General features: G+C 62.3%; 95 protein-coding genes (1 of these 95 running past the window's edge). 53 read left to right on the top strand and 42 right to left on the bottom strand.

What is annotated here, in order from left to right; all coding sequences use genetic code 11:
* Positions 1–252 precede the first annotated feature (252 nt).
* From BM317_RS18615 to BM317_RS18625, 3 genes are all read right to left on the bottom strand, one after another.
* A complete protein-coding gene (locus BM317_RS18615) occupies positions 253–1,284 on the bottom strand; it encodes an IS110 family RNA-guided transposase (RefSeq protein ID WP_092475404.1) in 1,032 nt (343 codons plus the stop codon).
* Positions 1,285–1,436: 152 nt separating this feature from the next.
* Positions 1,437–2,330: a PA4780 family RIO1-like protein kinase gene (locus BM317_RS18620; protein WP_014336406.1), complete on the bottom strand. Its 894-nt coding sequence runs from the start codon at positions 2,328–2,330 to the stop codon at positions 1,437–1,439.
* 221 nt (positions 2,331–2,551) lie between these two features.
* A complete protein-coding gene (locus BM317_RS18625; RefSeq protein WP_092171265.1) occupies positions 2,552–3,343 on the bottom strand; it encodes an AraC family transcriptional regulator in 792 nt (263 codons plus the stop codon).
* Between the two features lie 79 nt (positions 3,344–3,422).
* On the opposite strand from BM317_RS18625, the gene BM317_RS18630 reads away from it, so the two are divergent.
* Entirely contained in the window at positions 3,423–4,451 is a 1,029-nt protein-coding gene (locus BM317_RS18630) for a bile acid:sodium symporter family protein (RefSeq protein WP_092171269.1), read from the top strand.
* Here BM317_RS18630 and BM317_RS18635 read toward each other — a convergent pair.
* Complete coding sequence (locus tag BM317_RS18635) at positions 4,438–5,715, bottom strand: acetyl-CoA C-acetyltransferase (protein ID WP_092171272.1); 1,278 nt, start codon at positions 5,713–5,715, stop codon at positions 4,438–4,440. The genes BM317_RS18630 and BM317_RS18635 overlap by 14 nt on opposite strands.
* Before the next feature lie 256 nt (positions 5,716–5,971).
* Here BM317_RS18635 and BM317_RS18640 point away from each other — a divergent pair, with 256 nt between their 5' ends.
* Positions 5,972–7,324 (top strand): 3-oxoacyl-ACP reductase, encoded by a 1,353-nt coding sequence (locus BM317_RS18640; protein ID WP_092171275.1) that lies wholly within the window; start codon positions 5,972–5,974, stop codon positions 7,322–7,324.
* Between the two features lie 2 nt (positions 7,325–7,326).
* Positions 7,327–8,181 carry a MaoC family dehydratase gene (locus tag BM317_RS18645; RefSeq protein ID WP_092171279.1) on the top strand — a complete coding sequence of 285 codons (855 nt, stop codon included), beginning with the start codon at positions 7,327–7,329 and terminating at the stop codon, positions 8,179–8,181.
* A 228-nt stretch (positions 8,182–8,409) separates the two neighbouring features.
* On the opposite strand, the gene BM317_RS18650 is transcribed toward BM317_RS18645, so the two are convergent.
* From BM317_RS18650 to BM317_RS18665, 4 genes are read right to left on the bottom strand one after another with little or no spacing between them, the layout of a single operon-like run.
* Positions 8,410–8,967, bottom strand: a complete 558-nt coding sequence (locus BM317_RS18650) for a DUF4136 domain-containing protein (RefSeq protein ID WP_092171282.1) — start codon at positions 8,965–8,967, stop codon at positions 8,410–8,412.
* 20 nt (positions 8,968–8,987) lie between these two features.
* Positions 8,988–9,605, bottom strand: coding sequence for a DUF4136 domain-containing protein (locus BM317_RS18655; RefSeq protein WP_092171285.1), 618 nt, complete (start codon positions 9,603–9,605; stop codon positions 8,988–8,990).
* Positions 9,606–9,630: 25 nt separating this feature from the next.
* Positions 9,631–10,380, bottom strand: a complete 750-nt coding sequence (locus BM317_RS18660; protein ID WP_092171288.1) for a methyltransferase — start codon at positions 10,378–10,380, stop codon at positions 9,631–9,633.
* Positions 10,377–10,682 carry a MazG-like family protein gene (locus BM317_RS18665; protein ID WP_092171291.1) on the bottom strand — a complete coding sequence of 102 codons (306 nt, stop codon included), beginning with the start codon at positions 10,680–10,682 and terminating at the stop codon, positions 10,377–10,379. Before BM317_RS18665 ends, BM317_RS18660 begins: the two co-directional genes overlap by 4 nt.
* A 164-nt stretch (positions 10,683–10,846) precedes the next feature.
* Here BM317_RS18665 and BM317_RS18670 point away from each other — a divergent pair, with 164 nt between their 5' ends.
* Together BM317_RS18670 and BM317_RS18675 are read left to right on the top strand one after the other, a co-directional pair.
* On the top strand, positions 10,847–11,140 hold the full coding sequence (locus tag BM317_RS18670; protein WP_003197447.1) for a hypothetical protein: 294 nt from the start codon (positions 10,847–10,849) through the stop codon (positions 11,138–11,140).
* A gap of 235 nt (positions 11,141–11,375) precedes the next feature.
* A complete protein-coding gene (locus tag BM317_RS18675; protein WP_092171294.1) occupies positions 11,376–12,725 on the top strand; it encodes an MATE family efflux transporter in 1,350 nt (449 codons plus the stop codon).
* A gap of 2 nt (positions 12,726–12,727) precedes the next feature.
* On the opposite strand, the gene BM317_RS18680 is transcribed toward BM317_RS18675, so the two are convergent.
* The 6 genes from BM317_RS18680 to BM317_RS18705 form a co-directional block, all read right to left on the bottom strand.
* The gene (locus BM317_RS18680; RefSeq protein ID WP_092475604.1) at positions 12,728–13,522 is read right to left on the bottom strand and encodes a DUF4123 domain-containing protein; all 795 of its coding nucleotides are present in this window, start codon (positions 13,520–13,522) and stop codon (positions 12,728–12,730) included.
* Positions 13,519–14,826, bottom strand: coding sequence for a type VI secretion system Vgr family protein (locus tag BM317_RS18685; RefSeq protein ID WP_092475607.1), 1,308 nt, complete (start codon positions 14,824–14,826; stop codon positions 13,519–13,521). The genes BM317_RS18680 and BM317_RS18685 overlap by 4 nt, the downstream gene beginning before the upstream one ends.
* Before the next feature lie 254 nt (positions 14,827–15,080).
* Positions 15,081–16,994, bottom strand: a complete 1,914-nt coding sequence (gene speA / locus BM317_RS18690; protein WP_060739342.1) for an arginine decarboxylase — start codon at positions 16,992–16,994, stop codon at positions 15,081–15,083.
* Between the two features lie 210 nt (positions 16,995–17,204).
* A complete protein-coding gene (locus BM317_RS18695; protein WP_003197435.1) occupies positions 17,205–17,576 on the bottom strand; it encodes a translation initiation factor Sui1 in 372 nt (123 codons plus the stop codon).
* A gap of 168 nt (positions 17,577–17,744) precedes the next feature.
* Positions 17,745–18,302: an NUDIX hydrolase gene (locus BM317_RS18700; protein ID WP_060739343.1), complete on the bottom strand. Its 558-nt coding sequence runs from the start codon at positions 18,300–18,302 to the stop codon at positions 17,745–17,747.
* A 3-nt stretch (positions 18,303–18,305) separates the two neighbouring features.
* Positions 18,306–19,373 (bottom strand): DUF2333 family protein, encoded by a 1,068-nt coding sequence (locus BM317_RS18705; protein WP_060739344.1) that lies wholly within the window; start codon positions 19,371–19,373, stop codon positions 18,306–18,308.
* A 284-nt stretch (positions 19,374–19,657) separates the two neighbouring features.
* On the opposite strand from BM317_RS18705, the gene BM317_RS18710 reads away from it, so the two are divergent.
* The 5 genes from BM317_RS18710 to accC all read left to right on the top strand — a co-directional run bounded on the left by BM317_RS18710 (position 19,658) and on the right by accC (position 25,985).
* Positions 19,658–21,328 (top strand): GGDEF domain-containing response regulator, encoded by a 1,671-nt coding sequence (locus BM317_RS18710; RefSeq protein ID WP_092475610.1) that lies wholly within the window; start codon positions 19,658–19,660, stop codon positions 21,326–21,328.
* Between the two features lie 52 nt (positions 21,329–21,380).
* Positions 21,381–23,327: a methyl-accepting chemotaxis protein gene (locus tag BM317_RS18715; protein WP_092171310.1), complete on the top strand. Its 1,947-nt coding sequence runs from the start codon at positions 21,381–21,383 to the stop codon at positions 23,325–23,327.
* 340 nt (positions 23,328–23,667) lie between these two features.
* A complete protein-coding gene (gene aroQ / locus BM317_RS18720) occupies positions 23,668–24,123 on the top strand; it encodes a type II 3-dehydroquinate dehydratase (protein ID WP_072410269.1) in 456 nt (151 codons plus the stop codon).
* A 24-nt stretch (positions 24,124–24,147) separates the two neighbouring features.
* Positions 24,148–24,612, top strand: coding sequence for an acetyl-CoA carboxylase biotin carboxyl carrier protein (accB, locus tag BM317_RS18725; RefSeq protein ID WP_053118072.1), 465 nt, complete (start codon positions 24,148–24,150; stop codon positions 24,610–24,612).
* Between the two features lie 17 nt (positions 24,613–24,629).
* Complete coding sequence (accC, locus tag BM317_RS18730) at positions 24,630–25,985, top strand: acetyl-CoA carboxylase biotin carboxylase subunit (protein WP_060739349.1); 1,356 nt, start codon at positions 24,630–24,632, stop codon at positions 25,983–25,985.
* An 80-nt stretch (positions 25,986–26,065) separates the two neighbouring features.
* Here accC and BM317_RS18735 read toward each other — a convergent pair whose 3' ends face one another.
* Complete coding sequence (locus tag BM317_RS18735; RefSeq protein WP_092475613.1) at positions 26,066–30,037, bottom strand: dermonecrotic toxin domain-containing protein; 3,972 nt, start codon at positions 30,035–30,037, stop codon at positions 26,066–26,068.
* Between the two features lie 191 nt (positions 30,038–30,228).
* Here BM317_RS18735 and prmA point away from each other — a divergent pair, with 191 nt between their 5' ends.
* The 7 genes from prmA to BM317_RS18770 all read left to right on the top strand — a co-directional run bounded on the left by prmA (position 30,229) and on the right by BM317_RS18770 (position 39,866).
* Positions 30,229–31,107 (top strand): 50S ribosomal protein L11 methyltransferase, encoded by an 879-nt coding sequence (gene prmA, locus BM317_RS18740; protein ID WP_013692161.1) that lies wholly within the window; start codon positions 30,229–30,231, stop codon positions 31,105–31,107.
* A gap of 30 nt (positions 31,108–31,137) precedes the next feature.
* Positions 31,138–32,370, top strand: coding sequence for a DUF3426 domain-containing protein (locus BM317_RS18745; RefSeq protein ID WP_092475616.1), 1,233 nt, complete (start codon positions 31,138–31,140; stop codon positions 32,368–32,370).
* A 185-nt stretch (positions 32,371–32,555) separates the two neighbouring features.
* Entirely contained in the window at positions 32,556–33,563 is a 1,008-nt protein-coding gene (gene dusB, locus BM317_RS18750; protein WP_053181619.1) for a tRNA dihydrouridine synthase DusB, read from the top strand.
* Complete coding sequence (gene fis, locus BM317_RS18755) at positions 33,560–33,880, top strand: DNA-binding transcriptional regulator Fis (protein WP_003186237.1); 321 nt, start codon at positions 33,560–33,562, stop codon at positions 33,878–33,880. Before dusB ends, fis begins: the two co-directional genes overlap by 4 nt.
* An 83-nt stretch (positions 33,881–33,963) precedes the next feature.
* Positions 33,964–35,571 carry a bifunctional phosphoribosylaminoimidazolecarboxamide formyltransferase/IMP cyclohydrolase gene (gene purH / locus BM317_RS18760; RefSeq protein WP_060739352.1) on the top strand — a complete coding sequence of 536 codons (1,608 nt, stop codon included), beginning with the start codon at positions 33,964–33,966 and terminating at the stop codon, positions 35,569–35,571.
* Positions 35,572–35,696: 125 nt separating this feature from the next.
* The gene (gene purD, locus BM317_RS18765; protein ID WP_092475620.1) at positions 35,697–36,992 is read left to right on the top strand and encodes a phosphoribosylamine--glycine ligase; all 1,296 of its coding nucleotides are present in this window, start codon (positions 35,697–35,699) and stop codon (positions 36,990–36,992) included.
* 99 nt (positions 36,993–37,091) lie between these two features.
* Positions 37,092–39,866: a hybrid sensor histidine kinase/response regulator gene (locus BM317_RS18770; protein WP_092171327.1), complete on the top strand. Its 2,775-nt coding sequence runs from the start codon at positions 37,092–37,094 to the stop codon at positions 39,864–39,866.
* A 38-nt stretch (positions 39,867–39,904) separates the two neighbouring features.
* On the opposite strand, the gene BM317_RS18775 is transcribed toward BM317_RS18770, so the two are convergent.
* The 3 genes from BM317_RS18775 to BM317_RS18785 form a co-directional block, all read right to left on the bottom strand.
* Positions 39,905–40,585: a hypothetical protein gene (locus BM317_RS18775; protein WP_092475623.1), complete on the bottom strand. Its 681-nt coding sequence runs from the start codon at positions 40,583–40,585 to the stop codon at positions 39,905–39,907.
* The gene (locus tag BM317_RS18780) at positions 40,582–41,307 is read right to left on the bottom strand and encodes a hypothetical protein (protein WP_092475626.1); all 726 of its coding nucleotides are present in this window, start codon (positions 41,305–41,307) and stop codon (positions 40,582–40,584) included. Before BM317_RS18780 ends, BM317_RS18775 begins: the two co-directional genes overlap by 4 nt.
* Before the next feature lie 63 nt (positions 41,308–41,370).
* Positions 41,371–42,180 (bottom strand): hypothetical protein, encoded by an 810-nt coding sequence (locus BM317_RS18785; protein ID WP_092171333.1) that lies wholly within the window; start codon positions 42,178–42,180, stop codon positions 41,371–41,373.
* 244 nt (positions 42,181–42,424) lie between these two features.
* On the opposite strand from BM317_RS18785, the gene BM317_RS18790 reads away from it, so the two are divergent.
* A complete protein-coding gene (locus BM317_RS18790; protein WP_092171337.1) occupies positions 42,425–43,021 on the top strand; it encodes a MarC family protein in 597 nt (198 codons plus the stop codon).
* 13 nt (positions 43,022–43,034) lie between these two features.
* On the opposite strand, the gene BM317_RS18795 is transcribed toward BM317_RS18790, so the two are convergent.
* The 5 genes from BM317_RS18795 to cobG form a co-directional block, all read right to left on the bottom strand.
* Entirely contained in the window at positions 43,035–50,105 is a 7,071-nt protein-coding gene (locus tag BM317_RS18795) for a TcdA/TcdB pore-forming domain-containing protein (protein ID WP_092171341.1), read from the bottom strand.
* Positions 50,106–50,532: 427 nt separating this feature from the next.
* Complete coding sequence (cobJ, locus tag BM317_RS18800; RefSeq protein WP_092475629.1) at positions 50,533–52,230, bottom strand: precorrin-3B C(17)-methyltransferase; 1,698 nt, start codon at positions 52,228–52,230, stop codon at positions 50,533–50,535.
* The gene (locus BM317_RS18805; RefSeq protein WP_060739361.1) at positions 52,230–52,961 is read right to left on the bottom strand and encodes a precorrin-2 C(20)-methyltransferase; all 732 of its coding nucleotides are present in this window, start codon (positions 52,959–52,961) and stop codon (positions 52,230–52,232) included. Before BM317_RS18805 ends, cobJ begins: the two co-directional genes overlap by 1 nt.
* A complete protein-coding gene (locus tag BM317_RS18810) occupies positions 52,961–53,587 on the bottom strand; it encodes a precorrin-8X methylmutase (protein ID WP_092475632.1) in 627 nt (208 codons plus the stop codon). Before BM317_RS18810 ends, BM317_RS18805 begins: the two co-directional genes overlap by 1 nt.
* Positions 53,580–54,899 (bottom strand): precorrin-3B synthase, encoded by a 1,320-nt coding sequence (gene cobG / locus BM317_RS18815; RefSeq protein ID WP_092475635.1) that lies wholly within the window; start codon positions 54,897–54,899, stop codon positions 53,580–53,582. The genes BM317_RS18810 and cobG overlap by 8 nt, the downstream gene beginning before the upstream one ends.
* Before the next feature lie 373 nt (positions 54,900–55,272).
* Between cobG and cbiE the strand changes: the two genes are divergently transcribed.
* From cbiE to ureC, 20 genes are all read left to right on the top strand, one after another.
* Positions 55,273–56,484 (top strand): precorrin-6y C5,15-methyltransferase (decarboxylating) subunit CbiE, encoded by a 1,212-nt coding sequence (gene cbiE / locus BM317_RS18820; protein ID WP_092475638.1) that lies wholly within the window; start codon positions 55,273–55,275, stop codon positions 56,482–56,484.
* A complete protein-coding gene (locus BM317_RS18825) occupies positions 56,477–57,574 on the top strand; it encodes a cobalt-precorrin-5B (C(1))-methyltransferase (RefSeq protein ID WP_092171353.1) in 1,098 nt (365 codons plus the stop codon). The genes cbiE and BM317_RS18825 overlap by 8 nt, the downstream gene beginning before the upstream one ends.
* Positions 57,571–58,293, top strand: a complete 723-nt coding sequence (locus BM317_RS18830; protein ID WP_092475641.1) for a cobalt-precorrin-6A reductase — start codon at positions 57,571–57,573, stop codon at positions 58,291–58,293. Before BM317_RS18825 ends, BM317_RS18830 begins: the two co-directional genes overlap by 4 nt.
* Before the next feature lie 498 nt (positions 58,294–58,791).
* A complete protein-coding gene (locus tag BM317_RS31200; RefSeq protein WP_256574171.1) occupies positions 58,792–59,067 on the top strand; it encodes a helix-turn-helix domain-containing transcriptional regulator in 276 nt (91 codons plus the stop codon).
* A gap of 283 nt (positions 59,068–59,350) precedes the next feature.
* The gene (locus tag BM317_RS18840) at positions 59,351–59,749 is read left to right on the top strand and encodes a DUF2946 domain-containing protein (protein WP_092475644.1); all 399 of its coding nucleotides are present in this window, start codon (positions 59,351–59,353) and stop codon (positions 59,747–59,749) included.
* Positions 59,750–59,795: 46 nt separating this feature from the next.
* Positions 59,796–60,275, top strand: a complete 480-nt coding sequence (locus BM317_RS18845) for a copper chaperone PCu(A)C (protein WP_092171365.1) — start codon at positions 59,796–59,798, stop codon at positions 60,273–60,275.
* Between the two features lie 57 nt (positions 60,276–60,332).
* Positions 60,333–60,737 (top strand): DUF2946 domain-containing protein, encoded by a 405-nt coding sequence (locus BM317_RS18850; RefSeq protein ID WP_092475647.1) that lies wholly within the window; start codon positions 60,333–60,335, stop codon positions 60,735–60,737.
* Between the two features lie 82 nt (positions 60,738–60,819).
* Positions 60,820–62,946, top strand: a complete 2,127-nt coding sequence (locus tag BM317_RS18855) for a TonB-dependent copper receptor (protein ID WP_092475650.1) — start codon at positions 60,820–60,822, stop codon at positions 62,944–62,946.
* Positions 62,947–63,122: 176 nt separating this feature from the next.
* The gene (locus tag BM317_RS18860) at positions 63,123–64,502 is read left to right on the top strand and encodes a PepSY-associated TM helix domain-containing protein (RefSeq protein WP_092171375.1); all 1,380 of its coding nucleotides are present in this window, start codon (positions 63,123–63,125) and stop codon (positions 64,500–64,502) included.
* Positions 64,503–64,883: 381 nt separating this feature from the next.
* Positions 64,884–66,149, top strand: coding sequence for an urea ABC transporter substrate-binding protein (gene urtA / locus BM317_RS18865; protein WP_025211599.1), 1,266 nt, complete (start codon positions 64,884–64,886; stop codon positions 66,147–66,149).
* A gap of 161 nt (positions 66,150–66,310) precedes the next feature.
* Positions 66,311–67,813: an urea ABC transporter permease subunit UrtB gene (urtB, locus tag BM317_RS18870; RefSeq protein ID WP_092171379.1), complete on the top strand. Its 1,503-nt coding sequence runs from the start codon at positions 66,311–66,313 to the stop codon at positions 67,811–67,813.
* Positions 67,813–68,889 carry an urea ABC transporter permease subunit UrtC gene (urtC, locus tag BM317_RS18875; protein ID WP_092171384.1) on the top strand — a complete coding sequence of 359 codons (1,077 nt, stop codon included), beginning with the start codon at positions 67,813–67,815 and terminating at the stop codon, positions 68,887–68,889. Before urtB ends, urtC begins: the two co-directional genes overlap by 1 nt.
* Positions 68,889–69,749 (top strand): urea ABC transporter ATP-binding protein UrtD, encoded by an 861-nt coding sequence (urtD, locus tag BM317_RS18880; protein ID WP_092171388.1) that lies wholly within the window; start codon positions 68,889–68,891, stop codon positions 69,747–69,749. The genes urtC and urtD overlap by 1 nt, the downstream gene beginning before the upstream one ends.
* A 111-nt stretch (positions 69,750–69,860) precedes the next feature.
* The gene (gene urtE / locus BM317_RS18885; protein ID WP_092171393.1) at positions 69,861–70,559 is read left to right on the top strand and encodes an urea ABC transporter ATP-binding subunit UrtE; all 699 of its coding nucleotides are present in this window, start codon (positions 69,861–69,863) and stop codon (positions 70,557–70,559) included.
* A gap of 30 nt (positions 70,560–70,589) precedes the next feature.
* Entirely contained in the window at positions 70,590–71,441 is an 852-nt protein-coding gene (locus BM317_RS18890) for an urease accessory protein UreD (protein WP_092171398.1), read from the top strand.
* Between the two features lie 150 nt (positions 71,442–71,591).
* The gene (ureA, locus tag BM317_RS18895) at positions 71,592–71,894 is read left to right on the top strand and encodes an urease subunit gamma (RefSeq protein WP_003197350.1); all 303 of its coding nucleotides are present in this window, start codon (positions 71,592–71,594) and stop codon (positions 71,892–71,894) included.
* A gap of 9 nt (positions 71,895–71,903) precedes the next feature.
* A complete protein-coding gene (locus tag BM317_RS18900) occupies positions 71,904–72,437 on the top strand; it encodes a GNAT family N-acetyltransferase (protein WP_092171402.1) in 534 nt (177 codons plus the stop codon).
* Between the two features lie 7 nt (positions 72,438–72,444).
* A complete protein-coding gene (locus BM317_RS18905; RefSeq protein ID WP_092171405.1) occupies positions 72,445–72,978 on the top strand; it encodes a GNAT family N-acetyltransferase in 534 nt (177 codons plus the stop codon).
* Positions 72,975–73,283 carry an urease subunit beta gene (locus tag BM317_RS18910; RefSeq protein WP_092171409.1) on the top strand — a complete coding sequence of 103 codons (309 nt, stop codon included), beginning with the start codon at positions 72,975–72,977 and terminating at the stop codon, positions 73,281–73,283. The genes BM317_RS18905 and BM317_RS18910 overlap by 4 nt, the downstream gene beginning before the upstream one ends.
* A gap of 124 nt (positions 73,284–73,407) precedes the next feature.
* Positions 73,408–75,108, top strand: coding sequence for an urease subunit alpha (gene ureC, locus BM317_RS18915; protein ID WP_060743085.1), 1,701 nt, complete (start codon positions 73,408–73,410; stop codon positions 75,106–75,108).
* 200 nt (positions 75,109–75,308) lie between these two features.
* Here ureC and BM317_RS18920 read toward each other — a convergent pair whose 3' ends face one another.
* From BM317_RS18920 to BM317_RS18930, 3 genes are all read right to left on the bottom strand, one after another.
* Positions 75,309–80,333 carry an NEL-type E3 ubiquitin ligase domain-containing protein gene (locus BM317_RS18920; protein ID WP_092475653.1) on the bottom strand — a complete coding sequence of 1,675 codons (5,025 nt, stop codon included), beginning with the start codon at positions 80,331–80,333 and terminating at the stop codon, positions 75,309–75,311.
* 112 nt (positions 80,334–80,445) lie between these two features.
* Positions 80,446–80,745: a chaperone modulator CbpM gene (locus BM317_RS18925; protein ID WP_092475657.1), complete on the bottom strand. Its 300-nt coding sequence runs from the start codon at positions 80,743–80,745 to the stop codon at positions 80,446–80,448.
* A 175-nt stretch (positions 80,746–80,920) separates the two neighbouring features.
* Positions 80,921–81,862, bottom strand: a complete 942-nt coding sequence (locus BM317_RS18930) for a DnaJ C-terminal domain-containing protein (protein WP_092475661.1) — start codon at positions 81,860–81,862, stop codon at positions 80,921–80,923.
* A gap of 296 nt (positions 81,863–82,158) precedes the next feature.
* On the opposite strand from BM317_RS18930, the gene BM317_RS18935 reads away from it, so the two are divergent.
* The gene (locus tag BM317_RS18935; protein WP_092171423.1) at positions 82,159–83,424 is read left to right on the top strand and encodes an Hsp70 family protein; all 1,266 of its coding nucleotides are present in this window, start codon (positions 82,159–82,161) and stop codon (positions 83,422–83,424) included.
* Positions 83,425–83,513: 89 nt separating this feature from the next.
* Here BM317_RS18935 and BM317_RS18940 read toward each other — a convergent pair whose 3' ends face one another.
* The 4 genes from BM317_RS18940 to BM317_RS18955 all read right to left on the bottom strand — a co-directional run bounded on the left by BM317_RS18940 (position 83,514) and on the right by BM317_RS18955 (position 86,893).
* Complete coding sequence (locus BM317_RS18940; RefSeq protein WP_092171427.1) at positions 83,514–84,527, bottom strand: AI-2E family transporter; 1,014 nt, start codon at positions 84,525–84,527, stop codon at positions 83,514–83,516.
* A 231-nt stretch (positions 84,528–84,758) separates the two neighbouring features.
* A complete protein-coding gene (locus tag BM317_RS18945; RefSeq protein WP_092147012.1) occupies positions 84,759–85,040 on the bottom strand; it encodes a PsiF family protein in 282 nt (93 codons plus the stop codon).
* A gap of 198 nt (positions 85,041–85,238) precedes the next feature.
* Positions 85,239–86,129: an esterase/lipase family protein gene (locus tag BM317_RS18950; protein ID WP_092475664.1), complete on the bottom strand. Its 891-nt coding sequence runs from the start codon at positions 86,127–86,129 to the stop codon at positions 85,239–85,241.
* 125 nt (positions 86,130–86,254) lie between these two features.
* On the bottom strand, positions 86,255–86,893 hold the full coding sequence (locus BM317_RS18955) for an FMN-dependent NADH-azoreductase (protein WP_092475667.1): 639 nt from the start codon (positions 86,891–86,893) through the stop codon (positions 86,255–86,257).
* A gap of 136 nt (positions 86,894–87,029) precedes the next feature.
* Here BM317_RS18955 and BM317_RS18960 point away from each other — a divergent pair, with 136 nt between their 5' ends.
* Both BM317_RS18960 and BM317_RS18965 read left to right on the top strand, forming a co-directional pair.
* Positions 87,030–87,950, top strand: coding sequence for a LysR substrate-binding domain-containing protein (locus BM317_RS18960; RefSeq protein ID WP_092475671.1), 921 nt, complete (start codon positions 87,030–87,032; stop codon positions 87,948–87,950).
* A gap of 143 nt (positions 87,951–88,093) precedes the next feature.
* Positions 88,094–88,624, top strand: coding sequence for a ferritin-like domain-containing protein (locus BM317_RS18965; RefSeq protein ID WP_092475674.1), 531 nt, complete (start codon positions 88,094–88,096; stop codon positions 88,622–88,624).
* A gap of 130 nt (positions 88,625–88,754) precedes the next feature.
* Here the strand turns inward: BM317_RS18965 and BM317_RS18970 are convergent, their stop codons facing one another.
* Positions 88,755–90,830, bottom strand: coding sequence for an AsmA family protein (locus tag BM317_RS18970; protein ID WP_092171449.1), 2,076 nt, complete (start codon positions 90,828–90,830; stop codon positions 88,755–88,757).
* 376 nt (positions 90,831–91,206) lie between these two features.
* Between BM317_RS18970 and BM317_RS18975 the strand changes: the two genes are divergently transcribed.
* The 7 genes from BM317_RS18975 (at position 91,207) to BM317_RS19005 (ending at position 96,455) form a co-directional block, all read left to right on the top strand.
* A complete protein-coding gene (locus tag BM317_RS18975; protein ID WP_092475676.1) occupies positions 91,207–91,740 on the top strand; it encodes a hypothetical protein in 534 nt (177 codons plus the stop codon).
* A 157-nt stretch (positions 91,741–91,897) separates the two neighbouring features.
* On the top strand, positions 91,898–92,530 hold the full coding sequence (locus tag BM317_RS18980; protein WP_060739390.1) for a TetR family transcriptional regulator: 633 nt from the start codon (positions 91,898–91,900) through the stop codon (positions 92,528–92,530).
* Positions 92,531–92,738: 208 nt separating this feature from the next.
* Positions 92,739–93,239, top strand: a complete 501-nt coding sequence (ureE, locus tag BM317_RS18985; RefSeq protein WP_072411994.1) for an urease accessory protein UreE — start codon at positions 92,739–92,741, stop codon at positions 93,237–93,239.
* Positions 93,236–93,910, top strand: coding sequence for an urease accessory protein UreF (locus BM317_RS18990; protein ID WP_092175900.1), 675 nt, complete (start codon positions 93,236–93,238; stop codon positions 93,908–93,910). The genes ureE and BM317_RS18990 overlap by 4 nt, the downstream gene beginning before the upstream one ends.
* A 9-nt stretch (positions 93,911–93,919) precedes the next feature.
* Positions 93,920–94,534 (top strand): urease accessory protein UreG, encoded by a 615-nt coding sequence (gene ureG, locus BM317_RS18995; RefSeq protein ID WP_060739393.1) that lies wholly within the window; start codon positions 93,920–93,922, stop codon positions 94,532–94,534.
* Between the two features lie 30 nt (positions 94,535–94,564).
* Positions 94,565–95,137 (top strand): HupE/UreJ family protein, encoded by a 573-nt coding sequence (locus BM317_RS19000; RefSeq protein ID WP_092475679.1) that lies wholly within the window; start codon positions 94,565–94,567, stop codon positions 95,135–95,137.
* A 184-nt stretch (positions 95,138–95,321) separates the two neighbouring features.
* Complete coding sequence (locus tag BM317_RS19005) at positions 95,322–96,455, top strand: AGE family epimerase/isomerase (RefSeq protein WP_092475681.1); 1,134 nt, start codon at positions 95,322–95,324, stop codon at positions 96,453–96,455.
* A 130-nt stretch (positions 96,456–96,585) separates the two neighbouring features.
* On the opposite strand, the gene BM317_RS19010 is transcribed toward BM317_RS19005, so the two are convergent.
* The 8 genes from BM317_RS19010 to BM317_RS19050 all read right to left on the bottom strand — a co-directional run bounded on the left by BM317_RS19010 (position 96,586) and on the right by BM317_RS19050 (position 106,642).
* On the bottom strand, positions 96,586–97,350 hold the full coding sequence (locus BM317_RS19010; protein WP_072412002.1) for an SDR family oxidoreductase: 765 nt from the start codon (positions 97,348–97,350) through the stop codon (positions 96,586–96,588).
* An 849-nt stretch (positions 97,351–98,199) separates the two neighbouring features.
* On the bottom strand, positions 98,200–98,916 hold the full coding sequence (locus BM317_RS19020) for an ABC transporter ATP-binding protein (RefSeq protein WP_092175888.1): 717 nt from the start codon (positions 98,914–98,916) through the stop codon (positions 98,200–98,202).
* Positions 98,913–99,785, bottom strand: coding sequence for an ABC transporter ATP-binding protein (locus BM317_RS19025; protein WP_025211573.1), 873 nt, complete (start codon positions 99,783–99,785; stop codon positions 98,913–98,915). Before BM317_RS19025 ends, BM317_RS19020 begins: the two co-directional genes overlap by 4 nt.
* Positions 99,782–101,065, bottom strand: a complete 1,284-nt coding sequence (gene livM / locus BM317_RS19030) for a high-affinity branched-chain amino acid ABC transporter permease LivM (RefSeq protein WP_092175883.1) — start codon at positions 101,063–101,065, stop codon at positions 99,782–99,784. The genes BM317_RS19025 and livM overlap by 4 nt, the downstream gene beginning before the upstream one ends.
* A gap of 3 nt (positions 101,066–101,068) precedes the next feature.
* Positions 101,069–101,983, bottom strand: coding sequence for an ABC transporter permease subunit (locus BM317_RS19035; RefSeq protein WP_092175879.1), 915 nt, complete (start codon positions 101,981–101,983; stop codon positions 101,069–101,071).
* Between the two features lie 224 nt (positions 101,984–102,207).
* Positions 102,208–103,341 carry a branched-chain amino acid ABC transporter substrate-binding protein gene (locus BM317_RS19040; protein ID WP_092175876.1) on the bottom strand — a complete coding sequence of 378 codons (1,134 nt, stop codon included), beginning with the start codon at positions 103,339–103,341 and terminating at the stop codon, positions 102,208–102,210.
* 370 nt (positions 103,342–103,711) lie between these two features.
* The gene (locus BM317_RS19045; protein WP_092175872.1) at positions 103,712–104,995 is read right to left on the bottom strand and encodes an L-pipecolate oxidase; all 1,284 of its coding nucleotides are present in this window, start codon (positions 104,993–104,995) and stop codon (positions 103,712–103,714) included.
* Between the two features lie 156 nt (positions 104,996–105,151).
* Entirely contained in the window at positions 105,152–106,642 is a 1,491-nt protein-coding gene (locus BM317_RS19050) for an L-piperidine-6-carboxylate dehydrogenase (RefSeq protein ID WP_072412016.1), read from the bottom strand.
* A gap of 180 nt (positions 106,643–106,822) precedes the next feature.
* Here BM317_RS19050 and BM317_RS19055 point away from each other — a divergent pair, with 180 nt between their 5' ends.
* The 3 genes from BM317_RS19055 (at position 106,823) to nadE (ending at position 110,035) form a co-directional block, all read left to right on the top strand.
* A complete protein-coding gene (locus BM317_RS19055) occupies positions 106,823–107,731 on the top strand; it encodes a LysR family transcriptional regulator (protein WP_092175869.1) in 909 nt (302 codons plus the stop codon).
* Between the two features lie 252 nt (positions 107,732–107,983).
* Positions 107,984–109,189: a nicotinate phosphoribosyltransferase gene (gene pncB, locus BM317_RS19060; RefSeq protein ID WP_092475685.1), complete on the top strand. Its 1,206-nt coding sequence runs from the start codon at positions 107,984–107,986 to the stop codon at positions 109,187–109,189.
* An 18-nt stretch (positions 109,190–109,207) separates the two neighbouring features.
* Positions 109,208–110,035: an ammonia-dependent NAD(+) synthetase gene (gene nadE, locus BM317_RS19065; RefSeq protein WP_060739404.1), complete on the top strand. Its 828-nt coding sequence runs from the start codon at positions 109,208–109,210 to the stop codon at positions 110,033–110,035.
* A 169-nt stretch (positions 110,036–110,204) separates the two neighbouring features.
* Here nadE and azu read toward each other — a convergent pair whose 3' ends face one another.
* Positions 110,205–110,651 (bottom strand): azurin, encoded by a 447-nt coding sequence (gene azu / locus BM317_RS19070; protein WP_060739405.1) that lies wholly within the window; start codon positions 110,649–110,651, stop codon positions 110,205–110,207.
* Between the two features lie 341 nt (positions 110,652–110,992).
* Here azu and BM317_RS19075 point away from each other — a divergent pair, with 341 nt between their 5' ends.
* Positions 110,993–111,580: an LOG family protein gene (locus BM317_RS19075; RefSeq protein ID WP_092475688.1), complete on the top strand. Its 588-nt coding sequence runs from the start codon at positions 110,993–110,995 to the stop codon at positions 111,578–111,580.
* A gap of 68 nt (positions 111,581–111,648) precedes the next feature.
* Positions 111,649–111,837 carry a hypothetical protein gene (locus tag BM317_RS19080; protein ID WP_092175853.1) on the top strand — a complete coding sequence of 63 codons (189 nt, stop codon included), beginning with the start codon at positions 111,649–111,651 and terminating at the stop codon, positions 111,835–111,837.
* Positions 111,838–111,972: 135 nt separating this feature from the next.
* Here BM317_RS19080 and BM317_RS19085 read toward each other — a convergent pair whose 3' ends face one another.
* Both BM317_RS19085 and BM317_RS19090 read right to left on the bottom strand, forming a co-directional pair.
* A complete protein-coding gene (locus BM317_RS19085) occupies positions 111,973–112,866 on the bottom strand; it encodes a transglutaminase family protein (protein ID WP_092175849.1) in 894 nt (297 codons plus the stop codon).
* Positions 112,866–115,343, bottom strand: the 3' portion of a protein-coding gene (locus BM317_RS19090) for a circularly permuted type 2 ATP-grasp protein (RefSeq protein ID WP_060739410.1). Its footprint extends 9 nt past the window's final position; the window shows 2,478 of its 2,487 coding nt (coding positions 10–2,487); its start codon lies beyond the right edge, outside the window; its stop codon occupies positions 112,866–112,868. Before BM317_RS19090 ends, BM317_RS19085 begins: the two co-directional genes overlap by 1 nt.

A 115,343-nucleotide genomic window follows, 5' to 3' on the forward strand; every position in this document is an offset into this window, starting at 1 on the left:
CGCTCCCACATCTATGGTCCTCTCAGTTTCTGCAATACTGAATTTGGATGCGTGATTGGCTTGCCGCAATCTATTCGGCGTCGAAAAGATAAATTCGCGCCGCGATGAAAATCGCGCCTGACAGTCCTGATTAGGGTAGATCGGCTTTAGAGCCGTGTGGGAGCCCAGGTTTTCTGTCAGGTCGGTAGGCCGTTTACGTCATCTGTTATCCAGCATCGCAAAACCAGGTGGGTGGTGCTCGGTAACGCAGGGTCAAGCGTTCTGTGCGCTTGGCCCTGCCTCATATATTCCATGGGTGTGCGCTAAGGCCCAGGCTATGCGCGCCAATTTATTCGCCAACGCACACACCACAACATTGCGGTGGTGACGAGCTAACAGCCCGCGTACCCAATCCGCCAAGTGCCCGGTTTGTTTATCCAGGTGATTGATAAAGGTCTGGCTGCATTGCACAAGCAATCGTCGCTGATTACGGTCGCCACGCTTGCTGATGCCTAGTAAATGCGGCTTCCCGCCAGTAGTGAGTTGCTTGGGTACCAGGCCTATCGAGGCGGAGTAGTCACGGCCCCGTTTGTACTGTTTGCCGTCACCTATTTCTGCAGCCAGGGCGCTGGAGGTGATCGGGCCGACGCACGGCATCGTCATCAACCGTGTAGCCAGATCGTCTTCAGCGACCTGGCCTTCCAATTCTTTGGTTAACGCCTTAACTCGTTCATCGAGATAGCTGAAATGAGCGTGAAATTGCTCAAAGAGACGAATGACCGGCACAGGTGCGCGGAGCTCCTCCAGGACTTTGGGCAGTTCTCTGATTGATTTGAAGGTCGGCTTCAAGCTAACCCCCCACTCAAGCAGAAAAGCGTGAATGCGATTGACCGTGGCGGTCCGATCTCGCATGAACGCTTCACGGGTCATATTGAGCATGCTGAGTGCTTGCTGAGCCTCGGTTTTTAGCGCAACGAAGCGCATCGCAGATCGACTGGCGGCTTCGCCAATAGCCTCTGCATCGACATAGTCGTTCTTGTTGCTTTTGACGTAAGGACGTACATGTTGGGCTGCTATGAGTTTGGGTTGATGGCCACAACTGACTGCGAATCGGCCCATGAAATGCGCACCGCCGCAGGCTTCCATAGCCAGGGTGCAAGGGGGCAGTTGAGCAATGAAGGCAAAAACCTGAGCGCGTGAAACCTTGGCACGGAACAGGTGGCGCCCGCGGTTATCTTGACCGTAGAAGTGGAAGCAGTTTTTGCCTAGATCCAAGCTGGTAATAGCAAGATTGTCAGTATTCATGGCGGCGGTCTCCGGTAGATCCCCCAGTGAAAGCTTAGCTTTCACTGGGGGGAGGTCTGAGAGGACCATTTCATTAGGAGGCCTGCGGTGGATAGAGGATTTTGCAGCGCCCACAAAAAACCCGGCCATTGGCCGGGTTTCTGTTCAGCCGATCATTGCATCCACGGCGGCGGTGGTTCTTCGGTCTTGCCGGGTGGGGCATCGTCGGCGGCGCGGACGGCCTGACGGCGCTCCTCATCCAGGCGAGCGGCCTCGATTTCACGCATGATCCCGCCGACATCCGCCAGCTCTTCCGGCTCGTCGAACTCGCCGGTCAGCACGCTGGCCGGGTGCAGGGTGCCAGCTTCGTACAGCGCCCACATTTCCTTGGCGTACTTGGTGCGCTTGAGTTCCGGGGCAAACCGGCCGAAGTAGGACGCCATGTTGCCCACGTCCCGCTCCAGCATGCTGAAGGCATGGTTGTTACCCGCGGCATCCACGGCTTGCGGCAGGTCGATGATCACCGGCCCCGTCGGCGTCAGCAGCACGTTGAACTCCGACAGGTCACCGTGCACCAGACCGGTACACAGCATCAACACGATCTGGGAAATCAGGTAGGCGTGATATTCACGGGCCTGGTCCGGCTCCAGCACCACGTCGTTCAGGCGCGGCGCCGCATCGCCGTACTCGTCGGCCACCAATTCCATCAGCAGCACGCCTTCAAGGAAGTCGTACGGCTTGGGCACGCGCACACCCGCGCTTGCCAGGCGGAACAATGCCGCCACTTCGGCATTCTGCCAGGCGTCCTCGGTTTCCTTGCGCCCGAACTTCGAGCCCTTGGCCATGGCCCGGGCCTGACGGCTGTTGCGCACCTTACGGCCTTCCTGATACTCGGCCGCCTGACGAAAACTTCGCTTGTTCGCCTCCTTGTAGACCTTCGCGCAACGTAGCTCGTTGCCGCAGCGCACCACATAAACAGCTGCTTCTTTACCACTCATGAGTGGGCGCAGCACCTCGTCGACCAGACCGTCCTCGATCAGGGGTTCAATGCGTTTTGGAGTCTTCATCAGCTTTTATTGTGGGTCCTTTATTACCAAACACGCGAATGACAGTCGTTATACGGCAATCCTTCCTCCGCGGGGAGGGGTTGCCGACCTATGAACCTGTGATGCACACAATGTGCCGGATCAATCGACGGCGTCGAATCATAGCCGAGACCGGCGCTGGCGTTGGCAACTGAATACCCAGGTATTTGCGACAAGAGCTGACAGGCATGTCTACCGACAACTCAATGCTTGAACAACTCCCCCGGCGTATACCCGAACATCCCCTTGAACGCGGCAATGAATGCGGACGTTGAATCGTACCCACACGACAACGCGGCGCTGGTGACGCTGTCCCCTTTCTCCAACGAGCCCAGGGACGACAACAAGCGCATGCGCTGGCGCCAGGCACGAAAGCTCAGGCCGGTCTCACGCTGGAACAGACGCATCAGGGTTTTTTCCGACGTGCCCAGACGTTCAGACCAGGCTTGCAAGGTGACGTTCTGTTCGGGTTGTTCGATCAATTCGTTACACAGCGCCAGCAAGCGGGCATGTCGCGGCAGCGGCAGGGAAAATCCCACTTCCGGCAACGTCGCCAACTGGTCCAGCAGCACCTGCACCAGCCGTTCTTCCTGGGTATCGCCTTGGGGATAATCGACCGGCAACTGACAGAATACCTTGATCAACTCACGGGCCAGTGGCGTGACTTCCAGCACCCGACAGCGCTCATCGGCCCAGGGGCAGGCGTGACGATGGACATACAGGCTGCGCATTTCCGCCCGGGTGGAGGTCACCACCTGATGTTCCAGGTCGGCAGGGATCCAGATGCCCCGTTGTGGTGGGGCGAAGAAGCTGCCGGCGGCGGTGTGTACGCCGAGAACGCCGCTGATGGCGTAGGAAAATTGCACCCAGTCATGACGATGAGCTTGCGTCCAGGAACCGGCGCTCAAGCTTTCGACACGGGCATACAGCGGCCTCGGCAATTGCGCCAGGTCGGGGATACGTCGTTCCAGTTGCTGGTGTCCCTTAGGCGGCATTGATTGGCCTTATGTCGCAAGACGACTGATGAGGACGACGTTAGGCTAAGTCGACTTTTCTTACAACATGCGGTGCCCTATGCATATCTTCAGACACCTCAAACGCATGGTGACCGACTGGTTCCTGTGCGGCATGGTGCTCGCCACGCTGCTGGCGTACTTCTTTCCCACCTTTGGTGCCACGGGCGGTGCCATGCATGCCGAATGGGTGGTCAACATCGGCATCTTCGTGGTGTTCTTCCTGCACGGGGTCAACCTGTCCGGCGAGCAGATCCGCCACGGCCTGAAGAACATCCGGCTGCACGTGATGGTGCAAGCTTTCACCTTTGGCGTATTTCCGTTGCTCTGGCTGCTCAGCAACTGGCTGCTGGGCAGCCATGTGCCGGCGCTGCTGATGCTGGGGTTCTTCTATCTGTGCGCCCTGCCCTCGACGATTTCTTCCTCGGTGGCCCTGACTGGCAGCGCAAAAGGTAACGTGCCGGCGGCGATTCTCAACGCGAGCCTGTCCAGCGTGCTGGGCATTTTCCTGACACCGTTGCTGGTCAGTTTCGTGGTCGGCAGCGGCGCCGGCGGCATCGACCTGGGTTCAACCTTGCTCGACCTGTGCATAATGTTGCTGCTGCCGCTGGTGCTGGGGCAGTTCCTGCGGCGTTGGCTGGCCGGCTTCTTCGGTCGGTACAAACGCTATACCAGCGTCATCGACAAGCTGGTGATCCTGCTGCTGGTCTACGCGGCCTTCTGCAACTCGATGGTGTCCGGCATCTGGCGCCAGCAAGGCAACGGCGTGTTGCTCAGCGCAGTGGTGGGCAGTGCCGTGCTGCTGGCAATCATCCTGTGGGCCACCACCCGCACCGCCCGCGCCCTGAAATTCAACAACGCCGACGAAGTCGCCGCAGTGTTCTGCGCCAGCAAGAAATCCCTGGCAGCCGGGGTGCCGATGGCGGCGTTGATTTTCGGCAACCATCCCGGCCTCGGGCTGATTCTGCTGCCGATCATGATCTACCACCCCTTGCAATTGATCGTCTGCTCGATCCTGGCCGAGCGCTACGCCAGCCGGCACAAGGCACTGGCGTCCCGCCAGGAGGGCACTCTCGTCAACGCTCGATGATCGCCGTCACTCCCTGGCCGGCGGCGGCGCAGATGGAAATCAACCCGCGACCTCGCCCGGCGGCGTCCAGCAACTTGGCGAGGTTGGCGACAATGCGCCCGCCCGTGGCGGCAAACGGATGCCCGGCGGCCAGGGAGCTACCCTTCACGTTCAAGCGACTGCGGTCGATGGACCCCAGCGGTGCGTCGAGGCCCAGGCGGGTCTTGCAATAGTCCGGGTCTTCCCAGGCCTTCAGCGTGCACAACACTTGGGCGGCGAACGCTTCGTGGATCTCGAAGTAATCGAAGTCCTGCAAGGTCAGGCCGTTGCGCGCCAGCAATCGCGGCACGGCGTAGACCGGGGCCATCAGCAACCCTTCGGCGCCATTGACGAAATCCACCGCTGCCGTTTCACCGTCGCGCAGATACGCCAGGATCGGCAGGCCCCGGGCCTTGGCCCACTCTTCGCTGCCCAGCAGTACCAACGAGGCGCCGTCGGTCAGTGGCGTGGAGTTGCCCGCCGTCAGCGTGCCCTTGGCACTTTTTTCGAAGGCCGGCTTGAGGGAAGCGAGTTTTTCCAGGGTCAGGTCCGGGCGCAGGTTGTTGTCCCGGGTCAGGCCGAGAAACGGTGTCATCAAGTCGTTCTGCCAACCTTCGGCGTAGGACGCGGCCATTTTCTGATGGCTTTCCAGGGCCAACTGGTCTTGGGCCTCCCGGGGGATCTGCCAGGTCTGGGCCATCAATTCGCAGTGCTCGCCCATGCTCAGGCCGGTGCGCGGTTCGTTGATGCGCGGCAAGTCCGGCATCAGGTGCTGGGGGCGCAATTGCAGGAATACTTTGATTTTCTCAGCGGCGGTCTTGGCGCGATTGGCTTGCAGCAAGATCCTGCGCAACCCTTCACTGACCCCGATTGGCGCATCCGACGTGGTGTCGACGCCGCCGGCAATGGCGCTGTCGATCTGGCCCAGGGCGATCTTGTTGGCCACCAGCAGCACTGTTTCCAGCCCGGTGCCACAGGCTTGCTGTACGTCATAGGCCGGCGTCATCGGTGATAGCCGCGAACCGAGCACGCATTCGCGGGTCAGGTTCATATCCCGGGAAAACTTGAGCACGGCTCCGGCCGCCACTTCGCCGATGTGCAGGCCATGCAGGTTGTAGCGTTCGATCAGCCCCTCAAGGGCGGCCGTCAACATCGCCTGGTTGCTGGCGGTGGCATAGGGCCCATTGGAACGGGCGAAGGGAATGCGGTTACCACCGATGATCGCGACGCGGCGTAGTTGTGTCATGAAGAACTCCCCTGTAGGTCTAATACACTAAGAAAACTCAACCGCCCCCTGTGGGAGCAAAGCTTGCTCGCGATGCAGACACCGCGTTTTTCAGGTAGGTCGCGTCATCGTTCATCGCGAGCAAGCTTTGCTCCCACAGGGGTTCGGTGCCCTGGACAAAGCGCTCCCGCTCAAGCTTAGGCTTTATCTCGCCGATCGAACGACTGATTGCCAATCATGGTCCACACTTGGAACCTCATCAGCCGGAGTGTGTTCCATGTCTGACCGTTATATCGACTTCGCCAATTCGCCCATTGGCCGGCGCATGGTCGGGTCCCTCGGCCTGCCATCGCCGGTACGCCTGGAACGCTGGCAGGCCGGGCGGCTACGGCCGATCGAAGGCGCACTGCTGCTGGGCGGCGGGCCGTTGACCGAACAGATCGGCACGTTCGCCAAGCGCCTGACCGACACCATTTTCATCTACGGCGGCGAACCGACCGTGGCCACCGAGTGGATCCCCGGCCACGGCCCGAAAATCAAGGCAGTGGTGTACGACGCCAGCCATTTGGTGCAGGCCGACCAGCTCAAGCAGCTGCGGGAATTTTTCCAGCCGCTGATGAAGAACCTCGACCACAGCGCCCATATCGTCATCCTCGGGCGCGCACCGCAAAGCCTTGGCGATCCGTTCAGCGCCAGTGCCCAGCGGGCGTTGGAAGGTTTCAGCCGTTCCCTGGCCAAAGAGCTGCGCCACGGCGGGACGCTGCAACTGCTGTATGTCGGCGACGGTGCCGAAGCGCAGTTGGAAGGTGCGCTGCGGTTTTTCCTGTCGCCCAAGAGTGCCTTCATTTCCGGGCAGGTCATTCGCCTCGACGCCTGTGGCACCCAGGTCCATGACTGGACGCGACCGCTTACGGGGCTCAAGGCGCTGGTCACTGGCGCGGCCCGCGGGATCGGCGCCTCCATCGCCGAAACCCTGGCCCGCGATGGCGCCGACGTGATCCTGCTCGACGTCCCCCAGGCCAAGACTGACCTCGATGCCTTGGCGGCGCGCTTGAGCGGGCGCAGCGTCACGCTGGATATCTGCGCCGAAGATGCCGCCGCCCAGTTGATCGAGCACCTGCCCGACGGCGTCGACATCGTGGTGCACAACGCCGGCATCACCCGGGACAAGACCCTCGCCAACATGACCCCGGAATTCTGGGACGCCGTGTTGGCCGTCAACCTCAACGCCCCGCAAGTGCTGACCAAGGCCCTGCTCGACAGCGGCACCCTGCGCGACAATGGCCGGGTCGTTCTGCTGGCCTCCATCAGCGGCATTGCCGGCAACCGTGGGCAGACCAACTATGCGGCGAGCAAGGCCGGGCTGATCGGCCTGGCCCAGGCCTGGGCGCCGCTGCTGCAATCTCGGGGCATCAGCATCAACGCCGTGGCGCCGGGCTTCATTGAAACCCGCATGACCGCCGAGATCCCCTTCGCCTTGCGCGAGGCCGGACGGCGCATGAGTTCCCTCGGCCAGGGCGGCCTGCCTCAAGATGTCGCCGAAGCCGTGGCCTGGCTCGCGCAGCCGGGCACGGGCGCCGTGACCGGACAGGCCCTGCGGGTATGCGGCCAAAGCCTTTTGGGAGCATGACCATGACGATCCAATGGCATGAGGTCAGCAGCCCGCCATCCATGTCCGGGCTCTATTCAAAAGCGGCGACGCGGCGCAAGGTCACCGGAACGACCTTGCCCGAGGAAGGCCTGCGCCAGGTGCTTCAGGTCGATCCACAACGGCTGGCGGCCTATCGCAAGGTGTGCGGTTTCGTCGATAACGGACTGCTGCCGCCGACTTATCCCCACGTCCTGGCGTTTGCCCTGCAGATGCAATTGCTCACGGGGCGGGGCTTTCCCTTTCCGCTGCTGGGGCTGATCCACTTGAGCAACCGCATCCGGGTGCTGCGCCCGATGGGCGGGGTCGGCCAGGTGCGGGCCAGCGTCCATGTCGAGAACCTGCAAGCCCACCCCAAAGGCGCGGTATTCGACCTAGTGACCGGCCTTGATGATCAGTTGGGCCCCTTGTGGGAGGCCCGCAGCCAGATGCTGTGCAAAGGCGTCCAGCTTGACGGCGCGCTCGTGGACGAATCCCCTCAAGCCAGCCTGCCCTTGATTGAAGTCGCGCACTGGACCGCACCGGCTGGCATCGGCCGGCAATACGCCAAGGTTTCCGGCGACTACAATCCGATTCACCTGAGCGGTATCAGCGCCAGGCTGTTCGGCTTCCCCACTGCCATCGCCCATGGCTTGTGGAACAAGGCCAGGACCCTGGCGGCGCTGGATGACCACCTGCCCGAGGCCAACATCGAGATCGAGGTGACCTTCAAGAAACCGGTGCGCCTGCCCAGTGAAGTGACCCTGCTGTCCAGCGCGGCGGGCTCCAGTGGGCAACTGCAACTGGTGGGGACCGGGGCGCTGGAACATATGGTGGGAGAGTGGCGGCCGGCAACCTGAGTAGGTCGATAGCATTCACCGCCCCCCCCTGTGGGAGCGGGCTTGCTCGCGATGGCGCTGGGTCAGCTTGCATCAAGGTTGAATGTGCCGCCGTCTTCGCGAGCAAGCCCGCTCCCACAGTTTGTTTCAGGGTGTTCATAGATACGATGTCCACCGCCAATCCCTGTGGGAGCGAGCTTGCTCGCGATGGTGGTGGGTCAGCCTCCACCCATCTTGAATTCGCCGTGGTCAACGCGGCGGGTAGTTGGACAGAATCCGCCCCACCGTCTCGCGCACAGCCGTGTTGCGGTCGGCCGGGTTGGGGGAATTGCTGAGCAGTTGTTCATCACTGCCACGCCACACCAGCTTGCCGTCCTTACCGTCGAGCAGGTCGATCTGCACGGTGGCGACTTTGTAGCTGATGTTGCGGGTTTCGTTGTACATCGGCCCACCCCAGTAGCCATTCCATGGGCCGCCCCAACCGCCGCCATAGTTGGTGGTGACCTGTTGCTGGCGGTCCTCGACGATCAAATAGGCCTGGACCAGCACATCGCCGCGCCCACCCGCCGCAGCCGGGCGCAAGCCGCGCTGGTCGAGTTGATCGGCCACCGCCTGGCGGATCCGCTGTTCGGTCAGGTCGCTCTTGATGCGTGGGTCATCGGGGCGATACTGCAGCGCCGGGTCTTTCCAGCTCCAACTGCGATACGCTGCAAAATCACGGCTGGTGTCAAAGTCATGGTTGACCTGGTTAGAAGCACAAGCCCCCAGCAACAGGGTGAAGGCCAATAGAGCAAGACGGCGAAACATGGTTTTTCTCCGTTGCGTAATCAACTGGGGGGATACGCCGACATGGCTTTTTCCACGGCCTCGCGAATGGCATCGGTGCGTTCGCTCTGGCTGCCTCTCTGGCCCGTCTCGGCGCTGGCGCTCCACACCGGCTGACCGGTCCGAGCATCGAACAGGTCCACCCGGACCACCACGACTTGCTCCTGATACGTGCGCACCATCGGCATCGGATGGTACACGCCATAACCCGGACCGTAGCGATCATAACGGTTATAGCCGCCGTAATAGCCGGCATCATAATCATCCCGGACCTGGCGCACGCGGGTTTCCAGGCGCAGGTCGGCGCTGACGAACAGATCGGCGGGCCGGTTGTCATGCAGCGGCCGCAAGCCACGCTGGTCGAGGGCATTGCTCACCGCTTCGGCCACTTGGGCCGAATCCGCCCAGGCCGTGCCCGGCGGCAGGCGCCCGTCGCGCCAGGCCCAGCTGCGATAGCGCCCGTAATCACGGGGCGGCGCCGGGTAGGCGCTGCGGTCGAACACCGTGGCGGCCTCCGGTGGCGCCGGCGGCAACGGATTGGAGGTGGCGACATAGGGGTTGCTGCCCTGGCAGGCCACCAGCCCCAGGCACAGCACCAACAACCCTGAACGACCTTTCATTTCGCGCTCCAGTTGCACTTGCGGATCAGAGGGGACGGCAGATCCAGTGCAGATAACGTCCCAACCCGGCAAACGCCGGATGGCGACGGTGGACCAGTTCCATTTCCAGCAACTGCGCAAGTTCCACGCGGCCCTGGAACTCCACCGGCATGTAGTCATGGAAAACCCGCACGCCACTCTGGCTTTCGACCTGCCAGAGGCCTTCAAGTTGCGCCGCCAAATCTCGCGGATCAAGGGGTTGTTGCGGGGTCAGGCTCTGTTTTTCGCCGGCCATGTCGTTTTTGCGCAACTTGCGGAAATGCCCCTTGAGCAGGTTGCGATAGACCAGCGCGTCGCGGTTGTAGAACGCCAGGGACAGCCAACCGCCAGGCGCCGTCAGTTGATGCAGCACCGGCAGGATCGCGTGGGGCTCGGCCAGCCATTCCAGCACCGCGTGACACAGCACCAGGTCGTAAGGCTCGGTCAGTTGGCCGAGCAGGTCCTGCCACGGTGCCTGGATGAACGTGGCCTGCTGGCCGGCCTCGGCAAAACGCTGGCGAGCGCCTTCGAGCATGGGTTCGGCCGGCTCGGCCAGGGTCACCTGGTGACCGCGCTCGGCCAACCACAACGACATGTGGCCCAGGCCAGCGCCGATGTCCAGCACACGTAATGGACGCTGCGGCAGGGTTTCCAGCAGATCGGCCTGGAGCACCGCCAGGCGGATCGCGCCTTTGGCCCCACCGTAGATTTTTTCCGCGAAACGCGTGGCGAGCTGATCGAAATGACGGTCGCTCATCGGCCGAACCGCCGTTCGCTGTCGGCCAGTTTGCTGCGCACCACGGCGTCCATGTCCAGGCCCAGCTCGCTGCAAAGCAGTAACAGGTACAACACGATGTCACCGACTTCCTGCCCGGCGTGGGCCAGTTTGTCCGCCGGCAACTGGCGCGACTGGTCCTCGGTCAGCCACTGGAAAATCTCCACCAGCTCGGCCATTTCCACACTGGCGGCCATGGCGAGGTTTTTCGGGCTGTGGAATTGCCGCCAATCGTTATGGTCACGAATGGCATGCAGGCGTGCGGTCAGTTCAACAAGGTTCATCGGGTTCTCCTGAATGCGCATAGCTTCAGGGGGATGACCGGGGAAGGCAAGAGTCTCGGTACGAAGCGACGGTTTGCCCCATAATCGAACCAACTCGGCCGCCACAGCTCCTACAATCAGGAGCCAACGGCTCAGTTCGGATTCCCTCCCATCAGGATGCACATATGCAGGTAGAAAGCTTTTTCGAATGGCTCGGCCAGGCGCTCGGTTCGGTAATCCGTTTCATCGTCGACCTGCTCAGCGGCCTCTTCAACACCCTGGCCAACGCCGGCGGCAATTTCGTCGATGGGCTGTCACGCACCTTGGGCATGGACACTTCGATCATCAGCATCATTGCGCTGATCCTTGGGCTGATGCTGCTGTACTCGGCCATCCGCGCCTTCATGCGGGCCTCGATCGTCATGGGCATCATCTGGCTGGTGCTGGGGTTGTGGTTGTTGAGTTGGATCATTCACTAAAGCACCCTCGATCCCAAGCCGAACACAACCTTGTGGCGAGGGGATTTATCCCCGCTGGGCTGCGCAGCAGCCCCTTGAAGGTTGGATTCAATGAATCTGACACACTGCAGTGTCTGGTTTTGGGGCTGCTTCGCAGCCCAGCGGGGATAAATCCCCTCGCCACAATGAGTCCGAATACCCTAGGGAACGATCCTCCCTAGAACCCGCTACAATCGCGCTCCATCAAGGAGCCCGCATGTCCAACCTGATCACCGACTGGCGCGACCGCCTGACCCATCGCCGGGTCTGGGCACTGGCTGCGCCGATGATTCTCTCGAACATCTCCGTGCCGCTGGTGGCGTTGGTGGACAGCACCGTCATCGGCCATTTGCCCCATGCCCATCAGTTGGGCGCCGTGGCGGTCGGGGCGAGTTTATATACGGTGTTGGCGTGGGCCATGGGTTTCTTGCGCATGGGCACCACCGGGTTCGCCGCCCAGGCTGCCGGGCGGGGTGACGGAGCGGCGCTGCGGCAAGTGTTGTGGCAAGGACTGCTGTTGGCGATGGGGCTGGCGCTGCTGCTCGGTGCCGTCGGCGTGCCGTTGAGCGACGTGGCGTTGCATTTCATGCAGCCGTCCGCCGAGCTCAACCAGTTGACCCGCGACTTCTTCCACGCCCGACTCTTCGGCTTGCCGGCGGCGCTGGCCAGCTATGCGCTGGTGGGCTGGTTCCTCGGCGCCCAGAATGCCCGGGCGCCGTTGGCGATCCTGTTGGTGACCAACCTGGTCAACATCGCCCTGAACCTTTGGTTCGTGATCGGCCTGGACTGGGGCGTGACCGGTTCGGCCCGAGCGTCGGTGATTGCCGAGTGGACCGGAGCGCTGGTCGGCCTGGCCCTGGCTCGCAAGACACTGCGGGCCTGGCCCGGACAGATGGCCTGGGCGGCCCTGGGCGTGTGGCAGAACTGGCGTCCGCTGCTGACGGTGAACCGGGACATTTTCATTCGCAGCCTGGCGTTGCAAGCGGTGTTTTTCCTGATCACGGTGCAAGGCGCGCGCCTGGGGGACGCCACCGTGGCGGCCAATGCCTTGCTGCTCAACGGCCTGCTGCTGACCGCCCATGCCCTGGACGGCCTGGCCCACGCCGTGGAAGCGCTGTGCGGCCATGCCATTGGCGCCCGCGACCGCCTGGCCCTGCGCCGCTCGCTGGTGGTCGCCGGCGGTTGGTCACTGATTGCAAGCCTCGGCTTTGCCCTGCTGTTCCTGCTCGCCGGCCACTTGTTCATCGACATGCAAACCGATATCCCCGACGTACGCGCCACCGCTTACGACTACCTGCCCTACCTGGCGACCTTGCCGCTGATCGCGGTCTGGAGCTACTTGCTCGACGGCCTGTTCATCGGTGCCACCCGCGCCCGGGAAATGCGCAACGGCATGGTCTTGACCCTACTGCTCGTGTCGCCAATCGCCTGGATGCTGCTGGGCTTGGGCAACCATGGACTGTGGATCACCTTTCTGCTGTTCATGGCCCTGCGCAGCCTGACCCTCGGTGGGTTTGCCTGGCACTTGCAGCGGCGCGACCGTTGGCTCGGCGCGCCGCCCCCATAACTTCAATCCTGGCGACCCTGCCACCGCCGCCGCAGGTGATCGAGACGCTCGCGCTGCGAGCCTCCCTCCGGCCCCGGAACGGGCCGGGCATCAGGGTATTGCAGGCGCAGCCACAGCCAGTCATCGAGCACCGTCCGCTCGGTGAATCCCAACGCCAGCCCCTGCTGCAAATCCTCCCAGAGCCGACGGTAATCACGCCCGGTGGAGCGGCACCATTGCCACGCGTGGCGCTCCAACAGGCATCGTTGCAACTGGCCCTGCTGTCGGTCGCTGAGGCCGTGTTCTTTCTCCAACGCCGCCACCGGCAGTCCCGGGTTGGACAGTTGTTGCCAGCCCTGGCTGCCGATCGCCCGGTCGGCCCACGTGCCACCGAACCAGCGCGCCAAGCTGATCGGGCCCAGCCAGCAGCTGAGCTCTTGGGAATCGCAACCGTCGAAAAAATAGCTGGCGGTGTGCGGGTTGTAGTAATTCAACAGAGCTTTGTGATGCAGGCCCAGTGTCACCGTCAGCATGCGCCGCAGATGCGTGAGCAATTGCCCGACGGGCGTTGGGCTGGCCAACAACAACCCCGGCCAGGCACGCGGGTCCAGGTGACAAAGGCTGACCAGCGCGGGTGATTGGCGCAGATCCACCAACAGCGGGCCGTGCTCGCGCAGCCCATGCAACTCGGTGCCTTCGAACAGGGCAAAACGCCGGGCCTCGGCGAACTGCGCGTGCACCAGCCGCACCGCCTCAGGCGCACTCGGTGCGTCCAGCAGCAACCACTGCGGCGTTGATCCAGGCACGACCGCGCTCATCGAGCAACGCCCGCGCCGCGCCCCATGAGCATACGGCAGGTGCACAGCGGTTGAGCGCAGGGGCTGAAAGGCCCGCCTTCGGGCAACAGGCACAACAAGACCAGCGGCTCGGCCTCCCGCATCGCCGACAACAGCACCGGATCGACAACCGACCGCCCAAGTGTTTCGCCTGAAGATGACTCATCCACGACCACTGCCGAGGCAGGCGTGTTCAGAAAGGCACTGATCAGCGGCCGATCCGGATCACCTTCCATAAAGCTCACCAGCACCTCGGTACCGTCACACAACGCGGCCACCCCGCCGGCTGCCAGTTCCGGAGCCAAGGGCAGCCAGCAATGACTGGGGCTGGAACCTTCGCCCTGGTAGACCCAGTCAAATTCCACCGCCACGCGCCCCGCTCCCAGCTCCGGCGGCTCATCCACCCCCACGACCCAGCCGCGTTGCCGGCTCACCATGCGTGGCTTGGCCGGGACGCTGTCCGGTACGAACAGAACGCCTCGGGGAATGGCCTTGAAATGGTTGCCATATACACCCGCCTGGGCGCGATGCTCGACCTTCGTCAACAGCCAGCGCCGGTTCCAGCCGGCAATCGGATGGTCCGTCAACGTCAGCACCTGACCACTGCGCAGGTTCGTCAGTTCGCTGCGCCCCTGGGCGACCTGCTGCCCCGACACATCGGTGTGCACGCTGAAGGTCCGCACCGCGGCAGGCGGCCCGTCGTCCACGTAGACCGCCTTACCGGCGGGGGGAAAACTGTGGGGATTGTCGGCGAACACCAGGCAATGCCCGTCCCGCGTGTGTTCAAAATGAAAGTGAATACCCGCCCGGGCGCACACGCGCTGGAGGAACTGCAGGTCCGATTCCCGATACTGGGTACAGAAATCCTGCGGTGGATAATCGCCGCTCAGGTCCAGGCACAGCCGGCGGCCGCTAATGCCATGGGCCTTGAGCACCTGGCGAATGATCTGTGGCACCGAGCGAGCACTGAACACCCGCTGGCTGAAGCGCTGCGCCAGACAGGCCAGCTTCGGCCCGATACGCACCCGGCAACCGGCGCCCTGACGGTGTTGGACCAACTCATGGAGCTGCCCATGAATGCCCCGGCCTGGGGGACCGAAACTCAACCAGACGCTGCGGTACAGCAGGCTCGCCAAGTCCAGGTTCGCATCGGACAACAGGAGCTCCACTTCATAGACAAAGGGTTCGCTAATGGCTTCGCTACCCGTGAAGGCCACCACGTCAACGGGCTCGGGCAGACCGGCTATCTCCAGACGAAAGGCTGGCTCGCAGGCTGGATCGGACATCGGCGTTTCTCTACAGGAGGGGCGGCCGGGGATTCTCGCCGACCGCCATGGCCGAGTAGAGGGGCCAAGTACAGGTTAGGAAAGGGACTACACGAAATAAGGACATCACCGATTAAATGCACCGGTGTGAAGAAATAGCCGTGGCGTAAACAAAAATGCCCTCCGGGACTATCCGAAAAAACCCGCGATGTGCGGTGTGTTTTCTGACAGCCCCGGTGGGCATTGAGGAGACGGCTATTGGCGCTGTCTCTCCATCAGGAAGACAGATACGACGAACGCGTCAGCCCCAGGCGCAGCGCATCGAGGAACTGAGTGCGCTCGGCGGCGCTGATGCGGGCGCTGGCGCACTTGTCGCGGTAGTGAGTCATCAACTCCTCCGGCGACAAGTGCACGTAGCGCAGCATGTCTTCAATGGTGTCGTGGGTTTCGATACCGGCGTGGTACACGCTGCCATCGGCGTTCTGGTAGATGTTCACCGAGTCGGTGTCGCCGAACAGGTTGTGCATGTCACCGAGGATTTCCTGGTAGGCGCCCACCAGGAAGATGCCTAGCAGGTAGTCTTCACCCGGATTGAGGGCGTGAACCGGCAGGCTGGTCTCGATGCTCTGCTCGTCGACGTACTGCTTGATCTTGCCGTCGGAGTCGCAGGTCAGGTCTTGCAGCACGGCGCGGCGCAGCGGCTCTTCGTCCAGGCGATGCAGCGGCAGGATCGGCAGCACCTGGCCGATGGCCCAGGTGTCCGGCAGGCTCTGGAACACCGAGAAGTTGCAAATGTATTTGTCGGCCAGCTTGTCATTGAGCTCATCCAGCACCTGGCGGTGCGAGCGCTGGCGGGCCTTCAACGAGTTGTGCAGACGACGGCACACGGCAAAGTAGCACTGCTCGGCCAAGGCTTTTTCCGCCAGGGTCAGCTTGCCGTCGGCATATTGGGTCGCCACATCGCTCATGTAGTGCGTGGCGCGCCAGTAGGTCTCGGTGACCATCTCGATATCGGTCGGGCCCAGCAGGTCAACCAGCCATTGCACGGTTTCCGGCAGTTCCTGCTTGTTGTCGATCACCGGCACGTCGTCGTTGTGTTTCTCGACGTCGGTCACCTGCACCACCAGCATCGCGTGGTGGGCGGTCAGCGAGCGGCCGCTTTCGGAGAAGATGTGCGGGTGCGGCAGGCTCTGGGCATCGCAGAACTCCTTGAGCATGCCGACCACGACACCGGCGTAATCGTCCATGTCGTAGTTGATCGAACTGGCGTTGCGCGAGTGCGTGCCGTCGTAGTCCACGCCGAGGCCACCGCCGACGTCGATGTGATCCACCGGCAGGCCGAGATTGCGCAGCTCGCCGTAGTAACGGATCGCTTCCTTGAAACCGTGCTGGTAGTCCGCCAGGTTGGCGATCTGCGAGCCCATGTGGAAGTGCAGCAGGCGAATGCCCTGGTCCAGGCCAGCGGCGCGGAAGCGCTCGACCACCGACAGCAGTTGCGCGGCCGACAAACCGAACTTGGATTTCTCGCCACCGGTATCGGCCCACTTGCTCGACGCCAGGGACGACAGGCGCACACGCAGGCCGACCTGTGGCTTGACCTTGAGCACCGCGGCCTCTTCGATCACCAGGCCGACTTCGGACTCTTTCTCGATGACGATGAAGACGTTGTGCCCCAGCTTCTGGCCCATCAGCGCCAGGCGGATGAATTCGCGGTCCTTGTAGCCGTTGCAGACAATGGTCCCGCCCTTCGGCGCGAGGGCCAGCACCGCCAGCAGCTCCGGCTTGGAACCGGCTTCCAGGCCGATGGAGACGTTCTGGGTGGCGATGATGTTCTCGATCACCGCTTCCTGCTGGTTGACCTTGATCGGGTAGAGCGCGGTGTACTTGCTCTGGTATTCCAGGCGCGCGATGTTGCTGTCGAACGCGCCGGTCAGCTGGCGCACACGGTCTTGCAGGATGTCGGGAAAGCGCACCAGCAACGGCAGCGAGAGGCCACTCTGACGCAACTGGTCGACTTGCTCGAACAGGTCGATGGGCGAACTGCCGGGACCGTTCGGACGGACTTCGACGCGACCGGCTTCATTGATCGCGAAATACCCGGCCCCCCAATGGCGAATCCCGTAAACGCTGCGGCTGTCCGCAACTGTCCATTGGCTGCCATCGTCTTTGCGTGTGCGTCGTACGGACATCGAAGTCCCCTATAAAGAAGTCAAAATGCACCATCCGGTCGGAGGCTGGGGCAGTCTAGAGAGTGAAAATGACGAATTGCCTGTTAGCAAGGTAGACCCTGCTCCCAGCGATGAGTTTAGAAACCCGTTCAGAACAGGCTCTGTGAAAACCATGCGGGCGACCTCGAACGTCGGTCCGGGTCAAGCCGAGGGTGGTTTTCACAGAAGCTGCTAGCCGCCGGATTTCTTTGCCTTGAAACCGTGCTTGACCAGTTCCGCCAGCAGCAGCTCGACGTGATCGCCCTGGATCTCGATGATGCCGTCTTTCAACGCACCACCGGTGCCACAACGTTTCTTCAATGTGGTGGCCAGTTCCTTGAGCGCGTCTTCGGCCAACGGCACGCCGGTGATCGTGGTCACCGTCTTGCCGCCGCGACCTTTGCTTTCACGGCGCACACGGGCAATGCCGTCACCGGCAGGGATGGCGGTCTGTTTGCAGATGCAGGCATCCACCGGTTGACGGCAATCAGGGCAATGACGACCGGCGTCGGTAGAAAATACCAGGCCGCCCAGGGCGGCGAAGGATGCGGCTTTTTTGGCCACCGGCAATCCTCTCGGGAGGACAAAGACTGGTCGAGGGGGAACTTGCCTCGACCGCGAAACCCCACTCAGGCAGGGGCAGCGCTACTGGACCGCAGACGCGGTTCAGCTTGAAAAGTCGCGCAGTGTAACGGCAAAAAGCCGACTTGCTAAGGGCCAATCAGCGCCAATTTATAGCTTCTTTGCGACGTCGCCACCCTGGGCACGCAAATAGCGTTCAAGCGCCGCCAGGGAGTCCGGGCAGTAAGGCATGCGCTGGATTTCATCGAGCACCTGTTCAAGTGGCAGGAAACGCGCTTCGAGGACTTCTTCGGGCTGCAGGACCAGCGGACCGTCCCACACCGCCGAGAACGCCGAGCACCACAGGCGGCTGCCGGGGTCTTCGAAATAAAAATGGTCGTGGGCAGTCAGTTCGACACCGCTCACGCCCAGTTCTTCCGCCAGCTCACGGGCGGCCGACTCGGCGTAGGTCTCGTCGGCCTGGACCATGCCGCCCGCCGCCACGTCCCAGAACCCCGGGTAGATGGCCTTGCTCAGGGTGCGCCGGTGAACACACAGTTCACCGGCCGAATTGAACAGCATGATGTAGGTGCCACGCCCAATCAGGCCGCGCTCGCGCAACTGCGAACGCACCAGGCTGCCGAGCAGGTTGTCGTGCTCGTCGACCCACGCGATCAGCTCGGCATCCGAGGCCGCTCGGTGAGCGACCTCCCTGGGGCTTTCGCTCATGGCTCAGCCCTGGTTCAGCAGTTGCCGCAAGTCGATGACCGCTGCGTTGGCCCGGGAAATGTAGTTGGCCATGACCAGCGAGTGGTTCGCCAGGACACCGAAGCCGCTGCCGTTGAGGATCATCGGGCTCCAGACCGGCTCCTGGGACGCTTCCAGTTCACGAATGATCTGCCGCACGCTGACCGTGGCGTTCTTTTTCGCCAGCACATCGGCGAAGTCCACTTCGATGGCGCGCAGCAGGTGCGACAGCGCCCAAGCCTGGCCGCGAGCTTCATAGAACACGTTGTCGATTTGCAGCCACGGGGTCTCGACCACCTCTTCATCCACCTGCGGCACCTGGCCCGGGGCCGTGACTTCGGTTTTCAGCGAGGTGTTGAGCTTGACCCGGCCAACGCTGGCCGACAGGCGCTGGGACAACGAGCCCAGGCGCGTGCCGACGTCCCCCAGCCAGTTGTTCAGGTTGTCGGCGCGGGCGTAGAACAGCGCGCTTTTCTGGTTCGGATCGGACAGCCGGGCCTGGTAGCGGCTCAGGGAGTTGATGCCTTCCTGGTATTCGGATTCGCTGGAAGGCAGTACCCAACTGCGGTTGTCGAAGTTGAAGCGCGGCTCGGCCTTGGCCAGGTCGGCGTCCTCGGCGGACTGGGACTGGGAACGGGCGAAGTCCTTGCGCAGGGCGCGGCTCAGGTCGCGAACCTGCACCAGCACGCCGTATTCCCAGCTGGGCATGTTGTCCATCCACAAGCCTGGCGGGAAGCGGTCGTTGGAAATGTAGCCGCCTTGCTTGGTCAGCAGGGTCCCGGCCACGGTCTTGAGCGTCTCGACCGTGGTGTAGCCCACCACCATTTGCCGGCCATCCTTCTCGGCGGCGGCCTGGGCGTTCTGCTGCACGGGGAACAACGCGGGCTCCTGGCTCCAGTACCAGCCGAGGGCAATGGTCACCAGCAGGTAAAGGCCGATCAGCGTGGCCAGTGCGCGGCTGAAAAAAAGCCCACCCAGGTAGCTGCGGGTGTCCGATTTCGGCTCGGCGGCACGTTCAGGCGCGCTGCCCGCGCGGTTTTTCCAGTCCAGCATGGCGATGTTCCTTCAATCACTTGAGTTCTCGGTTCGACCACAACCCTACGCCATCGTGCCTGATTTGAAACGCGATAATGCGGCGCCAATCATGCCGGGCGCGACAGGGCAATCGAACAGCACTATAAAGGAAGCGTTGCCATCGGCCTACGAGACTGTCCAGTCACAAACTGAATGGGCCGACTGGACAGAATATTGACGTATGACACTCATGCGGAGGAAAAGAGGTGCTAGCATAGAGCCACCAGTCGACCTCAGCATGCACCCTCACTAGTAGTCAGGATATGACCGAGCCAGAAGACCCCAGCCGTGAGCGCCTCAAGCACCACTTTGCCCAGCGGGTAATTCATCAGGCTCGCCAGATCCTGGAGATTTGGCAGCGCCTGCAACGCAGCGAGTGGTCAAGCACCGACCTGGCGGAGCTCAGCGAAGCCAATCTGCGCCTGCTGCGCTTTGCCGAGCGCTTCGAACAGCCCGAGCATTCCCTGCTGGCCCAAAGCATCAGCCAGTCGCTGCAAGCGGTGGACGCCAATCGCGGGCGCCTGAGCAGCCACCTGATCACCGAAATCAACCGCTTGATGCAGCGCTTGTCTCGCACCGGCCTGCGCCACGGCGACCAGCTCGAACAAACCTTCCTGCCGCCGCTGCGCAAACCCATCTACGTGATGCTGCAGGACCATGACCGCGCCGAACGCCTGGCCAAGCAATTGGAGTTCTTCGGCCTCAGCGCCCAGGCACTGGACAGTGTCGCGGCGTTCCGGGCCTCGATGATCGAGCGCCTGCCGGCGGCGATTGTCATGGACGTAGACTTCAGCGGCCCGGGCACCGGCCTGAAACTGGCCGCCGAAGCCCAGGAAGGCCTGGAACAACCATTGCCGCTGCTGTTCTTCAGCTTGCTGGAAACCGACACCCCGACACGCCTGGCCGCGGTACGCGCCGGCGGGCAGGAATTCCTCACCGGCACCCTCGAAGCCTCGAGCCTGCTGGAAAAGATCGAAGTGCTGACCTGCGTCGCCCAGTACGACCCCTACAAAGTGCTGATCATCGATGACTCCCGCGCCCAGGCGTTGCACACCGAGCGCCTGCTCAACAGCGCCGGCATCATCACCCGCACACTGATCGAGCCGATCCAGGCCATGGCCGAACTGGCGGATTTCCAGCCCGACCTGATCATCCTCGACATGTACATGCCAGCCTGCACCGGCACGGAACTGGCCAAGGTCATCCGTCACAATGACCGCTATGTCAGCGTGCCGATCATCTACCTGTCCGCCGAAGACGACCTGGACAAGCAACTCGACGCCATGAGCGAAGGTGGCGACGACTTCCTGACCAAACCGATCAAACCCCGGCACTTGATCACCACCGTGCGCAACCGCGCCGCCCGGGCGCGCAATCTCAAGGCGCGGATGGTGCGCGACAGCCTCACCGGCCTGTACAACCACACCCATATCCTGCAACTGCTCGAGGATTGCAGCTTCCGCGCCCGTCGCGAAGGCAAACCCCTGAGCTTCGCCATGCTCGACATCGATCACTTCAAACGGGTCAATGACAGCCACGGCCACCCCATGGGCGACCGGGTGATCAAGAGCCTGGCGCTGTTTCTCAAGCAGCGCCTGCGCAAGACCGACTTCATCGGCCGTTACGGCGGCGAAGAGTTCGCCATCGTCATGCCCGACACCGACATCGACGCCGCCTGCAAAGTACTGGATGAAATTCGCCAGCGCTTTGCCGAAATCCACTACCCGGCCCAACCCCATGATCTGTGGTGCACCTTCAGCGCTGGCGTAGTGGAGATGAGCGATGACTCCGACAGCCTGATGATGGCCAGTCAGGCGGACGAAGCGCTGTACCGAGCCAAGCACGCCGGACGCAACCGGGTACAAAGCGCCCGACAATCAAAGCAAAGTGCCACCTTTTCATCGGAATCGACTGATTCGGTCATAAACCTGTAACGCAAACGCAATAACTTCAGGCACTTACGATTCTGCCCTCGGTAGACCCTTGATGCGCCTGAAGCTGCTGACCAATCTCAACACCGTTCTTTTAGTTGCCGTCTGCCTGGGCCTCGGAGCCACTTTGTGGTGGTCGCAAATCGCCCTGGAACGGCCCTACTTTCTGATGGAGCGCTACCTGGGCCTGTCGCGGCAATTCCAGGGCGAAGTGGCGCGCAACATCGAGGACTACCTGGCCAGCGGCGACGCCTTGCGCCTGAGCGCGGCCACCCAGGCCTTGGAGACGCTGCAGAAAGACCTCGACCAGTTTCCCCCGGAGCTGGCCAAGACCCTGCGTCCGAGCCTGTCGAACCTCGACGGCTTCAGCAGGACCGATCTGCTGGCCGCCGGCAAACTGGCTGGCGATCCACAGGCCTTGTTGCTGCAGGCCGAGCGTGAGCTGAGCGCCAGTCTCGATCAACTGGCCCAATACGCCAATGGCGCCCCGGCCTACCTGCCCCCGCTGTTTGCCGCTTCGCAGCACCTGGGTCGGTTGTCCCTCACGCGGGACAAACTGGTCAGCAGCGGCCACAGCGAATTGGCCGCCGATGTCGAACGGGAACTGGCGAGCATCCGTGTCGAAGCCGAACGCCTCGACGGCCTGCCCCTGCTGGGCGTCACCGCCAGCAGCGAATCGGGCAGCGATGATTTCGCCGCGCTGATGGGCCTGGAAACCCAGGAAAAAACCGCCGCCGAAGATGCTGGCATCGCCCTCAAGCGCGAACTCAACAGCCTGCTCGGCCGTTACCCGGCGGAATTGACCCGCACCCGCGAACTGATCCAGAAACGCACCGAGCTGAGCAATGCCACGCACCTGAAAATCGCCGACGTGCAAACGGCGATCGATACCCTGGAACCGGCGGTACGGGCCCAGCATGGGCAGATCCAGGGAGAGGTTCGCATGATCCAGGGGGTGATGATCGGCCTGATCCTGCTGATCGCGCTGCTCATCGACACCTTGCAGCGGCGCCTGGCCCGTACCTTGACGCACCTGGCTCCAGCCCTGTCGACCTGGGCCGAGGGAGACTTCAGCCGAGACATCCACGTGGGCGCCAGCAACCGCGAAATGCAGGACATCGAGGCTTCGCTCAATCGGCTGCGCGCTTACCTGGTGGACCTGGTGGGCACCATTCGGGTGAACGCCGAACAGGTCGCCGGCAGCAGCCGGACCCTGGCCGAGCTGAGCGGCGAACTGCACAGTGGTGCGGAGGATCAGGCCGACGATACGGCGCTGATCCGTGATTCCCTCAGCGAGCTGGAAGCGACCATCCAGCAAGTGGCCGGCGATGCCAGCCAAGCCGCAGACGCCAGCCGCAGCGCCGGGCAAGCGGTGGAGCAAGGGCAGAAAGTCATCGGCCTGAGCCTCACGGGCCTGCATGCGTTGGTGGGGGAAGTGCAAGGCAACGCGCAGATGATCGAACAACTGGCCGAGGAATCGGCCACCATCGGCGGCGTGCTGACGGTGATTCGCTCGATTGCCGACCAGACCAACCTGCTGGCGCTCAACGCGGCCATCGAAGCGGCTCGCGCCGGGGAAATGGGCCGGGGTTTTGCCGTGGTGGCCGAGGAAGTCCGTTCCCTGGCCCAGCGCACGGCCGGCGCCACTGCCGAAATCCAGACACTGATCGCCCGCCTGCAACTGGCCGCGCGCCAATCGGTGGATGGCATGCGCGCCCAGGTCGAACACGCCGAAGCCACCGCCAACCAGGCGCAAGCGGCCGACGGTGCGCTGGATGAGATCGTCGGCGCCATCCAGACCATCTCCGACACGGCGGTACGCATCGCCGACGTCACCGCCCAGCAAAGCGGCGCTGTCAGCGAAATCCGCGATCACAGCGAGCGGATTCATCAACTGGGCGCAGACAACCTGCTGCGCATCGGCCAGGGCCGGGAACAGGGTGACAATCTGCTGGTGCTGGGCGGACGTTTGCACACCGCCGTGCAGGCATTTCGGGTTTAGCGCCACAGACTGCATGAATCACTGTGGGAGGCCCGGGAATTGATGCTCACCGCCGATCCCCAGTGGGAGCGAGCTTGCTCGCGATAGCGGCGGGTCAGCTTGCATCGATGCTGGATGTGCCGCCGTCATCGCGAGCAAGCTCGCTCCCACATTGATTCGGAGGGCCCCTCCCACAGCCGTGCGGTTTCCAACCGCATGACCGGATCAGAGACCTGGGTCACAAATTTCGCGCAAACATCGCTCATCGTGCTGGCTATTGCCGAGAACTGGACAGTCATTAAGGCTTTGCGGCATAGTCGCCGGGTTCTGATAACTGCTCACAGATAACAAGGAACAGCGGATGGCGACCCTATTGGTCCTGCACGGACCCAACCTGAACCTGCTGGGCACCCGTGAACCGGGCGTCTACGGCGCCGTGACACTGGCCCAGATCAACCAGGACCTGGAACAGCGGGCCCGCAACGCCGGCCATCATTTGCTCTATCTGCAAAGCAACGCCGAATATGAACTGATCGACCGCATCCATGCCGCCCGTGGCGAAGGCGTGGATTTCATTTTGATCAATCCAGCAGCTTTTACACATACAAGTGTCGCATTACGTGACGCGCTGCTGGCGGTGAGCATCCCATTCATCGAAGTGCACTTGTCCAACGTGCACAAACGCGAACCTTTCCGCCATCACTCCTACTTCTCCGATGTAGCAGTGGGAGTGATCTGCGGCCTTGGCGCCAGCGGTTACCGACTGGCCCTGGAGGCCGCCCTAGAGCAGCTTGAACAACAAGCTATACGCCCCTGACCGACCCTTGGGAGTTGATGATTCATGGATATCCGTAAAGTTAAGAAATTGATCGAATTGCTGGAAGAGTCCGGCATCGACGAGCTTGAGATCAAGGAAGGCGAAGAGTCCGTACGCATCAGCCGCCACAGCAAGACCCCGGCCCAGCAGTTCTATGCACCGGCCCCGATGCAGGCTCCGGCCGCCGCGCCTGCTCCGGCAGCAGCCCCGGTTGCCGCCGCAGCGCCAGCCGCACCGGCGGCACCGACGCTGAACGGCACTGTCGCTCGTTCGCCAATGGTGGGCACGTTCTATCGCAAGTCTTCGCCATCCTCGCCGTCCTTCGTTGAAGTCGGCCAGACCGTGAAGAAAGGCGACACCCTGTGCATCGTCGAAGCCATGAAGATGATGAACCACATCGAAGCTGAAACCAGCGGTGTGATCGAATCCATCCTCGTCGAAGACGGCCAGCCGGTTGAGTACGACCAACCGCTGTTCACCATCGTTTGAACCGCGGAGAGCCTTTGATGACTGCGAAGTTGGAAAAAGTTCTGATCGCTAACCGCGGTGAGATCGCCCTGCGGATTCTGCGTGCCTGCAAAGAGATGGGCATCAAGACCGTCGCCGTTTACTCCAAGGCCGACAAAGAACTGATGCACCTGGGCCTGGCGGACGAATCCGTCTGCATCGGTCCGGCGTCGGCTGCGCACTCCTACCTGCACATCCCGGCGATCATCGCCGCTGCCGAAGTGACCGGCGCCACCGCCATTCACCCGGGCTACGGTTTCCTGGCGGAAAACGCCGACTTCGCCGAACAGGTGGAAAACTCCGGTTTTGCCTTCATTGGTCCGAAAGCCGACACCATCCGCCTGATGGGCGACAAGGTTTCGGCCAAGCACGCCATGATCGCGGCTGGTGTACCGACCGTTCCGGGTTCCGACGGCCCGCTGCCTGAAGACGAAGAAACCGCTTTGCGCATTGGTCGCGAAGTCGGTTATCCGGTGATCATCAAGGCCGCTGGCGGCGGCGGTGGTCGCGGCATGCGCGTGGTACACAAGGAAGAAGACCTGATTTCCTCGGCGAAGCTGACCCGCTCCGAAGCTGGCGCGGCGTTCGGCAACCCGATGGTCTACCTGGAAAAATTCCTGACCAACCCGCGTCACGTTGAGGTCCAGGTGCTGTCCGACGGCCAGGGCCAGGCCATCCACCTGGGCGACCGCGACTGCTCGCTGCAACGTCGTCACCAGAAGGTCCTCGAAGAAGCGCCGGCACCGGGCATCGACGAGCAGGCTCGCCAGGAAGTCCTGGCACGTTGCGTCAAGGCGTGTATCGACATCGGCTATCGCGGCGCCGGCACCTTCGAGTTCCTGTACGAGAACGGTCGTTTCTACTTCATCGAAATGAACACCCGTGTTCAGGTGGAGCACCCGGTTTCGGAAATGGTCACCGGCATCGACATCGTCAAGGAGATGCTCAGCATCGCCGCCGGCAACAAGCTGTCGTTCACCCAGGATGACGTGGTCATCCGCGGTCACGCGCTGGAATGCCGGATCAACGCCGAAGACCCGAAAACCTTCATGCCAAGCCCAGGCACGGTCAAGCATTTCCATGCCCCGGGCGGCAATGGCGTTCGCGTCGATTCGCACCTGTACAGCGGTTATGCCGTTCCGCCGAACTACGATTCGCTGATCGGCAAGCTGATCACCTACGGGGCGACCCGTGAAGAAGCCATGGCGCGCATGCGCAATGCCCTGGACGAAATCGTGGTAGACGGGATCAAGACCAACATCCCGCTGCACCGCGATCTCGTACGTGACGAAGGCTTCTGCAAAGGCGGCGTCAACATCCATTACCTGGAGCACAAGCTGGGCAACCAGCACTGATACTTCACGTGATGTAAAAAGACCCCGGTCCATTGGCCGGGGTCTTTTTTTGTGCGCGCCTCAAAAGAGCAAGTGATGGATCACTTCAACTCCACCATGGAGTACGCGTGTGATTCGACCTTCGCAGCATTCGCCCGCCTCCCCTGCTGGGTGAGCACGACGCCGTTGGCATTTTCGACCAGAATGTCGCTGCGCATGCGCGCCATGAATCCGCGAGCTCGCATGGACACCGGGTCAGTGTTGTTCTTCGCTCGCGCCAGGACGGGTATGTAAAAGCGTTCGACCTGGCTGCCGGACGTCTTGAATACCGACGTGACACCCGTGCGCAGATCCAGTGACACGCCATAGTTATTACCCAGGCAGGAAGAATACGACCAGTGATCCCAGGTCGGTCGCAGCCCGTGCTTCCTCATCACCTGCCTGACCGGCTCGCCGATGTCAGCCCCCGTCAACCAGTCCCCGCCGACCAAGGTGGCACGAACATCCTTGGCCGCCCCCCCCAGGCGCCGCATCACATCCCGGACACTTCGCTCGATCAGCGCGCGGATGTTGTGATCGAAATGGATGACTGCTCCGACCCGGGTGGTCGGGTTGTACAACGAAGCGATCACGCACGTCTGTGCATTGAGCGAGAACAGGTAGTTGTCCGCCGCCTCGCTGAACCTCGCCACCACGGCCTCGCCCTGCAACGCGCCCCTGGTCACGTCCGGGAAGACATGTCCGGGGAACGCCTCGCGCAAATCGCCTATTCGCCCCAGGTTGCGCACCTCATCATTGCCGCCGCGCAAACCGACTTTGTTATGAGTCCACTTGCCATTCGCCATCCTGCGGATGGGCAATTTGTAAATAGCGCCGGGACGCCGGGCATCCACCAGGCACAGGCCGCCAAAGTATGGGTCCCTCTTCACCTGGTAGTACCTGCCCCCGCTCGCGATGTAGTAAGTGCTCCGCGGTTGCGAAGCGCTGGGCGGGCTGCGATAGGTGCCGAAAAAAATCCCCTCATCCGTCACCAACTGCAGATTCTCTGGTGTTCTGCCGACCGCCTGCTGCGGCTTGAGGCGTATGGCCGGAACCAGCGGCCCGGACTCTTTGGCGACCACCGGTGAGGCGCTTCTCAAGCGTTGCGCAGACAATGACAAGGGCTTCACGGCGCGCTGCAAGTGCCTGGCCGCGTGCCCCAGTGCCGTGGCCATGCTGGCGGCGCCGAGCGTGGCGAACAGCGTTCCCCAGGTCGCGATCAACCAGTGACCGAGCGCTTCTTCCGTGTCACCTCCCACGTGCCCCTGGATGGCCTGCCTGGCGCTGACGGCAATCAAGCCAATATCCAGCAACAAGGCAAAGGGCGGATAAACCATGCACACCGGAACAACCGCGAAGATCAGGCCTTGGAATACTTGGTTGCGGATCATTTCGGCACGACTGGTGGTGATGTCCTCCACATCGGTGACAGCGCGCTCGACGCCGGCATCGAACTCGGCACGGGTATCAATCAGCCGATTGAGTTCACGCAATGTGTCGACACGAGTGGTCCCGGCGGCCAGCGCCAACAGTGTCCGCTCCACGGCGGCACGGGCGACGAGTGCGACCCGCTCCAGTACGTAATCGTGCAATTGCGCGGCGATGCTCCCGGAAAACGCCAGGTACGGGCGAAACAGGATGCCGTCCGGCGCATCGGGTGTGTACAACCAGTAAGAAGCCTTCGGATCGAAGTAGGTGAACACATAGACGCCCAACACCACATGGCCGGCGACGGTCAGCTTGATCACGCCTTCACGCGTCACGGCGACACCGGGGTACGTGGCGCTGCTTGCAGGTCGCCCATCACTCAATAGCGTGACTTGCCGGGTGAGCCACTGGAACGCTTCGGCGCTCAACAGCGACTTGCCGTAAGCCACACGCAGGTCGCGGTCCATCCTGGCCAACAGCATGTAGCAGTATGCCTCGCGGCGCTTGGCATACTCGGGCGCCGTGGCGTCGAGGAAGCCAGCACGGATGTGCCTGGCATATCGCTCACCCAAGTAGGCCACGCGAATATAGGACGCCAGATCGGCACTGCGAACCTGCGTCAAATCCTGCCCGACAGAAGAACGCACGCCCTTGGCGGGGTCGTCGATGTCCGCGTTGCGCTCGTATCCGTAGATGGCCAAGTGCAGCAGGCTGGCGGTTTTTTTCTCGGCGGCCAGCCCCGGACTGTAGTCGATGAAGACCGTGGCAGGATCGACCGCCTCAAGCACACCCTTGCTGCGCATGTAGGGCCCGATCATGTCGGCGAAGGTACGCTTGGCGAAGTCCATGAACACTTCATAGCCCACGAACTGCTCATCGAATACTTGCCGCTGAACCAAGAATTCCTGGCTCAGGCCGCTGATATTGCGCCGGGACTCAAGCGGCAACGCCGAGTACCAACGAGGCGACTCGCTCAGCTCCACGTGTGCCAGGTTATTGGCCAGGCCGGTCGAGACAGCGTTCTGCAGACAGGTCTTGAAACTTGCCTGCGTGCCCCTGAGGTCTTGTTCCAGATCCCAGGAAACCGGCTTTTCCATCACACGGGCAAAGTACGCTCGGGCCTGTCCACGATCAGTCGGCGAGAGTTGCTGCAACAGATACTCGCGACCGGCCTGGTGTTGGGTCCAGGCTCCGACTTCGCCGCTCAGGGCCCGCAGCGAAGGCAACTCGATCCATTCCTGGCCATCGGGTTTGCCGGGGGCGAACAGCAGCAGGCCACTGACAGCACCGCCCACGTCTTCACGATAAAACACCAGGAGATCGGCACACTTCAGGCCATGGGGAAGCACCAGGCTGGCGACACGCAACCCGCCGGCGATTGGCGTTGCGCCGTCGCTTTCCCAGAGGGCAGCGAGGTGATCATGACTGGTCACCGACAACTGGCCGGCACAACGGGCGACAAACGCACTGTGCTGCAACCGCGCCACAAACCAATCGAGCATGGCGTCCTTCAGATCCCCACCCTCGTAGCGTTCGGCCAAAGCTGGCAAGTACCCGGCAGGCGCGTCGACGCTGGCCAACAACTGCGCAATGAAGGCCGGTGAAAGAGGCTGGTTACGGAGCATGCCGCCGTTCTCGACCAGGAACACCGACACCGCGTCCGGCCGGACCGGGCCTGCCGCCACCAGCTCACTCAGGCTGTAGGTGCGTACGGGCTGACCAATGACCGTTCGCCACTGCAGCTGCACACGAATGCTGTCCGGCTCGACCTCCATGTCCAACTCATGCCTGACATAGTCCCTGGCCAATTGCCGAGCGAAGGCCCGCAGCGAGCCCAGGCCATCGACCCGCTCATCCACCAGCGCCTGCGCCAGCGCGGCCTGACTCTCGAAAGCCCGCAACAATTCACGATCTGGAGGGCTCAGCCCCCGCAGCCAATGCGGCAACTGCAATCGCGCCAGCGCACCAAGGTCCCGGCGCTCGGCCGTGGTTGCCAACACGGTCAAGCGACTCGTCCGGCGCCAGCCGTCCTGGAGCGCTTCGATCTGTTCTCGCAACTCGTCGACACCCAGGCCAACCAGACGGTCAGGCCGAAACAGCTCGTCGACCGCTCCCCTGTGCTCGTCCAGTTTTTGCCTGACCACGTCTTCGAGGGAGGCATCGTACGCAGTCATTCGCCAATGCCGCCGCAGATAGTCCTTGTAGTGATCGACAAACCTTGAGGCCACGCCCTCCACCACCTGGACAACGAACGCCCGGCGCTCGGCCGCAAAACCCAAGTCTGGCCCGTCGGGCCAACGGTAGGGCGCGTCTTGCTCCTCGTCATACACCACAGGCGCCTGGTCGATCATGCGCTGCAGCACGGTATCGAGCAGGGTACCCAGGAAGTGTGGATCGATATTGCCTTGGTAGTGGTAGGTGCGCAGCTCGACCAGCAAGAACTCTTCCAGCACCTCCAGCAGGCTCATCTGGGTGTGCAGTCGCGCATCGATCGCCGCCTGCCAACGTATCAGTTTCTCCAGGATCGCCCGTGCGGTCGCCACCGGCGGGGAATCGACCGACCCCGTGCGTTCCATGTTGCCTTGCCGTTCGGCAATGATGTCCATGCACAATCCTCCCTGTTGTGTGGACCGGCACCTTATCCGCCCTGCGACATGCCCATGGCATACATATATATATCGAAACACCGCCCCGACGACGCGAGACTCGCTTATCCACTTTGGCCGCGACCTGGCGTACACTGCGCGCCTTTGCAGCCCTGCGCTGCCCCCTGTGGATTTTTTCAAAGGTGCCCGCCATGCCTTGGCTGCAAGTACGCCTGGCCATCAGCCCGGAACAAGCCGAAACCTACGAAGACGCGTTTCTTGAAGTAGGCGCTGTATCGGTAACCTTCATGGACGCCGAAGACCAGCCGATCTTCGAGCCGGAGCTCAATACCACCCCGCTGTGGTCCCACACCCACCTGCTGGCCCTGTTCGAAGGCGGCACCGAGGCAGCCAGCGTGCTGGCCCATCTTGAGCTGTTGACCGGCAGCCCGCTGCCCGAGCATCACAGTGAAGTGATCGAGGACCAGGACTGGGAACGCAGCTGGATGGACAACTTCCAGCCGATGCGTTTCGGCCAGCGCCTGTGGATCGTCCCGAGCTGGCATGCCGCGCCAGAGCCGGACGCGGTCAACCTGCTGCTGGACCCGGGCCTGGCGTTCGGCACCGGCACCCACCCGACCACCGCGCTGTGCCTGGAATGGCTCGACGGCCAGGACCTGAAGGGCTGCAACGTACTCGACTTTGGCTGCGGCTCGGGGATCCTGGCGATTGCCGCGCTCCTGCTGGGCGCCCGGGAAGCGGTCGGCACCGACATCGACGTCCAGGCCCTGGAAGCCTCCCGCGACAATGCCGGGCGCAACAACATCGCCGAAGCCCTGTTCCCGCTGTATTTGCCCCAGGACTTGCCACAAGTCCAGGCCGACGTGCTGGTGGCCAACATCCTGGCCGGCCCGCTGGTATCCCTGGCGCCGCAACTGTCGAGCCTGGTCAAGCCGGGCGGACGCCTGGCGCTGTCGGGCATCCTTGCCGAACAAGGTGAAGAAGTCGCCGCCGCTTATGCCGCGGACTTTGACCTGGACCCGATCGCCAATCGCGATGGCTGGGTGCGCATCACCGGACGTCGGCGCTAGAATGAGCGCCTGTATCCACCGGATTGCCGCATGACTGACAGCTTCGTCACCCAGTGCCCGCATTGCCACACCCGTTTTCGCGTCAGCCATGCTCAATTGAGCGTGGCCCGCGGGGTGGTTCGTTGCGGCTCGTGCCTGCAGGTGTTCAATGCCGCACAGCAGTTGCTGGAACAACGCACAGCCAGGCAAGCGGCGCCTGCCGTAGCGCCACCCGCCAAGCCGACCGCCGAAGCTCCGCCCCGGGCGATCAGCCAGAAACAGTGGAGCGCCGCCGAGCTGGATCTGGATGACCTGGACAAGGAACTGGCGCGCCTGGAGCGCCGCGACAATCGCGCCCCGGGCAATGCCGGCCGGCGCCGGGAAGACAACCTGAGCGCGCAACGCGATTCGCTCTCCAGCGAGCAGCAAACCTGGCCCGACAGCCTGTACAGCGAAACCTCGAACGAGCGCGTCGAAACCGTCCTCGATACCCCCTTCGAACCGTTCGAACCCCACGAACCGGCGCGACCGCCGCGTACCGAGCCGTCCCTGTCCCTGGCCCTCGAACCGCTGGAACCGGACGACGAGCCGGTCGCCCCGCTCCACCTCGCGCCGGACGACGAGCCCGACGAACACCTCGAGCGCCTGTCCGCCACCGATGACCACGACCACGACGATGAGCCCGAGCGACCGCTGCCACTGCGCAAGTCACGGGAACGCCAGGAGCCGGGGATACGCGCCGAGGCCCTCCACGACCTCGACGACGACCCGCTGCAACTGGACTGGCGCAAACGCCGCTCGCCCTGGGGCCGACGCCTGTTGTGGGCCCTGCTGATCCTGCTCGCCGCCGCGGCCCTGGGTGGCCAATACATCGCCTACCATTTCGAAGAACTGGCCCGCCAGGACCAGTACCGGCCGTGGTTCCTGCAAATCTGTCCGACCATCGGTTGCGACGTACCGTCCAAGGTCGACATCGCCAAGATCAAAAGCAGCAACCTGGTGGTGCGCAGCCATCCGGAGTTCAGCGGCGCCCTGGTGGTGGACGCGATCATCTACAACCGTGCGCCCTTCTCCCAACCTTTTCCGTTGCTGGAGCTGCGCTTTGCCGACCTCAACGGGCACCTGATCGCCAGTCGTCGCTTCAAGCCCGGGGAGTACCTGGGTGGCGATCTCGAGGGCCGCGGCGAAATGCCGCCGCAAACGCCCATCCACATCGCGCTGGATATCCTGGATCCTGGCCCCAAGGCGGTGAACTACAGCTTGAGCTTTCATTCTCCCGAATGAAACCGGCCAGGGTCGGCCAATTGACGGCAGCTTTCTGACTGACCCCACCCAGACCAAACCGCTGGCGATAACAAAATAGCTGTTCAGATTTTATCCAATTCGATCTTTATCCAGTCATCGAGAGCGGGTATCATGCCAACCCTTTTTCGAAGTCTCATGATCCGGCCCCACTTCAGGGAAGTCCTATGTCGGCGGTACGCATCGGCCCATATACATTGCAGAACGGCCTGGTTCTCGCCCCTATGGCGGGCGTCACCGACCAGCCCTTTCGTCAGTTGTGCAAACGCTTGGGCGCAGGACTGGTGGTATCGGAAATGGTCACCAGCGACATGAGTTTGTGGAACACCCGCAAATCGCGTCTGCGCATGATCCACGAAGGTGATCCCGAGCCCCGCTCGGTACAGATCGCCGGTGGCGACGCGCAGATGCTGGCGGAGGCGGCCCGGGCGAACGTCGAGCTGGGGGCGCAGATCATCGACATCAACATGGGCTGCCCGGCGAAAAAGGTCTGCAACAAGGCCGCAGGCTCGGCACTGTTGAAAGATGAAGCGCTGGTCACCGAGATCCTGCAGGCCGTAGTGGCCGCGGTCGATGTGCCGGTGACCCTGAAGATCCGCACCGGGTGGGACCGGGAGAACAAGAATGGCCTGGTGGTGGCGAAGATCGCCGAACAGGCGGGCATCACGGCGTTGGCGGTCCATGGCCGCACCCGTGCCGACCTGTACACCGGCGAAGCCGAGTACGACACCATCGCCGCGATCAAGCAGGCGGTGTCGATTCCGGTCTTTGCCAACGGCGACATCGATTCGCCCGAGAAGGCCCGGTACGTGCTGGACGCGACCGGTGCCGATGGCCTGTTGATCGGCCGGGCAGCCCAAGGGCGGCCATGGATTTTTCGTGAGATCGAACACTACCTGCGCACTGGCGAAAAGCTGGCGGCGCCGCAGTTGTCCGAGGTGGAACGTATTCTGCTAGAGCATCTGGCCGCGCTACATGCCTTCTACGGAGAAGTCATGGGCGTACGCATCGCTCGCAAGCATGTGGGCTGGTATCTCGCAACCCTGCCGGGCGCCAGGGAGTTTCGCGCCCGTTTCAATCGTTTGGATGGTACGCAAGCACAATGCGCCGACGTTCAGGCGTTCTTCGCTGAGCGTTACAAGAGCCTGACAGGGGACGAAGGGGTGGCCGCATGACGATGATGACCGAGACTTTAGTGAGTGGAACAACACCCGTGAGCGACAACGTGAATTTGAAACAGCACCTCAATACGCCCAGCGAAGAAGGTCAGACCCTTCGCGGGAGTGTCGAGAAGGCGCTGCACAATTATTTCGCCCACCTTGAGGGCGCTGCCGTCACGGATGTGTACAACCTGGTGCTTTCCGAAGTCGAGGCACCGCTGCTCGAAAGCGTGATGAACTACGTCAAGGGCAACCAGACCAAGGCCAGTGAGTTGCTGGGCCTGAACCGCGGCACCCTGCGCAAGAAACTCAAGCAGTACGATCTGCTGTAAGCATTCAATCAAACCAGAAAGGCGCCCGCATAAAAAACGGTCGCCTTTTTTGCTGACTTCCCTTGCTTTTGATGGAAATTGAAATGACCGACCAGACCACCCGCCTGCCGATCCGCCGCGCCTTGATCAGCGTCTCCGACAAGACCGGGATCCTCGAATTCGCCCGCGAGCTGCAACAGCTGGGCGTCGAGATTCTCTCCACCGGCGGGACCTTCAAGCTGCTGCAGGACAACGGTGTCGCCGCAGTGGAAGTCGCGGACTACACCGGTTTTGCGGAAATGATGGACGGTCGGGTCAAGACCCTGCACCCGAAAATCCACGGCGGCATCCTGGGCCGTCGCGGCATCGACGACGCCATCATGAACGAACACGGCATCAAGCCGATCGACCTGGTGGCGGTCAACCTCTACCCGTTCGAAGCCACCATCAACAAGCCTGGCTGCGACCTGCCGACCGCCATCGAGAACATCGACATCGGCGGCCCGACCATGGTCCGCTCGGCGGCCAAGAACCATAAGGACGTGGCCATCGTGGTCAACGCCAGCGACTACGCCAGCGTGCTGGAGAACCTCAAGGCCGGTGGCCTGACCTACGCCCAGCGTTTCGACCTGATGCTCAAGGCCTTCGAACACACCGCCGCCTACGACGGCATGATCGCCAACTACATGGGCACCGTGAACCAGGCCGCCGAAACCCTGTCGACCGAAGGCCGCAGCGAATTCCCGCGCACCTTCAACACCCAGTTCGTCAAGGCCCAGGAAATGCGCTACGGCGAGAACCCGCACCAGAGCGCGGCGTTCTACGTGGAAGCCAAGCCGGCCGAAGTCGGCATTGCCACCGCCACCCAACTGCAAGGCAAGGAACTGTCGTTCAACAACGTAGCCGACACCGACGCCGCGCTGGAATGCGTGAAGAGCTTCGTCAAGCCAGCCTGCGTGATCGTCAAGCACGCCAACCCGTGCGGCGTGGCCGTGAGCCCGGACGCCGAGGGCGGTATCCGCCAGGCCTACGAACTGGCCTACGCCACCGACACCGAGTCGGCCTTCGGCGGCATCATCGCCTTCAACCGTGAACTGGACGCCGAGACCGCCAAGGCCATCGTCGAGCGCCAGTTCGTCGAAGTGATCATCGCCCCTTCCGTCAGCGAAGAAGCCCGCGCCATCGTTGCCGCCAAGGCCAACGTGCGCCTGCTGGCCTGCGGCCAATGGTCGGCCGATCGCGCGCCGGCCTGGGACTACAAGCGTGTCAATGGCGGCCTGCTGGTCCAGAGCCGTGACATCGGCATGATCGGCAGCGAAGACCTGAAAGTGGTGACCCGGCGCGCCCCGAGCGAGCAGGAAATCAACGACCTGATCTTCGCCTGGAAAGTCGCCAAGTACGTCAAGTCCAACGCCATCGTCTACGCCAAGAACCGCCAGACCATCGGTGTCGGCGCCGGCCAGATGAGCCGCGTGAACTCGGCCCGCATCGCCGCCATCAAGGCTGAACACGCCGGTTTGCAAGTTCAAGGCGCGGTCATGGCCTCCGACGCGTTCTTCCCGTTCCGCGACGGCATCGACAACGCGGCCAAGGTCGGCATCACCGCGGTGATCCAGCCGGGTGGCTCGATGCGTGACGCTGAAGTGATCGCCGCTGCCGACGAAGCCGGCATCGCCATGGTATTTACTGGCATGCGCCACTTCCGCCACTAAATTTGCTTGATCGTACCCACGCTCTGCGTGGGCACGCAGCCCGGGACGCAGAGCGTCCGTAGAGGCATTCCCACGCAGAGCGTGGGAACGATCAGCCCCCATCAGCGTCATCCGAGGTTTTTGAAATGAATGTTTTGATCATTGGCAGCGGTGGCCGCGAACACGCCCTGGCCTGGAAAGTGGCCCAGGATCCCCGTGTGCAGAAGGTTTTCGTGGCCCCGGGCAATGCCGGCACCGCCATCGAAGCCAAATGCGAAAACGTCGCCATCGACGTGCTGGCCCTGAAGCAACTGGCCGACTTCGCCGAGAAGAACGTCTCGCTGACCATCGTCGGCCCGGAAGTGCCGCTGGTCGCCGGCGTGGTCGACCTGTTCCGCTCCCGTGGCCTGGACTGCTTCGGCCCGACCGCTGGCGCCGCGCAGCTGGAAGGCTCGAAAGCGTTCACCAAGGATTTCCTGGCGCGCCACAAGATCCCGACCGCCGACTACCAGAACTTCACCGAAATCGAGCCAGCCCTGGCGTACCTGCGCGAGAAAGGCGCACCGATCGTGATCAAGGCCGACGGCCTGGCCGCCGGTAAAGGCGTGATCGTTGCCATGACCCTGGCCGAAGCCGAAGACGCCGTGCGCGACATGCTCGCTGGCAATGCCTTCGGTGACGCCGGTTCCCGCGTGGTGATCGAAGAGTTCCTCGACGGCGAGGAAGCCAGCTTCATCGTCATGGTCGATGGCAAGAACGTACTGCCGATGGCCACCAGCCAGGACCACAAGCGTGTCGGCGATGGCGACAGCGGCCCGAACACCGGCGGCATGGGCGCCTACTCCCCTGCCCCGGTGGTGACCGCCCAGGTGCACCAGCGCGTCATGGACCAGGTGATCTGGCCGACCGTGCGCGGCATGGCCGATGAAGGCAACGTCTACACCGGCTTCCTCTACGCGGGCCTGATGATCGACAAGGCTGGTAACCCAAAAGTCATCGAATTCAACTGCCGTTTCGGCGATCCTGAGACCCAGCCGGTGATGCTGCGCCTGCAATCGAGCCTGGTCCTGCTGGTCGAGGCCGCGCTGGCCCAGGCCCTGGACAAGGTCGAAGCCCAATGGGATCCGCGCCCAAGCGTCGGCGTCGTATTGGCGGCTGGCGGTTACCCGGGCGACTACGCCAAAGGTAGCGCAATCCAGGGCCTGGACGCCGCGGCCCGGCTGGAAGGCAAAGTCTTCCATGCAGGCACCGCGTTGAAGGATGGGCAAGTGGTCACCGCCGGCGGTCGTGTGCTTTGCGCCACCGCCCTGGGCACCAGTGTCGACGACGCTCAGCAGCAGGCCTACAAGCTTGCCGCCGAGATCGACTGGGAAGGTTGTTTCTACCGCAAGGACATTGGCTACCGTGCCATTGCCCGTGAGCGTGGCGAAAATCTGGAATAACCCGGCCATTCAGCCAGGCAAGGGTCTGCGGCCCTTGCCTGACTGTTCCGGCGCCGCGCATAGTTATAATCTGGCATCAACCTACGAAGGGATTTCGCCGTGCGCTGGCTCAGGATTGCCATAGGCTTTACCGTCACCCTGCTGACGCTGCTCTGCATGCTCCCGGCCCAGGCCGCGCCAGGCAGTGGCTGGGCGGTATTGCTCGATGAACAGGGCGACCTGACGCTGAGCGACATCCGCTCCGCTCGCTACACCAATCAATTCAGCCCCATCGACCTGGACCGCCTCCAGGCCGCCGAGCCCGGCGGTGCATTGTGGCTGCGCTTCCGCCTGGCCCCGGACAGGCACGAACAGATCCTGCGCATCTTCGCCCCCGACCTGTCACGCCTGAACCTCTATGTGCTGGACGGCGACGCCCTGGTCGAGCAACAAATCAGCGACAATGCCACGCCGCATACGGAACCGGCGATTCCCAGCAGCGACTTCATGTTGCCGCTGCCGCGCAGCGATAAATCATTGGACGTCTACCTGCGACTGGCCTCGCGTCACGAACTGCGCCCCTACGTCACGTTGCAATCGGCCGTCGTGGCGGCGGCCGATCAGAACCAGACGCTGATCTATGGGCTGCTGTTCGGCTGCATCGCCATGCTGATCCTGCACAACCTCACCCGCTACGCCTACACCCGTTCCCGCAGTTGCCTGTGGCTGGCCGCCTGTGAAGGGCTGCTGATGCTCAGCCTGGTGCTGTTGCTGAACCTGGCCGGCCCCTGGCTGCCCGACTGGCCGGCGGTGCAGACGCCCGGGGCTTACCTGGCGTTGCTGCTGACGGCGCCCTGCGGCCTGATGTTCGCCTACCGCTTCTTCGCGCCCCTGGGGCCGCACCCGTTGAACCGGTTGCTGCTGGGGGACATTGTGTTCGTCATGCTGTGCAGCCTGCTGCTGTTGTTCGTCAACACGCTGCCACTCAATATCATGACCTACACCCTGGTGGCCCTGGCCGGCCTGAGCATGCTGTTCGTCAGCGCCTGGCATTGGCAAAAGGGCTACCGCCCGGCCCGGCTGTTCGTCGCGGCCATGGTGGTCTTCAACCTGGGCACGCTGATCATTCTTCCGGCCCTGCAAGGGCTCACGGAAGTCCCTCCCCAGGGCTTGATCATCACCCTGCTGATCTTCATCTGCATCAGCGGCCTGTTGATGAGTGTCGCCCTGGGCGAGCGTCAGCGCTCGATCAACGAAAGCCGCTTCAGCATCAGCCGCGACCTGGCGGCGAGCAATGCCGAGATCAATGCCAAGGCCGAGTTCCTGGCCAAGATCAGCCATGAGATCCGCACGCCGATGAACGGCGTGCTGGGCATGACCGAACTGCTGCTGGGCACGCCACTGTCGGTCAAGCAACGCGACTACGTGCAAACGATCCACAGCGCCGGCAATGAACTGCTGACCCTGATCAACGAGATCCTCGACATTTCCCGGCTCGAATCCGGGCAGATCGAACTGGACGATGTGCAGTTCGACCTCAATGCGCTGATCGAGGATTGCCTGAGCATCTTCCGCGCCAAGGCCGAACAGCAGAATGTCGAGTTGATCAGCTTCATCCAGCCCCAGGTGCCCCGGGTGATCAGCGGCGACCCGACGCGGCTGCGCCAGGCGCTGCTGAGCCTGCTGGAAAACGCCCTGAAGAAGACCGACGAGGGCGAAGTGCTGATCGTCGTCGCCCTCGACGAGCGCAGCCATCAGCCGCGCCTGCGCATCGCCGTGCAGGACAGTGGGACGCCGATGGACGCTGAAGAGCGCGACACGCTGATGCACGCCGAGCTGCACAGCAAGAACTTCCTCTCGGCCACGCGCCTGGGGGGCAACCTGGGGCTGGTCATCGCTCGCCAGCTGATCATCCTGATGCACGGGGAATTCGGCATCAAAAGCGGCAGCAACCAGGGCAGTACCCTGTGGCTGACCTTGCCCCTGGACCCGGATCGCCTCGAACACCCGACTTCCGACCTCGATGGCCCACTGCAAGGGGCACGGGTATTGATCGTCGACGACAACGACACCTGCCGCAAAGTGCTGGTGCAGCAGTGCAGCGCCTGGGGCCTGAACGTCAGTGCGGTACCTTCGGGCAAGGAAGCCCTGGCGCTGCTGCGTACCAAGGCGCACCTGCGGGATTACTTCGACGTGGTGCTGCTGGACCAGAACATGCCGGGCATGACCGGCATGCAACTGGCGGCCAAGATCAAGGAAGACCCGAGCCTGAACCACGACATCCTGTTGATCATGCTCACCGGTATCAGCAATGCGCCGAGCAAAATCGTGGCGCGCAACAGCGGGGTCAAGCGCATCCTCGCCAAACCGGTGGCCGGCTATACCCTCAAGACCACCCTGGCGGACGAGCTGAACCAGCGCAATCGGGGCCAGACTACGAACGTGCAGGTGAACGCCGGTCCTCCCACCCCGGTGAAGGTGCCGAGCGATTTCCGCATCCTGGTGGCCGAGGACAACAGCATTTCCACCAAGGTCATCCGCGGCATGCTCGGCAAGCTCAACCTGCAACCCGACACCGCCAGCAACGGCGAGGAAGCCCTCAAGGCCATGAAGGAGCAACGCTACGACCTGGTCCTGATGGACTGCGAAATGCCGATCCTCGACGGGTTTTCCGCCACCCAGCAGCTGCGAGCCTGGGAAATGGGTAACCAGCGCACCCGCACGCCGGTGGTGGCGCTCACCGCGCACATCCTGGCCGAGCACAAGGAACGCGCCCGCCAGGCCGGGATGGACGGGCACATGGCCAAGCCGGTGGAACTGTCACAACTGCGCGAGCTGATCGAACACTGGGTGGCCCAGCGCGACCAGCAGAACAAGGCCGTGCATACGCCCTGAACCCGCGAAGAGCATTCAGCGACTACCCGTAGCGTCGTTCAGATTTCCAGCTCATGCAGGTGACGAGTCGTTTCGGCGATCACCGCGGCCGCGACTTTTTGCCTGAACGTTGCGTAATGCAGCGTGCTGAATGTCACGATGGCCATATCCTCCACGCTGCTTTCCACCACTTCCTCCATTGGCCAGAACAGAAATCCCGAGACCGTCCTGCGGGTGCGGAACTGCTTGTGATACAACGCGATTTCCACTTTCCCGCGGGATTTGGCCGCGCAGGGGATCACCTGGAAGAATCCCGTATTGCGCTGTAGGCTCGTTCGTTCAAACAGCTCGAGCGCAGCAGGGCTTCGTCCAAGCGTTGCTATCGCCTGGCTGGCCTGCCGCGAATAGCCTGCGCCAAAGGAACGGGCGATCTGCTGCGAAACGCTATCGGCCATCAATCCTTGCCCGGCCTGCCCCGCACTGACAGGACGCGCCGAGTCCCACCCCAGGTACCTGAGCTTGTTCTTGTAATAGTCGAACCAGTTACCGACCAGACCGTCCTTGTACGCCGAACGGGTTGCCAATTGCGCGTACAAGTTGCTCAGGTAGATATCCTCGCGATCCTGGAGGGACAAACCCTCGTCGAAGGACACGATGCTCCCGCCCACCACCGCTGCCCTCGATGCCTCATCCAGGCGCAACCGCTGCCCGTCGGCCGATCCAAACCCTTGATCCGTCATAACGCACCCGCTTCCGGTTGCGCTTGCTCGACCGCATCGGAAATATCGATGATGTTCCTGGCGGCCTTATCCCCCAGCTTGTGGACAATCGCATCACGGAAGGGCGCATAGAGCGCCTGGGACAAATTCGCCTTGAAGCAACGCAATTGAATATTGCCCACCACAGGATCGGTGGAGAAGAGTTGTCCAAGAGGGTTGGACGTCACGTGCTCGGGCTCGAACTCCAGGCAGACGCTACTCAATAAAGGCCCCTGTTGGGCCAGGATGACTTGCAGCCTGATTCTGTCGGGTACTTTATGGGGCGCCTCGGACGAATCCGGACTTTTCGGCCGATGGGCATGTTCACGCAGCAATTCGATAGCGGGCAACGTGCTGGACAACTGGGCGACGCGCTTCAATACATCAGTTACCTGCGTAATCAAAGTTCGCTCAACATATTCTCCCAGCCGCTCTTCGACACATCCCATCAGGTTGGTTTTCGATGAGGCTGCGAGTGTAAAGCTGTCCCAACTCACGGCCTTTTGCATCCAGCCATTATTCAGTACTTCCCGGTACGCTGAGTACCAGTCACTGGACCGGGCAAGAGCGGGGTATTTTTTACTGGCTACCAGCTGGGCAAACAATATCGAATTCAATATATCGAGCCGGTCCTGCCCAATCAGGTCAGTGGGCAGCAGGACAACAGCACCGGCATCAATAAAAACCGAACAATGATCTTTCATGACAATTACCTTATTCCATTAACGGATGGCGACTACCTCGGTAGTCGCCAGGAGATCAATCAATCAGATCTCGTATTCGTCGATTTTTTGTTTTGCGCGATCACCCAGTTTTTTAATGATAGCTTCTCGAGTCGCACTGATAATTGTCGGCACCATGGTCATATGGCATTCACCGCGATACAAGTCTACCGAACTGCTATCCCAATCCACGAACAGGACCTTGGTCTGGTTCGTCCGCTTGATGAAGCGCACGGCGCCTAATGCCATGAGTATTTCACCGTGCGGGGTTTCGTGACAGCTCGCCACACCAAAGCCACCGGTGCCGGACTCCTGGATATTCTGGTCAAAGAGCCGCAGCGACTTGTCATTGGTTTGCAATGCGGCGATCGCATCACCGGCCACTTTCAGCATCAGCAACGAAGTCGGACCAGGAACGGCAGCCGCTGCCACCGCCGAACCGAGGACTTTCAACACCAGTTGATCCATCTTGAAACTCTTGCCGGACGCGGCAACCTTATCGTAGTAATGCTGCAGAATGGTCCAGCCACAACTCTGCATGACCTCAAGGAAGGTTTTATACCATTTATCGCCTTCGTCATCCCCTGGATACTTCTTACTGGCAACCAGCGATGCAAATAGATAGGAATGCTGGATATCCGCTTGATTTTGCGCCGTCATACCTGAAACGAACGACATGATAGCGTCTCCGACAATCGAAGCGCGGTCCGGCTTTTCGATTTCGTTGTCAAACCCTGCCGTTTTATATCTGGCAATCCGAGGGGAAACAATTACATCGTTCGGCGATATATCGTAGGCATTCAGGCGTTCCAGTCGGTCCGCCAAGGTGATAATAGAATCAAATTTAGTATTCATTGAATATGTCCCTTATTTAATTAAAGCCCTCCATGGGCCCGAGCGCCATACTTACCTATCCACCTTAAGGGCAACAAGCACAGAACTGTAACCGCACTTAATTCCAGGACAACAACCAACAACTAACAGAAAAAAACAAACCAAGGTTTCACTACATTAAAACCCTTAAGCCCACGGCCAGCCGACAGACACCCCGGCGCCTGATAGACTCCACGTCAATTGTCATTCGTCGCGAGTTCCGACCATGCTCCACGTGCTGTTCAGCGTTTATCTGAAGATGTTGGTCCTCTACAGCCCCTTCTTCGTGCTGTCATGTTTTATCGGCCTGACTCGCGGCTATTCGCGCAAGGAGCAACGCCGCCTGGCCTGGAAAGTCGCGACGGCGACGCTGATCTCCAGCGTGTTGCTGTATTTGTTCGGGCGAGTGATTTTCAGCGTGTTCGGCATCACCGTGGATGCGTTCCGGATCGGCGCCGGCAGCGTGCTGTTCATTTCGGCCCTGGGCATGGCCCAGGGCAAGTCGGCCGTGCAGACCGACAATGTGCAGCAGGACGTGACCATCGTCCCGCTGACCATTCCGTTGACCGTCGGCCCCGGCACCATCGGCGCCCTGCTGGTGATGGGCGTGAGCCAGCCGCACTGGGACGACAAACTCATGGCCATCATCAGCATCGCCCTGGCGAGCTTTACCGTCGGCGTGGTGCTTTACCTGTCCAGCCGCATCGAACGCATCCTCGGCGACCAGGGCCTGCAGATCGTCAGCCGCCTGATGGGGCTGTTTGTCTGCGCCTTGGCGGCGCAGATCATTTTTACCGGGGTGCGAGGTTATCTGGTGCCGTAGGCGCGACCCGCGATCAATCCGCTACGCTGTTTTCCTGCGCAGATGAAGTGCTGCTGAAGGCTTTGAGTGTCACGCCGTTCTGGGTGCCCGGCTGGCCGTCCAGCCAGCGGACCAGTGCCGAAACGGCGTAATGTCGATTCCCCTCGAAACTGAGCAACACCTCGCCACGCAAGCTTACGTCCGTGGCATGGACTTCACGGAAAATCACGCTGTGGCCGCTGTTCGGATCGATGATCACCAAGTGTTCATCGACGAGACTCAGCAGCAAGGCATCAGGATCTTCCAGTTCCCAGATCAACTTGCCGGGAATAGTTACCGTATCGCCCAGCGGAGGCCGGCAATCGAGGATCACCGACCTGGCTCTCAGCCAGACGGCCTTGGACAATCGATAACTCACCGCGCCTTGCCCCATGCGCAGGACCAGGGTAGTGACGTCGTCGGGCATCAGCGGCAACAGATCATCGATTTTCATCTCATGCCCCTCGACAACCAGCACTTCACCTTCACGCTGGACGTAGCTGAGTTCCCCCACAGGGCCCTTGCCCGGCAGGACCAGCAGCTTTCCATTATTGCTTTCATGCACCAGTACACGGGTCTGTCGCTGGGTGCCGAGCACTTCGAAGGCCGCGGGAATGGCGCCCTTGGAGACCTGGATCAGCCGTTCGGTCTCGGCAACGAACCATTTCAGGCTGGAAGGATCCTCCACCGATAGCAGCGGGCCGTGCAAAGGTTGAGTCGCCAGGCGCCTGAGCCCCTCATGCACCTGATCGCCCTGGGTGATGACCCATTGACGAGTGACCCCGGTGATCAACGGCGGCTCTCGATCACGCAACGCAACCACCACGCCATCGAACGTCACGCCACGCAACCCGGCACCTTCGACCATCAGCTCGGCAAACTGCCACTGCGCCCATACAGGCTGTGGAACAGGCAGCGCATCAGCCTTCAGTAACTGCGAACCCTGGCCGAAGGCGGCCTCCAGTTTCCGGGTATCGAAAAATGCCTGGCGATAGACTTCGCCCTCCTGCACATCGAACAACCAGGCGGCCTCGCCGTCCGGGGTGACGCCCACCAGGCGGATTTCCTTGCCGGGGCCAGCCTCGGCCAGCAACAGGCGGTTACCGATGTACCAGGCACACAACTTCGCGTCAGCGCTGAAGTTGCCCAGGCCGATGAGAACCAGACTCTCACTGGCGTTTCGCCGAGCCAGGGCGTCCAAGGCCGACCACCACTGGACCCGATCCTTGAACCAGGTTTCGTTCACGCCACTGAGCTTCAAGTTGCCCTCGCCGGTCAGGTTGTAGATCAAGCCTCCCGAAGTCAGCGCGACGTACCCCCCCTCAACAGCGACAACATTTTCCAGACGCTCGGAACTCGCCCACTTAGTGGACCAGCGCGCCTTGCCCGCCACCACGCTACGCCGTCTGAAGCACAGGGCCTGCTTGGGCCGGTCGTAAATGATAAACATATTGTCGTCACCCAGCGGCGGCAGCAATGTCAGGTCAGCCATGTCCTTGATCGAATCGGCCCATCCATGCGGTTCGTTGCGTCTCGGCACGGGACGAATGATCAGGCCGTCGCTGCGACGCACCCAGGCCATGTCCCGCCATTGCTCATCCGACTTCCAACAGATCGAAACAAAGGGCGCCGGTTGCCAGACCACGGTCAGGAACATGGCCTCAGGGGCGGCGCTCGGTGTCACGAGGAAATCGTCGCCCAATACCTGCGACCATTGCGTCAGGGTCTCGCCGGCGCTCAACACCGACTCCAGCGCCGGATCCAGGTCCCGAGTGATCGAACTGAGCAACAGTTGCCCTTCATGGATCACATACACCAGCACATCGAGGGTCTGATCCTGGCGGGTAACGTGCTGCACGACCTGCACCAACCCTTGCCCATCCGCCTCGACGCTCTTGATGGTGGCTGTCACTCTGCCGGCGCCCCACAGCCAATAGCGATAGCTCAGCAGCCCGGTGACCGCATCGACCTGCCAGATGATCGGGCTCTGCGGGTCGTAGAAATAACAGGCATCACCCACTACCGCTCCCAACACCGCGTCGCCGGCCCCTGGCAGGTCGTTGCGGATATAAAGGAAGCGGTCGCCCTTCGCGTCGTACCAGGCAGTGATATAGCGGGGCTCTTCGGGCTTTTCGAACGGAATCAGATAGTGGTGGATCGGCGTATAGGGCATGACCAGGCGGTGCTCCCGCGCCAGGGTCCGCAGGCGATCCTGCAGAGCCTGGCGATCCATGCCTGGTGGCACATCCGCCTCGGCCAGGATGAGTTTGCGCTCGCCGGCGTCGACCTGGAACACTTGCCCCTTAGCGAGCCTGAGCAGCGTCTGGTGGCGCCCCGTCCCGGTGTAGGTCACCTGGACGTCGCCAATGAACAGCTTGCTGTAACGCTCGAACCGGACATCGCCCTCGCTGGCCCAGGGGGCGTCCAGGATCCAGCTCGATTGCTTCAGACTTGGCGATTCAAGGGTCACGCCGACCCCGGGATGGAGCACCAATGCGCAGCGCTTGCCCGCGCTGCGAATCTGATAGGCGACCTTGCCGTGCCAGGCCGCGGGCAGCACCGGGACGACCAGCGAGCGATCGACGTCGTCGAGCAATACGTTGATCGTCGTGGGCCGATAGTCCGGAACCATGCGATAGAGGATGTAGTCACTCGGAAACGAATAGAAGGAAAACAGGAACAGCCAGCCGCCGTCGGCTTTCTTTTTCTCCAGGCGCCGGGCGATGTCGAAGCCGCGGTCATGGCGCAGTGTTGCGAACGGCAGCGCCTTGTATTCGTAGCGATAACAGGTTTGCGGTGTACAGGGCAAGACGATGACTGAACCAGCGCCCGGCCTGAAAGTGGTTCGTCCTGACAGCCTCAACTCTCTGCGTATATCGATCGCCCGCGCGTAATCGTCGTCGAAGGTCGGCACCCCGAAATGATCGCGCAGCGGGTACAGCCGGGGGCCGTCCAACACCAGTTCGGCACGGGTCAGGTCCAGCGTCTGGAGAATCAGCGACGAATGCGGCACCCAGGCCCCCTGCGTGGCGTCGAGTCGATAGGCCTCCAGATGAGCCTTGCTCACCTCGTCGAAAAACAGCCCGACCTGCTTGGCTTCTTCGGTAATACTGGCGAAGCCCTGGGCCAGGGCAGCCACACCTACGGCCAAGCCACCGAGTATCACCGCGGCGCCCCCCAGGAAAGCCCCGGCGGCCGTGGCGCCGACAGCATAAGCACCTCCCGACAAGACTAGGCTGGCCGAGTCGAAAGCCAACTGGGTCCCGAACTGGGCGCGCTCAGCTTCGTTTTGCGCTGTCGCCAATTGATAGATATCGAACCCAACGTTGGCCAATTGCAGCAGTCCGCCGGTCGCTTCACTGACGCTGGATCCCACCGCCGCCTTGACCACCGGCGCCACGGTACGGGCAATCAGCTTTTCTTCCGCCAGGGCCTGGCGAACCAGCCCCAACAGCCCCGCGACATCAGCCACGTTGCCATGCACCAGCTGCGCATAGTTGACATAGGCATGCAGCCGGACGGCCAGGGTCAGGGGCCGGTCCACCCCTTCCCGGCCCCGCAAGGCGTTCATCAGCGCCTGGATCGCAAAGCCGGCGTTAAGGGTGTGGACGCTGCCCACTTCGGTGGGATCGCTCGGCACGACCGGCTTGTTGGCCAAAGTCGTAAAACGTTCCGAGAGGTAGTTCTTGATGCGCAGGAGCCCATGGTCGGCGGAAACGATCCGCACCGGACGTTCCGGATCGGCCGGGTCGATCAGGTTCATCCGGTAGGCGCCGTCCGAGGTCACCTCCAAGGTGTCGAACAACGGCACGAGGTGTGAGCCCAGTTGGTTTTCCCGCTGGAGGCGAACCGTCGCCTGTTCGATCTGTTGGCTCCACCCATACGCGTCCAGCATCAGCAGACAGTTGCCAAGCCGAGGATTACTCTGCAACGACTGCCCGCGAGCGCTAGCCAGCCGTTGCCGGACCGGGCGCGGCGACTGTCCGGGCAACGCGCCGGGCAGCAGCAATTTCGCGACGTCAATTTCACCCGGCAAGACCACGCTTGCCACTCGCCCACCATCCAGCTCGATCAGGTCGAAGGTCGGACGCGCCGCATCGCCATAGGCCGCGTAATGAATGGCCATGCCCTCGTCGAGGAAAAACCGTGTCAGCGCCTGTTTGAAGCGTGCCGGATGCTCGAACTCGAACACCCCGAAATTCGGATCGTAGAAGTGATAAGTGCTGGTCTCGCCCTCCACAGTCTTGGCCACCAGCATGGCGTGATTGTCGGAGTTGAGCATCAGTGTGCCGGTCGATGTCCGCGCGTGCAGCAGGTCCATGACCTCGTTCAGGTCCGAGCGCGCCAGCGTGCGGCCGACGTCGCCGAGCTGCACGTCACGCAGTGATTCGAGGCTGCCCAGGAAGATAGTCGAGTCGCTGGCCTCAGGCTCGATCACCCCAAGATAAAAGCGCTCGCGCAGGGTATTGACCGCCGCCTTGCCCTGGGACAATGCGGCAGCCATCGCCAGGCTCAAGGGATAACAGCGTCCGCCGACCCTGTCGCCCTCGCCCTGGAGCAGCAGATCCTGGGGGACAAGCTTGATGGTGTCGGCTTCGAAACCGTCCAGCACCCCACCGAGACGCTCGACGATCCGCACACGGTATTCAAGCTGCGCCACTTGCCGGATCCGCGCCACGTGCCGGCCCCATTGACGCAACGTCAAGGGTTGCGCCAGTGCGGCCTTTTTCAACTCCAGAGCGGTTTCGCCATGCCTTGGCGGGTCGTCGTTGGCATTGGCAAGGCCGACCAGGAACGCCGGTGCCTGACGTTGGTACAACACCTGTTCGAGTGCGGCATAGCGGCCGGCGGTGCCGTGTCCGGCGAGGCTGTTGGCCAGGTTATCCAGTTGTGGACGCATCGCGTCGAAGCTGCGGTTATCCAGGGCGCTCGCACCGACCAGGGCGCCTAGCAACAGGCGCTGCAAGGGGCTCATCTGGGCGATTTCGAAATCCCCGGCGGCGAGGCGCCCCAGAAGCTCGGCGAGGGACAGTTGACGCGTCTGCGAATCGCCTAGCGAAACGGGTGGCAAAGCATAGGGGCTTTGGGCGCGGATCGACTGCCGCGCATCGAAGCTCAGTGGAATGGGTTTATCGAAAGCTACCTCGCCGCTGTGACTATGGCCCATCATCCGAACGAACGGTGCACCCAGCTCATCGGCAAGATGCTGCAGCAGGGCAGTAGACAATACATGCCGTCCCTCGACGACAGGCCAACCTTCATCGAACTGTAGGGTACGGTATTTGAGCAACTCCGCCATGTCCCCCTCATAACGAACCTTGAACTGCCCTTTTTTCCAGCTTGTTTTCTCGTTAGCCAGCCATTGCATGGTGTCCCGTTCGTTCTCTTTCCAGGAATTATCCAGTTCTTCCTCAGTTGCCCGATTGACGGTGAAGGTCGCCGTTATGGCTGCCTCCGCGAGCCACAGTTCGGCGGTTTGAGGGGTGAAATGCATTCGATGATAATCGGCAAGTCCCTGGCGCAAGGCGCTGGGACCGGTGAGATAGATCGTCCCTTCGCTCTGGGGACGGATGCCGTCGCTGTAATAGGCGGCGGCTGCCTCCACCAGAAAAGATATGGCCAGGTCCATTTCCGGTGGCAGCTCGTGTAACGCACCGTATACCTGCGTCGCCGCCTGGCGAGCCAGGCCGCTCATAGTCTCGATATCCATCAGGCTGACGTTTTGCTCATCGGACAAGCGCGCAGTGATATCAACGACCTGATAGTTGCGCCGAAAACGCTCGATCACGGTCTTGAGCCTTGCCGCACCGGGGTGGGCCATGAGGAACGCGTTGCTCAACGCATGTTGTTCGATGACGGCGCGCAATTCGTCCGGACGGGCCAGGCGCTCTACGGGGGAACGAAACACGCGATTCAACTCGGGTCGACTCTTAGCGAAACGCTCAAGCGCCGCACGATACGCGGTTGGAATTTCATCTACGTAATTCGCGTATTTACCGCGCAGCGCTTGACGGCCTGGCATCCACTCGGGGTTTTGGTCCAACAGCAGCTGCAACACGCCCAAGCGCGCATCAGTCTGAAATTCCCGGATATCCACCTCACCCAACCGTTCTGCCAGTGGAGGCAAGCCGTCTATATCAGCGTAACTGCCGCCTTCGGCAAACAGAACTTCGACACGCACGATATCGGAGCCCCCGGCGAACATGCCGCGCAGACTGATCTCGCGTTCGTAGAGGTCGCGCAACTGCAGCACTACTTCAGCGCTTGCAAGGTCGCGCAATTCCAGGCTTCCTTCGGCCAATGCCGCAAGACTGAGACGGTTATCGTCCCTCAGCGCCATCAGCCGCACTTTATCCTGGCCGTAAGCCCGAACCAACAAATCGATTCTCGCGTCGTCGGCGCTGCCGCCGTTTTTCACCGCCTGGGTGATATGGGCGTACATCTGCTGCTTCAGAACGATGACGCGCTCTTCATAACGATCACCCAATTCCAGCGCATCGACACTGGTGTCTGCCCCCTTGAGCATCGCATCGGCCTTGGCAGCTTCGACAATGATCCGGTTGGTTTCATAGGCCAGCAGCGCGTCACTGTCATACCAGAGATTGAGGCGATAGCCCTCCGGGCCCAAGACCTGTTTCCAGATATTGATATAGTCCCGCTGAATCGCCCCGACGCCGCCCCCCAACCAGACAAAATGCAGTTTTTTCGGCACTTCGGTGGCTGGCTGCTTTAATAGCTCGAAGCTGTTGCGCAGGCGCGCTTCGAAAGCCTCGATCTTGTCATGGATTTGCGTCAGGTCCATGAGCCCGGCGTCACCCGTCGACTCGGACGTATGTGGAGGCCTGCTGTTTCCCTGCAAGGCGCCCAGCGCCTGCTTGAGCAACCCTAATGGCTTCAACAACTGTGGTGAGTCGAGCAAGGCGATGCAGCCGAAGTAATAACGCAACACCGCCTCATACTCATCGGTGCCCTTGTGTACTATTAATGCTTGTTCAAGCTCCTTGAGTTTTAACAAGTCCACGAAATCGGCGTAACTGTCCGCCGATGAGATCACAGATTCACTCATAAACAATACTTCCATTTATTGTATATATAGCTAACCCCGGCATACCCTCAGGTTTCCAGGTGACGAGAAGTTGAACGACACGCGTCCATGCGCTGACAGCCTACAAAGTCTCTTACTCGATTAATCAATCGATATCACTCGCACGGACATGAGCGCCAGCGAATTGAAAAACGAACATAACTCTCACCGGCTCACCGCTCAATCGACAAGGAATTCAATAAGTTTCCAACGACTCGCTTTTATCTTGCTTCTTTACAACTTGGCAAACAGAACGGTAGAACTTGCTATTCAACACCTATAAAACAGCCAACTAAAGTCAGGATTGATCACATCCAGATAAAACTGGATACCGACGCATAAACCGAGAGCAGGCGCCAGCGTCGGGAGGATTCAGGAGGCGGTGACCCGGGCAGGCCACTGCCGTTCGTCAGACCGGCTTGCTGCCATACCAACGCGGCGTATAGACCCAATCACCCCCCTCGGCCCTTGGGAAAACGCATGTCGTGGAGGAACCGATCAGGACCATGGTGCGCATGTCCACCTGCTCGGCCGTGAGCTGTCCCAACGTGGTGACACGCAGGGTCTGGCCCGGACGGCCGATGTCACGCCCCAACACCACCGGCGTCTCCGGCGTGCGGTGCCGGGCGACGATCTCCAGCGCACGCCCCAATTGCCACGGTCGCGCACGGGAAATCGGATTGTAGAAGGCCAGCGCCAGGTCGGCTTCGGCAGCCAGGTCCAAACGCTTTTCGATGATCGACCAGGGCTTGAGATTGTCCGACAGCGACATCACGCAGAAGTCATGTCCCAACGGCGCACCGGCCTGGGCGGCGGTCGCGAGGGAGGCGGACACCCCGGGCAGGATCTCCAGGTCCACCTGATGCCAGGCCGGGTCGCTGGATTCGTGCAACGCTTCGAGCACCGCCGCCGCCATGGCGAAGACACCCGGGTCGCCGGACGACACCACAATCACCGAACGACCCAGGGCAGCCAGTTCAAAGGCGTGACGAGCGCGCTGCATTTCTTCGCGGTTGTCGGTGCAGTGCAGCACTTGATCGTCGCGAAACGGGCCGGCCATGCGCACATAGGTTTCGTAACCGAGCACATCGGTGGCCCGCGCCAGTTCGGCTTTCACCGCCGGCACCGTCAACTCGGCAGCGCCCGGCCCCAGGCCGATCACCGCCAGGCGGCCACGCGGACGCCCGATTCGGGCCACATCCAAGGGCTGCGCGGCGACGGCGATGACCAGGTTGCCCGTTGCCGAAACGAGGGTCGCCGCCGGCATCGAGCTGCGGGCCAAGGTGGCGGCATCGCCTGTCGCCGCCACAAAGCGCAGCGTCACCCCGAGTTCCAGCGCGGCTTCACGCAAGGCCGTGCTGGCCATCAGCGTATCCGCCGCCACCAGGCACGCCAGGCTCGCAATCGCCACGTTGGCTTGCTGCAAAGCTGCACGAACGGCGCTTGGCAGATCAGCCACCTCGGCGCTCACCACCACCGCGACACTGCGGGGATAAATCAACAGCTCATGGGCACTGGCCTCACGCTGGGCATGGCTAACGTGGATCGTGCGCCGGGCTTGCGGGTCTTGGGGCAACTGCGCTTGATCCAGCCATGGTGCTGCACCTTCGATGCGCACCGGCTCGCCGGCCAACAGGTCGGAGACGAAGCGCTTGCCTTGCTCCAGGTCGCCGAGGCTGTAACCGCTGGGTGGATTGAGCAGGCACGTGCCGAAACGCAACTCACCGCTGGTGGTGATCGCCGGCGTGACCTGCAGCATTGCCGCGATGTCCCGGGCCATGCCATTCACCCCGCCCAGGCCGCCCAGCAGCGGCACCACGGCGCTGCCATCCTCGGCCACTGCCAGCACCGGCGGCTCGGCGCCTTTTTCCAGCAACAGCGGCGCCAGGGTACGGATGACAATGCCCGCCGCGCACAGGGCAATGATCGGCGTGTCCTGTTGATAAAGTTCGCGCAACGTCGCGCCGAACTCGAGGTATTGCCGATCACCCTCGACCCGCCCGGCCAGGCCGTAAATCAGGGCGTCGGGGTAACACTGCTGGATCCGCCGGGCTGTTGCCAGGCTGCCGGGGCCGAGGATGACGATGGCCGGCGTCTTGGCGGCCATCAACCCTGCCACCGTTCGCCCGGCACGATGATCAGCGAGAAGTACGGCGAAGACATCGGCTCGACTTCATCCAACGGCACGATTTTCTGGTTGGCCATGGTCGCTCGCTCGACGTACAGCGCCCGCCCGTCCATGCCCAGTTCCTGAAGCACCTGGCGAACCTTGGGGAAATTGCGTCCCAGCTTCATGATCACCGCCGCATCGGCATCGGCCAGGCGACGTTTGAGATCGTCGTGGGGCAAGACACCGGAGAGCACTGACAGGCTCTGGTTGCGATAGACCAGCGGCGCGCCGAGCACCGAAGCGCCGCCGAGCATCGAGCAGACGCCGGGAATGACTTGGGCCTCATAACGCTCGGCCAGGCGATCGTGCAGGTACATATAGGAACCGTAGAAGAACGGGTCGCCCTCACAGATCACCGCCACGTCGCGACCGGCATCCAGGTGCACGGCCAACTGCTCGGCGGCGGTGTCGTAGAAATCGGCGATCACCTGTTCATAGGACAGCGGCGCCGGCAGCACCTCGGTGGTGACCGGGTAGACCAATGGCAGCAACGTCTGCGCGTCCTGCAAATGGGCCTCGATGATGCCGAAGGCGTTGCCCTTCTTGCCCTTGGCGACGAAATACGCCACCACGGGCGATTCGCGCAGCAGGCGCAGGGCCTTGACCGTAATCAGCTCCGGGTCACCGGGGCCCACGCCGAGGCCGATCAGACGTCCAGGCTGCTGCATCATTCAATCTCCGTGGCGAGGGCGTTGACGGCGGCGGCGGCCATGGCGCTGCCGCCCAGACGGCCTTGCATGATCACGAATGGCACGCCACGGCTGTTGGCCGCCAGCATCGCCTTGGACTCGGCGGCGCCGACGAAGCCCACCGGGAAACCGAGGATCAATGCCGGTTTCGGCGCGCCGGCATCGAGCATTTCCAGCAGGTAGAACAGCGCGGTCGGTGCGTTACCGATGACTACGACACTGCCTTCCAGGTCCGGGCGCCACAACTCCAGCGCTGCCGCCGAACGGGTGTTGCCCAGTTCCTGGGCCAATGCCGGTACACGCTCGTCGCGCAAGGTGCAGATCACCGGATTGTTGGCTGGCAGGCGAGCCCGGGTCACGCCTTCGGAAACCATCCGCGCATCGCACAGGATCGGCGCACCGGCGGCCAGCGCCTGGCGCCCGGCCGTGCCCGCGCCCTCGGAAAACTGCAGGCCATCGATGGCCTCGACCATGCCGCAGGCGTGGATCACCCGCACGGCGAGTTTCTCCAGGTCGGCCGGAATGCGCGCCAGGTTGGCTTCGGCGCGGATGATCGCGAAGGAGTTGCGATAGATCTCCTGACCGTCGCGGATGTAATCAAGCATCAAGGGGGCTCCGGGGGCGAGCGTCGAGCCAGTGGCCGAGCGCTTCAATAGTCAGATTGTGTGCCTGCAACGCGCCGAAACCTGGCAACGTGGCATCGCGAAAATACAGGTCGTAACGACCGGGGGCGACCGCCAGCAAGGTGGCAGGCGCGACGTGGGCCGCCGCGCAGGAACGCGGGCAGCCCGACAGATGAACCTTCAGGTTTTGACCCTGGCGTTGCAGCAGCTCGGCCAGTTGGCGGGCGTCGGCCTTGGTGTCGGCCAAGGCTTTGCCGCAACCACTGGAACCGGTGCAGGCGATGAGTTGCGCCAGGGGTTGATCGTTCGAACCTAACAGCCCCAATTCCTCAAGCCGCGCCAGCACTTGGTCGGCATCCGCGCGGCGCACGTTGGGCAGCAGCAGGCTTTGCCAAGGGCTGAAACGCAGGCTTGCATCGCCCTTCTCCCGCGCCAGTTGCGCGGCCCCCCGTAGCATGACCGCATCGAGCCGCCCCAGGGGCGCCGCCGCACCGACGTAGACGCGGTCGTCGTGCTGGGGATGAACACCGAGGTGCAGTCCATCGATGGACGCATCCCGCTGCCAATCCAGGCACGCTTGCAGGGGCACACGACGGGCCAGCCGGGTCATGAACTCATCCACAGAGACTTCAGCCAGCAAGTGGCGCATGCGGATCTGGTCCGGGCGGGCCAAGTCGAGGAACAACTCCAGCACCGCCACCACCAAGGCATGCCCCTGGGTCAGGGGCACCTTGCCCGCCGGTTTATCCAGCGGGGTGCCGGCCAAGCCGAAGGCCAGCCAGGGCTCGCCGTTACGGACAAGGGCCGAGAGCCACACGTCGTGGTGATGTTCGAGCATCGCCAACGCTTCTCCGCCGTCCAGTTGCACGGCGAACTTGGCCGACAGTTCATGGAAGCGTTCATGGGTTTGCAGGGTGACGAGGATCTGCGCGGCCAACGGGCGGGTGTCGAACAGCATCCGCCGATCGATCCCGGCCGCGGGACTGAGCATCAGGTTGCGCACGTCATCACCCGCGGGATTGCGCGGGCCAAGCCCGGCAGCCAGCAACGGATCGATCAGCGCGTCATGGTCAGGGCCGATCCCGCGGATTTGCAGGTTTCCCCGGTTGGTCGCCTCGATTACACCGCCGGCGAACCGCTCGGCCACAGAGGCCACGGCTTCGGCCTGATCCGCCTGGATGGAACCGCCATCAAGCTTGATCCGGCAGATCCCCCCGTCCAGCGCCTGGACGACACGCAGCAACCCCGGGCAACCGGAGGGGCGTACGACGAGGGAGGATGGGCGTTCGTTCAAGGGAAGACCGGCAAAGATAAGAAACGCCACATTGGCGAAGGAGCGCCATTATGCCTGCTTTGCCGGGGGTCATGAAAAGCTTGCTGGTCGGATTGAAGCCAGAGAGCTCAAGAACACGGGCTGCCTGATCCTATGATGTTGTCTGTACCGCCGCCTTCGCGGGCAAGCCCGCTCCCACAGTTTTGGTCAGGTTGTGCACAGATTCTGTGCTCACCCCAAATCCCCTGTGGGAGCGGGCTTGCTCGCGAAAGCGGTCTGGCAGCCACAATGATGTTGCGCCAGGCGCCTGATCCGCCGGGGCGCGGTATGATGGCGGCCCGGTTCGCGGCGGCAACACGCCTGTCGATCAACCCCATTCAATCGAGGAACAGAGATGACCCCCTGGCTGACCGTAGTGGGCATCGGCGAAGACGGCTTCAAGGGCCTGGGCCGAACGGCTCGCCATGCCTTGCTGCGGGCATCACACATTGTTGGCAGCGCTCGCCAGTTGGCGCTGTTGCCGGTGTGCATCCGCGGCGAACGGGAATTGTGGCCCAGCCCGTTTTCCCTGGAACCGCTGCTGGCGCGACGGGGCGAGTCGGTGTGTGTACTGGCCAGCGGCGATCCGATGTTCTACGGCGTAGGCGCGAGCCTGGCGAAACAGCTGCCGGGCGATCAGATGCTGGTCATCCCCGCGCCCTCCTCCTGCTCATTGGCCGCGGCGCGCATGGGCTGGCCGCTGCAGGAGGTAGTCACGCTGTCGCTGGTGGCACGCCCCCTGGCGGCGCTCAATGGGCATTTATCCACAGGCGTCAGGCTGTTGCTGCTGAGCAATGACCGTCACACCCCTGCCGCCGTGGCGACGTTGCTGCGCGAGCGGGGGTTCGGGCCGAGTACCATGACTGTGCTGGAGCATTTGGGAGGTGCGGCAGAACGACGTATCGACGGTAGCGCCGCGCAATGGTCCGCTGACACCGTCGCCGACCTGAACCTGATCGCCGTCGAATGCCGGGCCGAACCGTCGACACCGCGACTGTCACGCTTGGCCGGTTTGCCGGACAGCGCGTTCGAGCATGACGGTCAGTTGACCAAACGCGACGTGCGCGCCATCACCCTCGCCCGCCTCGCCCCGACCCCCGGTGAGTTGCTCTGGGATGTCGGCGCCGGCAGCGGCTCCATCGGCATCGAATGGATGCGCACCCACCCCAGTTGCCGAACCCTGGCTATCGAAGCCGACGCAGGCCGGCAAGGCTTGATCGAACGCAACCGCGACACCCTCGGCGTGCCCGGCCTGCAACTGATTCGCGGCAGTGCCCCGCAGGCGCTGGACAACCTGGAGCGTCCGGACGCAGTGTTCATCGGTGGCGGCGTCACCCGCGAAGGCGTGCTCGACGCCTGCTGGGCCCAACTCAAGCCCGGCGGTCGGCTGGTTGCCAACGCCGTGACCCTGCAAAGCGAAATGACCCTGATGCACTGGCGCGAACGTCACGGCGGTGAGCTGACCCGCATCCACATCGCCCAGGCCCAGCCGTTGGGCGAATTCGACACCTGGCGCCAGGCCTTGCCGATTACATTGCTGGACCTGACGAAACCTCTCGATGCGTGACGAAACCGCCGAACAACCCGCCCCCCTGCGCAGCGGCCTGACTACCGGCAGTTGCGCCACGGCCACCAGCCTGGCGGCGGCCCGTTTGCTGCTGCGCGGCATCGAAGCCGACGCCGTGGAAATCGTACTGCCCAAGGGCAAGCAGGTGCAGATGCGCCTGGAGTTCTGCCGCCTGACCGAACAAGGCGCCGAGGCCGGGACGATCAAGGACGCGGGCGATGACCCGGACGTAACCCACGGTGCCCTGCTGTTTTCCCAGGTACGCCTGATCGCCCAACCCGGCGTGCGCTTCGTCGCCGGTCGCGGCGTAGGCACGGTGACACGGCCCGGGTTGGTGCTGGGTGTCGGTGAGCCGGCGATCAACCCGGTGCCACGCAAAATGATCAACGATCACCTGGGCCGCCTGGCCGAGGAAAGCGGCTATGCCGGTGGTTTCGAAGTCACAGTCAACGTCGAGGACGGCGAAGCCCTGGCGCTGAAAACCATGAACCCGCGACTGGGCATCCTCGGCGGCCTGTCGATCCTCGGTACCAGCGGGATCGTCCGGCCATTCTCCTGCGCGGCCTACATCGCCTCGATCCACCAGGGCATCGATGTGGCGAAGACCAACGGTTACCTGCACATCGCCGCGTGCACCGGCAATGCCAGCGAAGACACCATGCGCCGGGTCTACGACCTGCCGGAAATCGCCCTGATCGAAATGGGCGACTTCGTCGGCGCCGTGCTCAAGCATGTGCGCAAGGTGCCAGTGGAAAAACTCAGCCTCTGCGGCGGCTTTGGCAAGATCAGCAAACTCGCCGCCGGTCACATGGACCTGCACAGCCGTCACTCGAGCATCGACCTGCCGCAACTGGCCGAATGGGCGGCCGCCATCGGTGCCGATGAGGTTTTGCAGCAGGGCATCCGAGACGCCAACACCAGCCAACAGGCCCTGGCGATGGCCAGCGCCGCCGGTATCGCCCTCGGCGATGCGGTGTGCGAGCACGCGCTGGCCTTCGCTCGCAGCGTGGTGCCGGCCCAGGTCCAGGTCGAAGTCTTCGCCATCGACCGCCAGGGTGGGATCGTCGGTCACGCCGGAGGCTTCCAATGAAACGCATCCTGCTGCTCGGTGGCGTCACCGAAGCCCTGGCCATCGCCCGCCCCCTGGGACCCAATCACATCTACAGCCTGGCTGGCATCGGTCGCGTCCCCACCGACCTCACCTGCCAGGTGCGCGTCGGCGGCTACGGCGGCACCGAAGGCCTGGCGCAATTCATCCACGCCGAGGGCATCGACCTGCTGCTGGACGCCACCCACCCCTACGCCGCGCAAATCAGCCACAACGCCGCCCACGCAGCACGCGCCTGCGGCATTCCCTGCTGGGCCCTGCGCCGTCCAGCCTGGCAGCCCCAGGCCGGGGATGACTGGCGCGAAGTGGCCGACTGGGCTGAACTGATCCAGGCCCTGCAACCCTTCCGCCGCCCACTGTTCACCCTCGGCCGCGAACCGCTGCAACACCTGCACGAGATTCCGCCAGAGCAATTCTGGACCCTGCGCGCCCTGGACGTTTACCCCGGCAATGAACGCTGCGAAGTCATCGGCGCCCGTGGGCCATTCCACCTCGAAGACGAGCGCGAACTGTTCGAACGTCGGCAGATCGATGTGCTGATCAGCAAGAACAGCGGGAGCATGGCTACTGAGCCGAAGCTGGATGTAGCCAGGGAGCTTGGGGTGCCGGTGCTGGTGTTGAAGCGGCCGGTGTTGCCGGTTGTTGATCGGGAGTTTGGGACAGTGGGTGAGGTTTTGTTGGCGTTGCGGGACCCGATCTAAGGCCGTTTTTGTCGCGATGTTTAGAAACTCCGAACAGCCCTACAATTTCGTCCGTCAGAACTTCGGCACCTGGCTACATTGTCTTGCGCCGCTCCCTACAACTACGCCAGAATCCGCTGGCTTGTGCGCTTTGGGATCCCTCGGTAACTTGGTCCCCGTCACTGCCCATCAATGATCGGGTTTAGTCGCCCGTGGTCTTCAGCTGGTTCATAAGCTCCGTCCAGTCAGGTAGTCATTCCTGCACTCGATGGTGGTTGTGCGCAGGGCGCCCTCGGGCGCGCCGGTATTGCTGGACTCCCCGGTCGACTAACCTGCGCACAGCCGCCGCCCTGTGGCGAGGGGATTTATCCCCGCTGGGCTGCATAGCAGCCCCTGAACGACAGCACGGGGTTAGGCTGATGCTGCGAGGTGCCAGCTTTTGGGACTGCTTCGCAGCCCAGCGGGGATAAATCCCCTCGCCACAAAAACTACGCACGCCATTAGATTCAGGGTAAAAAAATGGCCCTTACACGAAGCTATAAACATACGATTGTGGAACGAACCAAACGTGACCCTGAGTTCGCCAAAATTCTGCGGGATGAAGCCGCTACGCGCTTCGATGCTGCTACCTACATCAAAACGCCTGAGGAAATAGAGGCCTATCTAGACGCTTGTCTCGAAGAGGATGCGGGTGACGGTGTATTGGTTCAAGCAGCCCTTAATGATATCGCCCGGGCAAAAGATGTAACTCGGATTGACCACGATACAGATTGGAAACAACCGGATATCAACTGATCAACAACATCTCCCGTGGCGAGGAAGCTTACTCCCGCCGGGCTGCGCAGCAGCCCCAAAAAGGATCGCTGTCATTCTCCTGACACACCTCGCAACTTGATATTCAGGGCCGCTGCGCGCCCAGTGAGAGCAAGCACCCTCGCCACAAAAGCATCCACTTACAAAAACCGTTGCTACTGTTAATGCAAACCCTGCGACCCTATACCGCACGCGCCTTTTTTACTTCTCAACCCCGATCAGGCTAAATACCGCCACCTGATCGCCCAACCGAGCGGATTGCCCCATGTCCCGACAACGGCTTGCATTTGCCTGGATCGCCTGCTTCGCAGTGCTGTTCAACATGCTTGCCATGCCGCTTTCCAACAGCGGTGGCGCGACTGCCAATTCGCCAGCCGAGCAACTGCTGTGGGGCAGTTTCTGCTCGTCCAGCGGCACGAAAATGGTCGCGATTTCCCTGGGCACGCTCGAACAGGGCACGCCACAGAAAGACAATCACTCGACGATGCAGCATTGCTGGTGCTGCTCAGGTCCGACGCCGTTGGTGGCGCTCGCCGGGCATGTCCCGCAGTTGTATCTGGATGCGCAACTGGCCCATCGCGGTGGCGTCCACCTGAAGCCCGACCACCCCACGCCCCGCCAGCAATGGCCAAGCCTCAACCCCCGCGCCTCGCCCCTGGTCTGATTCTTTCCGCACACACCTGCGCCCTGAATCGTTCCGGAGAATCGCCATGTTGAACAGACTTATCCTGCTGGCCGCCCTGCTGCTTCCCGTCGGCTTTGCCCAAGCTCACCAGTACAAGACAGGCGATCTTGAAATCGCCCACCCGTGGTCCCAGGAGTTGCCGCCCAATGCGCCGACCGTGGCCGCGTATTTCGTCATCCACAACGGCGGCACCAGCGCCGACAAGCTGCTCAGCGTCGACTCACCCATCGCCGGCAAGGCCGAGCTCCATGAGCATGTGATGCAAAACGACCTGATGAAAATGCAACCGGTATCCGACGTCGATATCGCCCCGGGTGCGACTGTCACCTTCGCGCCAATGGCCTATCACGTGATGCTGCTGGAGTTGAAGGACCGCAGCCTGCTCAGCGACGGCAAGCGCTTCCCCATGACCCTGCATTTCGAAAAAGCCGGGGATGTCACGGTCGAGGTTGCGGTGCAGAAAAAAGCGCCCGACGGCACCAAGACACACATGCACGCCCAGTAGACGTAGCCGCCCGTGCACGCCCTTCGCGCCAGGCCATCCATGCCCCGCCGTCAGCCCATGAGCCTGACACGCGGCAGCTGGATCAGCCTGTTCGCCATGCTGATGATCTTTATCGGTCCGCTGATTTCCCAGTCGATGCCGATGGATCAACGCATGCCTGTGAGCATGGACATGAGCATGTCGATGGACATGAGCATGGACATGCCGGCGGGAGTCCACGCCGAACATGAGGCATCAACCGACGAACACTGCCCGCCCCAGCGCGAGCACCACGCACTGTGGGAAAAGTGTGGCTATTGCAGCCTGCTGTTCAACTGTCCGGCGCTGACTGGCGGCCATGGCTTCGCCACCTTTGACACACCACTGGCCAACACCTACACCGCCCCCTCCCCGCGCCTGGGCCATGCCCGCACCGCGTTCTTCCCGGGTGCCCGCACCCGCGCACCGCCCCTCGACGCGTAAGCCGACACTCCACTCACCCGGTCGTACAAGACAGTCCCAGGCTGCCCGACCGTGTCGTCTACGTTTGTTCGATGGAATCATCATGTCCAGGTTTTCTGCTGGCATCGCGTTGGGCTCTGCCCAGGTTCGCTGCCCCCTGAACGAGCCACGGGTTCGTTTGCGCCAAACCATCGCCGCCCTGTGTGGCCTGCTGCTCACGCCTCTCGCGCTGGCCGACGAGCACGAGCATCACGACCATCAGGTCGAAGAACTGAGCCCGACGGTCATCACCGCCATCGCCCCCAGCTCGCCGCTGACCGTCGTCACCAACCCCAAGGACCCGCGCCAACCGGTGCCGGCCAGTGATGGCGGCGACTACCTCAAGACCATTCCGGGCTTTGCCCTGGTGCGCAACGGCGGCACCAATGGCGACCCGGTGCTGCGTGGCATGTTCGGCTCACGGCTGAACATCCTCACCAACGGCAGCATGCTGTTGGGTGCCTGCCCAGGCCGGATGGACGCACCGACCTCCTATATCTCGCCGGAAACCTACGACAAGCTCACCGTCATCAAAGGCCCGCAAACCGTGCTCTGGGGCCCCGGCGCCTCGGCCGGGACCGTGCTGTTCGAACGCGAGCCGGAACAGTTCGGCGAGCTGGGCACCCGGGTCAACGCCAGTGTGCTGGCCGGCTCCAACGGCCGTTTCGACAAAGTGGTGGATGCCGCCGCCGGTGGCCCGCAGGGCTATGTACGGGTGATCGGTAACACCGCCCATTCGGACGATTACCGCGACGGCAATAACGACACCGTGCCGTCACGCTACGACAAGTGGAATGGCGACGTCACCCTTGGCTGGACGCCGGACGCCGACACTTTGCTGGAATTGACGGCCGGCAAGGGCGACGGTGAAGCGCGCTACGCCGGACGCGGCATGGACGGCTCACAGTTCAAGCGCGAAAGCCTCGGGCTGCGTTTCGAGCGCTCGAACATCGGCGAGCTGCTGGACAAGGTCGAGGCCCAGGTCTACTACAACTACGCCGACCACGTGATGGACAACTACACCCTGCGCACGCCGTCCGGTACCGGGATGATGGCCGGGCCCATGGCTTCCAACGTCGACCGCCGCACCCTCGGCGCGCGCATCAAGGCCACCTGGCGCTGGGCCGATGTGCAATTGATCAGCGGCCTGGACGCCCAGACCAACGAGCATCGCCAACGCAGCAGCATGGGCGTGGACACCTACAAGGACCTGCCGTACACCAAGGACGCCGACTTCCACAACTACGGGGTGTTCGGCGAACTGACCTGGTACGCCGCCGATCGCGACCGGGTGATCACCGGCGCCCGGCTCGACCGCGCCTCAGCCAAGGATTACCGCCAGAGCATCGGTTCCGGCATGTCGGCCCGCCCCAACCCCACCGCAGACGACACTCGCGCCGACACACTGCCCAGCGGTTTTGTCCGCTACGAGCACGACCTGGACGACAGCCCCACCACCCTCTACGCAGGCGTCGGTCACACCCAGCGCTTTGCGGACTACTGGGAGCTGTTCTCGCCGGACGCCGGCCCCAGCGGGTCGCTGAATGCCTTCGATTCGATCAAGCCGGAGAAAACCACCCAGCTCGACTTCGGCCTGCAGTACAAGACCGAAATCCTCGAAGCCTGGGCGTCGGGTTATGTCGGCCAGGTCCGCGACTACATCCTCTTCGACTACACCCCCGGGATGATGGGCAGCACCTCCCGGGCCGAGAACATCGATGCGCGGATCATGGGCGGTGAATTGGGTGCGGCCTACAAACTGAGCGAGCGCTGGAAAGCCGACGCCACCCTGGCCTACGCCTGGGGCAAAAACAGCAGCGACGGCAGCGCCCTGGCGCAAATGCCGCCGCTGGACGCGCGCCTGGGCCTGACCTACAGCGAAGACCGCTGGAGCGCCGGGGCCCTGTGGCGGGTGGTGGCGGCGCAACACCGTGTCGATGAAAACAAGGGCAACGTGGTGGGCAAGGACTACGGCAAAAGCTCGGGCTTCGGCGTGTTCTCGCTCAACGGCGCCTATCGCATCAATCAACACTGGAAGGTCAGCAGCGGTGTCGACAACCTGTTCGGCAAAGCCTACGCCGAACACTTGAACCTGGCCGGCAACGCCGGGTTCGGCTACCCGGCGAGCGACCCGCAGGCCATCAACGAACCGGGGCGCACGCTCTGGACCAAGGTGGACATGAGTTTCTAACCGGCACCGGAGATCTGATTGATCGTTCCCACGCTCTGCGTGGGAATGCAGCACGGGACGCTCCGCGTCCAGCGGTGACGCGGAGCGTCACTGGATGCGTTCCCACGCGGGAGCGTGGGAACGATCAGCACCACCAAAAACATAACAACCTATTTACCCTGCGGAGCGCTTTTGCAATGAGCCAACCGAAACCGAATTTCTACAACCTGGCCTGGCGCTGGCATTTTTATGCCGGGTTGTTCGTGGCGCCGTTCATGGTGATGCTGGCCTTGACCGGGATCATCTACCTGTTCAAGCCACAGCTCGATCCACTGATGTACGGCAGCCTGCTGAACGTGCCCGCCGGGCATCATACCCTGGCGGCAGACGACCTGCTCAAGCAGGTCCGCCAGGCCTACCCCGAAGGCCAGGTCAAACAGTACCTGCCACCGGTCAACGCCGAACGCAGCGCGCAGTTCGTGGTGATCGACCAGGGCCGGGAACTGAATGTGTTCATCGACCCGTACCACGGCGACGTTCTCGGCGAACAGGATGCGAAGAGCAATCTGCAAGCCATGGCCCGGGCAATCCATGGCGAGTTGCTGATCGGCACCGTCGGTGACCGATTGGTGGAAATGGCCGCCGGCTGGGGCGTGGTACTGGTGGTCTCCGGCCTATACCTATGGTGGCCGCGCGGGCAATCATCGGCCGGTGTGCTGTGGCCGCGCTGGAGCGCCCGCGGTCGGTTGTTCTGGCGTGACCTGCACGTCGTCGTGGGTTTCTGGGGCGCGGCATTCCTGCTGGTGATGCTGCTCAGCGGCATGACCTGGACCGGCTTCTGGGGCAAGCAATACGCAGACCTCTGGAACCGCTTCCCAGCGGCGATGTGGAATGACGTGCCCAAGTCCGATGTCGAGGCCGGCAGCCTCAACAACGCCCACCGCCAGACCGTGCCCTGGGCCGTGGAAAATACGCCGATGCCGATGTCCGGTGACCATGCCGAGCACATGGGCCACGGTGGCATGCACGAAGGCCCCGCCGCCCCGACCGTCAGCCTGCAAGCGGTGCAGGATATCGCCACCGCGCGCCAGGTCACGCCCGGCTACAGCATCACGTTGCCCACCACGGCCAGCGGCGTGTTCACCGTCGCCGTGTTCGCCGATGACCCGCGCAACGACGCCACCCTGCACGTGGACCAGTACACCGGCAAGGTCCTGGCCGATGTGCGCTGGGAGCACTACAGCATCGTGGCCCGCGCCACCGAAACCGGGGTGATGCTGCACGAAGGCAAGATGTTCGGCCCGGTGAACCAGATCCTCGTGCTGCTGGTTTGCCTGATGATCCTGCTCAGCGCCGTGAGCGGCCTGGTGATCTGGTGGAAGCGCCGACCCCAGGGCAAGTTCGGCGTGCCGCCGCTGCGTCACGACTTGCCGACCTGGAAGACCGGAGTGTTCATCATGCTGGCCCTGGCGCTGATGTTCCCGTTGGTGGGGGCTTCGCTGGTGGTCGTGTGGCTGTTGGACCGGCTTGTTACCCGGTTCAATCGCCAGCCTGAGACGGCTTCACCCTCAAGCTGAGACAGTGCACTAACGGAAGGCGGTGCGAACGTTCTACTATCGCGCTCGCCCTCCAAGCTGCATACAGATCAATTGTGGGAGCGGGCTTGCTCGCGAATGCGGTGTGTCATCCGATGCATGTGTTGAATGACACACCGCTTTCGCGAGCAAGCCCGCTCCCACATGGGATCTTCAGTGGCCGCGATCAAGACGCCCCAATGTGGCGCACCAGGTCGCACCAGCCACCGCATGACGAGCACTCATGGTGCGCCACCCTGTCCAACCCCTGCGCCTTCCCCTTGTTTCAAAGCCTTTCTCCGACCGGGCACACCCCTTGCAAAAGCGCTTTCAGCGTTTGCATCTGCCCTCAAAAAAAACTCATAAGTCCATGGAGATCGCACAATGAAGCGTCGTAGCTTGATCAAGGCTTTTACACTCTCGGCAAGCATTGCCGCGATGGGCATGGCCTGGACCGTCCAGGCCGCCGAGACCATCAAGGTCGGCATCCTGCATTCGCTGTCCGGCACCATGGCGATCTCCGAGACGTCCCTCAAGGACATGGCGCTGATGACCATCGACGAGATCAACGCCAAGGGTGGTGTGAACGGCAAGAAGCTTGAAGCGGTGGTCGTGGACCCGGCGTCGAACTGGCCGCTGTTCGCCGAAAAGGGCCGTCAGCTGCTGACCCAGGACAAGGTCGCCGTGGTGTTCGGCTGCTGGACATCGGTGTCGCGTAAATCCGTGTTGCCGGTGTTCGAAGAACTCAACGGCCTGCTGTTCTACCCGGTGCAATACGAAGGCGAAGAGATGTCGCCGAACGTGTTCTACACCGGCGCCGCGCCGAACCAGCAGGCGATTCCGGCGGTGGAATACCTGATGAGCGAAGAAGGCGGCAGTGCCAAGCGCTACTTCCTGCTGGGCACCGACTACGTCTACCCGCGCACCACCAACAAGATCCTGCGTTCGTTCCTGCACTCCAAAGGGGTGGCGGACAAGGATATCGAAGAGGTCTACACCCCGTTCGGCCACAGCGATTACCAGACCATCGTGGCCAACATCAAGAAGTTCTCGGCCGGTGGCAAGACCGCGGTCATCTCCACGGTCAATGGCGACTCCAACGTGCCGTTCTATAAAGAACTGGCCAACCAGGGCCTGAAGGCCACCGACGTACCGGTCGTGGCGTTCTCGGTGGGCGAAGAGGAACTGCGCGGCATCGACACCAAGCCGCTGGTGGGCAACCTGGCGGCGTGGAACTACTTCGAATCCGTGGATAACCCGGCGAACAAGAAATTCGTCGATTCCTGGAAAGCCTACGCCAAGGCCAAGAACCTGCCAGGTGCCGACAAAGCGGTGACCAACGACCCGATGGAAGCCACCTACGTCGGTATCCACATGTGGGCGCAAGCGGTGGAGAAAGCCAAGTCCACCGACGTCGACAAAGTCCGCGAAGCCCTGGCCGGCCAGACCTTCGCCGCACCGTCGGGCTACACCCTGACCATGGACAAGACCAACCACCACCTGCACAAGCCGGTGATGATCGGCGAGATCCAGGCCGACGGTCAGTTCAACGTGGTCTGGCAGACCGAAGGCCCGATCCGCGCGCAACCGTGGAGCCCGTTCATCGCCGGCAACGACAAGAAGCCTGACTATGCGGTGAAGAGCAACTGAGCCCGTGGGTGTCGGCCCCAATCCCCGGGCCGACACACAACCCTTGTGGGAGCGGGCTTGCTCGCGAATGCGGACTCATATTCAACATTTGAGTCGCCTGACACACCGCATTCGCGAGCAAGCCCGCTCCCACAAAAAAAGCACTGCGCAAGGCCTAGCATATGCCCACCGCCCTCTACCGCCTCATCCTCGCCCTGGTGCTGCTGTTGCCACTGGAGGCCCACGCCGGCGACGCCGAAGACTTCGTCGCCGCCAACCCGACCCAGCAGGCCAGACTCCTGGAAACCTGGGCCGCGCAGCCGGAGCCTGAACGTGTCGAACTGATCAACGCCCTGCAACAAGGTCAGTTGATCGTCGACGGCCAGCCAAAAACCCTGCGCCTGAACAACCGCTTGCGGGGGCTGATCGAAACCGCCCTGGCCAGCCATCAACTGCTCGCCGTCGATGCCCGCGTACGCCTGGCCGCCGCGCAGCAACTGCAAAAAAGTGCCCGCCCGGCGCAACTGGCGTTTCTCGACCGGCAACTGGCCGGTGAGCAGGACGAAAACGTACACGCCGCCCTGAGCCTGGCCCTGGCGAACCTGCAACTGGTGGACACCAACCCGAACGTGCGCCTGGCCGCCGTCCGCCTGTTGGGGGAAACCGGCGATCCACTGGCCCGCACCCGCCTGGAAGGCCTGCTCGAACCCGGCGTCGAAACCGATGCCGCCGTGCGCACCGCCGCTGAAACCAGCCTGGGCCAGGTCAAGCGCAAGCTCCTGGTGGGCGAATTGCTGGGCCAGGCCTTCAGCGGCATGTCCCTGGGCTCGATCCTGCTGCTCGCCGCCCTCGGCCTGGCGATTACCTTCGGCCTGCTGGGGGTGATCAACATGGCCCACGGCGAGATGCTCATGCTGGGCGCCTATTCCACTTATGTGGTGCAGTTGCTGTTCCAGCGCTTCGCCCCGAACGCCATCGAGTTCTATCCGCTGATCGCCTTGCCGGTGGCATTTTTCATCACCGCGGCCATCGGCATGGCCCTGGAGCGTACGGTGATTCGCCACCTCTATGGGCGGCCGCTGGAAACCCTGCTCGCCACCTGGGGCATCAGCCTGATGCTGATCCAACTGGTGCGCCTGGTGTTCGGTGCGCAGAACGTCGAAGTCGCCAACCCGGCCTGGCTCTCGGGCGGGATCCAGGTGTTGCCGAACCTGGTGCTGCCGTACAACCGCATCGTGATCATTGCCTTCGCCTTGTTCGTGGTGGTGCTGACCTGGCTGCTGCTGAACAAGACGCGCCTGGGCCTGAACGTGCGCGCGGTGACCCAGAACCGCAACATGGCCGCCTGCTGCGGCGTGCCCACCGGCCGGGTCGACATGCTCGCCTTCGGCCTCGGCTCGGGCATCGCCGGGCTCGGAGGCGTGGCCCTGAGCCAGATCGGCAACGTCGGCCCGGACCTGGGCCAGAGCTACATCATCGACTCGTTCCTGGTGGTGGTGCTCGGTGGTGTCGGCCAGTTGGCCGGCAGTGTGTTCGCCGCGTTCGGCCTGGGCATCGCCAACAAGATCCTCGAACCGCAGATCGGCGCCGTGCTCGGCAAGATCCTGATCCTCGCGCTGATCATTCTGTTCATCCAGAAGCGTCCGCAAGGCCTCTTCGCGCTCAAAGGACGGGTAATCGACTGATGAACCAGCCCCTGATGCTCACGGCCACGCAAAAGGCCGGTCCCAAAGTCACCCTCGCCGTCGGCGCGCTGATCCTGGCCGTGCTGCTGAGCCTGCCCTTGCTGTCGCTGCTGGCGGCGGACAATCCGCTGCACGTCTCGGCCTACACCCTGACCCTGGTGGGCAAGATTCTCTGCTACGCCATCGTCGCCCTGGCACTGGACCTGGTCTGGGGCTACGCCGGCTTGCTCTCCCTGGGCCACGGCCTGTTCTTCGCCCTGGGCGGCTACGCCATGGGCATGTACTTGATGCGCCAGGCCGCCGGGGATGGCTTGCCGGCGTTCATGACCTTCTTGTCGTGGACCGAGTTGCCTTGGTACTGGGCCGGCACCGACAGTTTCCTCTGGGCGATGTGCCTGGTGGTGCTGGCGCCGGGGTTGCTGGCCCTGGTGTTCGGCTTCTTCGCCTTCCGCTCGCGGATCAAGGGCGTGTATTTCTCGATCATGACCCAGGCCCTGACCTTCGCCGGGATGCTCCTGTTTTTCCGCAACGAAACCGGGTTTGGCGGCAACAACGGCTTCACCAATTTCCGCTCGATCCTGGGCTTCGGCATCACCGAACCCGGCACCCGGGCGGTGCTGTTTTTCGCCACGGTGTTGCTGCTGCTGGCGAGCCTGTTCATCGGCTGGCGCCTGGCCCGCAGCAAGTTCGGCCGGGTACTGACCGCCCTGCGGGACGCGGAAAACCGCCTGATGTTCTGCGGCTACGATCCCCGTGGTTTCAAGCTGTTCGTCTGGGTGTTGAGCGCGGTGTTGTGCGGCCTGGCCGGGGCGTTGTACGTGCCGCAGGTGGGCATCATCAACCCCAGCGAAATGTCGCCGACCAATTCCATCGAGGCCGCCGTGTGGGTTGCCCTTGGCGGGCGCGGCACGTTGATCGGGCCGTTGCTGGGCGCCGGGGTCGTGAACGGCATGAAGAGCTGGTTCACCGTGGCGTTTCCTGAATACTGGCTGTTCTTCCTCGGCGCCCTGTTCATCGTCGTGACCCTGTATCTGCCCAAGGGTGTGATCGGGTTGCTGAAGAAAAGGAGCGAATGATGCGAATCACACCTACGGCGGATTTCATGCTCGAACCCATCCTGGAGCCCAACAAGGACCAAGGCAGCAGCCGCGACGCCATCGGCCTCGGCCAGGCAGCCGGCGTGGGCCTGAACACCCGCCACGGCACCATCCTGACCCTGGAAGACATCAGCGTCAGTTTCGATGGCTTCAAGGCCTTGAACGATTTGAACCTGTACATCGGCGTCGGCGAGTTGCGCTGCATCATCGGCCCCAACGGCGCCGGCAAGACCACACTGATGGACGTGATCACCGGCAAGACCCGGCCCAGCCACGGCAAGGCCTGGTTCGGCGAGACCCTGGACCTGACGAGCATGAGCGAAGTACAGATCGCCCAGGCCGGCATCGGGCGCAAGTTCCAGAAGCCCACGGTGTTCGAAGCCCTGAGCGTGTTCGAGAACCTGGAGCTGGCGCTCAAGACCGACAAATCGGTGTGGGCCAGCCTGCGGGCGAGACTCACTGGCGAGCAGCACGACCGTATCGACGAAGTGCTCGAGACCATCCGCCTTGCCACGTCAGTCGACCGCGCCGCCGGGTTGCTGTCCCACGGGCAGAAGCAGTTTCTGGAGATCGGCATGCTGCTGGTGCAAGACCCGCAATTGCTGTTGCTCGACGAACCGGTGGCGGGCATGACCGACGCCGAGACCGAGTTCACCGCCGAGCTGTTCAAGTCCCTGGCGGGCAAGCATTCGCTGATGGTGGTGGAACACGACATGGGCTTCGTCGGCGCGATCGCCGACCACGTCACCGTGCTGCACCAGGGCAGCGTGCTGGCCGAAGGGTCGCTGGAACAGGTGCAGGCCGATGAGCGGGTTATTGAGGTTTATTTGGGTAGGTGAGCGTCGAGCCGCAAGCTTCAAGCGGCAAGTTGAAAGCAAAAGCCGCACACCATCCTGCTCTTACTTGCAGCTTGAAGCTTGCCGCTTGAAGCTCTAAAAAACGGAGTTCAAATGCTACAGGTCCAACACCTCCACCAGTACTACGGCGGTAGCCACATCCTGCGCGGCCTGTCGTTCGACGTGAAGGTCGGCGAAGTGACGTGCCTGCTGGGGCGCAACGGCGTAGGCAAGACCACCCTGCTCAAATGCCTGATGGGCCTGTTGCCGGCCAAGGAAGGCGCGGTGAGTTGGGAAGGCAAGGCCATCACCGCGTTCAAGCCGCACCAACGGGTGCATGCCGGCATTGCCTACGTGCCCCAGGGCCGGGAAATTTTCGGACGGCTGACGGTGGAAGAAAACCTGCTGATGGGCCTGTCGCGCTTTCCCGGTGCCGAAGCCAAGGAAGTGCCGGCCTTCATCTACGAATTGTTCCCGGTGCTGCTGCAGATGAAACAACGCCGTGGCGGTGACCTGTCCGGCGGCCAGCAACAGCAGCTCGCCATTGGCCGGGCCCTGGCCAGTCGCCCGCGACTGCTGATTCTCGACGAGCCCACCGAAGGCATCCAGCCCTCGGTGATCAAGGAAATCGGCGTGGTGATCAAAAAGCTGGCGGCCCGGGGCGACATGGCGATTTTGCTGGTGGAGCAGTTCTACGACTTCGCCGCCGAGCTGGCCGATCAGTACCTGGTGATGTCCCGGGGTGAGATCGTGCAGCAGGGGCGCGGAGAAAATATGGAAGCCGAGGGTGTGCGCGGGCTGGTTACGATCTAGTCTGTAGCGTCCTGACGATAATCAGAAATCATGAATCTACCTGTCTGTTCATTGGCGCCTTCGGCCCTGTTCACCCCCAGTTGGCACGCCGAGCTGGAATTGGGCTACGCCCGCTTCGGCGAGTGCACACGCCCGGTACAGCGCCGCCACAAAGGCCCGTTGCGGGTGCAGAAGCACTTGTACGCCGAAGGTCCCGAGGTGTGCCAGCACATCATCGTCCACCCGCCCGGCGGGATTGCCGGCGGTGACCGGCTGGACATCTCGGCCCACGTCGGCCCTGGCGCCTGGGCGCAACTGACCAGCCCCGGCGCGGCCAAGTGGTACCGCGCTGCCGGGCCGGCGTACCAACAGTTGACCCTGAGCGTGGCCCCCGGCGCGACCCTGGAATGGCTGCCCCAGGAAACCATCGTCTTCAGCGCGGCCCAGGCCGAACTCGGCACGAGTATCGACCTGCAGGGCGACGCACGCCTGTTCTACTGGGACATGGTCGCCCTCGGCCGACCGGCCAGCGGCGAGCGGTTCGACCTGGGGCACTTTCAATCGCGACTGGACATTCGCCGCGACGGCCAGTTGCTGTGGCATGAGCGCCAGCGCATTGTGGGCGGTGATGGGCTGCTGGACTCGCCCATCGGGCTGGGCGGTGATCCGGTGTTTGCCACGTTGCTGGTGACCGGCGAGATCGACAGCGAACGGCTGGAACACTGCCGCTCCCTGGGCCATGCCGTGCGCGGCGACCTGACCCAATTGCCCGGCCTGGTCGTGGCGCGGTGCCTGGCGAGCGAGGCGTTGCTGGCGCGGGGGTGGTTGATTGAATTGTGGCGGCTTCTGCGCCCGGCGCTGCTCGGTCGGGAGGCCATGCCCCCGAGAATCTGGAGTACTTGAATTGGCTTTTCTGTGGGAGCGGGCTTGCTCGCGAAGGCGGTGTGTCAGCCAACTCAACTGTTGAATGTGAGCCCGCATTCGCGAGCAAGCCCGCTCCCACAGGGGGACATGTTTTAGCCCGAATTTTTTATCTGCCCTTATGGATTGCACATGGACCTGACCCCACGCGAAAAAGACAAGCTGCTGATCTTCACCGCCGGCCTCGTCGCCGAACGACGGTTGGCCCGGGGCTTGAAGCTCAACTACCCGGAGGCCATGGCCTACATTTCCGCCGCGCTGCTGGAAGGCGCCCGTGACGGCCAGACCGTCGCCGAGCTGATGCACTACGGCACCACGCTGTTGAGCCGCGAACAGGTGATGGAAGGCATCCCGGAAATGATCCCGGAGATCCAGGTCGAAGCAACGTTTCCCGACGGCACCAAACTGGTCACCGTCCACCAACCCATCGCCTGAGGCCACCTCATGACAGCCCATGTCCGTGACGCCCGTGCCGCAGACCTGCCGGCGATCCGCGAGATCTACAACGACGCCGTCCTCAACACCACGGCGATCTGGAACGAACAAGCCGTGGACCTGGGCAATCGCCAGGCCTGGTTCAGCGCCCGGCAGACCCAGGGCTACCCGGTGCTGGTGGCCGTCGACGCCGAAGACAACGTGCTGGGCTACGCTTCGTTCGGTGACTGGCGGCCGTTCGACGGTTTCCGCCACACCGTGGAGCATTCGGTGTACGTACGCAGCGATCAACGCGGCAATGGCCTTGGCCCGCTGCTGATGGACGCGCTGATCGAACGTGCCAGGGCCTGCGATAAACACGTCATGGTCGCGGCCATCGAAAGTGGCAACGCGGCCTCGATTCGCCTGCACGAGCGGGCCGGTTTCGTGATCACCGGGCAGATGCCCGAGGTGGGGACCAAGTTCGGCCGCTGGCTGGACCTGACCTTCATGCAGTTGAACCTCAACCCCGGGGCGTTACCGCCTGCCATCAACAAGGAGTGAAAAGCCAATGAACGCCGCCCAGTTGCGTCGGGTCCACGCCGAGAGCTTTGCGCATTATCGCCAGGGCCTGATCGATCTGTTGCTCGACGCCGTCGGCTACGGGGCCAGCGTGGGGTTCATGGCCGATCTCGATGCCGTCCAGGCCCGCGCCCATTTCGACGAGGTCCAGGCAAGCCTCAACCAGGGCCACCTGCTGCTGTGGGTGGTGGTCAAGGATGAACAGGTACAGGCCAGCGTCCAGCTTGCCCTGTGCCAGAAGCCCAACGGCCTCAACCGCGCCGAAGTGCAGAAGCTGCTGGTCCGCGGTGAGGCTCGCCGCCGCGGGCTGGGCCAGCAATTGATGAGCGCCCTGGAACTTGGCGCCCGCCAGCACAAGCGTGGCCTGTTGTACCTCGACACCGAGGCCGGTTCCGAGGCCGAGGCCTTCTACCGCGCCATGGGCTACACCCGCGTCGGTGAACTGCCCGACTACTGCCAGAGCCCGGACGGGACCTACACCCCGACCGCCATTTACTACAAGATTTTGGGGCAACCGCAATGATTCCAGGGCAATACCAGGTCCAGCCCGGCGACATCGAACTCAACGTCGGTCGCCGCACGCTCACGCTGAACGTCGCCAACAGCGGCGACCGACCGATCCAGGTCGGCTCGCACTATCACTTTTTCGAGACCAACGACGCCTTGACCTTCGACCGCGCCGCCAGCCGTGGCATGCGCCTGAACATCCCGGCCGGCACCGCGGTGCGTTTCGAACCGGGCCAGAGTCGGGAAGTCGAGCTTGTCGATCTGGCTGGGTTGCGGCGAGTTTACGGGTTCGCGGGACGAGTCATGGGCGACCTGGATTGACTTCAGCTGCAAGACTCGAGCTGCAAGCTGCAAGAAAAAGCAGTTTGCGGCGCTCCCCCCTAACTTTGTTTTTACTTGAGGCTTGCAGCTTGAAGCTCGCAGCTCAGTTCCGAGGACCGAAGAAATGAAAATCAGTCGTCAGGCATATGCCGACATGTTCGGCCCCACCGTCGGCGACAAGGTCCGCCTGGCCGACACCGAGTTGTGGATCGAAGTGGAAAAAGACTTCACCACCTACGGTGAAGAAGTGAAGTTCGGCGGTGGCAAGGTGATTCGCGACGGCATGGGCCAGAGCCAACTGTTGGCCGCCGAGGTCGTCGACACCTTGATCACCAACGCACTGATCATCGACCACTGGGGCATCGTCAAGGCCGATGTCGGCCTCAAGGACGGGCGCATCGCCGCCATCGGCAAGGCCGGCAACCCAGACATCCAGCCCGACGTGACCATCGCCATCGGCGCCAGCACCGAAGTGATCGCCGGCGAAGGCATGATCCTCACGGCCGGCGGCATCGACACCCACATCCACTTCATCTGCCCCCAGCAGATCGAAGAAGCGCTGATGAGCGGCGTCACCACCATGATCGGCGGCGGCACGGGCCCGGCCACCGGGACCAACGCCACCACGTGCACCTCCGGGCCGTGGCACCTGGCGCGCATGCTCCAGGCCGCCGATGCCTTCCCAATGAATATCGGCTTCACCGGCAAGGGCAACGCCAGCCTGCCGGAGCCGTTGATCGAGCAGGTCAAGGCCGGGGCCATCGGCCTGAAGCTGCACGAAGACTGGGGCACCACGCCCGCGGCCATCGACAACTGCCTGAGCGTGGCCGACCAGTACGATGTGCAGGTGGCGATCCACACCGACACCCTCAACGAGTCGGGTTTCGTGGAAACCACCCTCGCCGCGTTCAAGGGCCGCACCATCCACACCTACCACACCGAAGGCGCCGGTGGCGGCCATGCGCCGGACATCATCAAGGCCTGCGGTTTTCCCAACGTATTGCCCAGTTCCACCAACCCGACCCGGCCGTTCACCCGCAATACCATCGACGAGCACCTGGACATGTTGATGGTCTGCCATCACCTGGACCCGAGCATTGCCGAAGACGTGGCCTTCGCCGAAAGCCGCATCCGCCGCGAGACCATCGCCGCCGAAGACATTCTCCACGACCTCGGCGCCTTCTCGATGATCAGCTCCGACAGCCAGGCCATGGGCCGCGTCGGCGAAGTCATCACCCGCACCTGGCAGACCGCCGACAAGATGAAAAAACAACGCGGCGCCCTACCCGGCGACGGCGAAGGCAACGACAATTTCCGCATCAAGCGCTACATCGCCAAGTACACCATCAACCCGGCGATCACCCACGGCATCAGCCATGAAGTGGGCTCCATCGAAGTGGGCAAGTGGGCCGACCTGGTGCTGTGGCGCCCGGCGTTCTTCGGCGTCAAGCCGACGCTGATCCTCAAGGGCGGAGCGATTGCCGCCAGCCTGATGGGCGACGCCAACGCCTCGATCCCGACGCCACAACCGGTGCACTACCGACCGATGTTCGCCAGTTACGGCGGCTCACGGCATGCCACCAGCCTGACCTTCATCAGCCAGGCCGCCGCCGAGGCCGGGTTGCCGGAACAACTGGGGCTGAAGAAGAGAATCGCCGTGGTCAAAGGCTGCCGCGACGTGCAGAAGACCGACCTGATCCACAACGACTACCTGCCGAGCATCGACGTCGATCCGCAGACTTACCAGGTCAAGGCCGACGGCGTGTTGCTGTGGTGCGAACCGGCTGAAGTGCTGCCGATGGCGCAGCGTTATTTCCTGTTTTGAACCGGCGCGGTTCCTGTGGCGAGGGCGCTGCTCCCGCTGGACCGTAGGAGCTGCCGAAGGCTGCGATCTTTTGATCTTTCGCTTGGGACTCAAGCGTTTGGGGAAAGATCGCAGCCTCGTTGCACTCGACAGCTCCTACGGCTCCTATTCGGCGGGAGCACGCGTACTCGCCACGGTTTTCATTGCCTGAAAGGATCAGCCTACAGGTCGGTACTGCCTGGCAACTGCTCCAGCTCGGTTCGCGTCAACGACTGGACCAGCTCCGCTTCCTTGATCTTGTGTTGCAGGCCCAACGCCTCGGACTGGCTGATGTAGTCGGCTTCCTCCAGGGTCCCGGAGGCCTTCGCTTCATCCAGCTCGATCTGGTTGGCGATAAGGGTGTCGTTCAGCGCCTGGAAGGAGGGCCCATGGGCCTGCTTCAAATAATCGATCCAGAAATCCCGGCCCACCAGCGACTGAAACTGCTGGGGGGAATCGTCCAGCGCCAACACCTCATTGGCAGCGGCATCGAGCATTCCAGGGGTGACATCTCCCAGCGTGAGAAAAGCCCCGCCGGCGGGTTGCCCCGGTAGCCCCAGTCGATCCTTGAGCCCCACACGGTAAGCCAGACGGACCTCGACTTCTTCTATCAGCGCCAGGTTTTCGCGCTTTTCATCGTTGGTCAGGTCGGTGCGGGCATTGATCGCATCACGGCGCCGCTGGATATCCTGCAGGGCAATACGCTCTACCTCATCGAGGCGAAACAGCCCCTTGGCCAGCTGGACCAGTGTTGCCGCCTCATCCTTTCCAACCGCCAAGGCCCTGGCGTTATGGATCATCAAGCGGATTTCCAGGTAGCTGAACGACAAGGCTGCGCGATCTTCACAGGCCGGTCGGCCGGCCAGGTCGAACAGCTCATGACGCAAGTCGGTGGCGTTGCCCATCGCCTCGAGCATCTGCCAGACGCGGGCCTGGAGGTCCGGATAATCTTCCAGCCCCTGGTAAGAGTTAGCCAACCGATGCAACAACTCAAAAAACTCTCCCGAGTGCTGCTCATCCGCCAGGCTTTGCCACAAGGCTCTTTTTTCCGCCAGTTGGCCCGCAGGCAGGTCGCGCAGCCATTGCTGCATATTCGCCGGCCCGACCGGCGCTGAAAACCCAAACGCCTCGGGCAAACGCAGGACCGCCCATTCAGGACGCGTCTGCAAGACCGTCGCCCAATAATCACGCATGCGCTGCTGGACCCCCTCGCTCAACGGGTTGCCCTGCAACAACGTCACCCGATTGAGGCGTGCGGTAGCATGGGCACGCTCGGCGGGCGGGTCGAGCAGGTGATCCGGCACCTGGGCCAAGCCGTTGTCGCGCAAGTCGATCAGCTCCAGCGGTTGGTCGCGCAGGCCGGTGGGCCAGGCAGTGATCCCGGTGTTCTTCAGGTGCAATCGTTCCAGGTCAGGTAGCCTGCTGAAGTCCGGCAGGCGCAGCAGCAAGTTGTTATCCAGGTCGAGATTTTTCAGCCGGCCAAGGCTTTGCAGGATTTCAACGCTACGCCGTGTCAGGCCGATCTGGTTATTCGCCAGTCGAAGCGTCTCCAGATTTCGCATACCCTCCAGGGTTCCGGGAATATCCATCAGCCTGTTCCTGGGCATTTCCAAGCGCTTGAGGGAAGAGAACCTGCTGAGGAAGATGTCGCAGTAGTACAGCGTCAGGCCCATGTCAGACATCTTGAGCACACCCACATGGCTGAAGTCGGCCGTCAGCTCCGGCAACGCGCCGATGTTCAATCTGCTCAAATCAAGCTCATACCCGAGCCGGCGGCCATCGGCCCCTGCAACGACCCGGGTCTGACGCCTCCAGCAGCGCTCGATTTGTTCGGCCACCGCCTGCCTGATCCCTGCCGGTACTTGCTGATAGCTATTACCCACGTGACGCCATCCGAGGGTAGCGACCCAGCGGTCCAGATCCCGACGCAGCATTTTCAACTCGACTTTACGTCGTTTGAGCTCCCTCACCGCGCCATTGCCCAGCGATCGCAACAGCGCCTCGGTCTGCTCCGCCGTGTAGCTCGGGTACAGCTCCTGCACCCGACTCTCCGGCGAGCGGCCCAGGCGCAACCAATCCCGCAGCCCACCCAGGGGGTAGCCGACTTTGCCCGAAGCCAGGCGCATCGGCGATTGGAAGGCGGGCTTGAGCGCAGGCATCTTCAAGCGGCTCGCCAGCGTATCCCGATCCACTGGCGAAGCGCCGATGGCCTCTCTCAACTGGTCGCCGTGATGGATCGAGGGTCGAGCCATGGCCCGGCGTTCGGCATCCGGCAGGGCATGCTGCAAGGCATCGAAGACACTGCCCCAATGGCTCAACTCATTGCCGCTGTCGTCAAAGGCCTGGTAGACATCATCGTCCTTGACCACGACCTTGGTCTGCGTCGCTTTTTGCGGCCCGATGCTGTCGATCAAGGCGCCGGACACATCGGCCTCGCGCAATTCGATGCGCACTGTGTCGCTCCAGCCAGGCAAGGTTTCCAGGGTCGCCAACACCAATAGAGGCGTGTCCGCCGTGGCCAAGGCGTCCTGATACAGGCCTTCGTAGGCTCGGTTCAAACGCACCACGCGCTGATAATGGCGCAGCTCTTCGGCGATGCGCAGCGGGATGGGCTTGGTCTGGCTGGCCTCGTCGAAATCCCAGGCGGCCATTTGCTGCAACTCTTCGGTACCGGCCAGGGTGATGATCTGCTCGATCGCCTTTGCCGGAACCGAGGGAAAGCGGGACTTGATCAGCGTGACATGGGGGTCACCTCTCGTTTCGTCCATGGCGTAGTAATCGTTGAGCAACTGCACCTTTTCATTTACGGCCGCTTCGGCGAGTGCCTGGCGCAGGTGCCGGACGCGAGCATCCATGTTGGTTTTCGCAATCGGCGGGCTCGCCGTGGCCAACAGGTCGGCGCCTGCGGCATCCACCGCTTCGATCAGGTTCTTCAACAACGAAGGTGTGCGGACCTTGGCCTCGGTCAGGCTGGCTTCACGAAACGAGGTCTCGCCTTCCGAGGGCCGGACGTATTCCCAGCGCGTCCGCCCGGCGCCGTCGACGACCTTCAGCTTCAGCCCTCTTGGCCACGGGCCATATTGGGTCAGCAGGTGCAACATCGGCTCGGCCAAGTCATGACCCAGCGGCTCCTCGCTTTGCAGTTGCCCGATGAACGTGTCGATTTGTCGGCAGAGGTCGAAACGATCCAAAGTGTCGGCCAGCAACGCCGGCACCGGCTCGCCCTCGACATGCACCCGTCGCAGCACGTCCTGCGGGGTCGCGCTGGCGAGGCGGATCTGCTCCAGTTCAGCATCGCTGAAGTCCTTGACGCTGTGGCCCAGGCGCCTCATCAGTGTCGGGCCTTCCCAGGTACGCGGTTGTTCCAGTTCGTGATGCCAGGCACCGTTGCCGTTGTCCGTCAGCTCGGGCTGGTAGGCCTGCGGACGGGAAGGATGACGAATGCGATAGCGAAGGGTCTGCGGGTCCCGTTGCACTTCATAATGTTGGTCACCCAGCGGCAGAACCTGCCGGTCGCCGACCCGATACAGGCCCTGGGTATCCGGACTCGACGCCGGGGGTGGCGCCAGCTCACTCTGGTAAACCCTCAGGTCGGGGCGCCACAGACGCGATTCGCCGTTGGCCAATTGAACCGGCTCCAACTGATCCACCGCGCCCGACCATCGAATGTGCGGCAGCACCGCCGCACCGGTGGCGACGAAGGCGGTGTTGAGGGCCACGCTGGAAAAATGCGCCCACATTTCCCGGGTCTCCCCCCGCTCGAACGCTTCGATGCCTTCAAAGGCCTCGTTGAACATCTGCACGGCCCCGACCGTCAACATCAGCGGCCCCAATCCTGGCACGACGAACGCCGCCAGGTTGAACACGTCGACCACCGCGTCCAGGTAACTGTCCAGGCGCGCCAGGCGGGCTTTCTGGTCTTCATCACCGGTAGGCACCGCCACCGCGCGCGCGTCAGCCCGGATCTTCTCGATCTGCCGCAGGCGTAGCGAGCCCCACAGGTCGCCGGGAATCGGCGCCGTGGCCATGGGCAGGTTGCGCAACGACGATTTGAGTGGGTAATCGGCCTGGTCATCGGCCGTCGGGGAGATTTGATAGAAGTGCTTGAACTGCCGGAAAAACACCCCTTGCTGACGCAGCGGCACGAAACGGCTGAAGAAGCGGCGGTAGGCGCTACCGTGCAAGCGTCGCCGCAGTTCGGCCATGAAGTCGGCGCTGGAGGCATAGGCTTTCAGGGGATGCTCGGGATCACCCGGAAGGTAGGCCACGACCGGCACCACCCGGCGACTGTTTTCAAGGTCGGGGCCGATCAACAGCGGGCCGACCAGTTCGATGTCGAACACTTTCAAGGAGGTGAAGGTCACGGCCTGGCCATCGAGGGTGACGTTTCTGGCACCGTCGATCACCTGCTGCAACATCGCGTAGACCGCCGGACTGATGTCGGCCTTGGCCCAGGCGATCTCGATGTTCAGCGCCAGGCCCTGCCGGTGATGCTCCTCCAGTGAATGATCCAACGGGTTGTATATCTTGCTGTCGTCGGGCCGCAGGACAGCGTTGATGTGCTCCTGATACTGGCGCCCCAGGTCCAGGGTGCGGCACAACTTGGCGAAGGCTTGCGGGGCAATCGGCAACGCGCCTGCGCGAACGGCGTCGATGAAAGGCACCACTGCGCCGCCTTGGGACGGACGCACCGTGGTAATGAGGCTGCAATCGGTGCAGGCGGGCTTGCGCGCTTCCTCCGGCGCGAAATTGGCCAGCGCCGCCTCCAGCAATGAGGTGCCACGATATTCGTAGCGATCGAAGTGACCGCCCTCGCTGTCCAGGACCAGCGCCCCAAAAAGATCATCGCGGGTCTTGCGCTCGTACTTGCGGACGAAATACACCTCGTTGACGTTCAGCGTGAGGTTGAACTCATCCAGGAGCGCCTGCTCGAGCAAGGGTTCGGCAAAGGCGCGGATGTCCTGGATATTGCCCAGCCGGTTGTCGACCTGGTTCAGGCGCTCGCGGTAGCGGGAATGACTGTCCTTGAGGCTGTTCCAGAGGTCGGGGGAGGCTTTCGCATACCAGTGCGGAAGCGTCAGTTCATGGTCGCTCAGTTCCTGCTGGCGTTGCACGATAGCCCCGCTGTACCAGCCGGGAATACGGGCTTTGAGCAGGTCCAAATGCTCGCCTTGAGGAATGGCGAGACGAGGGGTGAAGCCTGGCATATCGGGTCATCCTTGACGATGGAAAACCCGAGCCTAACCCGTGTGCCGCCGCGGCGTGCGGTAACTATTTATTGCTTTTTCGACAAGACATGACGGATACGAACCGCCACGATCACTCCACCCAACGGCCCAACTGCTGGCGCAGCCGACGATTCTCGGCCCGTAGCTGCTGGACTTCCTCCAACAGGTCCAGCGCCAGGGCGACGCCTTCCCATTCCAGTTCCAGCTCGCGGCGCAACTTGGCCGCGCGGCGGGCCAGGACCAGTTCGTAGTCGGTAAAACGCCAATCCGCAGGAGCCGTGCCGTGGGGTTCGAGGATGCCGTGGGCGACGATCTCGATCACATGGACATCCGCCAACGCGGCAGCCTCGCAAAATTCCGTCAGGGTCAGTTCAATGATCGGGTTGTTCATGGTCTGCTTCTCCCAATGCCTTAACTGTGTAGGGGTGCAAGAACGTAGGAGCTGACGAGTGAAACGAGGCTGCGATCTTTCCACCCCACATTGAGTCTAGAGCGAAAGATCAAGAGATCGCAGCCTCGTTTCACTCGTCAGCTCCTACGCTCCTACCAACAAAGACTGGCCGCTGTCAGAAATGCTCCCGCGGATCGAACGCCGCTTTCTTCGCCAGCTCTGCCCACAGTGCCTTGACCGCCTCATCGTTGGCCTTGGGCATCACGGCCTTGAGCTGCACGAACAGGTAGCCGCGCTCGCCGGCCTTGTTGCGCAGGCCGTGGCCCTTGGCGCGCATGCGCTGACCGTTCTGGCTGCCGGCCGGGACCTTGAGGTTGATCTTGCCGGTCAGGGTCGGCACCGCTACTTCGGTACCCAGCGCCAATTCCCACGGTGCCAGGGGCAAGGTGATGATCAGGTCCTGGCCTTCGACGTCGAACTTGGGGTGCGGCGCGAAACGAATGGTCAGGTACAAGTCGCCGTTGGCGCCACCACCGACACCCGGCGCGCCCTGGCCCTTGAGGCGGATACGTTCGCCGTCGGTCACGCCCAGCGGGATCTTCACGTTCAGGCTTTTACTGGTATTGCTCACGTGCTGGCCGGCCGCGTTGTATTGCGGCACCTGGAAGCTGACTTTCTTCGACTCGCTCGACAGGGTCTCTTCCAGGAAGATCGGTAACTCCATTTCCACGTCTTGCCCCCGACGGCCGGCGCTGCGACCTGACTGTCCGCCACCAAAACCCGACCCACGATTACCGAAGATCGAACTGAAGAAATCCGAGAAGTCGCCGGCGTCCTGGCCACCGCCAAAACCGCCACGGCTCTGCCAACCCGGCGGCCCCTGGAACGGCTGGCCGTGCTGGCCATAGCGGCGCAGGTCGTCGTACTCGGCGCGCTTGTCGGCGCTTTTCAGCGCCTCATAGGCTTCGGAGACATCCTTGAACTTGGTCTCGGCGTCCTTTTCCTTGCTCACATCCGGGTGGTACTTGCGCGCCAGTTTTCGATAGGCGGCCTTGATCGTGGCGTCGTCGGCCGTCGGCTCCACACCCAGAATCTTGTAATAGTCTTTGAAGTCCATCGAAGGATCACCATCCGTTATCGATATCGCACCACCACCCGCAGCATGCTCGTGATACAAGTCCTGGGGTTTGACCGATCTCAAGGTTTGTGACCGGGCAGTGCAGCAGAAGTTTATCGGCAGTCGGTGGCGGTTCTTGTACCGCCTTGTGGCTACCAGGCTCATGCCAGCAAGTTTGGGGGTATAAGGGCGTCTTTCAAGGCCTGTGATTGCGAATTAACAGATAACCGGCCTTCGAATCCGCGCCGCACTGACATACACTGCGCGGCCGTTTTTTCAACTGGAACCCGAAACACATGAAAAACGCATCCCCGGCCCGTGCCTGCGGCATCGACTTTGGCACGTCCAACTCCACCGTCGGCTGGCTGCGCCCCGGCATGGAAACGTTGATCGCGCTGGAGGACGACAAGATCACCCTGCCCTCGGTGGTCTTTTTCAATCTCGAGGAACGCCGCCCGGTGTATGGCCGCCTGGCCCTGCACGAATACCTGGAAGGCTACGAAGGCCGGCTGATGCGCTCGCTCAAGAGCTTGCTGGGCTCCAAGCTGATCAAGCACGACACCAGCGTGTTGGGCACGGCCATGCCGTTCAAGGACTTGCTCGGGCTGTTCATCGGCCAGTTGAAGAAACGCGCCGAAGCCACCGCCGGTCGGGAATTCGAAGAAGTGGTACTGGGGCGCCCGGTGTTTTTCGTCGATGACGATGAAATGGCCGACCAGGAAGCGGAAAACACCCTGGTGGACGTCGCCCGCGCCATCGGCTTCAAGGAAGTTTCGTTCCAGTACGAGCCCATCGCGGCGGCCTTCGATTATGAATCGACCATCGAGAAAGAAGAGCTGGTGCTGATCGTCGACATCGGCGGCGGTACTTCGGACTTCTCCCTGGTGCGCCTCTCCCCCGAGCGCCGTACCCACGACAACCGCCACGCCGACATCCTCGCCACCGGTGGCGTGCACATCGGCGGGACCGATTTCGACAAGCAACTTTCCCTGGCCGGCCTGATGCCGCTGTTCGGCTACGGCAGCCGCATGAAAAGCGGCGCCTACATGCCCACCAGCCATCACATGAACCTGGCGACCTGGCACACCATCAACGCGGTGTACTCGCAAAAGTCCACCCTGGCCCTGGGCAGCATGCGCTACGACATCGAAGACACCGGCGGCATCGACCGGCTGTTCAAGTTGATCGAACAGCGCGCCGGGCATTGGCTGGCGATGGAAGTGGAAGAAACCAAGATCGAGCTGACCCACACCGACCAGCGTCATTTGCTCCTGGACCGGATCGAGCCGGGCCTGAGCGTGGAACTGAGCCGAGCGTTGTTCGAGTCGGCCATCGACGGCTTGCTGGAGCGGGTGCGCGGCAGCGTCACGCAGTTGCTGGGCGATGCCGACGTGCGGGTCGATCAGGTCGACACGGTGTTCTTCACCGGCGGTTCCAGCGGCATCCCGGCGCTGCGCAACAGCGTCTCGGCGATGCTGCCCCAGGCGCGGCATGTGGAAGGCAATATCTTCGGCAGTATTGGCAGCGGGCTGGCGATCGAGGCGATGAAGCGGTATGGGTGAGAAGCAGCTTCAAGCTTCAAGCTTCAAGCGGCAAGTGAAAGCAGGTTGGCTTCTACTTGTAGCTTGCAGCTGGAAACTTGCCGCTGCTCCTAAACCATCCCCACCTGCTTCAACTCACTCTTGAGATACGCATAATAAATCGGCCCCGCCACCACTCCCGGCAACCCGAACGCGGCTTCGAACACCAGCATCGCCATGAGCAGCTCCCAGGACTTGGCGCTGATCTGCCCGCCGACGATACGGGCATTGAGGAAGTACTCAAGCTTGTGGATCACGATCAGGTAACCCAGCGCGGCAACCGCCACCCAGATCGACAACGACAAGGCGACGATGGTGATCAGGGTGTTGGACATCAGGTTGCCAATGACCGGCAGCAACCCCAGCAGGAACGTCATCACGATCAGAGTCTTGGTCAACGGTAGATGGATGCCGAACAACGGCAGCACCACCGCCAGGAAAATCCCGGTGAAGAAAGTGTTGAGCAGGGAAATCTTGATCTGGGCGAAGACGATGTTGCGAAACGCCTTGACCAACAGGTTCAGGCGATCGAACAGCGCCGCGGCCAGGGGCTTGCGCTTGGTCAGGTCGGGAATGCGCTGCAGGGCAACGATAGCCCCCAGCACCATGCCGATCAGCAACGTCACAAACATGTGGGCCGCGTCCTTGCCCACCAGTTGCAGGTCGCTCAGGTGCTTGCTCACCCAGTCACCAATCGCCACCCGGAACTCGGCGGCGCTGGCCGGCAGGTAGGCGTCGATGAACGGCGGCAATTGCCCACGGGCGCGGTCGACCACCGCCATGAACTTGTCCAGGGAGGCCCCGGGGTTTTCCGCTTCATGGAGCAGGAAACTGAAGGCTCCGGCGAAGATCAGCGTCAGCACACTGACCACCAGCGTGCCCAGCAATGCCACCGCCAGCCAGCGGGCGCGGCGGCCTTCGATCAGGCGCTGCAACTGCGGGGTGAGCATGTTGACCAGCTCGAACACCAACAGCCCGGCCAGCAGGCTCGGCAACAGGCGCAGCGGCAGCACCAGCAACAACCCACCAAAAATGATCACCCAACTGATCACCAACAACACATGACGCTGAGAAAACGTTGGCATACAGCCTCAGGACAAAACGGCGTGAAAGGATCGGCAGTCTGCCAGCGATCCACCAACAGCACTAGACATTGTATCGGCCGATCCTGGACAGGGTTCAGGTGTTTTTTTTGCGGTACTGTGCCGCCCCCATCGCGAGCAAGCTCGCTCCCACCACGAACCGGGCAACACAAATCCACGGTGGGAGCGAGCTTGCTCGCGATAGGGCATCAAAGGTTGAAGAAAACCCAGCCGTTATTTTTTCTTCAGGCACTCACTCATGAACGCCTTGCGGGCATCACCCTTCAGGGCCTGGGTGGTGGCCGTGGCGTTACAAGTCTTCATGCGTTCCTGCGGGGTGCTCGGCGCAGCCTTGAGGCAGGTGCTCATGAACGCCTTGCGCTCGTCGCCCTTGAGGGCCTTGGCAGTGGCGTCGGCGTTGCAGGTGGTCATCTTGGTCTGCTGCGCCGTCTCGGCGAAGCCCTGGGAACACAGCAGCAAACCGATCATTAATAAAGGCACACGAAGCATCTTCATGGGGTTTCTCCTGGCTGCCGCATGAGGGTACGGCGATGAGGTGCAGTGTAGACAACGCCTGTTACACCTTCATCCGTTGGATCTCCTGTGCCGGGTCTATCGCCATCGCGAGCAAGCTCGCTCCCACAATGGGCCGAGCGCTGCAAATCCCTGTGGGAGCGAGCTTGCTCGCGATGGCGGACAACTCGATCCGAAACCCTACACCCCGGCGGCCTTCAACCGCTGCGCATGCTCGACAAACAACCGGACCGGCTCGGCCCCCTTGCCCACCAGCCCCAGCGACTGGTTGACGATGTCGAAGTGGTCCAGCGGATAGTCATCGCCGATGACCGTGCCCAGGTGTGAGCTGTAGCGGCCGACCAAACCGTCACACTGCCCCGCTTCCCTGACAAAGGTGCGGGCAAACAAACGGCAAGTGCGGTTGGTGCCGTCGAACAGATTGCGCCCTTTATCGGTCTTGCCCGGCTGCAAGGTGCCGGACCACGAGTAATAGCGCACACCATTGACCTCTTCCGGCCCGTGGCCACCCCAGGTAACCGGCAGGCCCTGTGAATAACCTTGATTGAACAGCGCCACCCCGGCGGTGGTCAGGGAGGCGTGGGAAGCATGGATGTCCACTGGCAGTTTCGGCCCGCGATAGCCGGTGTCCAGCAGGCTCATCAGGGCGTTGATCAGGCACAGCACGGCACTGAGCACACGCCCCTTGGCACTGTCGGCCGGGTAGTGGGCCTGCAAGTAATCGGCCAGTTCGGAGCCATGGTTGGGGCCGGCCACCGACGTGACCGACGCCACCAGGTCCGGGCGTTTGGCGGCGGCATAACGGGCGGTGAGGCTGCCCTGGCTGTGGCCGATCAGGTTGACCTTCTGCGCACCGGTTTGCCGCAGGATGTCATCGATCAATGCCAGCAACTGCTCGCCACGTACCTCGGACGAATGCAACGGCGACACCTTCACCGCCACCGCCACGGCCCCACCGCGACGCAACGCCGAGACGATCCCATACCAATACGGATACAGCACCAGGCGTATGAACCCGAACATGCCCGGGACCAGTACCAGCGGGTAACGAGTGGCGCAACGTTGCGACATGGCGACATCCTTGTGATCAAGAGGTGATCAGCATCGGTACCGATGATGACCCGTCTATGACACCCGTGTCACTTCAAGTACGTGCAGGCGTCCATGGCGAGGGCGCTTGCACCCGCTGGGCCGCTTCAAAAGGTCCGCGCCAGCGCGAGCAGACGCTCCTCGGCCTCGGCACAAGACAACGCAAAACTGCGCTCGGCCGACTCCTCGCCTTCGGCCGCCACCACCGTCACATCGGTGATGCCGATAAACCCCAGCACGGTGCGCAACAGCGTGTCGGCGTGGTTCATGCTCTCCAACGGGCCGCCGGGGCCAAAACCGAAATCGCCGCGGCTGGTCACGATCAGCGCTTTCTTGCCCAACACCAGCGGCTCGTAGTGCGACACGCCGTTGTCCAGGCTGTGGTTGAACGTCAACCCGATGCGCACGATCTGGTCGATCCAGGCCTTCACGCCGCTGGGCACGCTGAAGTTGTGCATGGGCGCAGAGATCACCAGTCGGTCATGGGCTTGCAGCTCCTCGACCAAGGCATCGCTCAGGGCCAGGTCCGCTTGCATGATCAACGGTCGAGCCTGGGGCTCGGGGTAGAACGCCGCGGCGATAAAGGCTTCGTTGACCGGCGCAATCACCGTGCGTCCGACTTCACGACGGGTCACGTGGGGTTGTGGATGGGCGGCCTGCCACGCCGAGACAAAGGTCTCGGCCAGGCGCCGGGAATGAGAACGCTCGCCCCGAGGACTACCATGCACTACAAGAATCTTGCTCATCTGAATCTCCTTTCATGCGGCTACAATTAACATTGCTTGTGCCTTGCAGCTTGAAGCTCAGAGCTGTCTTCAGACAAATGAGCGCTAGTTCATCTGGATGAATTAATTTCATCCATTGCACTCCAGGAGAATTCAAATGTTCGCCAACCTGCCGCTCAACGCATTGCGCGCCTTCGAGTCCGCCGCGCGGCTGCTCAGTTTCAAGGCGGCCGCGGCGGAGTTGTCGGTGACGCCGACGGCGGTCTCCCACCAGATTCGAGCGCTGGAGAGCTGGCTGGGGCTGATACTGTTCGACCGCCTGCCACGCCAGGTACGCCTCACCGAAGGTGGGCAACGCTTGTTCCACAGCCTGCACGGGGCCTTGCTGGAGGTGGCGCAAAGCGTCGACACCCTGCGCCCGCAACGCAGCAACACCCACCTGACCCTGTCCACCACCGCCGCGTTTGCCGCCCTGTGGCTGGTGCCTCGCCTGGGACGCTTTTATGCGCGCCACCCGAACATCAATGTGCGCCTGGACACCCATTGCGAAGTGATCGACCTGCACCAGGACGCCAGCGTCGACCTGGTGGTGCGCTACAGCCTGGAGGCTTACCCGAACCTGTACGGCATGTGCCTGTTCGATGAAAGCTTCGGGGTCTACGGCTCACCTGAACAAGTGGCCCTGGCAGCCCGGCAGCCGCCGACGCTGATCAGCGTGCGCTGGTACAACTCCAAACTCTACGCCCATGGCTGGGATGCCTGGTGCGCCCAGGCTGGGGAAACCTGGCTCACCCGACAGCCGTGCATGCGCGAGTACGACGAGGAGCATTACGCCTTGCAAGCGGCAATCGCCGGGCAGGGCCTGGTGTTGGCGAGTAATATCCTGGCGTCGGAAAGCATCGCCAGCGGGTTGCTGGTGGGCTATCGCCCGGACGTCCAGGTCAACGGCGCCAGCTACAGCGCCCTGTGCGTCCCGGGCCGTGAACGCCATCCGCCGGTGCGGGCATTTTTCCAGTGGCTGGGAGAGGAAGCGCGGCTGTCCGGATTTCCGTCGGTGCTTGCGATGTCGCAGGCGTAGGAGCTGCCGAAGGCTGCGCCTCCCCATGGGAGTTGCACTGACACATTTCATTAAACTTTTTGCCTCGTTCCTCACTCCACCTAAGAAGTGATCGCGCCAGCAGAGCGTGACGCTCCAACCGGATCAGCCTCCAGGAGAACGAGATGAGCGACATGCACTTATCCGATGTAACCACCCTGCGCGAACGTGCACGGCAGAACGTGCAGAACGGCGCGGTGACCGAGGGCTACGGCGCCGATCGGCAGGAAGTCATCCGCCTGCTCAACGAAGCGCTGGCCACCGAACTGGTCTGCGTGCTGCGCTACAAGCGTCACTACTTCATGGCCACCGGCCTCAAGGCCAGCGTGGCGGCCAGTGAGTTCCTCGAACACGCGAACCAGGAAGCCGAACACGCCGACAAACTCGCCGAGCGCATCGTGCAGTTGGGGGGCGAGCCGGAGTTCAACCCCGACCTGTTGACCCACAATTCCCACGCACAGTACGTCGCGGGCAACACCCTCAAGGAAATGGTGTACGAGGACCTGGTGGCCGAACGGATCGCCATCGACAGCTACCGGGAAATCATCCAGTACATCGGCGAAAAAGACCCGACCACCCGGCGCATCTTCGAAGACATCCTGGCTCAGGAAGAAGAACACGCCGATGATATGGCCGACATCCTGGCCGATCTGTAATAGCCTTCGGGGCCCCAATCGCGAGCACGCTCGCTCCCACATTTTGACCGCATTCTTTCAGACGGAATGCGGTCCCCTGTGGGAGCGAGCTTGCTCGCGATGAGGCCAGCCACCTCACCGCACAACCGGGCTACCGGGTAGGCTTGACCGTCACCGGCGCCTTGCCCGCCTTCATCTGCTCCAGCAGCGGCGCGCACTGGTTCGGCTCACCACCACTGGGCGCCACCAGCGCCAGCAACCCGGCCGCCGGCGCGGCGATCACGCCCAACGCCACCATCCCGGCACCGCGCAGCATCAGGGGCACGGCCTTGACGCCAGCGGCGGGCTTGGCGAACGGGCCGCGCACGTACAACGGCGAGCGCAGGGAAATCAGACGCCAGCCCTTGGACTCGGGGGTGACGGTCAGGTCCAGTTGTTCGCTCGCCATGTTCGCCGTGCCATCGATGTAGATGATCGCGTTCTCCGTGTCGAACACGAACAGGCGCGTGGTCGCCAGGCCCGTCTTGATGTCGAAGTCCGCCGCCGCGCAGTTGATCTTCACTTCTTTGTCGCCAAAGATTTTTCCCACCACGTAGTTGCCGACGTTCAGTCCTGCCAGTTCCATCAATTCCCGACTGATGGCGCCATCGTTGATGAGCATTTTCAGCGTGCCATTGGCCGTGCCCAGCAGTGCCGCCACAGAATTGCCGCGCCCCGCGATGTCAGCATCGCCGTTCAATTCGCCGAAACTGGTTTTCATCGGTTCAAAACCGGGGAACAGTTGCTTGAGCTTGAACCCCCGCGCCGTCAGCTTCGCCTGGCCTTCAAGGGGCTGGGTGTGCCCGTTGAGGCGGATCTGCGCATCGAGGCGGCCACCGGCCACGCCGAAGCGCAAGGGTTCCAGGCTCAACTGCCCATCATTGAGCACCAGGTGGGTATAAAGATCGCTGAACGGCAACTGCTCGCTGTGAACGATGCGCTTGCCGGTGAACTCCACATCGGCGTCCATCACGCTCCAGCGCTCGGTGCGAAACTCTTCCACGGGCAAGACCTTGTCGGCTGGCTGTTTGCTGGCGCCGCCCCGGGCCTTTTGCTCGGCATTGGAGTCCGCACCGATCAGCGGTGCCAGGTCGCTGAACAGCAGTTGATTGGAGACCAGCGCACCACTGAGTTTCGGCCGCGGTTGGCTGGCGACATAGGCCAGGTCGCCATGGATATCGCTGTCGCCGATCTTGCCGTTGAACGCCTCGTAGCGGAACAGCGCCCCACCCGGCTCATGAAGCTTGGCAATCAAGCGGCCATCGGTGGCGTAAGGTGGCGAATCCGGCAAGGTCACGCCGGTCAGCGGGTAAAGATGAGCGAGGCTTTTGCCAGCCAGTTTCAGGCGCAAATCCAGCGCCCCGAGGTTCAGCGGGTCGGTGAGGGTGCCAGCCAGTTCGACGCGAGTGTCGCCGATCTTCGCCTGGGCCTGGAGCGGAAAGGGTTGTGACGCATCCTGCAAGGCCAGCAAGCCACCGACCTTGCCGGAGCCCGTCAGGTTTTGCCCGTGATACTGCCCGTTGACCTTGAAGGCAAACGCGTAGTCCTGCGGCGTCGCGCCTTGGTCCTGGGCTTTTTTGGCGGCCTTGTCGCCCACAATCTCACTGAACGGAATGGGTTTGCCCAACGGATCGATCAACAGGTCCAGGCGGGTCTTGAGTGTCTGATCGTCGAGGGTGACATGGCCCTTGTCGAAGCCGATGGCGCCAATGTCCACCACCCAGCTGGACGGCTCGGCGTCCGGGTCCTTAGGGTCGAACTGGAAGGTCCAGTTGGCGCGACCGTCCGCCAGGCGTTGCAGGTTGGCGTTAGGCTCCGTCAGGTCGATGCGCGGAATCGCCACTCGCCGGGCCAGCAAGGCCAAGGGCGAAACGCGTAGCTCGACACGCTTGAGCGTGACCATTTGCGGGGTTTTCGACCAGTCCGGGTTACCCAGGCTCAAGTCTTCGGCCACCACATGGGGCCACGGCAACCAGGCGCGCCAGCCACCTTCCTCCGGTTCGCGCTGCCAGACCACCGCCAGGTTGCCGTTGATGGCGAAAGGCCGATGCAACTCCTCGGAAACCTTGGCATTGAGTGGGGGCTTGATGCGGTTCCAGTCGAAGAAAGCGAGGACCAGAACCAGCACCGCCAGCAGGACAATAAGGCTGGCAAAGCTCCAGGCGAGGATTTTCGAGGTGCGCGTCATGCACAAAACTCCTGATGACAAGTCAGCGTCCGCTACCGCGACGCCTTGGGAAACACGAACCTGTAGACGGTTCGCCATGAAGCGTTGGACTGGTAGAACCGCCAACAGGTGCCGATGAACGGCACAAAAAATCCCGGGATCCTGACCGAACAGCCAAAAAACCGTTACCGCGGCCGCCCATTTGCGAGGCAGTGATGGGTACAAAATACCCACTGCGGTGCAAAACAACACCTCGGAAACGCCCGTTCTAGAGCCTTCGCCCCGAACAATCAATTCTGTTGATTATTACCATTGCGTTTATGAACTTTTATATCGACTTATCGAGAGTAGCATTGCCCTCGTACCCACTTTATCGCCCTCCCAAGGAGCAACGATCATGAAACGCCAATTACTGATGAGCCTGTCCCTTTCACTGCTGGCCTCTACCGCCTTCGCGCTGCCAGCCTCCGAACAAGCCACGCCACAGGTCAAGGACAGCCATTCTGTCTACAGCCAGACTGTGGCCGAAGGTGGCCGTGATCGTCTGGAACAAAAAGGTCTGGTTGAAGACGGTTATGACCGCACCAAGCAAAGCGATACCGTTGCAGCTGATGGCTCCGACCGCACCCCAGGCCAAACCTTGGCAGCCGACGGCTCCGACCGCACCCCAGGCCAGACCTTGGCAGCCGACGGCTCCGACCGCACCCCAGGCCAAACCTTGGCAGCTGACGGCTCCGACCGCACCCCAGGCCAAACCTTGGCAGCTGACGGCTCCGACCGCACCCCAGGCCAGACCTTGGCAGCCGACGGTTCCGACCGCACCCCAGGCCAGACCCTCGCCGAAGACGGTTCTTCTCGCACTAAAATGGGCGATACCGTGGCCGAAGGCGGTGGTGATCGCGTGATCGAACGCAACAGCGCAGTGAGCTGAGCCCATGGTGGCCCAGAAAAAAGCCCGATTCCTGCAATCGGGCTTTTGACTTTTCAAACCCCTCGTTTTTCCCGCCCGCCCCCTCTCTACCGTTCGACGTCGGCAAAGCCGATTTGCTAGAGTGCGTCGCTCCCGTGAATCAGAAGTCAGCCTTGCGATGCTGCCCCGCGCCGAACAGAAACAACAGACCCGAATTGCCCTGATGGACGCAGCCCGTCATTTGATGGAGTGCGGCCGGGGCTTCGGCAGCCTGAGCCTGCGGGAAGTCGCCCGGACGGCAGGCATCGTGCCCACCGGGTTCTACCGGCACTTCGAGGACATGGACCAACTGGGCCTGGCATTGGTCAGCGAAGTCGGCCAAACCTTCCGCGAGACCATCCGCCTGGTACGCCACAACGAGTTCGTCATGGGCGGCATTATCGATGCGTCGGTGCGGATCTTTCTCGATGTGGTGCAAGCCAATCGATCCCAATTCCTGTTCCTGGCCCGCGAGCAATACGGCGGCTCCCTGCCCGTGCGCCAGGCCATCGCCCAATTGCGCGAAGGCATCAGCTCGGACCTGGCCGCCGACCTGGCCTTGATGCCCAAGCTGCAGCACCTGGACCTGGCCGCCCTGGGCGTGATGGCCGACCTCATCGTCAAGAGCGTGTTCGCCACCCTGCCGGACATCATCGACCCTCCGGCCCAAGCCCTCCCCGAACACCTCACGCCCCAGGCGAAGATTACCCAGCAACTGCGGTTCATCTTCATTGGCCTCAAGCATTGGCAAGGGTTGGGCAGTACCGAATAGCTGTCGGCACGCCTCCTTTGTGGGAGCAAGCCCGCTCCCACAGATTCTTTGCGCCAGCCGCGAAATGGTGCACAACACCCCGCAGTGCACCAATATGGCACGCAATCCGCCCCATCCTGAAACGCCATCCCAGCTATTTCCTACACCTTCTTCGATTGGCAAGCCCCTTGCTCTAAACACAGCACCGTTCATTGCTGGAAGCACTCCGATGCTGGTGATTCACCGCAGAATCGACACTCAACCGCACTGGGACGCCGAGCTGCACCTGACCTTCGACGCCCGCAGTAAAAGCCGCCTGCGCTGTTTCAGTGCCGAAGGTGAAGACGTGGGGTTGTTCCTGGAACGAGGCCAGCCACCGCTGTACGACGGCGAATGCCTGCAGGCCGAAGACGGGCGCATCGTGCGCGTCTGCGCCCGCGCCGAACAATTGCTGCACGTCACCTGCGCCAACGCCTTCGAACTGACCCGTGCCGCCTATCATCTGGGCAATCGCCACGTGGCCCTGCAAGTGGGCGATGGCTGGCTGCGCCTGCTGGACGACTACGTGCTCAAGGCGATGCTCGAGCAACTGGGCGCCAGCGTCGAATCCATCGAAGCCCCGTTCCAGCCAGAACACGGTGCCTATGGCGGCGGCCATCATCATTCCCGGCACGGCGACGAAGACTTCAACTACGCGCCGCGCCTGCATCAGTTTGGCGTGCGCACATGAACCCGGCCTGGGCGCTGCTGCGTCTGGCCAGCCCACAGCTGCCGATTGGCGGCTACAGCTATTCCCAGGGGCTGGAGATGGCGGTGGACAATGGCCAGGTGAAAAACCCCGACGACGCCCGGCGCTGGATCAGCGATCAATTGCTGCTGAACCTGGCACGCTTCGAAGCACCCTTGCTGCTGGCGCACTGCACCGCAGCCGCCGCTGACGATTGGGAGGCGCTGCTGCGACGTTGTGAAGAGCACCGCGCCAGCCGGGAAACCCGCGAGCTGTATCAGGAGAGCCGGCAGATGGGCTACTCGTTGCAGCAATTGCTCGCAGGCCTGCCGGAACTCGACCACGCCGCGCGAGGCTTTCTCGAACAGCGCAGCGAGCCGCACCTGGCGCTGGGCTGGGCCCTGGCCGCCCGCGCCTGGCAGATCGCCCCCCAGGACGCCCTCGCCGCCTGGCTGTGGAGTTGGCTGGAAAACCAACTGGCGGTGCTGATGAAAACCCTGCCCCTGGGCCAGCAAGCGGCCCAGCGCCTGACCAGCGAACTGCTGCCGCTGTTGCAACAGGCCCAGCACGACGCCTCGAACATCGACCCCGATCATTACGGCAGCGCCGCGTTTGGCCTGTCCCTGGCATGCATGGCCCATGAGCGCCAGTACAGCCGTCTGTTCCGTTCCTAGGAGACACACATGAATACACAACCTCTGCGCGTCGGTATCGGCGGCCCGGTGGGCTCCGGCAAGACCGCCCTGACCCTGGCCCTGTGCCTGGCTCTACGTGAACGCTACAACCTGGCGGTGGTCACCAATGACATCTACACCCGCGAAGACGCCGACTTCCTGGTGCGCAACGAGGCCCTGGCGCCGGAGCGGATCATCGGCGTGGAAACCGGCGGCTGCCCGCACACGGCGATTCGCGAAGATGCGTCGATCAACCTCGAAGCGGTGGACCAGTTGAACCGGCGCTTCCCGGGCCTGGACCTGATCCTGGTGGAATCGGGCGGCGACAACCTGTCGGCGACCTTCAGCCCGGAGCTGTCGGACCTGACGATCTATGTGATCGACGTCTCGGCCGGCGACAAGCTGCCGCGCAAGGGTGGGCCGGGCATTTGCAAATCCGACCTGCTGGTCATCAACAAAATCGACCTGGCCCCCCTGGTGGGCGCGTCCCTGGAGATGATGGACAGCGACACCCGGCGGATGCGCAACGGCAAGCCTTTCGTGTTCAGCAACCAGAAGACCGGCCAAGGCCTGGACGACATCATCGCCTTCATCGAGCGCCAGGGTCTGCTGAGCGCTGCCTGATTTTTCGACTGACAACAAGGAAGCTTATCCATGACGTTCAAACGCATTCTCGGCGCACTCGCCCTGCTGTTGACCCCGGCCCTGGCCTTCGCTCACCCCGGCCACGGCGACAATGGCCTGATCGCCGGCCTCGGCCATCCCATCGGCGGGCTCGATCATTTGCTGGCGATGCTGGCAGTCGGTTTGTGGGCCGCGCAACAACAAGGCGCCGCGCGCTGGGCGCTGCCATGCACCTTCGTCGGTACGATGCTGCTTGGCGGCCTGCTGGGCTTTGAAGGTCTGGAGCTGCCGGCGCTGGAAAGCGGCATCGCCGCCTCGGTGCTCGCTCTGGGCCTGGCGGTGGCACTGGCGGCGCGTCCGCCGTTGAGCCTGGCGGTCGGTGCAACCGCCCTGTTTGCGCTGTTCCATGGCGTGGCCCATGGCTTGGAACTGCCGGACATGTCGAGCCCATGGGCCTATGCGGCAGGCTTCGTCGCGGCCACGGCGGTGCTGCATGGCGCAGGTTTTGCGCTGGTGCGGGTGTTGCCGCAAGCGGCGGCGCCATTGGTCAGGTTGGCCGGGGCGGCTTCAGCGGGGGCTGGGGTTTGGTTGTTGGCGGGTTGACTTTCTAGCGCCTTCAAAGCCCCCTTCGCGAGCAAGCCCGCTCCCACATTTGATCGGTGTACACCGCACCTAATGTGGGAGCGGGCTTGCTCGCGAAGGCAGCCTGACAGGCACCCCATCTCCCACGGCCTGCCACTCTGCTACCATGTCGCGCAATCGCCCCCAGCCGTGACGACTTCCGCCGATGCCTGATGTTTCCCGCCCCGCTCCCCAGCCTGAATTGATCGCCCTGTTCGCAACAGTGCGTCAGCATTTTCACGACGTGATCGTGCCGATGTGGCAAGGCCCGGGTTGGAATGCCGAACTGGCGCTGCCCTATGAATCCCTGGATGCCGGACATGCGCCGCTGCCACCCCAGCGCTACCGCGCCATGGCCTGTGCGCGGCAGTTGTATCTGTTCGCCAGCCTGATTGGCGAAGTCCCCCAGGCCGAGGAGCGAGCCAGTGCCCTGTTCCGCTCGCTGCAACGGCATTTCCACGATGCCGAACACGGCGGCTGGTTCTACAGCATCGACCCCCATGGCGCGCCGCTGGACACCGGCAAAGACCTCTACACCCACGCCTTTATCCTGTTCGCCTGCGCCCATTACTGGGACAAGGTCCGCGAACCGCTGGTGGAGTCGGTGCTCAACGCCAGCCTGGAAGTCATCGCCCAACGCTTTGCCAGCGCAGACGGGCTTTACGAAGCCAGCCTCAAGCGCGATTGGTCAACGACCGGATCCGGCCCGTTGCAAAACCCCTTGATGCACCTGGCCGAAGCTTTCCTCGCCACGCTTTCGGTCCGCGAAGACGCCAATGTCCGTCAAGCATTGCTGAGTTTGTGCGACGGGATGTCCAAGCATTTCATCGAGCCGCAGCAACGGGTCATGATGGAAAAGCCGCTCAAGGCTGTGGATAACTGGTTCGAGCCGGGGCATCAGTTCGAGTGGTATTACTTGCTGGCCTCATCGCCGTTGTTACGCAACGGCAAGCTGCACACCGCCCTGGAGCGCAGCTTCGACCATACCGAGCAACGCGGCGTCGATCCGGAATCCGGCGCCGTGTGCGCGATGCTGGACCAGGAACCACAAGCAAGCCCGCGCGATGCCACCCAACGCATCTGGGCTCAGGCCGAGTACCTGCGGGCACTGACATTACGCCCTGGCAACCAGGGGGTGTTACTGCGTCAATTACAGGCGCTGCAGCAGCATTTCCTGCATGCCAGGGGCTGGAACGAATGCCTGGACGCCAATGGCATCGTCAGCCGTCGGGACATGCCGTCCACCACGCCGTATCACCTGCTGACCTGCTATCGCGGGCTGGCCGATTACTTGGTGTAACGCCTCTGTGGCGAGGGGATTTATCCCCGCTGGGCTGCGCAGCAGCCCTAAAAAGATAGATCATGGGCTCAGGTCTTAGGGGAGCTACGCTCCCCAACGGGGATAAATCCCCTCACCACAGTCTCTCCCGCTACGCCTTGTTGCGCTCGATGGCAAACCCGGCCCAGGTCTGGCTCACCGGCATCAGCTCCAGGCTGTTGATGTTGATGTGCGCCGGTGTGTTGAGCACCCAGAAAATCGTATCGGCGATGTCTTGTGGCTGGATCGGCTCGGCGCCGGCATACGTCGCGTTGTAGCGCTCCTGGTCACCACCGAAGCGCACCAGGGAGAACTCGCTCTCGCACAGGCCCGGCTCGATGTTGCTCACCCGCACGCCCGTGCCTTGCAGGTCGCAACGCAGGTTCAGGGAGAACTGTTTGACGAACGCCTTGCTCGCGCCATACACGTGGCTGCCCGGATACGGGTAGTTGCCGGCGATGGAACCCAGGTTGACGATCCCGGCTCCACGGCCGTGGGCGATCAGGCGCGGCAACAGCAGGCGCGTGCTGTAGATCAGCCCTTTGACATTGGTGTCGACCATGGTGTCCCAATCATCGAGGTCGCACTTGGGGGCCGGGTCGACGCCCAAGGCCAGGCCGGCATTGTTGATCAGCCCGCGCAGCTTGGCGAAGGATGGCGGCAGGTTGGCGATGGCCTCTTCCATGGCCTTGCGATCACGCACATCCAGGACCAGGCCATGGACTTCCGTCTGCTTCGACAACTCGGCACACAGGGCATTGAGGCGCTCTTCACGACGACCGGTCAGCACCAGTTTCCAACCGGCCTCGGCAAACCGACGGGCACAGGCTTCACCAAAACCGGACGTCGCGCCGGTGATAAACAGGGTGTCAGACATCGTGTTCTCCTTGTTTGAACTCAAAAGCCATTGAATGGAAATCGGCCCACAGCATGCCCGGCCTGGCACGCCAGGAGCAAGGCTTGCGCATGAGCTTTTGACCCACGACTGCTCATAAAACAACCAATCCACGCCAAGCCTTTCCCAACAAGGCCCGCAGCCGGTTGCTCGCACCTTATCCACAGGCACGTCCACAGTAATCGGGGGCAAGTGCAAATCCCGCAAGCCGCGGTGCATAAGGCTTTTCGAGGTATTTGGAAAATTTTTTCGCTTGACCCTGCAAGAGAGGTTGTGCAGCGCAAGTTATCTGCTATAAGCCAGCGCAAAATAGGCGATGGCTCCAAGCCAGTAACGACGGCCCTCAGCGCGGTCTTTCCAGAGTTTAGTCACAGACTTATCCACAGGATTGCCCACCGCCTTTCGAGCCCATTCCAGCGCTCATAAAAGTGTTGACAACAGCCGCTCCCGCCTGACCAAAAACGCCTGATCAAAAAACGATCACAGCCCTGCAAGCCACGGATTCAAAGGCTTTCAGCCAGCTACTCCCACGTTACCCACAGCCAGCTCCACAGCAAACGGGGACAAGTCAAAACCGTGACAAAACAACTGTTTGCGGCGACTTTATGTCGCGGTTTCGCAGGGGCTCAGGATTGTTGTCCACAATTCTCCAAGCGATCAAAGTCCCTTGTGGGAGCGGACTTGCTCGCGAATGCGGTGGATCAGCCGGCATCGTGTTGATTGGCACACCGCATTCGCGAGCAAGCCCGCTCCCACAGGGAATGAGTGGTGCATTCGAGAGATAAAAAAAACCGGCGATCTCTCGCCGGTTTTTTCATTACAACAGCCGCCTCAATGCCCGCCCAGGTACGCGTTGCGCACTTCCTCGTTGGCGAGCAGTTCCTTGCCGGTGCCGGTCAGGCGGATTTCACCGTTGACCATCACATAGGCCCGGTCCGACAGCCTGAGGGCGTGGTTGGCGTTCTGTTCCACCAGGAAGATGGTCATCCCGGTAGACGCCAGTTCACGCAAGGTGGCGAAGATCTGTTTCACCACGATCGGCGCCAGCCCCAGGCTCGGCTCATCGAGCAGCAACAACTTCGGCCGGCTCATCAACGCCCGAGCGATGGCGAGCATTTGCTGCTCGCCGCCGGACATGGTCATGGCCCGCTGGTTACGCCGCTCCTTGAGCCTTGGGAACAGCTCGAACATGCGCTGCATGTCTTCACTGGCGTACTTGTCACCGATGGGAATGGTGCCCATCAGCAGGTTTTCCTCGACAGTCATGTCCGGGAATACCCGCCGCCCTTCCGGCGACTGCGCGATGCCGTGGGACGCGATGTAGTGCGACGACTTCTGGGTAATGTCCACACCCTGGTAGATGATCTGCCCGCCCGCCGCACGTGGCTGGCCGAAGATAGACATCAGCAGCGTGGACTTGCCGGCACCGTTGGAGCCGATCAGGCTCACGGTTTCACCTTCGCCAATGTGCATCGAGACTTTTTTCAGGGCCTGGATCGGCCCGTAGAACACGTCCAACTCCTTGAGCTCGAGGATAGGCCCACTCATACCAGTTCCTCTTCGTCGGCACCCAGGTAGGCCGCGATCACCTTCGGATCGTTGCGAATCGCCTCGGGACCGCCCTCGGCGATCACGTTGCCGTGGTCCAGCACCACGATGTGATCGGAAATGCTCATTACCATGCCCATGTCGTGTTCGATCAGCACCACGGTCAGATCATGCTCGTCGCGCAGCAGCCGGATCATCGCGCTCAGCGCTTCGGTTTCCTGAGGGTTGAGGCCGGCGGCCGGTTCGTCGAGGCAGATGATCTGCGGGCGCGTGCACATGGCCCGGGCGATTTCCAGGCGCCGTTGCTGACCGTAGGAAAGCTCCCCAGCGAGGCGGTTGGCGCAGTCCACCAGGTCCACCACCTCCAGCCAATAGAAGGCATGGTCCAGCGCATCGCTTTCGGCCTTGCGGTAACCCTTGGTGTTGAGGATGCCCGCCAGCAGGCTGCGGTTGACCCACATATGCTGGGCCACCAGCAGGTTTTCCAGTACCGACATCTCCTTGAACAGGCGGATGTTCTGGAAAGTCCGCGCCAGGCCGGCACGGTTCACCAGGTGAGTGCCGCCGAACATCTTGTAGTACATCCGGCTGGCGAAGGATGCCGGTGACACAAAGTCAGTCGGGCGAAACGCCTCACCCAGCAGCTTGATGACGTTGGTCCGCTCGCCGCGCACGTTGAGTTCGATCTTGCCGCCCGTGGCCTTGTAGAACCCGGTCAGGCAGTTGAACACCGTGGTCTTGCCCGCACCGTTGGGGCCGATCAGGGCGAAGATCGAATTGCGCTTGACCTGTAGGCTGACGTCGCTGAGGGCCTTGATCCCACCGAATTGCATCATCAGGTTTTCGACTGAGAGTACGACTTCGCTCATGGCGCTACTCCTTTACGCGGCGTCACACCGGTACGGCTGATGCGAATCAGGCCGCGGGGGCGCCAGATCATCATCAACACCATCAGTATGCCGAACAGCAGCACCCGGTATTCCGCAAAACCGCGCAGCAATTCCGGCGCCACGGTCAGCACGAAGGCCGCGATCACCACGCCGATGGTCGAGCCCATGCCGCCCAGCACCACGATGGCGAGGATCAGGGCCGATTCGAAGAAGGTGAACGATGTCGGATTGACGAAGCCTTGGTAAGTGGCGAAGAACACACCGGCCAGGCCGGCCGTCGAGGCCCCGATGGTGAACGCCGAGAGCTTGACCAATACGTGGTTCAGGCCCATCGAGCGGCAGGCGATTTCATCTTCGCGCAAGGCTTCCCAGGCGCGACCGACCGGCATGCGGGTCAGGCGATGCTTGATGTACAGCACGGCCAGCACGACGAGGAACAACACCGCGTAGATGAAGTAGTACTTCACGTCCGGGTTGTAGGCGATGCCGAAAAACTCATGGAAAGGTACGCCGCCATCCTTCGCCCTTTTACCCAACTCCAGACCGAAGAAAGTGGGCAACGGCGCCGCCATGCCATTCGGGCCGCCGGTCAGGGATAGCCAGTTATTGAGGACCAGCCGGATGATTTCACCAAAGCCCAGGGTCACGATCGCCAGGTAGTCACCGTGCAGGCGCAGCACCGGGAAGCCGAGGATGCAGCCGGCCAACCCCGCCGTGATCGCCGCCAGTGGCAGTACCGTCCAGAACCCCAGCCCCAGGTATTGATAACCGAGCGCCAGCCCATAGGCACCGATGGCATAGAACGCTACGTAACCCAGGTCGAGCAGGCCGGCCAGGCCGACGACAATGTTCAAGCCCAGGCCCAGCAGCACGTAGATCAGCCCTAGGATGACCACGCCCAGCAGGTACGAGTTGGAGAAAAACGGGAACACCACGGCAATGACGATCACCAGCGGGATGATCCAGCGCAGCCGGGTCTTGTAGTCAGGCGGCAGCACGTGCACCCCGGAGCCGGTGCTTTCGAAACCCTCGAGGATTTTCACGCCCTTGGGCGTTTGCAGGAACAGGCCCAAGGCAAAGCGGCCAGCCATGACGATGGCGACAATCCATGCCACACGGGTCGGTTGCAGGTTGAAGCCGTAGCCGTCCAGGACCACGCCAACAATCGGGCCGAACACAATCAAGGCGACAAGGCCGGCAAGAATCGCGTCAACCAGGCTTCTCTTGAGATCAATGGTTTTTTTAGTGGTTGATGACATCGCTTACACCTTCGACACAAGAGGACGGCCGAGCAGACCTTGAGGCCGAAAGACCAGAACGAGAACGAGCAGCGAGAAGCTGAAGACGTCCTTGTAGTCCGAATTGACCAGGCCGGAGAACAGCGACTCGGAGATCCCGAGAATGATCCCGCCGAGCATCGCGCCAGGCAGTGAGCCGATCCCGCCGAGTACCGCGGCGGTGAACGCCTTGATGCCGATGATGAAGCCGGCATAGAAGTCGAACGTGCCGTAGTTCATGGTGATCAGCACGCCGGCCAGGGCCGCCATCGCTGCACCAATGATGAATACGTAGGAAATCACACGGTCGGTGTTGATCCCCAGGATAGAGGCCATCTTGCGGTCTTGCTGGGTCGCGCGGCACATGCGGCCGAGCTTGGTGTACTTGATGACGTAGGTCAGCAAGGCCATCCCGGCAAACGCAGCGACGAGGATGAAGACCTTGGTGTAAGTCAGTTGCACGAACCCGGTGCCGACTTCGACACGCCAGGCTCCCGTCAGCAAGGTTGGAACCCCTTGTTGCTTCGCGCCCTGGGCGATCTGTGCATAGTTTTGCAGGATCAGCGAAATACCGATGGCGCTGATCAGCGGTGCCAGTCGGGTGGAGTTACGCAGAGGTTTATAGGCGACACGCTCGATGACCCAGCCATACACCGCCGTGACAATGATGGTGAAGACCAGGGTACCCAGCATCAGCAGAGGGAAGGATTCAATACCGAAGTATGCCAGCAGAGCCAGACTGATCGCCGCGAGGTACGCGGAGATCATGTAAACCTCGCCATGGGCGAAGTTGATCATGCCGATGATGCCATAGACCATTGTGTAGCCGATGGCGATCAGGCCATAGACCGACCCGAGGGTCAGGCCGTTGACCAGTTGCTGCAGGAAAATACCATCCATAACGCAATCTCACGCAGTGAGAACCTGCACACCCTTGAGTGTGCGGTTCTTCTAAGGAAAATACAGATTTACGTCGGAGCAATGTCAGTCAGAACACTACATCCCTTGTGGAAGCTGGCCTGGCAGCGATAGCGCACAGACATTCAACAAAGATGTCGCCTGTCAGTCCGCCATCGCGAGCAAGCTCGCTCCCACATGGAATCGGGGGATCTAGCCGATCGCGTTTACTTCTGTTTTTCCAACTGGTGGTATTTGCCGTCCTTGTCCCACTGGTAAACCACGTAGTCAGAGACCTTCAGGTCGCCCTTGGCGTCCCACTCTTTCTTGCCCATCACGGTCTGGACCGAGTTGGCCTTCAGCCATTTCGCCGCTGCTTCGCCATCATTCTTCTTGGCGCCATTGAACGCCGCCGCGAGGGTCTGGACCGAAGCGTAGGCATACAGGGTGTAGCCTTCCGGCTCAGTGCCCTTGGCGCGGAACGCATCCACTACAGCCTTGCTGTCTGGCAGCAGGCGCGGGTCGGCGCCGAAGGTCATCAGCACGCCGTCGACAAATTGCGGGCCGCCAGCGGTGGTGACCAGCTCGTCGGTCACGATTCCGTCGTCGGACATGAACTTGACGTCTTTCAGGCCTTGCTCACGCAACTGACGAACCAAGGGACCGGCTTCCGGGTGCAGGCCACCAAAGTAGACGACATCGGCGCCAGCGCCGCGGATCTTGGTGACAATGGTGCTGAAGTCTTTTTCACCACGGGTCAGGCCTTCGTACAGCACCGGCTTCACGCCACGCTTCTCGAGCTGGGCTTTGGTTGCATCCGCCAGGCCCTGGCCGTAGGTATCCTTGTCGTGCAGCACGACGACTTTCTTACCCTTGAGCACGTCGACGATGTAGTCGCCGGCAACGATGCCTTGCTGGTCGTCACGACCGCACATACGGAACATGGCACTCAAGCCGCGTTCGGTCACGGCAGGGTTGGTAGAACCCGGAGTGATCGCAATGATGCCTGCTTCGTCGTAGATCTCGGAGGCCGGGATGGTCGACGAGGAGCAGAAGTGACCGACTACGCCCGCCACTTTCTGGTTGGTCAGGTCCTTGGCTACCGTAACGGCCTGTTTCGGTTCGCAGGCGTCGTCGCCCTTGACCAGCAGGATTTTTTCCCCGTTCACGCCGCCCTTGGCATTGATCTCGTCTGCCGCGGCCTGTGCACCCTTCATGTACTGTTCGCCAAATGCCGCGTTGGCGCCTGTCATGGGACCCGCTACGCCGATCTTGATGTCGGCCTGAGCAAACGCAGAAACACCCAGCGCAGCTGCCACTGCGAGGGCCAGGAAACCTTTCTTGTAAAACGTCTGGGACATGAGGTGGTGCTCCAAGGTTTTTTTTAGTTGGCACTGCGACTTCATTTCACTGAAAAGCTCAGAGCAAGGGCCGTGCCATCGGTTTTTTATTCTGAAAAAAGTCGCTGCTTTATTGTTATTTCGACTGTTTCGGGCCCTTTTTCATGGGGCGTGCAACCGTCTAAACCGCACAAGGTGCAACCTTTTATTCAAACGGGTAAAACCCTCCATGAGCCATCATTGCAACCATCGCGCGAAACGGCGTGCAACCACTGTGTAACAACCCACGTCACCGAACTGCACACTGTCGGTGCGCGACTGCTACAACCCGCACCATAACAGGCTAGACGCTACGCCGGAAAACGCGGCTTCCGGCAACAATTTTCAACACTCAAATGACGATCCGCAGGCACTGGCCCGCGTGATACAGCGAAAAGCCCGCTTCATACAGGCAACTGCGCAATCCCACCCCGACCAGCGGCTGCATGGGGGCGAATGGAATCGGCAGGGCCTGGGCATTGCCGTGACACAGATAATCGGCGAACGCCTTGCCGACCACCGTACCGGTGGTCACGCCCCGGCCGTTGTAGCCAGTCACGGCCACCAGCCCGGGAGCGGGTTCGAACAGGCGCATCAAGTGATCGGGGGTGAAGGCGATGCAACCAGTCCAGGTGCACTCCCACTCCACCGGCTTGAGATAAGGAAAGTAGTGTTGCTGTACCCGGTCGGCCCAAGCCTTGAGGAACCAGGTCGGCTTGCGGTTGCCGTTGCCCAGGCTGCCCAGCAGCAAACGACCGTCCTTGTCCCGGCGGATGCTGCTCAGCACCTGGCGGGTATCCCACGAGCCCTGCCCGCCCGGCAGAATGCGTTGGGCGGCCTCGTCGGCCAGCGGGACGGACGCGACCTGATAGTAATAACCCGGGAAGAAATTGCGCCGCAGCTCGGTCCAGTCACCCTCGGTATAGGCATTGGAGGCAATCACCACCTGCTCGGCCAGTACCGAACCCTGGGCGGTCTGCACCGACCAGCGCTGGCCTTGACGCTCCAGGCGCGTCACCGGCGAATGGTCGAACAACTGGCCTCCAAGGTCCGTGGCGGCCTTGGCCAACCCGCTGGTGTAGGCCATCGGATTGAGCGTGCCGGCGCGGCGGTCGAGCAATGCCGCGGCGATTTTCGAGGTGCCTGTCGCCTCGGCACAGGCCTGGCCGGTGAGCAACTCCACCGGGGCGCCACGGCGCTTCCATTGCGCTTCGCGACTGCGCAGGTCGGCTTCGCCCCGGGCGTTGTGGGCCATGTGCAAGGTGCCTTCGCGGCGCAGTTGGCAATCGATGTTGTACTTATCGATGAGGCTGAACACCAGGGCCGGCGCGGCTCCCAGCATACGGTTGAGCTGGCTGCCCACCGCCTCGCCGAATCCGGCCTCGATGTCATCCGGCGGGATCCATAGCCCGGCATTCACCAGGCCGACATTACGCCCCGATCCGCCATGCCCGGCCCGATGGGCTTCCAGCACAGCCACGCGCTTGCCTTGTTCGAGCAAGTGCACCGCCGCCGACAGCCCGGTGAACCCTGCGCCGATCACACAGACATCGACCGTGATTTCGCCGGTGAGGGCACTGTTTTCAGGCCTTTGCGGCGTCAGTTTTTCCCACAGACACTCTTCGCGTAACGGCATTGCCAGACTCCGAAAAAGAAACCCAACCACCACACATTCAATTGTGGGAGCGGGCTTGCTCGCGAAAGCGGACGTTCATACAACATCGATGTCGACTGATACACCGCCTTCGCGAGCAAGCCCGCTCCCACATGGGATCACCGCTTGGCTCAAGCCTCAGTCGAAGGTAATCCCCTGGGCCAACGGCAACTCCAGCGAGTAGTTCACGGTGTTGGTCTGGCGGCGCATGTAGCCGCGCCACGCATCGGAGCCGGATTCGCGACCGCCGCCGGTTTCTTTTTCGCCACCGAATGCGCCGCCGATTTCCGCGCCGCTCGGGCCGATGTTGACGTTGGCGATGCCGCAGTCGCTGCCCACGGCCGACATGAACTGCTCGGCTTCACGTACGTCGGTGGTGAAGATGCAGGACGACAGGCCCTGGGGCACGGCATTGTTCAGGTGCAGGGCTTCGGCGAAGTCTTTGTAGCCGACCACGTACAGGATCGGTGCGAAGGTTTCGTGGCGCACCACATCACTCTGCTCGGGCATCTCGACGATGGCCGGCGAGACGTAATAGGCATTCGGGAACTGGTCTTCGAGCTGGCGCTTGCCCCCAAACACGCGCCCGCCTTCGCTCAGGGCCTGCTCCAGCGCGTCCTGCATGCCGTCGAAGCTGTGCTTGTCGATCAGTGGCCCGACCAGGTTGCCTTCCAGCGGATGACCGATGCGTACTTTCGAGTAGGCGGCCTTGAGGCGGGTGACGATTTCTTCCTTCACCGACTCGTGGGCGATCAGCCGGCGCAGGGTGGTGCAACGCTGGCCGGCGGTGCCGACGGCGCTGAACAGGATGGCGCGCACCGCCATGTCCAGGTCGGCGCTCGGCGCCAGGATCATGGCGTTGTTACCGCCCAGTTCGAGGATGCTGCGGGCGAAACGCGCGGCGACTTTCGGCGCCACTTCACGACCCATGCGGGTGCTGCCGGTGGCGCTGATCAAGGCCACGCGCGGATCATCCACCAGGGCTTCACCGGCATCGCGACCGCCGATGATCACCTGGCTCAGGTACGGTGGTGCGTCGCTGAAGTTCTTCAGCACGCGTTCGAACAACGCCTGGCACGCCAGGGCGGTGAGCGGGGTCTTTTCCGAGGGTTTCCAGATCACCGAGTTGCCACAGACCAGGGCCAGCGTGGTGTTCCAAGCCCAGACCGCGACGGGGAAGTTGAAGGCACTGATCACCCCGACCACACCCAGCGGATGCCAGGATTCACGCATGTGGTGGCCCGGACGCTCGGAGGCGATGGTCAGGCCGTACAACTGGCGGGACAGGCCGACGGCGAAGTCGCAGATGTCGATCATCTCTTGCACTTCACCCAGGCCTTCCTGAGTGATCTTGCCGGCTTCCCACGACACCAGCTCGCCGAGGTCGGCCTTGTATTCACGCAACAGATCGCCGAATTGACGCACCAGCTCGCCGCGACGCGGGGCCGGCACCTGGCGCCACAGGTCGAAGGCGTGCTCGGCACGGCTGACCTGCTGCTCGACTTCAGCGGCGCCTTCCCAGTTCACGGCGCCGATGCGGCTGCCATCGATAGGCGAATGCACCGGCTGTGTGCCGCCCTGATACAAGGCCGGATTGACGCCCAGACGATCAAGCAATGCAGCAACCATGGGGTAACTCCTCTAAACGAGCGATAAAAGATTGGCGGACGGACAATCGCCGTCCGCTCAGGCCTCTAGTTTTAGCTGGCCCGAGTCTTGCCAACAAACGACCATTAAGCGAGATATCATTCCGTTTATTCATGCTGCCCCTGACTCGATTTATAGAGCAACAAGAAAAAGGCCCACGTCATGCTCAATAAGCGCTATTTACCGTCGATCACAGCACTCCAGTGCTTCGAAGCCGTGACTCGCCACCTGAGCTTTACCCGTGCCGCCGAAGAACTCCATCTGACCCAGAGCGCCGTCAGCAAACAGGTCGCCCAGCTCGAGGAACTGTTGCAGCACTTGCTGTTTCGGCGTGTGCGCCGCCGCTTGCAACTGACACCGGCCGGGGAGTTGTACTTGGGGGAAGTGCGAAAAATCCTTACCCAGGTGGAGATGTCCACCCACTACCTGCGCTCCTACGGCGGCGATACCGAAGTGCTGCGTGTTTCCACGCCTCCGACCTTCGGTGCCCGCTGGCTGGTGCCCCGCCTGAAGGGCTGGCGGTTGCGTCATCCGAAAATCCATCTGGACCTGCGCAGCGAGCAGGAAGCCGACGACTTGCAGCAGGGGCGCAGCGACCTGGCGTTCTACTTCGGCCAGGGTTCACGCCCTGGCACCGAATCCCGGAGACTGTTCGACGAAGAGCTGGTGCCGGTCTGCGCGCCCGGCAGCCTGCCTGCCCAGGCCTTCACCGACCCGACCCAACTGGCCGAGCTGGTGCTGCTGCAAAACGCCTCGCGCCCCCAGGCCTGGCACGACTGGTTCGACAGCCAGGGCTACCACACCGAACACAGCTACCACGGGCCGCGGTTCGAAACCTTCTACATGTGCATTCGGGCCGCCCAGGTCGGCTGCGGCGTCGCCCTGCTGCCGCGGTTTCTGGTGGAAGAAGAACTGGCCGACGGCAAACTGGTCATTCCCTGGCAGCATGCGATGCCGAGCACCGATGCTTACTACCTGGCCTACCCCGAACACTCGGCGGAAGTGCCCAAGGTGCGGCTTTTCGTGGAATGGATGCTGGAGCAGCTCGACGCCCCGGGTACGCCGCAATAGCCATTGGCTTTCCCCTTTGTGGCGAGGGGATTTATCCCCGTTGGACTGCGCAGCAGGCCCGACAATTGATGGGGCGCTACGCGCCCAGCGGGGATGAATCCCCTCGCCACAGTAGAGAGACCTTTGCCAGAGAAGAACCGGTGACCAAAAATCACTGGCAATCCCCACCCAGGTTATGCGCCACTAACCCCCTTCATCCCAAACCGCTGCACCCCGCTGCCCACCGCAGTGGCCTGTCTGGAGATTCCCGTTATGAGCGAGAGCGTATTTGCCGATCGTATCGTGCAGAACCTGCTCGACACCGACTTCTACAAACTGACGATGATGCAGGCGGTGCTGCACAACTACCCCAACGTCGAAGTCGAGTGGGAGTTTCGTTGCCGCAACAGCGAAGACCTGCGTCCGTACCTGGCGGAGATCCGCTTCCAGATCGAGCGCCTGGCGGAGCTGAGCCTGAGCGCCGACCAGTTGGGTTTCCTGGAACGTATCAGTTTTCTCAAGCCGGATTTCCTGCGGTTCCTCGGCCTGTTTCGCTTCAACCTGCGCTACGTCCACACCGGCATCGACAACGGCGAGCTGTTCATCCGCCTGCGCGGGCCCTGGTTGCACGTGATTCTGTTCGAAGTGCCGCTGCTGGCCATTGTCAGCGAAGTGCGCAATCGCTATCGCTACCGTGAAATCGTCCTGGAGCAGGCCCGCGAGCAGCTGTATCGCAAGTTCGACTGGCTGAGCGCCAACGCCAGCGCCGAGGAGCTGTCCGAACTGCAAGTCGCGGATTTCGGCACCCGTCGGCGGTTTTCCTTCCGCGTCCAGGAAGAAGTGGTCAACGTGCTCAAGCATGATTTCCCCGGGCGTTTCGTCGGTACCAGTAACGTGCACCTGTCCCGGGAGCTGGACATGAAACCCCTGGGCACCATGGCCCATGAATGGATCATGGCCCACCAGCAACTGGGCCCGCGGCTGATCGACAGCCAGATCGCCGCCCTCGATTGCTGGGTCCGCGAGTACCGGGGCCTGCTGGGGATCGCCCTCACCGACTGCATCACCATGGATGCCTTCCTCAAGGATTTCGATCTGTTCTTCGCCAAGCTGTTCGACGGTTTGCGCCATGACTCCGGCGACCCGGTGATCTGGGGCGAAAAAGCCATTGCCCACTACCACAAGCTCGGCATCGACCCGATGAGCAAGACCCTGGTGTTCTCCGATAGCCTGACACTGCCCAAATGCCTGGAGATTTTTCGCGCGTTGCGTGGTCGCATTAATGTCAGCTTCGGTATTGGCACCAATCTGACCTGTGACATTCCGGGTGTCGAGCCCATGAGCATCGTGCTTAAAATGATCAGCTGTGACGGGCAACCCGTGGCCAAGATTTCAGACGAGCCCGGCAAGACCCACTGCAAGGACCCGAATTTCGTCGCCTACATGCGACACGTTTTCCAAGTACCTGCCGCCCTTTGATACGCAAGGAGTGAATTCATGCAAGCCGTACAGCGTGAGATTGCTGAACAGCTCAAGGTCCAGCCACCGTTCGCCCATGACGCCGACCTCAAGGCCGAAATCGCCCGGCGAGTGAGCTTTATCCAGGATTGCCTGGTCAATTCCGGGCTCAAGTCCCTCGTGCTGGGCATCAGCGGAGGCGTCGACTCACTGACCGCCGGGCTGCTGGCCCAACGTGCCATGCGCGAACTGCGGGAGAAAACCGGCAATGCCGCCTATAAGTTCATCGCCGTGCGCCTGCCGTACGAAACCCAGTTCGATGAGCATGAAGCACAGGCCTGTGTGGACTTCATCGATCCCGACGAGCGCCATACCGTCAATATTGGCCCGGCGGTCAAGGCCTTGGCCGAGCAAGTCGCGGCGTTCGAAGGCAAGGCGGCGGTCTCGCGGGACTTCGTTCTGGGCAATACCAAGGCGCGGATGCGCATGGTGGCGCAATACACGATCGCCGGGGCCGAGCAGGGCCTGGTGATCGGCACTGACCATGCGGCCGAAGCGGTCATGGGGTTCTTCACCAAGTTCGGTGACGGCGCCTGCGACCTGGCGCCGTTGAGCGGCCTGGTGAAAAACCAGGTCCGGGCCATCGCCCGGGACTTTGGCGCGCCGGAATCGCTGGTGGAAAAAGTCCCCACCGCCGATCTTGAAGACCTGTCGCCAGGCAAGCCGGATGAAGCCTCCCACGGCGTGACCTACGCCGAGATCGATGCGTTCCTGCACGGCCAACCGATTCGAGAAGAGGCGGCCAGGATCATTTGCGACACCTATCGCAAGACCGAGCACAAGCGGGTGATGCCTTACGCCCCCTGACCGGCAATCCCTGTGGGCTCTGTGGGAGCGAGCTTGCTCGCGATAGCGGTGGGTCAGTTTGCATTGATGTTGGATGTGCTGCCGTCATCGCGAGCGAGCTCCCACAAGGAGCGGTTGCCTGGCATAAAAAAGCGCCCTGCATGGGCGCTTTTTTTGTACCTGAAATTGATCACTTCAGCGTAACGGTGCCCTTCATCATCGAGATATGGCCCGGGAACGAGCAGAAGAAGCCGTATTTTTCAGCGGCATCAAGTTTCGACACGTCAAAGGTCACCGAGTCGGTTTCCTTGGCGCCGATGAGTTTGGTGTGGGCGATGATGCGGGCATCACCTTCCTTGAGGTAGTTCTTGTCGATACCGGCAGCGAGGCCATCGGTGGCGATCGGCTGCATGTCGGCCTCTTTGCTCAGCACCCAGTTATGGCCCATGACGTTTTTCGGCAAGCTGCCCGAGTGGGTCAGCTCAACGGTGAACGTCTTGCAGCTCTTGTCGATCTCGATGGCCTTCGTGTTGAAGGACATCTGGTCGGTCGAGTCGATGGTGGTCTTGCACTCCGCTGCCATCAGTTGGCTGCTGGCCAGCGTCAACAGGGATACTGCAACAAGTTTGGCAAACATCGTGAATCTCCAAGGCATGGTTAACAAAAATCCGTCAAAGGGAAAGACTGCCTGATTTTCCGGCAAGTTACTATGACCTGAGTCAAAGATTGTATACAACTTAAGGCTATCAGCCTGATGGACATAATCAACCAGCCAGAAGTATGACGCGCCCCTATGATCAGCCCCATCAACCTCTGGAGCGACCGCCATGAACTTCAATAGCCTGTTATGCAGCTTGCTCGCCGCCTACGCCTGTGGCGCCAGTGGCACCTATGAAAAACCCCGGCGCGAGGTTTAAGTCCTTTGCGCAGCATAGGCCAGGCTTTACTCTGGTGCAGTGACTGACCACGGAGTAAAGCATGTCCATTGCGTCTGTTTGTGTATTTTGCGGCGCCAGCACTGGCACCGACCCTGCGTATCGTGAAGCGGCGCAGGCCCTCGGGCGGGCGTTGGCGGAACGAAAACTGACCCTGGTCTATGGCGGCGGGGCCGTCGGCCTGATGGGTGTCGTCGCCGACGCGGCCCTGGCGGCTGGCGGCGAAGTCGTCGGCATCATCCCGCAAAGCCTGAAGGACAAGGAAATCGGCCACAGCGGCCTGACCCGCCTGGAAGTGGTGGACGGCATGCATGCTCGCAAGGCGCGCATGGCTGAACTCAGCGATGCCTTCATCGCCCTGCCCGGCGGCCTCGGCACGCTGGAGGAGTTGTTCGAAGTCTGGACCTGGGGCCAGCTCGGCTACCACGGCAAACCGCTGGGGCTGTTGGAAGTGAACGGTTTCTACAGCAAGCTCACCGCTTTTCTCGATCATATCGTCGACGAAGGCTTCGTCCGCGCGCCCCATCGTGACATGCTGCAAGTGAGCGAATCCGCGCAGAACCTGCTCGATGCCCTGGACGAATGGCAACCGTCCGTACAGCCAAAATGGGCCGAACAAAAACCCAGCTAACGGCTCGGCCCCGATACAGGGCAGAATATGCGCCGCTCAACCTCACCTTCGACCCCAGAGGATCGCCCATGGCCAAACCCAATTATTCCTTCGCCAAACGTCAGAGAGACTTGGCCAAGGAGCAGAAGAAAGAGGAAAAGCTGCAGCGCAAGAAAGCCACAGCTGAAGAAGAAGCCGCACTGACCCCGGATACCGAAGGCGAAGTAGCAGCAGAAGAGGATGGTGATGCACCGAAAGATCAGGCTCCCGACGCCTGATTCCCCCAGGGCCCGATGATCCGATCCACACTGTGGGAGCGAGCTTGCTCGCGATAGCGAATTAACCGTCAACTCCTCATTGGCTGACACGACGCTATCGCGAGCAAGCTCGCTCCCACATTGTTCACACAGTGTTCATGACTCCAACGGCATCACCGTCACCCGCACTTCAGGATCATGGGCACCGCCCCCCAGGATCACGCCCCGCAACGGTGACACATCGGAAAAATCCCGGCCCCAGGCCAGGGTGATGTGTTCCAGGGCCGGTTGGACGTTGTTGGTCGGGTCGAAGTCCACCCACCCCAACACCGGGCAATACACCGAGACCCAGGCATGGGACGCATCGGCGCCAATCAGCCGGGGCTGGCCGGGCGGCGGCTGCGTCAGCAGGTAGCCGCTGACGTAACGCGCCGCCAGGCCGCGAGAGCGCACGCAAGCCAGCATCAGGTGGGCGAAGTCCTGGCATACGCCCCGCCGCCGTTCCAGCACCTCCACCAGCGGCGTCGCCACTTGGGTCGCCTCGGCGTCGAAGGTGAATTCCTCGAAAATCTTCTCCATCAGCGCTCGAACACCAAACATCAACGGCCGCCCCGGCGGGAAGCAGCTTTCGGAAAACTCGACGAAGCTGCGCTTGAGGTGCACATAGGGTGATTCGAAACGATAACGGCACGCCTCCAGCAACGGCGCCGCCAATGGCCGGCCACTGTAGGTCAGCGCGTTGCGGGTCGACTCCCAGGCCGGGGACAGGTTGAAATCCAGCTCGGGACGGGCCAGCACCTCGACGCTCAGGCGGGCATTGACCAGCAGCTCGTCATGGGGCCGTTCAAAGGCCAGCCGGGTCAGCGGGTTGCCAAACACATCCTGTTCATCGCGCCGGGTCGTCGGTTCCGGGCTGATCAACAGTTGCTGTTCGGTGCAACGCTGCCAGTCACAGGCCCGAGGCCACAGATGAGCAAGCTGCTGGGCCAGGGACACCGGGCTGTCATAGTGGTAATGGGTGTCGTGGAGGATCTGGTAACGAGCGTTCATCAGACGGACACCGTGCGTTGGCTGACGTCATCGACGTGGGCGAAATGACGCAAGGCCAGGCGATCGGACACCTGGCCGCTGGCATCGGCCACTTCCTGCAACAGGTCGGCCAACCCATCGAGCGCGGCGCGCAGGCTCGCTTCACCGAACAGCGGGTTTTCCAGGCAACGCAGGTCAAAGCGTGACAGGCGTGCGACCAGGTCCGGCAAGGCGGTTTCCCTGGGGGCGGCAAAATCATCGTTCAAGCGCTTGAGCGTGCGGGTCACCAGCTTCAACTGGAAGAGCACCGCGTGGGGGTTCTGTTCGTCCAGCAGCAGCAAGTCCAGCACCGGGATCAACTGGGCCACCGCCAAATAACGCGAGCGGTAGGTGATGCTGCTGTTGCCCAGTTCCAGCAACCACTCAAGCCCAGCCTGATCGAATACCGCATCGCTGCGCAGGAACGCCGCCAGGCTACTGCTGAGAAACTGCAGGCGCTCCAGGCGCCGGCCGATCATCAGGAAGCGCCAGCCTTCGTCGCGGGTCATGTCGTCCAGGGCGAACCCGGACAACGCCGCGAGGGACATCACCAGCCGATTGAGGAAATCCAGCAACTCGCCGAAGTCCGCTTCCTCGGTTTCCAGTTCCATGGCTTCGCGCTGCAGCTCCACCAGCGCCTGCCAGTTCTCCCGGGACAGCTTGCCGCGCACCTGCGAGGCGGCCCATTGCAAGCGCTGCAGGTTGGAGCGCAGGCTGAACGACCAGTCGTCCCCCAGCAGTGCCGCCAGCAAACGCTCGGGCAGTTCGCCCTCTTCGGGCAGCAGCATCAGGCTTTCGCCCAGCGCCACCGCCGATTGCAGGGCCTGCGGATCGTCGCCATCGACATAACGCGCCAGCATGATCCGCAACAACCGCGCGCTGCCATCGCAACGCTCGCAGTAGCGGCCGAACCAGAACAGGTTTTCCACCACCCGCGAAGGCAGGTACGGATCCCGTCGAACCAGGTCATGGACCCCCACGGTTCGCTGGGCCTTCCATTGTTCACCGCCGGGCGCCTGCTCTCCCAAGACCCAGGTGTCCTTGCTGGCGCCACCGCGCTGCATCGACACCACTTCGGCATCGGCCTCGGCGGCCACCCGGGTCAGGCCACCCGGCAGCACCCGATAATCATCCTTGCCGGACACGGCATACATGCGCATGCCGATCGCCCGGGGCTGGATTTGCCCATCTTCGGCCTGCCAGACCGGTGCCTGGGACAGTTGCGCCAGTTCCTGGGCGACATAGGCATAAGGCCGTGCCTGCATGCGCGCCGCCAGTTGGCCGCGCTGCGCCTCGCTCAGGTCGCGACCGAACACCGGACTGAAACTCTGGGACGGAAACGCCGGCTTGATCAACAGTTGCGGCAATTTTTCCAGGGCCTGGGCCAACACCGGCGGCTCACCGCACCACCAGGTGGCGATGGACGGCAGCAGCAGTTCTTCGCCGAACAGGTACTGGTTGATCTTCGGCAGAAAGCCCAGGAGGCCCGGCGACTCCAGCACGCCACTGCCCAAGGCATTGGCCACCAGCACCCGGCCCTGGCGCACGGCTTCCAGCAACCCCGGCACGCCGAGGGCCGAATCGGTGCGCAGCTCCAGGGGGTCGCAGAAATCGTCGTCGAGCCGGCGCATGATGGCGTGGACCCGGCGCAGGCCACTGAGGGTCTTGAGGTAGACCGTAGCATCGCGAACCGTCAGGTCGCCGCCCTCCACCAGCGGATAGCCCAACTGGCGCGCCAGGTACAGGTGTTCGAAATAGCTTTCGTTGAACCGCCCCGGCGTCAACAGCACCACCAGCGGCGACTCGCCGTCGCTGGGCGCCTGTCGCGCCAGGGTTTCCTGCAAGGTGCGGAAAAATCCGGACAGGTGCCGCACCTTCAAGTCGCGATACAAGTCGGGAAATGCACGGGAAACGATCATGCGATTTTCCAACGCGTACCCGGCCCCCGAAGGCGCCTGGGTCCGGTCCGCCGTGACCCACCAGCGGCCGTCGGGCGTGCGCGCCAGATCCACCGCATACAAGTGCAGGAAACTGCCGTCCGGCGGCGCGATGCCCTGGCAGGGCCAGAGGAAATTGTTGTGCCCGAACACCAGCTCCGCCGGCAACAGCCCTTCGCTGATCAGCCGCTGCGGCCCGTACAGGTCGGCCAGCACCGCATTGAGCAATCGCGCACGCTGGGCGATTCCGGCGGACAGATGCTTCCATTCCTGCGGGTCGATCACATGGGGCAGCAGGTCCAGTTCCCACGGCCGGTCAGCGCCTTTCGGATCGGCGTAGACGTTGTAGGTCACGCCGTTTTCCTGGATCTGCCGGGCCAGCAGGGCCTGGCGCTGGAGCAACTGGGCCGGCGTGCTGCGCTGCAACTGGTCGAACAGCCGCCGCCAGTGCGTACGTACCGCACCGCTGTCGTCCATTAATTCGTGATAGGTGCCCGTCGTCAGCGGGTAACGGTCAAGCAG

Origin of the sequence: Pseudomonas sp. NFACC24-1 (assembly GCF_900115235.1) — a bacterium.
GTDB classification, from domain to species: Bacteria; Pseudomonadota; Gammaproteobacteria; order Pseudomonadales; family Pseudomonadaceae; genus Aquipseudomonas; species Aquipseudomonas fluorescens_AA.

Bases quoted from the DNA above. Each gene is read 5' to 3' on its own strand.
- BM317_RS18615 (WP_092475404.1), bottom strand. From the start codon at position 1,284: ATGAATACTGACAATCTTGCTATTACCAGCTTGGATCTAGGCAAAAAC.
- BM317_RS18620 (WP_014336406.1), bottom strand. From the start codon at position 2,330: ATGAAGACTCCAAAACGCATTGAACCCCTGATCGAGGACGGTCTGGTC.
- BM317_RS18625 (WP_092171265.1), bottom strand. From the start codon at position 3,343: ATGCCGCCTAAGGGACACCAGCAACTGGAACGACGTATCCCCGACCTG.
- BM317_RS18630 (WP_092171269.1), top strand. From the start codon at position 3,423: ATGCATATCTTCAGACACCTCAAACGCATGGTGACCGACTGGTTCCTG.
- BM317_RS18635 (WP_092171272.1), bottom strand. From the start codon at position 5,715: ATGACACAACTACGCCGCGTCGCGATCATCGGTGGTAACCGCATTCCC.
- BM317_RS18640 (WP_092171275.1), top strand. From the start codon at position 5,972: ATGTCTGACCGTTATATCGACTTCGCCAATTCGCCCATTGGCCGGCGC.
- BM317_RS18645 (WP_092171279.1), top strand. From the start codon at position 7,327: ATGACGATCCAATGGCATGAGGTCAGCAGCCCGCCATCCATGTCCGGG.
- BM317_RS18650 (WP_092171282.1), bottom strand. From the start codon at position 8,967: ATGTTTCGCCGTCTTGCTCTATTGGCCTTCACCCTGTTGCTGGGGGCT.
- BM317_RS18655 (WP_092171285.1), bottom strand. From the start codon at position 9,605: ATGAAAGGTCGTTCAGGGTTGTTGGTGCTGTGCCTGGGGCTGGTGGCC.
- BM317_RS18660 (WP_092171288.1), bottom strand. From the start codon at position 10,380: ATGAGCGACCGTCATTTCGATCAGCTCGCCACGCGTTTCGCGGAAAAA.
- BM317_RS18665 (WP_092171291.1), bottom strand. From the start codon at position 10,682: ATGAACCTTGTTGAACTGACCGCACGCCTGCATGCCATTCGTGACCAT.
- BM317_RS18670 (WP_003197447.1), top strand. From the start codon at position 10,847: ATGCAGGTAGAAAGCTTTTTCGAATGGCTCGGCCAGGCGCTCGGTTCG.
- BM317_RS18675 (WP_092171294.1), top strand. From the start codon at position 11,376: ATGTCCAACCTGATCACCGACTGGCGCGACCGCCTGACCCATCGCCGG.
- BM317_RS18680 (WP_092475604.1), bottom strand. From the start codon at position 13,522: ATGAGCGCGGTCGTGCCTGGATCAACGCCGCAGTGGTTGCTGCTGGAC.
- BM317_RS18685 (WP_092475607.1), bottom strand. From the start codon at position 14,826: ATGTCCGATCCAGCCTGCGAGCCAGCCTTTCGTCTGGAGATAGCCGGT.
- speA (WP_060739342.1), bottom strand. From the start codon at position 16,994: ATGTCCGTACGACGCACACGCAAAGACGATGGCAGCCAATGGACAGTT.
- BM317_RS18700 (WP_060739343.1), bottom strand. From the start codon at position 18,302: ATGAGCGAAAGCCCCAGGGAGGTCGCTCACCGAGCGGCCTCGGATGCC.
- BM317_RS18705 (WP_060739344.1), bottom strand. From the start codon at position 19,373: ATGCTGGACTGGAAAAACCGCGCGGGCAGCGCGCCTGAACGTGCCGCC.
- BM317_RS18710 (WP_092475610.1), top strand. From the start codon at position 19,658: ATGACCGAGCCAGAAGACCCCAGCCGTGAGCGCCTCAAGCACCACTTT.
- BM317_RS18715 (WP_092171310.1), top strand. From the start codon at position 21,381: ATGCGCCTGAAGCTGCTGACCAATCTCAACACCGTTCTTTTAGTTGCC.
- aroQ (WP_072410269.1), top strand. From the start codon at position 23,668: ATGGCGACCCTATTGGTCCTGCACGGACCCAACCTGAACCTGCTGGGC.
- accB (WP_053118072.1), top strand. From the start codon at position 24,148: ATGGATATCCGTAAAGTTAAGAAATTGATCGAATTGCTGGAAGAGTCC.
- accC (WP_060739349.1), top strand. From the start codon at position 24,630: ATGACTGCGAAGTTGGAAAAAGTTCTGATCGCTAACCGCGGTGAGATC.
- BM317_RS18735 (WP_092475613.1), bottom strand. From the start codon at position 30,037: ATGGACATCATTGCCGAACGGCAAGGCAACATGGAACGCACGGGGTCG.
- prmA (WP_013692161.1), top strand. From the start codon at position 30,229: ATGCCTTGGCTGCAAGTACGCCTGGCCATCAGCCCGGAACAAGCCGAA.
- BM317_RS18745 (WP_092475616.1), top strand. From the start codon at position 31,138: ATGACTGACAGCTTCGTCACCCAGTGCCCGCATTGCCACACCCGTTTT.
- dusB (WP_053181619.1), top strand. From the start codon at position 32,556: ATGTCGGCGGTACGCATCGGCCCATATACATTGCAGAACGGCCTGGTT.
- fis (WP_003186237.1), top strand. From the start codon at position 33,560: ATGACGATGATGACCGAGACTTTAGTGAGTGGAACAACACCCGTGAGC.
- purH (WP_060739352.1), top strand. From the start codon at position 33,964: ATGACCGACCAGACCACCCGCCTGCCGATCCGCCGCGCCTTGATCAGC.
- purD (WP_092475620.1), top strand. From the start codon at position 35,697: ATGAATGTTTTGATCATTGGCAGCGGTGGCCGCGAACACGCCCTGGCC.
- BM317_RS18775 (WP_092475623.1), bottom strand. From the start codon at position 40,585: ATGACGGATCAAGGGTTTGGATCGGCCGACGGGCAGCGGTTGCGCCTG.
- BM317_RS18780 (WP_092475626.1), bottom strand. From the start codon at position 41,307: ATGAAAGATCATTGTTCGGTTTTTATTGATGCCGGTGCTGTTGTCCTG.
- BM317_RS18785 (WP_092171333.1), bottom strand. From the start codon at position 42,180: ATGAATACTAAATTTGATTCTATTATCACCTTGGCGGACCGACTGGAA.
- BM317_RS18790 (WP_092171337.1), top strand. From the start codon at position 42,425: ATGCTCCACGTGCTGTTCAGCGTTTATCTGAAGATGTTGGTCCTCTAC.
- BM317_RS18795 (WP_092171341.1), bottom strand. From the start codon at position 50,105: ATGAGTGAATCTGTGATCTCATCGGCGGACAGTTACGCCGATTTCGTG.
- cobJ (WP_092475629.1), bottom strand. From the start codon at position 52,230: ATGGCCGCCAAGACGCCGGCCATCGTCATCCTCGGCCCCGGCAGCCTG.
- BM317_RS18805 (WP_060739361.1), bottom strand. From the start codon at position 52,961: ATGCAGCAGCCTGGACGTCTGATCGGCCTCGGCGTGGGCCCCGGTGAC.
- BM317_RS18810 (WP_092475632.1), bottom strand. From the start codon at position 53,587: ATGCTTGATTACATCCGCGACGGTCAGGAGATCTATCGCAACTCCTTC.
- cbiE (WP_092475638.1), top strand. From the start codon at position 55,273: ATGACCCCCTGGCTGACCGTAGTGGGCATCGGCGAAGACGGCTTCAAG.
- BM317_RS18825 (WP_092171353.1), top strand. From the start codon at position 56,477: ATGCGTGACGAAACCGCCGAACAACCCGCCCCCCTGCGCAGCGGCCTG.
- BM317_RS18830 (WP_092475641.1), top strand. From the start codon at position 57,571: ATGAAACGCATCCTGCTGCTCGGTGGCGTCACCGAAGCCCTGGCCATC.
- BM317_RS31200 (WP_256574171.1), top strand. From the start codon at position 58,792: ATGGCCCTTACACGAAGCTATAAACATACGATTGTGGAACGAACCAAA.
- BM317_RS18840 (WP_092475644.1), top strand. From the start codon at position 59,351: ATGTCCCGACAACGGCTTGCATTTGCCTGGATCGCCTGCTTCGCAGTG.
- BM317_RS18845 (WP_092171365.1), top strand. From the start codon at position 59,796: ATGTTGAACAGACTTATCCTGCTGGCCGCCCTGCTGCTTCCCGTCGGC.
- BM317_RS18850 (WP_092475647.1), top strand. From the start codon at position 60,333: ATGAGCCTGACACGCGGCAGCTGGATCAGCCTGTTCGCCATGCTGATG.
- BM317_RS18855 (WP_092475650.1), top strand. From the start codon at position 60,820: ATGTCCAGGTTTTCTGCTGGCATCGCGTTGGGCTCTGCCCAGGTTCGC.
- BM317_RS18860 (WP_092171375.1), top strand. From the start codon at position 63,123: ATGAGCCAACCGAAACCGAATTTCTACAACCTGGCCTGGCGCTGGCAT.
- urtA (WP_025211599.1), top strand. From the start codon at position 64,884: ATGAAGCGTCGTAGCTTGATCAAGGCTTTTACACTCTCGGCAAGCATT.
- urtB (WP_092171379.1), top strand. From the start codon at position 66,311: ATGCCCACCGCCCTCTACCGCCTCATCCTCGCCCTGGTGCTGCTGTTG.
- urtC (WP_092171384.1), top strand. From the start codon at position 67,813: ATGAACCAGCCCCTGATGCTCACGGCCACGCAAAAGGCCGGTCCCAAA.
- urtD (WP_092171388.1), top strand. From the start codon at position 68,889: ATGCGAATCACACCTACGGCGGATTTCATGCTCGAACCCATCCTGGAG.
- urtE (WP_092171393.1), top strand. From the start codon at position 69,861: ATGCTACAGGTCCAACACCTCCACCAGTACTACGGCGGTAGCCACATC.
- BM317_RS18890 (WP_092171398.1), top strand. From the start codon at position 70,590: ATGAATCTACCTGTCTGTTCATTGGCGCCTTCGGCCCTGTTCACCCCC.
- ureA (WP_003197350.1), top strand. From the start codon at position 71,592: ATGGACCTGACCCCACGCGAAAAAGACAAGCTGCTGATCTTCACCGCC.
- BM317_RS18900 (WP_092171402.1), top strand. From the start codon at position 71,904: ATGACAGCCCATGTCCGTGACGCCCGTGCCGCAGACCTGCCGGCGATC.
- BM317_RS18905 (WP_092171405.1), top strand. From the start codon at position 72,445: ATGAACGCCGCCCAGTTGCGTCGGGTCCACGCCGAGAGCTTTGCGCAT.
- BM317_RS18910 (WP_092171409.1), top strand. From the start codon at position 72,975: ATGATTCCAGGGCAATACCAGGTCCAGCCCGGCGACATCGAACTCAAC.
- ureC (WP_060743085.1), top strand. From the start codon at position 73,408: ATGAAAATCAGTCGTCAGGCATATGCCGACATGTTCGGCCCCACCGTC.
- BM317_RS18920 (WP_092475653.1), bottom strand. From the start codon at position 80,333: ATGCCAGGCTTCACCCCTCGTCTCGCCATTCCTCAAGGCGAGCATTTG.
- BM317_RS18925 (WP_092475657.1), bottom strand. From the start codon at position 80,745: ATGAACAACCCGATCATTGAACTGACCCTGACGGAATTTTGCGAGGCT.
- BM317_RS18930 (WP_092475661.1), bottom strand. From the start codon at position 81,862: ATGGACTTCAAAGACTATTACAAGATTCTGGGTGTGGAGCCGACGGCC.
- BM317_RS18935 (WP_092171423.1), top strand. From the start codon at position 82,159: ATGAAAAACGCATCCCCGGCCCGTGCCTGCGGCATCGACTTTGGCACG.
- BM317_RS18940 (WP_092171427.1), bottom strand. From the start codon at position 84,527: ATGCCAACGTTTTCTCAGCGTCATGTGTTGTTGGTGATCAGTTGGGTG.
- BM317_RS18945 (WP_092147012.1), bottom strand. From the start codon at position 85,040: ATGAAGATGCTTCGTGTGCCTTTATTAATGATCGGTTTGCTGCTGTGT.
- BM317_RS18950 (WP_092475664.1), bottom strand. From the start codon at position 86,129: ATGTCGCAACGTTGCGCCACTCGTTACCCGCTGGTACTGGTCCCGGGC.
- BM317_RS18955 (WP_092475667.1), bottom strand. From the start codon at position 86,893: ATGAGCAAGATTCTTGTAGTGCATGGTAGTCCTCGGGGCGAGCGTTCT.
- BM317_RS18960 (WP_092475671.1), top strand. From the start codon at position 87,030: ATGTTCGCCAACCTGCCGCTCAACGCATTGCGCGCCTTCGAGTCCGCC.
- BM317_RS18965 (WP_092475674.1), top strand. From the start codon at position 88,094: ATGAGCGACATGCACTTATCCGATGTAACCACCCTGCGCGAACGTGCA.
- BM317_RS18970 (WP_092171449.1), bottom strand. From the start codon at position 90,830: ATGACGCGCACCTCGAAAATCCTCGCCTGGAGCTTTGCCAGCCTTATT.
- BM317_RS18975 (WP_092475676.1), top strand. From the start codon at position 91,207: ATGAAACGCCAATTACTGATGAGCCTGTCCCTTTCACTGCTGGCCTCT.
- BM317_RS18980 (WP_060739390.1), top strand. From the start codon at position 91,898: ATGCTGCCCCGCGCCGAACAGAAACAACAGACCCGAATTGCCCTGATG.
- ureE (WP_072411994.1), top strand. From the start codon at position 92,739: ATGCTGGTGATTCACCGCAGAATCGACACTCAACCGCACTGGGACGCC.
- BM317_RS18990 (WP_092175900.1), top strand. From the start codon at position 93,236: ATGAACCCGGCCTGGGCGCTGCTGCGTCTGGCCAGCCCACAGCTGCCG.
- ureG (WP_060739393.1), top strand. From the start codon at position 93,920: ATGAATACACAACCTCTGCGCGTCGGTATCGGCGGCCCGGTGGGCTCC.
- BM317_RS19000 (WP_092475679.1), top strand. From the start codon at position 94,565: ATGACGTTCAAACGCATTCTCGGCGCACTCGCCCTGCTGTTGACCCCG.
- BM317_RS19005 (WP_092475681.1), top strand. From the start codon at position 95,322: ATGCCTGATGTTTCCCGCCCCGCTCCCCAGCCTGAATTGATCGCCCTG.
- BM317_RS19010 (WP_072412002.1), bottom strand. From the start codon at position 97,350: ATGTCTGACACCCTGTTTATCACCGGCGCGACGTCCGGTTTTGGTGAA.
- BM317_RS19020 (WP_092175888.1), bottom strand. From the start codon at position 98,916: ATGAGTGGGCCTATCCTCGAGCTCAAGGAGTTGGACGTGTTCTACGGG.
- BM317_RS19025 (WP_025211573.1), bottom strand. From the start codon at position 99,785: ATGAGCGAAGTCGTACTCTCAGTCGAAAACCTGATGATGCAATTCGGT.
- livM (WP_092175883.1), bottom strand. From the start codon at position 101,065: ATGTCATCAACCACTAAAAAAACCATTGATCTCAAGAGAAGCCTGGTT.
- BM317_RS19035 (WP_092175879.1), bottom strand. From the start codon at position 101,983: ATGGATGGTATTTTCCTGCAGCAACTGGTCAACGGCCTGACCCTCGGG.
- BM317_RS19040 (WP_092175876.1), bottom strand. From the start codon at position 103,341: ATGTCCCAGACGTTTTACAAGAAAGGTTTCCTGGCCCTCGCAGTGGCA.
- BM317_RS19045 (WP_092175872.1), bottom strand. From the start codon at position 104,995: ATGCCGTTACGCGAAGAGTGTCTGTGGGAAAAACTGACGCCGCAAAGG.
- BM317_RS19050 (WP_072412016.1), bottom strand. From the start codon at position 106,642: ATGGTTGCTGCATTGCTTGATCGTCTGGGCGTCAATCCGGCCTTGTAT.
- BM317_RS19055 (WP_092175869.1), top strand. From the start codon at position 106,823: ATGCTCAATAAGCGCTATTTACCGTCGATCACAGCACTCCAGTGCTTC.
- pncB (WP_092475685.1), top strand. From the start codon at position 107,984: ATGAGCGAGAGCGTATTTGCCGATCGTATCGTGCAGAACCTGCTCGAC.
- nadE (WP_060739404.1), top strand. From the start codon at position 109,208: ATGCAAGCCGTACAGCGTGAGATTGCTGAACAGCTCAAGGTCCAGCCA.
- azu (WP_060739405.1), bottom strand. From the start codon at position 110,651: ATGTTTGCCAAACTTGTTGCAGTATCCCTGTTGACGCTGGCCAGCAGC.
- BM317_RS19075 (WP_092475688.1), top strand. From the start codon at position 110,993: ATGTCCATTGCGTCTGTTTGTGTATTTTGCGGCGCCAGCACTGGCACC.
- BM317_RS19080 (WP_092175853.1), top strand. From the start codon at position 111,649: ATGGCCAAACCCAATTATTCCTTCGCCAAACGTCAGAGAGACTTGGCC.
- BM317_RS19085 (WP_092175849.1), bottom strand. From the start codon at position 112,866: ATGAACGCTCGTTACCAGATCCTCCACGACACCCATTACCACTATGAC.